General features: G+C 70.0%; 99 protein-coding genes, 2 tRNA genes and 2 pseudogenes (1 of these 103 cut by a window edge). 64 read left to right on the top strand and 39 right to left on the bottom strand.

Going from position 1 to position 114352, the window contains the following annotated elements; genetic code table 11:
- Both MNZ29_RS03010 and MNZ29_RS03005 read left to right on the top strand, forming a co-directional pair.
- A protein-coding gene (locus MNZ29_RS03010) for a TIGR04552 family protein (protein WP_242339591.1) crosses the window boundary here: on the top strand, positions 1–279 show its end. The gene continues 774 nt to the left of window position 1, outside the view; the window shows 279 of its 1053 coding nt (coding positions 775–1053); its start codon lies beyond the left edge, outside the window; the stop codon is at positions 277–279.
- A complete protein-coding gene (locus tag MNZ29_RS03005) occupies positions 276–470 on the top strand; it encodes a hypothetical protein (protein ID WP_242339587.1) in 195 nt (64 codons plus the stop codon). Before MNZ29_RS03010 ends, MNZ29_RS03005 begins: the two co-directional genes overlap by 4 nt.
- Before the next feature lie 54 nt (positions 471–524).
- Here the strand turns inward: MNZ29_RS03005 and MNZ29_RS03000 are convergent, their stop codons facing one another.
- The 3 genes from MNZ29_RS03000 to ffh all read right to left on the bottom strand — a co-directional run bounded on the left by MNZ29_RS03000 (position 525) and on the right by ffh (position 4383).
- A complete protein-coding gene (locus tag MNZ29_RS03000; RefSeq protein ID WP_242339585.1) occupies positions 525–1646 on the bottom strand; it encodes a hybrid sensor histidine kinase/response regulator in 1122 nt (373 codons plus the stop codon).
- A 168-nt stretch (positions 1647–1814) separates the two neighbouring features.
- A complete protein-coding gene (gene amrB, locus MNZ29_RS02995) occupies positions 1815–2720 on the bottom strand; it encodes an AmmeMemoRadiSam system protein B (protein WP_242339583.1) in 906 nt (301 codons plus the stop codon).
- Between the two features lie 10 nt (positions 2721–2730).
- Positions 2731–4383 carry a signal recognition particle protein gene (gene ffh / locus MNZ29_RS02990; protein WP_242339581.1) on the bottom strand — a complete coding sequence of 551 codons (1653 nt, stop codon included), beginning with the start codon at positions 4381–4383 and terminating at the stop codon, positions 2731–2733.
- A 44-nt stretch (positions 4384–4427) separates the two neighbouring features.
- On the opposite strand from ffh, the gene MNZ29_RS02985 reads away from it, so the two are divergent.
- Positions 4428–4886 carry a DUF2203 domain-containing protein gene (locus MNZ29_RS02985; RefSeq protein WP_242352789.1) on the top strand — a complete coding sequence of 153 codons (459 nt, stop codon included), beginning with the start codon at positions 4428–4430 and terminating at the stop codon, positions 4884–4886.
- 24 nt (positions 4887–4910) lie between these two features.
- Entirely contained in the window at positions 4911–5429 is a 519-nt protein-coding gene (locus MNZ29_RS02980; protein ID WP_242339577.1) for a hypothetical protein, read from the top strand.
- Between the two features lie 26 nt (positions 5430–5455).
- Here the strand turns inward: MNZ29_RS02980 and MNZ29_RS02975 are convergent, their stop codons facing one another.
- The 3 genes from MNZ29_RS02975 to MNZ29_RS02965 form a co-directional block, all read right to left on the bottom strand.
- On the bottom strand, positions 5456–5848 hold the full coding sequence (locus tag MNZ29_RS02975) for a response regulator (protein ID WP_242339575.1): 393 nt from the start codon (positions 5846–5848) through the stop codon (positions 5456–5458).
- Positions 5849–6134: 286 nt separating this feature from the next.
- Positions 6135–7019 carry an ATP-binding protein gene (locus MNZ29_RS02970; RefSeq protein ID WP_242352786.1) on the bottom strand — a complete coding sequence of 295 codons (885 nt, stop codon included), beginning with the start codon at positions 7017–7019 and terminating at the stop codon, positions 6135–6137.
- A gap of 198 nt (positions 7020–7217) precedes the next feature.
- Positions 7218–8312: a hypothetical protein gene (locus MNZ29_RS02965; RefSeq protein ID WP_242352785.1), complete on the bottom strand. Its 1095-nt coding sequence runs from the start codon at positions 8310–8312 to the stop codon at positions 7218–7220.
- A gap of 305 nt (positions 8313–8617) precedes the next feature.
- On the opposite strand from MNZ29_RS02965, the gene MNZ29_RS02960 reads away from it, so the two are divergent.
- Positions 8618–11152: a PPC domain-containing protein gene (locus MNZ29_RS02960; protein ID WP_242352782.1), complete on the top strand. Its 2535-nt coding sequence runs from the start codon at positions 8618–8620 to the stop codon at positions 11150–11152.
- A gap of 48 nt (positions 11153–11200) precedes the next feature.
- On the opposite strand, the gene MNZ29_RS02955 is transcribed toward MNZ29_RS02960, so the two are convergent.
- Positions 11201–11286, bottom strand: a tRNA-Leu gene (locus tag MNZ29_RS02955).
- 310 nt (positions 11287–11596) lie between these two features.
- Here MNZ29_RS02955 and MNZ29_RS02950 point away from each other — a divergent pair.
- The 7 genes from MNZ29_RS02950 to MNZ29_RS02920 all read left to right on the top strand — a co-directional run bounded on the left by MNZ29_RS02950 (position 11597) and on the right by MNZ29_RS02920 (position 19628).
- A complete protein-coding gene (locus MNZ29_RS02950; RefSeq protein WP_242339568.1) occupies positions 11597–12877 on the top strand; it encodes a PLP-dependent aspartate aminotransferase family protein in 1281 nt (426 codons plus the stop codon).
- Positions 12878–13006: 129 nt separating this feature from the next.
- Complete coding sequence (cysK, locus tag MNZ29_RS02945; RefSeq protein ID WP_242352780.1) at positions 13007–13924, top strand: cysteine synthase A; 918 nt, start codon at positions 13007–13009, stop codon at positions 13922–13924.
- A complete protein-coding gene (gene cooS / locus MNZ29_RS02940) occupies positions 13921–15909 on the top strand; it encodes an anaerobic carbon-monoxide dehydrogenase catalytic subunit (RefSeq protein ID WP_242352777.1) in 1989 nt (662 codons plus the stop codon). The genes cysK and cooS overlap by 4 nt, the downstream gene beginning before the upstream one ends.
- Before the next feature lie 2 nt (positions 15910–15911).
- Positions 15912–16898 (top strand): ABC transporter substrate-binding protein, encoded by a 987-nt coding sequence (locus MNZ29_RS02935; RefSeq protein ID WP_242352775.1) that lies wholly within the window; start codon positions 15912–15914, stop codon positions 16896–16898.
- A 2-nt stretch (positions 16899–16900) separates the two neighbouring features.
- Positions 16901–17818 (top strand): ABC transporter permease, encoded by a 918-nt coding sequence (locus MNZ29_RS02930; RefSeq protein WP_242352773.1) that lies wholly within the window; start codon positions 16901–16903, stop codon positions 17816–17818.
- A complete protein-coding gene (locus MNZ29_RS02925) occupies positions 17815–18594 on the top strand; it encodes an ABC transporter ATP-binding protein (protein ID WP_242352771.1) in 780 nt (259 codons plus the stop codon). The genes MNZ29_RS02930 and MNZ29_RS02925 overlap by 4 nt, the downstream gene beginning before the upstream one ends.
- A 203-nt stretch (positions 18595–18797) precedes the next feature.
- Positions 18798–19628, top strand: coding sequence for a hypothetical protein (locus tag MNZ29_RS02920; RefSeq protein WP_242339556.1), 831 nt, complete (start codon positions 18798–18800; stop codon positions 19626–19628).
- A 52-nt stretch (positions 19629–19680) separates the two neighbouring features.
- On the opposite strand, the gene MNZ29_RS02915 is transcribed toward MNZ29_RS02920, so the two are convergent.
- The 8 genes from MNZ29_RS02915 to MNZ29_RS02880 form a co-directional block, all read right to left on the bottom strand.
- A complete protein-coding gene (locus tag MNZ29_RS02915; RefSeq protein WP_242339554.1) occupies positions 19681–20547 on the bottom strand; it encodes an RDD family protein in 867 nt (288 codons plus the stop codon).
- Entirely contained in the window at positions 20544–21533 is a 990-nt protein-coding gene (locus tag MNZ29_RS02910; RefSeq protein ID WP_242352769.1) for a stage II sporulation protein M, read from the bottom strand. Before MNZ29_RS02910 ends, MNZ29_RS02915 begins: the two co-directional genes overlap by 4 nt.
- Entirely contained in the window at positions 21530–22843 is a 1314-nt protein-coding gene (locus MNZ29_RS02905) for a DUF58 domain-containing protein (RefSeq protein WP_242352766.1), read from the bottom strand. Before MNZ29_RS02905 ends, MNZ29_RS02910 begins: the two co-directional genes overlap by 4 nt.
- Complete coding sequence (locus tag MNZ29_RS02900) at positions 22840–23796, bottom strand: MoxR family ATPase (protein ID WP_255821063.1); 957 nt, start codon at positions 23794–23796, stop codon at positions 22840–22842. The genes MNZ29_RS02905 and MNZ29_RS02900 overlap by 4 nt, the downstream gene beginning before the upstream one ends.
- Entirely contained in the window at positions 23750–25018 is a 1269-nt protein-coding gene (locus tag MNZ29_RS02895) for a DUF4350 domain-containing protein (RefSeq protein ID WP_242352764.1), read from the bottom strand. Before MNZ29_RS02895 ends, MNZ29_RS02900 begins: the two co-directional genes overlap by 47 nt.
- Positions 25015–25647: a DUF4129 domain-containing protein gene (locus MNZ29_RS02890; RefSeq protein WP_242352762.1), complete on the bottom strand. Its 633-nt coding sequence runs from the start codon at positions 25645–25647 to the stop codon at positions 25015–25017. The genes MNZ29_RS02895 and MNZ29_RS02890 overlap by 4 nt, the downstream gene beginning before the upstream one ends.
- A gap of 179 nt (positions 25648–25826) precedes the next feature.
- Positions 25827–26852 carry an L-erythro-3,5-diaminohexanoate dehydrogenase gene (locus tag MNZ29_RS02885; RefSeq protein ID WP_242339542.1) on the bottom strand — a complete coding sequence of 342 codons (1026 nt, stop codon included), beginning with the start codon at positions 26850–26852 and terminating at the stop codon, positions 25827–25829.
- A 165-nt stretch (positions 26853–27017) separates the two neighbouring features.
- Positions 27018–30341, bottom strand: coding sequence for an AAA family ATPase (locus MNZ29_RS02880; RefSeq protein ID WP_242352760.1), 3324 nt, complete (start codon positions 30339–30341; stop codon positions 27018–27020).
- A gap of 82 nt (positions 30342–30423) precedes the next feature.
- Between MNZ29_RS02880 and MNZ29_RS02875 the strand changes: the two genes are divergently transcribed.
- A complete protein-coding gene (locus tag MNZ29_RS02875) occupies positions 30424–32169 on the top strand; it encodes a M61 family metallopeptidase (RefSeq protein ID WP_242340800.1) in 1746 nt (581 codons plus the stop codon).
- Between the two features lie 190 nt (positions 32170–32359).
- Complete coding sequence (locus MNZ29_RS02870) at positions 32360–33679, top strand: aminopeptidase P N-terminal domain-containing protein (RefSeq protein WP_242340801.1); 1320 nt, start codon at positions 32360–32362, stop codon at positions 33677–33679.
- A 21-nt stretch (positions 33680–33700) separates the two neighbouring features.
- Here MNZ29_RS02870 and MNZ29_RS02865 read toward each other — a convergent pair whose 3' ends face one another.
- On the bottom strand, positions 33701–33970 hold the full coding sequence (locus tag MNZ29_RS02865) for a hypothetical protein (RefSeq protein ID WP_242340802.1): 270 nt from the start codon (positions 33968–33970) through the stop codon (positions 33701–33703).
- A gap of 33 nt (positions 33971–34003) precedes the next feature.
- Here MNZ29_RS02865 and MNZ29_RS02860 point away from each other — a divergent pair, with 33 nt between their 5' ends.
- The 3 genes from MNZ29_RS02860 to MNZ29_RS02850 all read left to right on the top strand — a co-directional run bounded on the left by MNZ29_RS02860 (position 34004) and on the right by MNZ29_RS02850 (position 38839).
- Complete coding sequence (locus tag MNZ29_RS02860) at positions 34004–34996, top strand: hypothetical protein (protein WP_242340803.1); 993 nt, start codon at positions 34004–34006, stop codon at positions 34994–34996.
- A 110-nt stretch (positions 34997–35106) separates the two neighbouring features.
- Positions 35107–38637 carry an Ig-like domain-containing protein gene (locus tag MNZ29_RS02855; RefSeq protein ID WP_242352758.1) on the top strand — a complete coding sequence of 1177 codons (3531 nt, stop codon included), beginning with the start codon at positions 35107–35109 and terminating at the stop codon, positions 38635–38637.
- A gap of 128 nt (positions 38638–38765) precedes the next feature.
- A tRNA-Pro gene (locus MNZ29_RS02850) sits at positions 38766–38839 on the top strand.
- A 222-nt stretch (positions 38840–39061) separates the two neighbouring features.
- Here MNZ29_RS02850 and MNZ29_RS25115 read toward each other — a convergent pair.
- From MNZ29_RS25115 to MNZ29_RS02805, 9 genes and pseudogenes are all read right to left on the bottom strand, one after another.
- Positions 39062–39706 (bottom strand): annotated as a pseudogene (locus MNZ29_RS25115) (tyrosine-type recombinase/integrase); the annotation flags it as partial.
- Positions 39707–40117: 411 nt separating this feature from the next.
- Positions 40118–40330 (bottom strand): helix-turn-helix domain-containing protein, encoded by a 213-nt coding sequence (locus tag MNZ29_RS02840; RefSeq protein WP_242352754.1) that lies wholly within the window; start codon positions 40328–40330, stop codon positions 40118–40120.
- A gap of 92 nt (positions 40331–40422) precedes the next feature.
- The gene (locus tag MNZ29_RS02835; protein WP_242352752.1) at positions 40423–41319 is read right to left on the bottom strand and encodes a hypothetical protein; all 897 of its coding nucleotides are present in this window, start codon (positions 41317–41319) and stop codon (positions 40423–40425) included.
- Between the two features lie 269 nt (positions 41320–41588).
- Positions 41589–42089, bottom strand: a complete 501-nt coding sequence (locus MNZ29_RS02830; RefSeq protein ID WP_242352750.1) for a hypothetical protein — start codon at positions 42087–42089, stop codon at positions 41589–41591.
- Positions 42079–42903 (bottom strand): hypothetical protein, encoded by an 825-nt coding sequence (locus MNZ29_RS02825; protein WP_242352748.1) that lies wholly within the window; start codon positions 42901–42903, stop codon positions 42079–42081. Before MNZ29_RS02825 ends, MNZ29_RS02830 begins: the two co-directional genes overlap by 11 nt.
- An 18-nt stretch (positions 42904–42921) precedes the next feature.
- Positions 42922–43848: a hypothetical protein gene (locus MNZ29_RS02820; protein ID WP_242352746.1), complete on the bottom strand. Its 927-nt coding sequence runs from the start codon at positions 43846–43848 to the stop codon at positions 42922–42924.
- A 64-nt stretch (positions 43849–43912) separates the two neighbouring features.
- On the bottom strand, positions 43913–45160 hold the full coding sequence (locus tag MNZ29_RS02815) for an MBL fold metallo-hydrolase (RefSeq protein ID WP_242352744.1): 1248 nt from the start codon (positions 45158–45160) through the stop codon (positions 43913–43915).
- A 90-nt stretch (positions 45161–45250) separates the two neighbouring features.
- On the bottom strand, positions 45251–46150 hold the full coding sequence (locus tag MNZ29_RS02810; RefSeq protein WP_242352742.1) for a nucleotidyl transferase AbiEii/AbiGii toxin family protein: 900 nt from the start codon (positions 46148–46150) through the stop codon (positions 45251–45253).
- Positions 46147–46725 (bottom strand): type IV toxin-antitoxin system AbiEi family antitoxin domain-containing protein, encoded by a 579-nt coding sequence (locus tag MNZ29_RS02805; RefSeq protein ID WP_242352740.1) that lies wholly within the window; start codon positions 46723–46725, stop codon positions 46147–46149. The genes MNZ29_RS02810 and MNZ29_RS02805 overlap by 4 nt, the downstream gene beginning before the upstream one ends.
- A gap of 319 nt (positions 46726–47044) precedes the next feature.
- Here MNZ29_RS02805 and MNZ29_RS02800 point away from each other — a divergent pair, with 319 nt between their 5' ends.
- The 5 genes from MNZ29_RS02800 to qatD all read left to right on the top strand — a co-directional run bounded on the left by MNZ29_RS02800 (position 47045) and on the right by qatD (position 53809).
- On the top strand, positions 47045–48526 hold the full coding sequence (locus MNZ29_RS02800; protein ID WP_242352738.1) for a DUF6884 domain-containing protein: 1482 nt from the start codon (positions 47045–47047) through the stop codon (positions 48524–48526).
- Positions 48527–48679: 153 nt separating this feature from the next.
- Complete coding sequence (locus MNZ29_RS02795; RefSeq protein ID WP_242352736.1) at positions 48680–50683, top strand: P-loop NTPase fold protein; 2004 nt, start codon at positions 48680–48682, stop codon at positions 50681–50683.
- Positions 50683–51627, top strand: a complete 945-nt coding sequence (qatB, locus tag MNZ29_RS24815; RefSeq protein ID WP_308197041.1) for a Qat anti-phage system associated protein QatB — start codon at positions 50683–50685, stop codon at positions 51625–51627. Before MNZ29_RS02795 ends, qatB begins: the two co-directional genes overlap by 1 nt.
- Positions 51624–53012, top strand: a complete 1389-nt coding sequence (gene qatC, locus MNZ29_RS02780; protein WP_242352733.1) for a Qat anti-phage system QueC-like protein QatC — start codon at positions 51624–51626, stop codon at positions 53010–53012. The genes qatB and qatC overlap by 4 nt, the downstream gene beginning before the upstream one ends.
- A gap of 5 nt (positions 53013–53017) precedes the next feature.
- Positions 53018–53809 (top strand): Qat anti-phage system TatD family nuclease QatD, encoded by a 792-nt coding sequence (qatD, locus tag MNZ29_RS02775; protein ID WP_242352797.1) that lies wholly within the window; start codon positions 53018–53020, stop codon positions 53807–53809.
- A gap of 17 nt (positions 53810–53826) precedes the next feature.
- Here qatD and MNZ29_RS02770 read toward each other — a convergent pair whose 3' ends face one another.
- Positions 53827–54234: a helix-turn-helix domain-containing protein gene (locus MNZ29_RS02770; protein WP_242352731.1), complete on the bottom strand. Its 408-nt coding sequence runs from the start codon at positions 54232–54234 to the stop codon at positions 53827–53829.
- Between the two features lie 125 nt (positions 54235–54359).
- Here MNZ29_RS02770 and MNZ29_RS02765 point away from each other — a divergent pair, with 125 nt between their 5' ends.
- A complete protein-coding gene (locus MNZ29_RS02765; protein ID WP_242352729.1) occupies positions 54360–54611 on the top strand; it encodes a hypothetical protein in 252 nt (83 codons plus the stop codon).
- 12 nt (positions 54612–54623) lie between these two features.
- Complete coding sequence (locus tag MNZ29_RS24810) at positions 54624–55217, top strand: carboxymuconolactone decarboxylase family protein (RefSeq protein ID WP_242352727.1); 594 nt, start codon at positions 54624–54626, stop codon at positions 55215–55217.
- Here the strand turns inward: MNZ29_RS24810 and MNZ29_RS02755 are convergent.
- Positions 55115–55699: a lytic transglycosylase domain-containing protein gene (locus MNZ29_RS02755; RefSeq protein WP_242352725.1), complete on the bottom strand. Its 585-nt coding sequence runs from the start codon at positions 55697–55699 to the stop codon at positions 55115–55117. The genes MNZ29_RS24810 and MNZ29_RS02755 overlap by 103 nt on opposite strands.
- Positions 55696–56190, bottom strand: a complete 495-nt coding sequence (locus tag MNZ29_RS02750; RefSeq protein ID WP_242352723.1) for a hypothetical protein — start codon at positions 56188–56190, stop codon at positions 55696–55698. Before MNZ29_RS02750 ends, MNZ29_RS02755 begins: the two co-directional genes overlap by 4 nt.
- A gap of 145 nt (positions 56191–56335) precedes the next feature.
- Here MNZ29_RS02750 and MNZ29_RS02745 point away from each other — a divergent pair, with 145 nt between their 5' ends.
- From MNZ29_RS02745 to MNZ29_RS02690, 12 genes are all read left to right on the top strand, one after another.
- On the top strand, positions 56336–57115 hold the full coding sequence (locus MNZ29_RS02745; RefSeq protein WP_242352721.1) for a ParA family protein: 780 nt from the start codon (positions 56336–56338) through the stop codon (positions 57113–57115).
- Entirely contained in the window at positions 57108–58211 is a 1104-nt protein-coding gene (locus tag MNZ29_RS02740) for a ParB/RepB/Spo0J family partition protein (protein WP_242352719.1), read from the top strand. Before MNZ29_RS02745 ends, MNZ29_RS02740 begins: the two co-directional genes overlap by 8 nt.
- A gap of 1202 nt (positions 58212–59413) precedes the next feature.
- Positions 59414–59713: a hypothetical protein gene (locus MNZ29_RS02735; protein WP_242352717.1), complete on the top strand. Its 300-nt coding sequence runs from the start codon at positions 59414–59416 to the stop codon at positions 59711–59713.
- A gap of 69 nt (positions 59714–59782) precedes the next feature.
- Positions 59783–61480, top strand: a complete 1698-nt coding sequence (locus tag MNZ29_RS02730) for a ParB/RepB/Spo0J family partition protein (protein WP_242352715.1) — start codon at positions 59783–59785, stop codon at positions 61478–61480.
- Positions 61481–61689: 209 nt separating this feature from the next.
- Complete coding sequence (locus MNZ29_RS02725; protein ID WP_242352713.1) at positions 61690–62565, top strand: DUF6744 family protein; 876 nt, start codon at positions 61690–61692, stop codon at positions 62563–62565.
- Between the two features lie 16 nt (positions 62566–62581).
- Complete coding sequence (locus MNZ29_RS02720) at positions 62582–63730, top strand: AAA family ATPase (RefSeq protein ID WP_242352710.1); 1149 nt, start codon at positions 62582–62584, stop codon at positions 63728–63730.
- A 69-nt stretch (positions 63731–63799) separates the two neighbouring features.
- Positions 63800–65095 carry a VWA domain-containing protein gene (locus tag MNZ29_RS02715; protein ID WP_242352708.1) on the top strand — a complete coding sequence of 432 codons (1296 nt, stop codon included), beginning with the start codon at positions 63800–63802 and terminating at the stop codon, positions 65093–65095.
- Between the two features lie 235 nt (positions 65096–65330).
- Positions 65331–65501, top strand: a complete 171-nt coding sequence (locus tag MNZ29_RS02710) for a hypothetical protein (RefSeq protein ID WP_242352706.1) — start codon at positions 65331–65333, stop codon at positions 65499–65501.
- 115 nt (positions 65502–65616) lie between these two features.
- On the top strand, positions 65617–65838 hold the full coding sequence (locus MNZ29_RS02705; protein WP_242352704.1) for a hypothetical protein: 222 nt from the start codon (positions 65617–65619) through the stop codon (positions 65836–65838).
- 269 nt (positions 65839–66107) lie between these two features.
- On the top strand, positions 66108–66590 hold the full coding sequence (locus MNZ29_RS02700; RefSeq protein WP_242352702.1) for a hypothetical protein: 483 nt from the start codon (positions 66108–66110) through the stop codon (positions 66588–66590).
- A gap of 11 nt (positions 66591–66601) precedes the next feature.
- A complete protein-coding gene (locus MNZ29_RS02695) occupies positions 66602–67216 on the top strand; it encodes a RadC family protein (protein ID WP_242352700.1) in 615 nt (204 codons plus the stop codon).
- Between the two features lie 67 nt (positions 67217–67283).
- The gene (locus MNZ29_RS02690) at positions 67284–68099 is read left to right on the top strand and encodes a GIY-YIG nuclease family protein (protein WP_242352698.1); all 816 of its coding nucleotides are present in this window, start codon (positions 67284–67286) and stop codon (positions 68097–68099) included.
- Positions 68100–68316: 217 nt separating this feature from the next.
- Here the strand turns inward: MNZ29_RS02690 and MNZ29_RS02685 are convergent, their stop codons facing one another.
- On the bottom strand, positions 68317–68523 hold the full coding sequence (locus MNZ29_RS02685) for a hypothetical protein (protein ID WP_242352696.1): 207 nt from the start codon (positions 68521–68523) through the stop codon (positions 68317–68319).
- Positions 68524–68699: 176 nt separating this feature from the next.
- On the opposite strand from MNZ29_RS02685, the gene MNZ29_RS02680 reads away from it, so the two are divergent.
- Positions 68700–69044, top strand: a complete 345-nt coding sequence (locus tag MNZ29_RS02680; RefSeq protein ID WP_242352695.1) for a hypothetical protein — start codon at positions 68700–68702, stop codon at positions 69042–69044.
- 37 nt (positions 69045–69081) lie between these two features.
- Here the strand turns inward: MNZ29_RS02680 and MNZ29_RS02675 are convergent, their stop codons facing one another.
- A complete protein-coding gene (locus tag MNZ29_RS02675) occupies positions 69082–70194 on the bottom strand; it encodes a hypothetical protein (protein ID WP_242352693.1) in 1113 nt (370 codons plus the stop codon).
- A 257-nt stretch (positions 70195–70451) separates the two neighbouring features.
- Here MNZ29_RS02675 and MNZ29_RS02670 point away from each other — a divergent pair, with 257 nt between their 5' ends.
- The 11 genes and pseudogenes from MNZ29_RS02670 to MNZ29_RS02620 all read left to right on the top strand — a co-directional run bounded on the left by MNZ29_RS02670 (position 70452) and on the right by MNZ29_RS02620 (position 82824).
- On the top strand, positions 70452–72107 hold the full coding sequence (locus MNZ29_RS02670) for a hypothetical protein (RefSeq protein WP_242352691.1): 1656 nt from the start codon (positions 70452–70454) through the stop codon (positions 72105–72107).
- 367 nt (positions 72108–72474) lie between these two features.
- Positions 72475–72771: a hypothetical protein gene (locus MNZ29_RS02665; RefSeq protein ID WP_242352689.1), complete on the top strand. Its 297-nt coding sequence runs from the start codon at positions 72475–72477 to the stop codon at positions 72769–72771.
- Positions 72743–73063 (top strand): hypothetical protein, encoded by a 321-nt coding sequence (locus MNZ29_RS02660; RefSeq protein WP_242352687.1) that lies wholly within the window; start codon positions 72743–72745, stop codon positions 73061–73063. The genes MNZ29_RS02665 and MNZ29_RS02660 overlap by 29 nt, the downstream gene beginning before the upstream one ends.
- A 30-nt stretch (positions 73064–73093) precedes the next feature.
- Complete coding sequence (locus MNZ29_RS02655) at positions 73094–73429, top strand: hypothetical protein (protein WP_242352685.1); 336 nt, start codon at positions 73094–73096, stop codon at positions 73427–73429.
- Positions 73426–76011, top strand: coding sequence for a hypothetical protein (locus MNZ29_RS24805; RefSeq protein ID WP_242352683.1), 2586 nt, complete (start codon positions 73426–73428; stop codon positions 76009–76011). Before MNZ29_RS02655 ends, MNZ29_RS24805 begins: the two co-directional genes overlap by 4 nt.
- Before the next feature lie 9 nt (positions 76012–76020).
- On the top strand, positions 76021–76944 hold the full coding sequence (locus MNZ29_RS02645) for a hypothetical protein (protein ID WP_242352681.1): 924 nt from the start codon (positions 76021–76023) through the stop codon (positions 76942–76944).
- Positions 76941–78263 carry a hypothetical protein gene (locus MNZ29_RS02640; protein WP_242352679.1) on the top strand — a complete coding sequence of 441 codons (1323 nt, stop codon included), beginning with the start codon at positions 76941–76943 and terminating at the stop codon, positions 78261–78263. Before MNZ29_RS02645 ends, MNZ29_RS02640 begins: the two co-directional genes overlap by 4 nt.
- An 18-nt stretch (positions 78264–78281) precedes the next feature.
- A complete protein-coding gene (locus MNZ29_RS02635) occupies positions 78282–79028 on the top strand; it encodes a hypothetical protein (protein ID WP_242352678.1) in 747 nt (248 codons plus the stop codon).
- A gap of 22 nt (positions 79029–79050) precedes the next feature.
- Positions 79051–79926, top strand: a complete 876-nt coding sequence (locus MNZ29_RS02630) for a DUF2381 family protein (protein ID WP_242352676.1) — start codon at positions 79051–79053, stop codon at positions 79924–79926.
- Positions 79923–80780, top strand: a pseudogene (locus MNZ29_RS02625) (serine/threonine-protein kinase); the annotation flags it as partial. The gene MNZ29_RS02630 and the pseudogene MNZ29_RS02625, both read left to right, overlap by 4 nt.
- A gap of 1399 nt (positions 80781–82179) precedes the next feature.
- Positions 82180–82824, top strand: coding sequence for an outer membrane beta-barrel protein (locus MNZ29_RS02620; protein ID WP_242352795.1), 645 nt, complete (start codon positions 82180–82182; stop codon positions 82822–82824).
- 169 nt (positions 82825–82993) lie between these two features.
- On the opposite strand, the gene MNZ29_RS02615 is transcribed toward MNZ29_RS02620, so the two are convergent.
- The 9 genes from MNZ29_RS02615 to MNZ29_RS02575 all read right to left on the bottom strand — a co-directional run bounded on the left by MNZ29_RS02615 (position 82994) and on the right by MNZ29_RS02575 (position 93103).
- Positions 82994–83362: a YbjQ family protein gene (locus tag MNZ29_RS02615; RefSeq protein WP_242352674.1), complete on the bottom strand. Its 369-nt coding sequence runs from the start codon at positions 83360–83362 to the stop codon at positions 82994–82996.
- 76 nt (positions 83363–83438) lie between these two features.
- Positions 83439–84656 (bottom strand): MFS transporter, encoded by a 1218-nt coding sequence (locus tag MNZ29_RS02610; protein WP_242352672.1) that lies wholly within the window; start codon positions 84654–84656, stop codon positions 83439–83441.
- 67 nt (positions 84657–84723) lie between these two features.
- On the bottom strand, positions 84724–86211 hold the full coding sequence (locus tag MNZ29_RS02605; protein WP_242352670.1) for a B12-binding domain-containing radical SAM protein: 1488 nt from the start codon (positions 86209–86211) through the stop codon (positions 84724–84726).
- The gene (locus MNZ29_RS02600; protein WP_242352669.1) at positions 86196–87695 is read right to left on the bottom strand and encodes a B12-binding domain-containing radical SAM protein; all 1500 of its coding nucleotides are present in this window, start codon (positions 87693–87695) and stop codon (positions 86196–86198) included. Before MNZ29_RS02600 ends, MNZ29_RS02605 begins: the two co-directional genes overlap by 16 nt.
- On the bottom strand, positions 87692–88672 hold the full coding sequence (locus MNZ29_RS02595) for a radical SAM protein (protein ID WP_242352668.1): 981 nt from the start codon (positions 88670–88672) through the stop codon (positions 87692–87694). The genes MNZ29_RS02600 and MNZ29_RS02595 overlap by 4 nt, the downstream gene beginning before the upstream one ends.
- Before the next feature lie 9 nt (positions 88673–88681).
- Positions 88682–90214 carry a B12-binding domain-containing radical SAM protein gene (locus tag MNZ29_RS02590; protein ID WP_242352667.1) on the bottom strand — a complete coding sequence of 511 codons (1533 nt, stop codon included), beginning with the start codon at positions 90212–90214 and terminating at the stop codon, positions 88682–88684.
- Positions 90211–91131 (bottom strand): hypothetical protein, encoded by a 921-nt coding sequence (locus MNZ29_RS02585; RefSeq protein WP_242352666.1) that lies wholly within the window; start codon positions 91129–91131, stop codon positions 90211–90213. Before MNZ29_RS02585 ends, MNZ29_RS02590 begins: the two co-directional genes overlap by 4 nt.
- 140 nt (positions 91132–91271) lie before the next feature.
- The gene (locus MNZ29_RS02580) at positions 91272–92684 is read right to left on the bottom strand and encodes a B12-binding domain-containing radical SAM protein (RefSeq protein WP_242352665.1); all 1413 of its coding nucleotides are present in this window, start codon (positions 92682–92684) and stop codon (positions 91272–91274) included.
- Positions 92685–92785: 101 nt separating this feature from the next.
- Positions 92786–93103, bottom strand: coding sequence for a hypothetical protein (locus tag MNZ29_RS02575; protein WP_242352664.1), 318 nt, complete (start codon positions 93101–93103; stop codon positions 92786–92788).
- 569 nt (positions 93104–93672) lie between these two features.
- Between MNZ29_RS02575 and MNZ29_RS02570 the strand changes: the two genes are divergently transcribed.
- The 16 genes from MNZ29_RS02570 to MNZ29_RS02495 all read left to right on the top strand — a co-directional run bounded on the left by MNZ29_RS02570 (position 93673) and on the right by MNZ29_RS02495 (position 114121).
- Positions 93673–94308, top strand: coding sequence for a hypothetical protein (locus MNZ29_RS02570; RefSeq protein WP_242352663.1), 636 nt, complete (start codon positions 93673–93675; stop codon positions 94306–94308).
- A complete protein-coding gene (locus tag MNZ29_RS02565) occupies positions 94263–94940 on the top strand; it encodes a sigma-70 family RNA polymerase sigma factor (protein ID WP_308197040.1) in 678 nt (225 codons plus the stop codon). Before MNZ29_RS02570 ends, MNZ29_RS02565 begins: the two co-directional genes overlap by 46 nt.
- A 385-nt stretch (positions 94941–95325) precedes the next feature.
- Positions 95326–96582, top strand: a complete 1257-nt coding sequence (locus tag MNZ29_RS02560; RefSeq protein ID WP_242352661.1) for an ABC transporter permease — start codon at positions 95326–95328, stop codon at positions 96580–96582.
- Complete coding sequence (locus MNZ29_RS02555; protein WP_242352793.1) at positions 96582–97802, top strand: ABC transporter permease; 1221 nt, start codon at positions 96582–96584, stop codon at positions 97800–97802. The genes MNZ29_RS02560 and MNZ29_RS02555 overlap by 1 nt, the downstream gene beginning before the upstream one ends.
- A 505-nt stretch (positions 97803–98307) precedes the next feature.
- A complete protein-coding gene (locus MNZ29_RS02550) occupies positions 98308–100104 on the top strand; it encodes a type IV secretory system conjugative DNA transfer family protein (protein ID WP_242352660.1) in 1797 nt (598 codons plus the stop codon).
- Positions 100101–100355, top strand: coding sequence for a hypothetical protein (locus tag MNZ29_RS02545; protein WP_242333127.1), 255 nt, complete (start codon positions 100101–100103; stop codon positions 100353–100355). The genes MNZ29_RS02550 and MNZ29_RS02545 overlap by 4 nt, the downstream gene beginning before the upstream one ends.
- Positions 100352–101710, top strand: coding sequence for a DNA primase (gene dnaG, locus MNZ29_RS02540; protein WP_242352658.1), 1359 nt, complete (start codon positions 100352–100354; stop codon positions 101708–101710). The genes MNZ29_RS02545 and dnaG overlap by 4 nt, the downstream gene beginning before the upstream one ends.
- Positions 101698–102831 (top strand): replication-relaxation family protein, encoded by a 1134-nt coding sequence (locus tag MNZ29_RS02535; protein WP_242352656.1) that lies wholly within the window; start codon positions 101698–101700, stop codon positions 102829–102831. The genes dnaG and MNZ29_RS02535 overlap by 13 nt, the downstream gene beginning before the upstream one ends.
- Before the next feature lie 59 nt (positions 102832–102890).
- Positions 102891–105830 carry a hypothetical protein gene (locus MNZ29_RS02530; RefSeq protein ID WP_242352654.1) on the top strand — a complete coding sequence of 980 codons (2940 nt, stop codon included), beginning with the start codon at positions 102891–102893 and terminating at the stop codon, positions 105828–105830.
- 15 nt (positions 105831–105845) lie between these two features.
- Positions 105846–106466: a hypothetical protein gene (locus tag MNZ29_RS24245; protein WP_277957200.1), complete on the top strand. Its 621-nt coding sequence runs from the start codon at positions 105846–105848 to the stop codon at positions 106464–106466.
- A 179-nt stretch (positions 106467–106645) separates the two neighbouring features.
- Entirely contained in the window at positions 106646–107191 is a 546-nt protein-coding gene (locus MNZ29_RS02520) for a BrxE family protein (protein WP_242352652.1), read from the top strand.
- A gap of 53 nt (positions 107192–107244) precedes the next feature.
- Positions 107245–107973 carry a BrxA family protein gene (locus MNZ29_RS02515; protein ID WP_242352650.1) on the top strand — a complete coding sequence of 243 codons (729 nt, stop codon included), beginning with the start codon at positions 107245–107247 and terminating at the stop codon, positions 107971–107973.
- Positions 107970–108548: a BREX protein BrxB domain-containing protein gene (locus MNZ29_RS02510; protein WP_242352649.1), complete on the top strand. Its 579-nt coding sequence runs from the start codon at positions 107970–107972 to the stop codon at positions 108546–108548. Before MNZ29_RS02515 ends, MNZ29_RS02510 begins: the two co-directional genes overlap by 4 nt.
- Before the next feature lie 12 nt (positions 108549–108560).
- Positions 108561–112100 carry a BREX system P-loop protein BrxC gene (gene brxC, locus MNZ29_RS02505; RefSeq protein ID WP_242352647.1) on the top strand — a complete coding sequence of 1180 codons (3540 nt, stop codon included), beginning with the start codon at positions 108561–108563 and terminating at the stop codon, positions 112098–112100.
- A gap of 11 nt (positions 112101–112111) precedes the next feature.
- Positions 112112–112291, top strand: a complete 180-nt coding sequence (locus MNZ29_RS02500; protein ID WP_242352645.1) for a hypothetical protein — start codon at positions 112112–112114, stop codon at positions 112289–112291.
- 9 nt (positions 112292–112300) lie between these two features.
- Complete coding sequence (locus MNZ29_RS02495) at positions 112301–114121, top strand: Eco57I restriction-modification methylase domain-containing protein (protein ID WP_242352643.1); 1821 nt, start codon at positions 112301–112303, stop codon at positions 114119–114121.
- The last annotated feature ends 231 nt before the right edge of the window (positions 114122–114352 follow it).

The following is a 114352-nucleotide window of genomic DNA, read 5'->3' as shown; positions in this document are numbered from 1 at the left end:
GAGTTCAGCGGCCGCGACTTCCGGGTGCTCAACTTCGTCGTCGACCTGCCGGTCCGGATCGACGACCTCATGCCGCCGCTCGATCCCATGGCGGACGAGCTCGGCCGGATCGTGTTCTCCCTCGTCGAGTTCCAGGTGGTGGACGCGGCGACCGCCGCGCGGAACGAGGAGGGGGACTCGTCGCACGAGCGCTACAAGCGCCGGCAGCACCATCGCGTGCTGCGGCGGCTCTCGCGCGGGCTGGTCGTCCCGAAGAAGGGGAAGCGAGGTGGGGGATGAGGGAGACGACGAAGGAGAGCCCGGTGGACCGCGGCGAGGTGGAGCTGCCCGGCCGGTGCCAGGTCTGCGGGGCCGAGGGGAAGACCATCGCGGTGCCGTCCGCGCCGCCGCCGAACGAGTTCTGCGCCCGCTGCGCCATCGAGTATGGCGAGGCGGCCGCGGCCGACGAGGCTGACGAGGACGAGCCCTAGGCCCGCGTCGGGACGAGCCCTCCGGCGCGCGCCGTCGCGGAGCGGCGGGAGGCTTCAGGTCCCCGACTCGAGCAGGGCCTCGGCCTCGAGCGGGAGCTCGACCGTGAACCGGGCTCCCTCGCCCGGCCGGCTGTAGAGGGCGATGCCGCCCCCGTGCGCCTCCGCGATCTGGCGCGCGATGAAGAGGCCCAGGCCGAGCCCGCCGTAGTTGCGCGGCGAGACCGCCCGCTCGAAGCGGCCGAAGACGCGGTCGACGTCCCCGGGGTCGATGCCGATGCCCTCGTCGCGCACCTCGAGGCGGGCGACGCCCCCCGCCGCCGTCACGTCGACGTGGACGGGCTTGCCGGCGCCGTACTTGAGGGCGTTCGAGAGCAGGTTCGTGAGGAGCTGCTCGAGGCGGAGCCGGTCGAACCGGCCGACGACCGGGGCGGGGGCGGCCACGGACAGGACGCAGCCGGCGCGAGACGCGTCGGGCGCGAAGCGCGCGCCGAGCTCCCGCGAGAGCCGGGCGAGGTCGAGCTCCTCGCGGGAGAGGCGCATGCGTCCGGAGGCGATCCGCGAGACGTCGAGGAGGCCGTCCACGAGGCCGACCAGTCTTCCGGTCTGGCGGAGCGCCGCGTCGAGCTTCCCCGCGAGCCGAGCGTCGCAGCCCTCGAGCTCGCGGCCGAGCGCCTCGAGCCGGAGCTGCAGGCTCGTGAGCGGCGTCTTGAGCTCGTGCGAGGCGACCGCCATGAACTCGTCGCGCACCCGCACCGCCTCGGCGAGCTCTCCCGCGAGGGCGTGCGCCCGCCGCTCCGCGGCGTGGGTGCGGAGCAGCGCGCGCAGGAGCGCGACGAGCTCGGCTGCCTCGAACGGCTGGACGAGGTAGGCGTCGGCGCCGGCCTCGAGCCCGTGGACCCGGTCGCCGGTCTCCACCAGCGCGGCGGAGGTGAGGAGCACCGGGATGGAGGAGGTGGCCTCGGAGCCCTTCAGCCGGCGGCAGACCTCGTACCCGTCGATCCCCGGGAGCCGCACGTCGAGCACCACGGCGTCGAACGGCGTGGCCTCCAGGGCCGCGAGGGCTTCCTCCCCCGACTCGGCCTCGTCCACCTCGAAGGCGACGGCGGAGAGCATCCGGGTGACGAGATAGCGGGCGGCGGCACGGTCGTTGACGTTGAGGATCCTGGGCGGCGGCATCGAGGCGGGGGTCTCTCGCGAGGTGTCGGGGCGTCCCCGCCGCCGTGAGGCGCGCGCGAGACGCAGTAGGACATTATGTGCGAACGACCCGGCGCGCTCGTCCGAGGCAGCGCCTTTTCACCGGGGTGCCCTCGGCGGGGCGCCCGGGCGCTCGCCCGCTCCGGCGCCTCAGCCGGCGGCGGCGGCGAAGCTCACGGAGTCCGTCCCGTCGGTCCACTGCGCGTAGTGGAGGACCCGCGCGGCGCGCCCGCTCGCGCGCAGCGCCGCGTAGATGGGGGCGACCCCGCAGAGCCTCCGCCGTGCGTCCTCGCGGACCGCGTCGCGGTGGAACCCGTCCGCGTCTCCGGCAGCCAGGTACGAGAGGGTGCGCCGGTCGGCGGCGGCGTGGGCCGCGAGCTCTTCCGCAGTGGGCGGGCGCGGGTCGCCGTAGAGCGGGCCGACGTGGGCGAGATCGGCCGCGGCGACGAAGCAGACTCGCCGGCCGGAGGTCGCGCGGGCGAGCGCCGCCAGGAACGGGCGCGTCGCCTCGGCGGGCGCGGCGAGGTGGGAGATGCTCGAGCAGAGCACCGGCAGGACCGTGAACGGACGGCGGAGGAGGTGGCGCAGCACCACGACCTGGAGCTCCACCGAGTGCTCGCCCGCGTGGCAGAGCTCGTCCGCGAGCACCTCCTCCGCGCCGAGGCGGGCGGCGATGGCCTCCACCGCCGCGCGATCGGTCGCCACCGCGCCGAGCGGCGTGGCGTAGTCGAGGCGGGTGAGGGTGAAGAGGTGCGGCGGGGTCGCGTGCGCCGTGCCGAAGACGACGAACAGGTCGGCGTCGGTCGCGGCGAGCGCGCGGTACGCGCGGGCGTAGCCGGCGGCGCCGCGCGGGTAGTCGATGTGCGGGGCGACGAGGAGGCGGACGGGCTCGCACGGCGGGGGCGCGACCCCGTCGCGGAGCCAGCCGTCGAGCGCGCGGCGGAGCGCGATCGGGTCGTCGGGATAGACCGCGCCCGCCCAGGCGGCAGGGCGGAAGGGGAGGGCGCGGAAGCTCGAGAGCGCGCCGGAGGTCTCGCCGTCGCTCGCGTCTCCCACCGCCCGCTCCTTACTTGCGGCCGCGCTTGCGCGCCTTCTTGCGCGCCTGGCGCTCCGCCTTGCGCTTCTTGTTGCGCGCGTCTCGGTCCTTCTTGGACTCGAGCGCGATCGGCTCGGGCGCGTAGCCCATGAGCCGCGCCCGCGCCATCGCGCCGGCGGACATGGGCGGCGTGTAGCCCTTCGGCAGCCCCATCTGCTGCGCCATCGCCGCGTCCGGCACGAGCCCGCCCGAGAGCGCGCGCTCCACCGCCTGCGCGTCGGCGCCGAGCACGTCCTCCATGCCCTTGCCCTGCAGCTTGCGCAGGCTCATGAGCTGCTTCACGCCGGGGAGGCGCGAGAGCAGGCCGGGGGCGGAGCCGATCTGCTTCATCACCCCGCGCATGGAGTTGTACTGCTTGAGGAGGTCGCGGACCTCCTTCTCTCCGCGCCCCGAGCCGCGCGCGATCCGCTTGAGGCGCGCGTCGTTGATGACGTCGGGGCGCTGGCGCTCGACCTTCGTCATCGAGTCGACCATGGCGACGATCTTGGTGAGCGCCTGGTCGTCGAACTGGAAACCCTCCGGCAGGTCGCCGAAGAGCGGGAACTTCTCCATCAAGTCGCCGAGCGGACCCATCTTCCGGACGAGCCGGATCTGGTTCACGAAGTCCTCGAGCGTGAAGTCGCCCGAGAGGATCTTCTGCGCCTCGGCCTCCGCCGTCTCCTCGTCGACGTGCTGCTCGAAGTCCTTGACGAGCCCGACGATGTCGCCGAACCCGAGGATGCGGGAGGCGAGCCCCTCGGGGCGGAACTCCTCGAGCCGGTCGAGCGACTCGCCCATGCCGAGGAACTTGATGGGCTTGCCGGTGACCTCCTTGATGGAGAGCGCGGCGCCGCCGCGCGCGTCGCCGTCGAGCTTCGTGAGGATGAAGCCGTCGAGCGAGAGGCGGCGGTCGAACTCGGAGGCGGTCTTCACCGCGTCCTGGCCGATCATGGCGTCGGCGACGAGGAGGATGTTCTCCGGCGCGACGTTCCGCTTGATGTCCTCGAGCTCCACCATGAGCTCCTCGTCGACGGCGAGGCGGCCCGCGGTGTCGTAGATGACGACGTTCGCCTTCTCGCGCTGCGCCGCCTCGAAGGCGTGCAGGCACATCTCCGGCGGCGACACGCCCGGCTCGTGGAACACCGGCACGCCGAGGCGCTCGCCGAGGACCTTGAGCTGATCGACGGCGGCGGGGCGGTACACGTCGGCGGCGACGAGGAGGGGCTTCTTCCCCTCCTTGAGGAGCTTGTTCGCGATCTTGCCGGCGGTGGTCGTCTTGCCGGAGCCCTGCAGGCCGACCATCATCACGCCGGTCGGACGCCCCCGCACCGCGTCGCGGAGCGAGGTGTCGACCGGGCCCATGAGCGCCTCGAGCTCGTCGTGGCAGATCTTGACGAAGTGGTCCTGGGGCGTGACCCGAACGACGCCCTTCTCCGTCTTGACCTTGGTCTCGACGACCTCGCCGATGGCCTTCTCGCGCACGCGCGCGACGAAGCGCTTCACGACCTCGAAGGAGACGTCCGCCTCGAGCAGCGAGACGCGGATGTCGCGCAGCGCGTCGTCGACCACCTCGGGGGTGATCTCCGTCCGCCCCTTCAGCTTGTTCCGCGCTGCCTTGAACCCCTTGGATACGGTCTCGAGCATGGGACTCCGGGTGCCTCCGCCAGGCCCGCGCTTATAACACGGAGATGTCTGGGAATCCGCCCATGGACGAGGGTCCGCGCTTCTTCACCGTCGAGGAGGCCAACGCGCTCGTGGCCGAGCTGGAGCTCGATTTCGGGCGCCTCGCGGCCGCCCGCGCCGAGCTCGGCCCGCTCGTCGAGTCGCTCGGCGGCGCCGACGTCGCGGTGGCCCTCCTCCGGGGAGACGGCCCCCCGGAGGGCAGGGAGGCGGACGCCGCTCGGCTCGAGCGGCTGGCCGGTGAGATCACCCGCGTCATCGAGCGCGTGAACGGCATGGGCTGCCTCGTGAAGGACGTCGAGGCGGGGCTCGTGGACTTCTACGCCGTGGTCGAGGGCGAGCCGGCGTTCCTCTGCTGGCAGTTCGGCGAGCCGGCCGTGAGCCACTGGCACCCGCTCGAGGGAGGCTTCGCGGCCCGCGAGGAGATCGCCGGGGTGAGCGTCCGGCCGCCCACGTTCCGGAACTGAGGGAGGGCGCCCCGCGCCGCCGCCGTGCCGTTCGCGTACTACGCGCGCCTGTCACCGCGGGAGAAGGCGATCTACCGCGCCAGCGACGCGGTCCCGGCCATCCCGGTGCCGGGCGTCGCCTCGCTGCACCCGCAGGTCGAGTCGCTGCGGGAGGCTCTCGCGCGCGACGACGGCGAGGCGGTGGCGCGCGCCGCCTTCGCGCTGTGCGCGGGGATCTCCCGGGCGCTCGGCGCGCGCACGCCGAAGCTCGAGATCCACGCGGTCCGGCCGAGCGCGGACTGGGGCGAGCTGCACGGCCTCTACACCCCCGATCCCGACGAGCCGCCCTGCATCCGCGTCTGGATGCGCACCGCCCGCCACGCGCGCGTGGTCGCGTTCCGCACGTTCCTTCGAACGCTCCTCCACGAGCTCGTGCACCACCTCGACCTCGAGGTGCTCGGGCTCGAGTGGTCGTTCCACACCGAGGGCTTCTTCAAGCGGGAGTCGAGCCTGTTCCACCAGCTCGTGCCGGAGGCAGCCCGGGCGCCGTCGCGGCGGGCGTGAGGCCTCGCGCGCTCGTCGCCGAGCGGTCAGATCCGCTCGGCGGCGTCCGCGGAGAGCTCGGCGACCGTCGAGAGCAGGTCGTCGATGCTGAACGGCTTCGGCAGGTACCGGTCCGGCTGCGCGTCGCCAGGCGGCGACGCAGAGACGACGACCACCGGGATGCCCGCCAGGGCTGGGTCCGCGAGCTGCTCCTGGCGGAACTGCCACCCGCTCATGACGGGCATGAGGAGGTCGAGGAGGATGACATCCGGTCGCGGGCAGTCGCGCAGCACGTCGAGCGCGTCCTGCCCGTTCTCGGCGAGCGCGACGTCGTAGCCCTCGCCGCCGAGGGCCTCGGCGAGCGCCTCGCGGATGTCGGGATCGTCCTCGACGACGAGGACGGCGCCGCGCGACCGCATGCGGCGGGCGCGAGAGGACATGAGTGGGTGTGCCTGAGCCGGGATGAATGCCATCTTCGTGTCCCTCGCCGAGCCCGTGAACCCGCCGCCACGCCACCGTGCCGTATCGACACGGAGGACGTCGCAGGGCGTGGCCCGGGCCTCGCGAGGTCGCTGATGGTGCAAACGCGTTGCCTGAAGCGATCGTTCCGGGAAGCGCCCTGAATCTCTCCCCGCGCCACTTCTGGGACGCACTGCGTCGTTGACGGGCGTGCGAGCGGGCCTCGCGCCGATCGTCAGTGCTGTCGGATGTCCGGTCGGGCGTCCGCTAGCGCGAGCGCAGCATGCTCTGGCCCACCCAGTCGCTCGCGAACTGGTAGGCGATGCGCCCGCTGCGATCGCCCTTCTGATTCGACCAGGCGACGGCCGCCTCCGCCGCCTGCCGATTCCACGCCGGCTCGGCGCCCGCCCTCTCGCAGAGCTTCGTGACCCACTGCCTCGCCACGGCCACGTACTCGTCCTGCGAGAAGGCGTGGAACCCGACCCAGAGGCCGAACCGCCCCGACAGCGAGATCTTCTCCTCGACCGCCTCGCCGTGGTGGATCTCGTTCTTGACGAGCAGCGCCCCGAGGTTGTCCGTCTCGAACTCCGGGATGAGGTGGCGCCGGTTGGAGGTGACGTAGATGAGGACGTTCTCGGGCGGCGCGTACACGGAGCCGTCGAGCGCGCTCTTCAGCATCTTGTAGCTCGACTCGCCCACCTCGAACGAGACGTCGTCCGAGAAGAGGAGGAAGCGATACGGCTGCCCGGCGACCTCGTCCACGATGGCCGGGAGGCTCACCAGGTCGTCCTTGTCGACCTGGATGATGCGCAGGCCCTCGGACGCGTACGCGCGGAGGAGCGCGCGCACGAGCGACGACTTCCCGGTCCCGCGCGTCCCCCACAGCAGGACGTTGTTCGCGGGGAAGCCGGCGAGGAACTGGCGCGTGTTCGCCTCGACGACGCGCTTCTGCTCCTCGATGCCGAGCAAATCCGAGAGCTGGATCCCCTCGACGCTCGAGACGGCCTCGAGGTAGCCGGCGAACGAGTGGCGCCTCCAGTTCGCCGCGTGGGTCTTGCCCCAGTCGATCTTCTCGATGGGCTTCGGGAGCAAAAGCTCCATCGACGAGAGGACGCGGCGCAGCTGGTCTTGGACGTCCGGGTCGAGCGGCATCCGGAAACGATAGCACCCGCGGCGCGCGCCTCGCGAGGCGTCCCGCCGGCCCACGCGCTCGAGGCGTCCGGCCGCGGTGTGACGAGCTTCGGCACGCTCGCGAGCGCCGCGCTGAACCGATGGAACGGCCCCGGTGCGGGAGCGCCGGGGCCGCTGGACGGCCGGATCAGGTCAGCGCGCGATCAGGCGTCGCCCGGCCTACGGCGACTCCATCGGTTTGGAGTAATCGCTCGCGCACAGCGGGGGCCACCCCTCGTCGTACCGGAACGTCAGGCCCGACTTCTCGACGTTCGTGACGCACAGGTCGTACTCACCGTACGGGAACGCGCGCAGGGCGAACTTCGCGATACCCGCTCTATTGGTCGTGACCCGCTGCGTGAGCATCGTCGGGCCATCCAACACCCGCCATTCGGCCGTGACGGTCGCCCTGCTCAGGTCCACACCGGTGAAGTGGCGGATGTTCACCTCCGCCGAGTAGTTCCACAGGCGGCCGGACCGGATGGCCCCGTAAGAGAAGTCGATGAAAGCGACGTACATGTACGGTTCGGTTGACGGCGTCACGTAGGTTTCAGCCGTTCCCTGAAGGCCGCCGGCGTCGGTCGCTGCGACGGTCACCGTGTAGGACCCGGACGCGTCATAGGTGTGCGGGGGCCCCTGGCAGATGATGTCTACGTTCCCGAGGGCCTGCATTTCGGGCGTGGGGTCGGGCGTCGGGAACAGGGTCAGGACCTCGCCAGTCTCGGGGCCCCCGCCGTCGCCGTAGTCGACCGTGCACGACGCGATCGCGTCGTCATTGCTCCAGAGCGACGCAACCGCGCTCGTCTCGTAACCGACGACGGGAAGACGAGGGTCGAGCTGAACCTCCTGGACGTGCGGAGCCTCGTTCGGCCTCACATAGACAGCGGCGTTGTCCCAGATCTCGGGGGCGGTCGCGTGCACCAGATGCAGGCACACCGTGTAGTAACCCTCCTCGGAGAACGTCTGCTCCCAGGTGTTGACGACGATGGAGTTGACGCTGAAGGAAGGTTCGGTGACGCCGCAGGTGCCTGATGCATCGGGATAGGGGCCGGTGAAGGCGCTGTACCAGTTTTCCACGCTGTAACCCGGCGGGTAGGCCGGCGTTCCGTCCTCCAGGTTTCTGATCACGAACGTCTGCGTCACGCCCTGCACCACCGGACCCTGCTCGAGACCGGCGCCGTTCATCCACGTGAAGTACTGATTCGAATAGGCGACCGCCGCCGCCGGAGCCAGACCGACGAGCAGCGCCGTCGTGATCGAGACCAACCGTTTCATGTCCGCCTCCTCATCTCTCGACGCGATGCGGCTCGAGTGACGGGACGAGGATGCGCCCCGATTCGCGAGGCTCGGCGCGAATCATCGTGTGACCCGTGGCTCCTATGACCTGCGGGTGCGCCCGCAGGACGCGCTTGCGACCCTGCCTGCGCCGACAACGCTCATGCCCTGGCCCGGGCACTCGCTCTCCGGCCGCGCGCGCCGCCTGCGTGCCGCAGCCCCGCAGTGGTCGAGGCTGGTATTCGCGCGACACGCTTAGAGTGCGCGTGAGCAATTCGCGCCATTGCAGGCGTGACGAGGGGACCATGCACGCACACGCGATCCGGATCGTCTTCGCGGTCGTCGCGGCTGCGACGGTCGCGCACGGCAGCTCCCACACCGCCGCGCAGGAGCTCACGAGCCTGAGCACGTGTGTCCAGCTCCAGGACGGAGTGCCGATCACCCACCTCTGGGCGGCGCAAGGCCAGCAGCGCTGCTTCGGCCTCACCGTGCCCGCCGGCCAGCGATCACTGACAGTGGACGTGACCCAGCTGACCGGCAACGCCGATCTCTACGTCCGGTTCGGCGCAATGCCGACGCTCAGGGAGTACGACTGCCGGAGCAGCGCGAGGACCGGCGGCGACAGGTGCACGATCGCCGACCCCGCGCCCGGCACCTGGTTCGTGATGCTCTACGCGCGGACCGCGTTCTCCGGCGCGACCCTCGTCGCCGCGCACGAGGGCGCGACCTGTACCCCGCTCCAGGAAGGCGTCGCCTCGACGGGGCTCTCGGCGGCGCAAGGTGAGCAGCCCTGCTTCGCGATCGGCGTGCCCGCCGGTCAGAGCTCCCTCGTGGTCTCCACGGCGGGAGGGACGGGGAACGCCAACCTGTACGTCCGTCAGGGCTGGGTGCCCACCACGAGGACGTACGACTGCCGGAGCGCGGCGAGGACCAACGACGAGTCGTGCACGATCCCCAACCCCTCCGCCGGGGCCTGGTACGTGGTGCTCGACGCGGACAAGGCCTACTCCGGCGTCGCGCTCACGGCGACCTACGCCGCGCAGCCGAGCGGGTCACTCGTCGTCAATAGTCTCGAGGACGTGGCGAGCCCGACGGGCCGCGCGGTGACGCTGAGGTCGGCGCTCGCGGCCGCCGCCTCGGGCGAGCGGATCACGTTCGACCGCTCGCTCGACGGCGGGACGATCCTGCTGTCGATCGTGGGGGACGAGCACACGGTGCTGAAGGGCGAGGTGTACGCGGCGGGCGCGTTCTCCGGATACCAGGAGCGCGACTATGGGCGCTCGGCGCTGTACGCGCGCAAGGACGTCGTCATCGACGCCTCGATGCTGCCGAACGGCATCACCCTGCGCTGGAACGGCGGCGACACCAGCCACGCGCGCGTGCTCGCGGTCTACGGCAACCTGGCGATGAACAACGTCATGATCTCGTCGGGTTCCTCGGTTGCCGAACCCATCTCCGGCTCCACCCAACCGTTCACGCTGGCCAGGGGCGGCGGCCTGGCGGTGTGGGGCACCGCCACGCTCGAGCGGTGCACGATCGCGGGCAACACGGTCGTGGGCGACACCCAGGCCTCCCGTGACCGCGGCAGCTACGGCGGCGGGATCTACGCCAACGGCCTCGTCCTGCGCGGCGTCGTCGTGAGCGGGAACGCGGCGATCGGATACGGGGCCGCGGGAGGCGGCGTCTACTCGGTCGGCGGAGCCGACAGCACGTCGGGGCGCGGCAACAACACGTTCCTCGACCGCTGCACGGTCAGCGGCAATCTCGTCCGTGCCCAGCACGCGTACGGCGGCGGCCTCTTCACCCTCTCCGGCGGGCCGAACAACCTCGCCACGATGGAGATCAAGAACAGCACGGTGGCGAGGAACCTGGTGGAGGACAACGACGCCCTGCCCCAGGACGGGCAGTATTACTACCGTGGCGGCGGCGTGTACATGGGCGGCGGATCGCTCTCGGTCGTCGCGAGCACCATCGCCGAGAACGCTGTCGACGGCCCGGCCGCGATCTTCAGCGGCAGGCCGAACGTCGGCGGCGGAGGCGTGGCTGCCACCATCGGGAACGCGCACACCGTCGAGTACGTGTGGCTGCAGAACTCGATCGTCGTGGGGAACACGCTCAACGGTGTCGCCGAGGACTGGTTCCCGGGCTCGATCCTCGACTTCCGCAGCGCTGGCTACAACGTCGTGGGGCGGATCGACTTCAGCCAGATCCTGGTCCCGGTGCCGGCCTGGGGGCACCTGAACCGGAGGCGCTGGCCGAAGCTGGGCGATCAGGAGGGCGTCGCGCTCGGCGCCGCGCTCGACGTCGCAGGGGCGCGCTTCCATGAGTCGATCGTGTCCGCCGGCACGGACGCCGGCGGGCCTGCGCTCCTCTGGTACCCGCCGGGCACGGCGGCCGCCGACAAGATCCCGGCCGCCCCGTACCCGCTCACCTACGTGAACGGCCGATACACGGGCTACGGTGTCCCGACGGACGACTTCCTGAACCACGTGATCCTGCAGCTCAGACAGGAGTACGGGTCCGAGCTGGGCAGCGACTTCGGGAGCGGGTTCGGGGACCTGACCGGGACCACCTGGTACGAGCACCCCGTCACCTGGCCTTCCGACCCGCGGAACGCGCCCTGGATCAAGTTCTGGCGCGATCTCGACGTCGCGATCGGCGACAGGCTCGGGATGGTCCGCCTCGGTGACGACTTCTGGGGAACGTTCGTGACCGGGCCGCTCGGCAACGTGTCCCTCACCGTCGAGCGGGTGACCCAGACGTACCTGCGCGAGCCGACCGACCAGACGGGGGCGACGCGCAGCGGCGGGCTGGCGGACGTCGGGGCCATCGAGCAGTAGCGCGACGCGAGCGCGCGTCGCGCGACGGCTCGACCAAGGATGGGAGAGTAGGGCCGCCCGGGATCGAACCGGGACGCCGCTTCCGCGGCAGCGGATTTTAAGTCCGCCGCGTCTGCCAGTTCCGCCACGGCCCCAGGAGCACCTACGCCACCTCGCGCGTCGCGCGTAACCATGGCGTAACCAACCGTACCAGTTCGGCCCTCTTCATGGGACAAGCGAGCCACACGCCACCACTCATCCATGCCGCCGCTTCGGAGAGACCGCTCTCCGATGCGTGAGGATGGGTACGGGATGACGATCGGCCGGCACGAGCAGGGCGGCACCCCATCTTGCATCCGAGACGTCCATCCGGTATGACGGATGTCGCCGCTGCCGCAGGACCCTGGCCCAGGTACATCCGCAAACGCTACGCACTGCTCGATCGCAGCGGCGCGGGGAGGTTGCATGTCCGACGAAGCTCATCTGGACCCGAACATCCCCGGGAACCCCGCGTACCACTTCACCATCGTGCCGCCGGGGTCGCCTGCGAAGGCCGGCTGGGCGGGGCGCGCCGCGCTCGTGCCCGGCGCTCGCCTGGGCACGCAGTGCGTCCATGCCGGCGTGCAGCCCGATCCCACGTACGGCGCGGTGATGCCGCCGATCTACCAGTCGTCCACGTTCGCGTTCCGCGACGTGTGCACGAACGCCGGCTACGACTACACGCGCAGCGGCAACCCGACGCGCGCGGCGCTGGAGGAGGCGCTCGCGGTCCTGGAGGGCGGCTCGGGCGCCACCTGTACGAGCACGGGCATGAGCGCGGTGATCGTCGCGCTGAACCTCCTCCCGCACGGCAGCCATCTCCTCTGCACCGTGGACTGCTACGGAGGCACCTTCCGCGCACTGGAGCACGCGAAGGCCGCCTACGGTCTCGAGGTCACGTACCTCGACCTCGCCGACCTCGACGCGGTCGCCGCCGCCTTCCGGCCGAACACGCGCATGGTCTGGATCGAGACCCCCTCGAATCCGCTCCTGCGCCTGACCGACGTCGCCGCGGTCGCCGCGCTCGCGCGACGCCACGACGCGCTCACCGTCGTCGACAACACGTTCCTCTCGCCGGCCTCCCAGCAGCCGTTCCGGCGCGGCGCCGATCTCGTGGTCCACTCCACGACGAAGTACCTGAACGGACACAGCGACGTGGTGGGCGGCGCGGTCGTGGCCGCGCCCGGCAAGAACCTGCTGGTCCAGCGGATCCAGAGCGTCAACAACCTGCTAGGCACGTCGCAGAGTCCGCACGATTGCTTCCTCGTCCTGCGCGGCCTCAAGACGCTGCAGCTCCGCATGCGCGCGCACGAGGCCGGGGGCCGGGCCGTCGCCGATTTCCTCGCCGCGCACCCAGCGGTCGCGAAGGTGCACTATCCGGGGCTCGCGAGCCACCCGCAGCACGCGCTCGCGCGGCAGCAGCAGACCGGCTTCGGCGGCATGGTGAGCTTCGAGCTGGCCGACGGCCGGCGTGATCGTGTCGACCACGTGCTGAGGACCCTGCGCTGGTTCACGCTCGCGGAGAGCCTGGGCGGCGTGGAGAGCCTGGTCGCGCACCCCGCGTCGATGACGCACGCGTCCATGTCGCCCGAGGCCCGCCAGCGCGCCGGCATCACCGATGGCGTGATCCGGCTCTCCGTCGGGATCGAGGAGCCCGCGGATCTGATCGCCGACCTGGACGCGGCCCTGCGCACGCTCCCGGCCTGACCGTCGCCGCGGCGGGCCGCACCGCGCACCGGCCCCCTCAGAGCGCGTCCCCATCCGGCGTGGCAGACGTTTTGCTACCATGACGGACGTGGCCGAGATAACGGAAGTTCCTCCGCTAAGTTTGCGCGCATGATCCACGACGACATCCTCGCCCTCGTGGGGCGAACCCCGTTGCTGCGCCTGAAGCCGCAGCCCGGTCAGGTCGCGGCGGTCGCCGCAAAGCTCGAGTCGTTCAATCCGGGCGGGAGCGTCAAGGATCGCGTCGCCCTCGAGATGATCCTCGCCGCAGAGCGCGAGGGGCGCATCGCTCCGGGGCGCACCACGCTCATCGAGCCGACGTCGGGCAACACCGGGATCGGCCTGGCGCTGGTGTCCGCGGCCCGGGGCTATCGGCTGATCCTCACGATGCCGGAGACGATGAGCGTCGAGCGCAGGAAGCTGCTCGCCGCCTATGGCGCGGAGCTGGTGCTCACGCCGGGTGCGCAAGGGATGCGTGGCGCAGTGCGCAAGGCGGCCGAGCTTGCGCGCGAGAACGCCGACGCCTTCGTACCCCAGCAGTTCGCGAACCCCGCGAACGCCGCCGCACATCGGCGCACCACGGCGGTCGAGATCTGGGACGACACGGACGGCGGCGTGGACGTCTTCGTGTCGGGGGTGGGCACCGGCGGCACGATCACGGGAGTGGGCGAGGTGCTCAAGGCGCGCAAGGAGGGCGTGCGCATCGTCGCCGTGGAGCCCGACGACTCGCCGGTGCTCTCGGGCGGCATGCCGGGACCGCACCACCTGCAGGGGATCGGGGCAGGGTTCATCCCCGAGGTACTCAACGTCGACGTCATCGACGAGATCGTTCGCGTCTCCACGGAGCAGGCCTTCGCGGTGACGCAGCGGCTGGCGCGCGAGGAGGGCCTGCTCGTCGGGATCTCGGCGGGCGCGGCCGCGCACGCCGCGATCGAGGTCGCACGGCGGCGCGAGAACGAAGGGAAGCTCGTCGTCGTCCTCCTGCCCGACACCGGCGAGCGCTACCTGTCGACGAGGGTCTTCTCATGAAGCAGCACCTGCCCGTCCTCAACGTCGAGGTGCCGGACAAGGCCGAGCACGTCGCGTCGACGCCGAACCCCGCGTCCCGCGAGCTCCTGCAGCGGCTCGAGGCGCTCGGGGTCGAGACGCTCTTCGACCGGTTCGAGCAGCAGAAGCCGCAGTGCACGTTCGGCCTCACCGGTCGATGCTGCCGGATGTGCCAGTGGGGGCCGTGCCGGATCGGCCCGCGCGCCGAGCGCGGCATCTGCGGCAAGGACCAGAACGCGATGGTCATCGGCAACGTGATGCGCGCGCTCGTCGCCGGGCTCTCGGCGCACGGGCGTCACGCGCACGAGGCGATGTTCTCGGTGCTCGCCGCCGCGGACGGCAAGGCACACCTCGCGATCAAGGGCGAGGCGCGCGTGCTCGAGCTGGCGGGCCGCTTCGGCGTCCCGGCCGAAGGCCGGCCGATCGCGGACGTGGCGCGCGAGGTGACCCGGATCCTCCTCGAGGATCTCGGCAGGCTCGACGCGTCCCCCCTTCGAACCCTCGAAGCGTTCGCCCCGCCGGAGCGGCAGGAGACGTGGAGGGGGCTCGGCATCCTCCCCCGCAGCGCTTCCTACGAGGTCATGGAAGCGCTCCACATGACCACGCTCGGCGGCTGCACGGACTGGACGGCGCTCGCCGCGCAGGAGCTGCGGGCCGCGCTGGCCTACTGCTACAGCACGCTCTTCGGGTCCTCGTTCGCGACCGAGATGCTGTTCGGCCTGCCGCAGCAGCGGATCACGACCGTGAACTACGGGATCCTGAAGGCCGACCACGTGAACGTGCTCATGCACGGCCACTCTCCGGTGATGGTCGAGGTGATCCTGGAGAAGCTCCGGAGCCCGGAGATCCAGCAGCTCGCGAGCGCGGCCGGCGCGGCGGGGATCGTGGTGGGCGGGCTCTGCTGCTCGGGCGAGGAGCTGCTCGCGCGACACGGCGTCTCGACCGTCACGAACATCGGCGGCCAGGAGCTCGTGCTCGGGACCGGCGCCGTCGACGCGGTGGTCGTGGACATGCAGTGCGTCATCCCCGGGGCGAAGATCCTGGCCGACTGCTTCGGGACGCAGATCATCACGACCTGCAAGTCGAACCGGATCCCCGGAGCGCTCCACGTCCCGTTCGATCCCGAGGAGCCGGAGCAGCTCCAGGCGGACGCCGAGCGGGTGGCCCGCGCGGCCGTCGAAGCCTTCGCGAGGCGCGACCGCTCGAAGATCCACATCCCGCAGGTCACCACCGCCGCCCAGGTCGGGTGGAGCTACGAGAACATCCTCGACACGCTCGGCGGCGCGGAGCGCATCGTCGAGCTCCTCCGGAGCGGGACGCTCAAGGGCATCGCCACCATCGTCGGCTGCAACACGCCCAAGGTGCCGTACGAGCACAACCACGTGACGCTCGCGCGCGAGCTCATTCGCTCCGACGTGCTCCTCCTCACGACGGGGTGCTGCGCCCACGCGCTCCTCAACGACGGCCTCTGCGGACCGGACGCCGCGGGCCAGGCGGGCCCCGGCCTCGGGCGCCTTTGCCGTCAGCTCGGCATCCCGCCCGTGCTGGCGGTGGGCGGGTGCGTCGACAACACGCGGACGCTCCGCCTCTTCGCCGAGGTTTCGCGCGCGGCCGGCGTCGCGGTGAAGGACCTCCCGTTCATGTTCATCGGGCCCGAGCCGGGGAACGAGAAGACGGTGGGGCAGGGGCTCACGTTCCTCGTGCACGGCGTGAGCAATCTGGTCGGCTTCCCGGGCCCCATTCCACCCGCCATCCCGCGCCCGAAGCCGGGCGAGCCGGGCGAGCTGGAGCGCGGCAGCAACGACGTCATCGACTTCCTGGCCGGGACCGAAGGCGTCTTGAAGCTCGTGGGCGCCAAGATCTACACGGAGCCCGAGCCGCGGCTCGGCGCGCAGCTCGTCCGGATGCACCTCCGCCGCAAGCGCCTCGCGCTCGGCTGGGCTGGCCAACACTCCATGGGGCAATGAGCATGCGACCGATCACGCGAAGGGACCTCCTGAAGCTCGTCGGGACAGGCGGCGCCGCCGTGGCGTGCGGCGCCCTCGTCCCCGCATGCCGCAGCCAGTCGAGCTCGAAGCCCACCGTCCGGCTGGGGTACCTGCCGCTCACGGATCACCTGACCGTGATCGCGGGCGCGAGGACGAGCTTCAGGACGTTCACCCTGGAGCCCGTCAAGTTCGCGAGCTGGCCCGAGCTGGCGGAGGCGGTGAAGGGCGGCCGGGTCGAGGCTGCGTTCGCCCTCACGCCCATCGGGCTGACCCTCCGCGCAAAGGGGGTCCCGGTGAAGCTCGTGCTGCTCGGGCATCGCAACGGCAGCGCGCTGACGGTGAAGGCGGGCGGTGCGGTCTCGTCGATCGCGGATCTGAAAGGGAAGACGATCGCGATCCCGAGCCGGTTCTCGACGCACCACATCCTGCTGCGGCGGATCCTCGCCGGCGAGGGGCTCGAGGCGGGCCGCGACGTGCAGATCGTGGAGATGCCGCCGCCGGAGATGGTCCAGGCGCTCGCGACGGACCGCATCGGCGGGTTCATCGTCGCTGAGCCGTTCGGGGCCCAGGCCGAGCTGCAAAACGTCGGGAAGGTCCTCACGCTGTCGAAGGACGTCTGGCCGAACCACGTCTGCTGCGCGCTCCTCGTCCGAGAGGACCTCATCGCGGCGCACGCACAGGTCGTCCAGGAGCTCGTCGACGGGCTCGTCGCGGCGGGCCGGTTCGTGGGTGAGCACCGGGACGAGGCCGCGGAGCTGTCGACGCGGTACCTCGGACAGAAGCCGGAGATCATCCGCCACGTCCTGACGCATCCGCATGACCGCGTGACCTACGACAACCTCCTGCCGGAGCTGAATGACCTGGAAGTCACGCAGGCGGACATGCTCAGGTTCGACATCGCGACCTCGCGGGTGGAGCTGGGGGCGTTCCTGGACGACCGGTTCGCCAGGCACGCCTACGCGAGGTGAGCATGGGCGCCCCACCGTACGCCGCGGACCCGGGTCCGTCGCCGCAGCCCGCCAGGCCGGCCGAGGGCGAGGCCTCGGACGCGATCGCCCTGCGGGCCCTCGCCTCCCGGCGCGCGTCGTCCGTCACGGCGTCGCAGGTGACGCGCGCGCTCGATCGCTGGCTCGTGCCGGTCTCGGGGATCGCGGCGCTCGTCCTCGCCTGGGAGGCGGCGGCGTGGTCCGGGCGGTGGACGGCCGAGCAGCTCCCCGGCCCCATCGCGGTGCTGGGCGCCGGCGCCCAGATCCTGGCGGACGGGACGCTGTTCGTGCACGTCGGCGCGAGCCTGGCCCGCTTCCTCGTCGCCTACGCTCTCGCAGGGACGCTCGGAGTGACGCTGGGGCTCGTCTTCGGCTGGCGCGAGCGGCTCTGGCGGGCGTTCGACCCCGTGGTCCAGCTCTTGCGCCCGGTGTCGCCGATCGCCTGGTTCCCCCTGGCCGTGCTGTGGCTCGGAATCGGAGACGTGCCCGCCATCGCCATCATCTTCCTCGCGTCGTTCTTCCCGGCGCTCCTCAGCACGGTCGCAGCGGTGCGCCGGGTCGATCCGCTCCTGCTGCGGATCGCCCGGAACTTCGGGTCGAGCGAGCGGGACATCGTGCTGAAGGTGGTCGTGCCCGCGGCCTTCCCCCAAGTGGCCGTCGGGCTCCACATCGCGCTCGGCGCGGCGTGGGTCTACCTCGTCGCCGGAGAGATGCTGGGGGCGCGCTCGGGCCTCGGCTTCCTCGTCATGGATGCGCGCAACTTCCTGCGGACGGACCTGCTCCTCTTCGCGGTCCTCGTCATCGGCGTCGTGGGGCTCGCGCTCGACAAGGCCATCGGCGCCGCCGAGCGCCGCATCTACCGGGCGTGGGGCGCGGTGCCGGCGCCCGGGGACGTGACATGAAGCAGGCGCGCATCGTGCTGCGCTCGGTCGAGAAGCGCTTCGCGACCCGGAGCGGGACGACGGTCGCGCTGGCCGCGGTCGACCTCGAGATCCGGGGGGGCGAGCTCGTGTGCCTGGTGGGCCCCAGCGGCTGCGGGAAGTCCACGCTCCTCAACATCCTCGCGGGGTTCGACTTCCCGTCACGAGGCTCCGTGGAGATCGACGGCGCGATCGTGGACGGGCCGCAGCGCCGGGTCGTGACCCTGTTCCAGAGCTACGGCCTGTTCCCCTGGCGCAGCGTGCTGCGCAACGTCGAGTACGGGCTCGAGGTGTCCGGGGTTCCCCGGCGCCAGCGCCGCGATCAAGCGATGCAGTGTCTCGACCTCGTCGGCCTGTCCTCGTTCGCCGAGCATCATCCGCACGAGCTCTCGGGCGGCATGCAGCAGCGCATCGCGCTGGCGCGCGCGCTCGCCGTGGATCCCGAGTGCATCCTCATGGACGAGCCGTTCGGCGCGCTGGACGCGATCACCCGCATCAAGCTCCAGGAGGAGCTGGCGCGGATCTGGGAAGAGAAGCGGAAGACCATCATCTGCGTGACCCACGACATCGAGGAGTCCGTGTTCCTCGCCGATCGCATCCTCGTGATGGCGACGAACCCAGGACGGGTGAAGACCGTCATCCCCGTGCCGCTGCCGCGCCCCCGTTCCCGGACGAGCCCCGAGTTCGACGAGCTGCGGCGTCGGGTGTACGCGGAGCTGGAGCTCGTTCACGATTCGAAGCCGGATTTCGAGATCTGACGGGCGTGTGCTCGTCGAGCGTCGGGCTCGAGCGCTGCCCGGAAGCCGGGTCACGTCCGCTCGCTCCGCGCCCCGCGGGTCGAGAGACTCCGGCACAACGCGGCGCGGCGAAAAGCTGTGGGCGAAGCCCGCACACACGGTGGATCCTCGACGTCACGGGTGGTGCAAACTATGCTCGCCGCCTCTCTCCTGGAGGTCACGAGATGAACCTTCCCGCAACGATCCCCGCAGCGCCGCCGCCCGCACCGCTCGCCGTCGGCGCGGAGCGGCGCTTCACCGTCGGCAACCTGCTCTCGCGCTCGTTCTCGATCTGGTGGAGCAACCTCGGCAAATTCTTCGTCCTCGCGCTCGTCGTCTACGTGCCGATGATGGTGGTCGCCGTCGCGCTCGGCGTCGGAAACCTCTTCTTCCGGACGCCAGGTGCGCAGGTGGACCCGGCGGCGATCTCGGGGGCCATGGGGGCGTTCGCCGTCGTCTGGCTCGTCGCGATGGCGCTCCTCCTCGTCCAGATGGCGGCGCTCACCTACGGGGCGATCCAGAGCCTGGCCGGCCAGCCGGTCCAGCTCGGGGATCTCCTCCGCGCGGGCCTGCGCCGCGCGCCTGTCGTGCTCGGCGTGGGCGTGATCTGCTACCTCGCGTCGGTGCTCGGGTTCGTCCTGCTCATCGTCCCGGGACTCATCGTGCTGACGGCCGTGAGCGTGTCGGTGCCCGTGGCCGTCGTCGAGCGCAACGGGATCTTCGGCTCGGTGAGGCGCAGCTTCCAGCTCACGAAGGGCCGGCGCCTCGCCATCTTCGCCGCGTTCCTGGTGTTCTTCGCGGTGTTCATGGGGGTGAGCGCGTTCGTGAACCTGGTGTTCCCGGCCCTCGCCGCGCTCGGCGGCCAGATCACCGGCATCGTTGGCATGGTGATCTCCACGGTGGTGAGCCTCGCCATCGGGTCGCTCGGCGCGATCGCGCCCGCGGTCGCGTACCACGACCTGCGCGCGGAGAAGGAGGGCGTGGACACCGCCTCGCTCGTGAAGGTCTTCGGGTAGCACCGACCGCCGGCGGGCGCGATCCGCGACGCGCGGATCGCGCCGCCCTTTTTCAGGAGCGGTCGAGCTTGTGGGCCCGCCGCCTCCCCAGGAGGAGGCGCCGCTCGAGCCGGCCGCGCAGCGCCGTGTAGTAGGCGCGCAGGAACGCGCGGTCGTCCGGCGCCGGGGCGTCCCACCCGATCTTCTCCTGGATCCGCGCCGCGACGGCCGCGAGCGCGTCCGGGCGCGCGGCGGGCCCATCGCGGAGCAGCCCCTCGAGGACGTGCAGCTCGTACTCACCGTACACGTCGAGCTGCTCCAGCGAGAAGGCGAAGCCGTCCGCCGCTCGCGACGCGGGCGCGGCGACGAGCTCGTCGAGCAATCGCGCGTCGGGCGCGCGCACGACGATCGTCCCCGCCACGAGGTCACCCACGCGGAGGCGATCGCGGTTGAAGAGCGGCAGGAGCCCGAACAGCAGCATCCACGCGAGCGCCGCGAGGGCGACGCCCGCCGGCGCGCCGGGGTAGACCGCGTCGGGCCCGGCGAGCGCCGTCATGGGCAGGAACACCTCCAGCTCGCGGGTGAGGTTCCGCGTGATGATCGCCTCCGCCGTGAGCGGACCGCCGCGCGCGTCGATGACGCGGATCCCGAGCTTGCGCTTCCCCGGTGTCTGGCCGCGCCACGAGAGCTCGAAGAAGGTGAAGTAGAAGGTGCGGACGAGGAACAGCGCCAGCAGCGCGCCGGCCAGGGCGAGATCCGCACCGCCCGCCCACCCCACCAGGAAGAAGATCGCGAGCACCGAGACGAGCACCGCGGCGAGCACGAGGAGGTAGTCGAGCAGGAACGCACCCGCGCGGTCGCCCGCGAGCGCGATCGCGAAGCGCAGCGGCACGCCGTCGGGGGTCACGACCTCGCGCGTGCGCGCGCCGCCGGCGGTCACGCCCGCCTCCCTGCGCGAGCGAGGTAGACGGTCCAGAAGAGGAACGTGGCGGCGGCGACGCCGTAGCGGATCGGGACGGAGTGGACGAGCTGCCGGAAGAGCCCCTCCACCAGGGCGGCGACGAAGAACAGGGCGACGGCCCCGACCGCGAGGACGCCAGCCTCCCGCCCGCGGCGCGCGAGCCCGGCGAGCCGCTCCTCGCGGCCGGGGAACACCACGGCCTGCCCGAGCGCGAGGCCCGCCGCACCGCAGAGCGCCACCGCGAAGAGCTCGGTCACGCCGTGCGGCAGCACCCACCCCCAGAACTCGAGCGCGAGGCCGCGCGAGCGGTAGAGCGCGCCGAACGCCCCGAGGACGAGCCCGTTCGTGAAGAGCAGGAGCGCCGACGGCACGCCGCCCGCGAACCCGACCGCGAACGCGAGCAGGCCGATGGTCGCGTTGTGCTGGAACAGGAACATCGCGAAGGTCTTGAGGAGCTGCGCGGCGTCCCTCGGCGCGTACAGGGCCTCGCGGAGCGAGGCGGTCGAGGAGGTCGGCCCGCGCCCCTGCGCCATCGCGGGATCGACGAACGCGTAGAACCGCTCGGCGTCGCGCGCCGTCAGCGCGTGACCGACCACCGCGCCGAGCGCGATGAGGGCGAGCGCGAGCGCGAGGTGGCGCCGGTGGGCCCGGACCGCGCCCGGAAATCTGTGGACGAAGAAGTCCCGGAGCGCGTCCCGGAGGTGCCGCCGCGTCCCGTAGACGACGAGGTACGCCCGCGCCGAGAGCGTCTCCAGGTAGTCGAGGACGTTGCGATCGAGGGAGATCGCGCGCGCGACGGAGAGGGAGGAGAGCGCGGCGCGGTAGAGCGCCGGCAGCCGCGCGATCTCGGAGGAGGCGAGGGCGGGCAGGCCGTAGCGCTCGACCCGATCCAGGAGGCCCTCGAGCTCGCGCCACGAGGGCTCCCGCTCGGCGCGGAACGCCGCGCTCTTCAGCACGACGGTCACGCGATGAGCTCCCGGCGCTTGATGTCGAGGTAGCGGTTCACGAGGCGCGTCGAGACGGCGGCGGGCGGCGCGTCCACGCAATGGACGCCCATGCGGCGCAGGCGCGCGAGGACGCGCTCCCGCTCGCGCACGAGCTCCGAGGCGACCACGGCGCGGTAGACGTCCCCGAGCCGCCGCGGGGCCGCGCCGGCGAGCCCCTCGACGCCCGGGTCGCGCAGCGACACGAACACCACGAGCTGCCGGCGCGCCAGCCGGGAGAGGTTCTCGAGCATGAGCTCCGCGGTCACGGTGTCCACGAACTCGGTGAACACCACGACGAGCGAGCGACGGCGCAGGCGCGCCGACAGCTCGGCGAGGCCGACGGTGAAGTTCGTCTCCTCGGTCGAGTAGGCGAGGCCGGCGGAGGCGGCCTGCAGGCGCGAGAACGCTCCCAGCCCGCCCTGCGGCTCCGTCCAGGCGCGCGCCGCGCGATCGAAGCCGTAGAGCCCCACGCGGTCGCCGAGGCGGAGTGACACGTAGCCGAGGAGGAGGGCCGAGGTCACGGCGTGGTCGAGGCGCGGCACGCCCTCGAGCGGCTCGGCCATGAGGTGACCGGTGTCGAGCGCGAGGACCACCTGGTGGTTTCGCTCGGCGCGGAACTCCTGGGCGAGGAGCTTGCGGTGGCGCGCGGTCGCCTTCCAGCTGATGGCCCGCGGGTCGAGCCCGGGCACCCACTCGCGCAGCGCGTCGAACTCCGAGCCGTCGCCCAGGAACCGCTCGACCTGCACGCCGGCGGAGAGCTCCCGCGCGCCGAAGTAGCGGAAGGCCGCGGCGCGGACGGGGCGGAGGTTCGGCAGCACCGCCACCGCGCGGTCGATCGCGACGCGCTTGCGCCGCGCGGCGAGGCCGAGCGGGCCCGGCCAGCGGAGCCAGAGCGCGTCCACGGTGGGCCTGCCGCGCCGGCGGGCGCGGAGCGCGATCTCGAGCGCCGCCGGCTCGCCCGCGCGGACGCGGAGCTCCGCCGGCGGCTGCGGGTCGAGGTCCGCGTGCAGATCGGCGAGGACCTCCACCGTCGCGGCCCCGCGCGCCGCCGAGAGGACGACGCGCGCGGCGCCCGCCTCGCCGACGAACAGCGACTCGGGGACCTCCATCGACGCGGCGAGCGCCCCCGGCGTCAGCGCCAGGATCGCGTCGGCCCCGATGGCGGCGAGCGTGAGGGCCGCCACGACGAGCCAGACACCCCAGAGGCGCGGGTGCACGAGCGCGGGCAGGAGCGCGACCGGAAAGCCTGCGGCCACGAGCAGGAGGGCGCGGCGGGTCGGGTGGATCACCTGGGGGCCTCCACCTCCTCGAGGACGCTCGCGACCGCGGCGTCCGGCGTGGAGCCCTCGATCTCGGCGCCCGGCGCGAGGACGATGCGGTGCCGGAGCACGGGCCGCGCGAGGGCCTTCACGTCGTCGGGGATGACGAACGCCCGCCCCTGCGTGGCGGCCAGCGCCCGCGCGGCCGTCGCGAGCATGTTGGCGGCGCGCGGCGAGGCGCCGCACAGGAGCTGCGCCCGCGCGCGCGTCGCGCGCACGAGGTCCACGACGTAGTCGACGATCTCGTCCGACAGGCGGATGGCGGCGACCGCCGCGCGCATGGCGACGAGGTCCTCGAGCGAGGCGACCGAGGAGATCGCGAACTCCGAGATGGGCGGCGTCGCCGTACGGTGGCCGTGCACGCGCACCATCGCGCGCTCCTCGTCGCGCGACGGGTAGCCCACGCTCACCTTGAAGAGGAAGCGGTCGAGCTGGGCCTCCGGGAGCGGATAGGTCCCCTCCTGCTCGATCGGGTTCTGCGTCGCGAGCACCATGAAGCCCGGCGAGAGCGAATGGGTGGTGCCGTCGATGGTGACGGCCCGCTCCTGCATGGCCTGCAGCAAGGCCGCCTGCGTCTTCGGAGGCGTGCGGTTGATCTCGTCGGCCACGAGCACGTCGGTGAACACGGGGCCGCGCGTCAGCACGAACGCGCTCGTCTGGAAGTTGAAGATGTTCGTGCCGACGACGTCGCCGGGCATGAGATCCGGCGTGAACTGGATGCGGTTGAAGCCGATGCCGAGCGCGGCCGCGAAGGCGCGGGCGAGCAAGGTCTTCGCCGTGCCCGGGACGCCCTCGAGCAGGACGTGCCCGTCGGAGAGCAGCGCCACGAGCATGAGGTCGAGGGCGGCGTCCTGGCCCAGGACCACCCGGTGGACCTCAGCGCGGAGTCGCTCGGTCACGTCTCGAATCGCCGTCAGCTCCATGCGTCATCTCCTCCCGCCAGGTGTGGATCTCCAGCGCCGTCCGCAGCGCGTCCTCCTCCGCCCCGCGCCCCCGCCCCTCGAGCGCGCGGACGCGCGCCTCGGCCCGGGCGAGCGCGTCGCTCCGGCCGCGCGCCGCGGCGAGCCGCGCGATCCAGGCGTCCTGGGCCTCGGCCCGGTCGCCGGGCGCCCGCGACCTCCGCGCCACCTCGTCCTTCGCCGCGCGCAGGTACGCGCCGAGCACGTGCGCGACGTGCCCGCCGTGGCGGAGCAGGGCCGCCGTGTTCTCGACGAGGAACGCCTTGCCGGGCGCGAGGAGCGCGTCGGGCGGGCGCGGCCGGCCGAAGCGCACGAGCCCGGCCCAGACGGCGAGCGCCGCGAGGAGCGCCGCCTGCGCCGTGGCGAGGACGAGAGGAAACCTGAACAGCTCGCGGGCCACGGACGGCTGGAGGTCCAGCCCATGCAGCGTCTCGTCGATCACCACGGGCACCTCGCCTCCGCCGAGGCGCTCGACGAGCCGCAGCGCGAGGGCCGCGTTCTCGCCCCGCCCGAGGCCGTGGTTGGCGAGGACGTCCGGGTCGGCGAGCACCACGATCCGGCGGCCCGTCTCCTCGTCCACGACCTCGCCGGCGAGCATGCCCTCCGCATAGGAGACGAGGGGCACGAGCGCGTCGGAGCGCAGGAGCTGCGGGGCGTCCAGCACGGCCCCCGCCGGCAGCGTCCCGCAGGACGCGGCGGTGAGCTGCCTCGGCCGGACCACCTCGGCGTCGAGCTCGAGGACCTCGAGGGCACGCCGGACCTCCGCGAGCGGCAGGAGGCTCGCGCCGCCGAGCCAGCGCGGCCGGTGGGGATCGGGGAACCCGGACCGCTTCGGGAGCACGACGAGCAGCCGCGAGGCGTCCGAGGCGATCTCCTCCAGGGTCACGGTCCGCCGGCCCCTCTCGCCGGCCGGCTCGAGCGCCGGCTCGGCGAGGACGACCAGCGCGCCGTCGGCGGCCTTGTCCGCGGTCCGGTGGCGCGAGACGAGCGTCGGGATCCCGAGCTCGCGGAGGAGCGTGACGAACGCGCGGTGGCCGATGGCGGACCGGCTGTACGCGCCGGGCGCGACGGACGGCGGCTCGGAGAGCTCGTCCCCGAAGACGCCCAGGAAGGCGGCGGCGGCGAGCGAGGCGGTCGCGGCGAGGGCGAGCCACGTGGCGCCGCGGCGGGAGAAGGGCCCGCTCACGTCGTGCCCCGGTAGCTCTGGAGGAAGACGTGGAACCGGTCGAGGCAGGCGCGGTAGTCCGCCTCGCCCGGCACCGCGCCGCCGAAGTGAGAGAGCTCCACCGCGGTCACGAGGCCTGCGAGCGCCTCGCGCGCAGGGGGCGCCAGCCGGACGCGCCCCACGATCTCGCGCGAGGTGAGCGACGGCGCGAGGCGCGCCGCGCGCGAGAGGGCCGCGAGCGTGTCGAGCAGCAGCGCGTGGATCGCCTCGCCGTACCGGCCCGCCGCGGCGGCGGCCTCGGCGGACGGGATGGGGATCGGCTCCGGGCCCGCCTCCGTCCCGGACCCACCCTCGACCTCGGGATCCCGGGAGCGCGCGCGGAGCCGCCGGAAGAGCCAGGTGCCGGCGAGCGCCGCGAGCAGCGCGATCCCCGCGAAGACGAGCACCCGCAGCACGGTCGCGAGGAGGTCGGGCAGCTCGACCGGCTTCCACTCGGACGGGAGGGACGTCTGGACGTCGCCGCGCGCGAGGATCTCGCCTGCACGCGCCTCGATCGACTCGGCGGAACGCGGGGCCGGCGGCGGCGACGCGGGCGCAAGCGCGGGCGTGGCAGCGAGCAGGGCGGCCACGAGCCCGGCGAGGAGCGGCATTTCCCGAGAGTAGAACGGGCGGGCGGGCTCCACAAGGATGGGCTCGCCCGGACCCGACCGACGCCGAGGCGGAGGTGCGCCGGACGGCGGCGGAGGTGGGTGTCGGCGTCGGCCGCGGGTCTCCTCCGGGAGCTTCGACGGGCCGATGGACGCCGTCGGGGTCCGACCTCGCCCGACCTTCAGCGCGCGTACCGCTCCTCGAAGAGCGCGCGGAGCTTCGCGTTCCGGCGGAGCAGGTCGAGCGTGAGCTCGGCGTGGCCGGGCACGTAGCCGTTCCCTATGAGGAGCGTCGCGTCCTTGCCGACGCCCTCGGCGCCGAGCGCGGCGGCGGTGAAGCTCGTCGCCATCGAGAAGAAGAGCACCGTGCCGCCGTCCTTCACCGCGAGGATGGAGGCCATCTCGGTGCCCGCGACGCTCGCGCAGTTCACGACGAGGTCGAACGGTCCGCCCGCGGCCTCGACCGCGGCGAGCGCGGCGACGGCGTCGGTGGCGTCGAGGGCGATCGTCCGGTCGCACGCGCCCGCGCCGCGGATGGCAGCGAGCGCCGCCTCGGAGCGATCGGCCGCCACCACCTCGCCGCCCGTGCCGGGGAGGAGCTCGCGGGCGTGCGCCGCGACGAGCAGGCCCGACTTGCCCGCGCCGAGCACGAGGACCCGCGCGCCGGGCCGGACGAGGCGCGCGGCGAGCGCCGGGGCCCCGCACACGTCGAGCGCCGCGAGGGCGAGCGTCTCGGGAAGATCGGCCGGCAGCCGGGCCCAAAGCCCGCTCGCGAACAGGATCGCCTCGCCGTCGCACTCGACGCGGTCGATCTCCGGCCGGACGGCGCGGATCCGATCGAGCCGCAGCGGCGTGAGGGAGAGCGACACGAGCGTCGCGACGCGGTCGCCCGGACGGAGCGACGCGGCGGCCGGGTGGCGCGGCCCCACCGCGCGCACGCGGCCGATGAGCATGCCGCCCGAGCCGGTGACCGGGTTCTGGAGCTTCCCGCGCGCACCCACGATGCGCAGCACCTCGGCCGCGATGCGCTCCGGGTCGCGCCCCACCGCGCCCTCGATCTGCCGGAAGCTCGCGGCGTCCACGTTGAGCGCCTCGACCTCGATGGAGAGCTCGTCCTCGCCGAGCGGGAGGGTGGGATCGAGGACGTCGGCGCGCTGGGGGAGCGCGCCCCTGGGCGAGACCACGCGGCGAAGCCCGTAGGGATCCATGGGCGCGAGAGCTTAGGGGGAGGGCGAGCGGTGCGCCAGGGACGAGGCGGGGCGGGGTGAGGCCCGGCCGGCGCCCGCCGGGCCCGCGTCGCGCGTCACCGGGATCCCGGCGTGCGGGGCCGCCGCCGCTCGCCCGTGCGCTCCGGGCCGCCCGAGGCCGTCCTCTCAGGCGTCCGCGTCGACCTGGACGAGCGCGTCGAGCGCGCGCAGCTCGTCGGGCATGGCCCAGCCGGCCCCACGCAGCCGCGCCTCGAGCCGGACGGTGCGGCCCGCCTCGTGCCGGTGCCCCGCGGCGAGGAAGCCCGCGCGCGCGTTGGCGAGCGCCGCGAGGGCGTCGTCCGTGCGTCCGTGCGCCGCGAGGACGCGGGCGCGGGTGAGCCGGGCGGTCGCGACGAGCACCCGGCCGCCGCGCTGCCGCGCGATCTCCTCGAGCGCCTCGGCCTCCGCCTCGGCCTCCCCGAGCCGCCCGCGCGCGAGCGCGACGCGCACCGCCTCGGGCCGGAACACCGCGTCGCACGCGGCGCAGTCGCCGTGGCGCGCCGCCGTCTCGCTCGCCTCCCGCACGGCGTCCTCCGCCGCGTACAGCGCACCCGCGGCGAGGCGGTTGCGGGCCTCGGTCGCGTGGAGCCGCGTGAGGGCGTGGCGGCGGAGCCCCGCGCGCTCCGCGACCACGATCCCGAGGTCCACGAGGGCGAGCGCCTCGTCCAGGCGGCCGCGCAGCGTGAGGAGGCAGGCGAGCCGCTCGAGGGCGAGCGCCTCGCCGATGGCCGAGCCACCCGCGCGGTGGCGCTCGAGCGCGTCGCGCAGGGCGGCCTCGGCGAGGTCGAGGTCTCCCCCGGCGAGCGCGGCGACGCCCTCGCCGTGACGGCCGGCCGCGACGGAGCCTGCGGCCCCGCGCTGGCGGGCGCGCTGCGCGAGGAGCGCGGCCGCGTGGCCCACCTCGCCGGCCGTCGCGTCGCAGAGCAGGTCGCGATCCCAGAGGACGAGATGGAGCGGGACGGGGTGCTCCGGGGCGAGGTCCTGGCGGGAGGAGCGCGCGCTGTCGCCGGTCGCGTCGTCGGGCGGGCGCAGCGGGTCGCCGAGCGTCGCGCGGGCGAGGGCCACGAGGTCGGCGGCGCGGGCGGCGAGGTCCGCGTCGCCCGTGTCGCTGGCGCGCTCGAGGCACCCCTGGGCGGCCGCGAGCGCGTCGGCGGGGCGGCGCTCGTGCCAGAAGAGCTGCGCGCGCACGTGCAGGAGCGCCGCCGCCTCCTCGCCCTGCGCGTCCACCGCGTGGAGGCCGTCCTCGAGCTCGGCGTTCGCCGCGCGGAGCAGGCCCGCGGAGGCGAGCGAGATCGCCGCGAGGCGGTGGGCGCGGGCCCGCTGCTCGGGGCTGGGGCGGAAGCCGCCGCCGTCCTCGAGGTGGGCCGCGCCGGAGAAGGAGCGCGCCGCGCCGGCGAGCTCGCCGAGGCCGAGCTGGACGCGGCCGACCGCGTCGAGGAGCTCGAGCTCCTGCGGCCCGTCCGCGCCGGAGCGCTCGAGCAGGTCGAGCGCCTCGGTGTAGAAGGCGAGCGCCTCGCGGAGCCCGGCGCGCGCCGCGGCGCGGTGGCCGGCGGCGACGAGGTGGACGACGGCGCGGTCGGGATCGCCGGCGCGGCGGCGGTGCCAGGCGAGCGCCTCGGAGGGGAGCTCGCCGCCCGCGGGGAGCGCCGCCTCCAGCCCGTCGGCGAGCGCGCCGTGCAGCGCCGCGCGGCGCGCGGGGGAGAGGCCGTCGTAGACGGCGTCGCGCACGAGCGCGTGGTGGAAGCGGTACCCCGCGCCGTCCTCGTCGAGGAGGCGCGCCTCGAGGCAGCCGTCGAGCGCGGTGAGCGCCTCGTGCGCCGTGAGGCCGGAGACGGGCCGCACGAGCTCGAAGTCGAAGCGCGCCCCCGCCACGGCCGCGGCGGCGAGCAGCGCCTCCGCGCGCGCGCCGAGCCGCTCGACGCGGGTGCGGATGGCCGCGGAGGGATCGGTGGGGAGCGACGGCCCGCCCGACTCGCGCTGCGCCCGCACGACCTCCTCGGTGAGGAGCGGCGAGCCGTCCGTGATCCGGTAGAGCTGCGCGACGGTCGCCTCGGGCGGCGGCTCGCCGAGCAGGTCCGCCACCTGCTCCCGCGTGGCGGCGAGCCCGAGGCGCGGGATGCGGACGCCGCGCGCCAGGCGCGCGCAGTCGAGGTGCGCGAGCGCCATCTGGATGGGCGTCCCGGCGTGGATCGCCGCCTCGTTGCAGGTGGCGACGATCATGAGCCTCAGCGCGCGCGCGTCGCGGGCGAGGAGGTGGAGGACGTTCAGCGACGACTCGTCCGCCGCGTGCACGTCGTCGAGGAGGAGGTAGATCGGGCGCCCCTCCGCGACCGCCCCGAGCGCCTGCTCCACCGCCTCGAAGATGCGGAGCCGCACCTCCTCGCCGGCGATCCCCGGCCCGGGCGCCGCCCCCGCGAGCGGGCTCGCGAAGGCGGGGTTCGCGCGGGCCTCCTCGGCGAACGCGTCGGCGAAGAGACCGTACGGCGCGCCGCCGCCGGTGGCGATGCCGCACAGCACCGCCGCCCCGCGGGCCTGGGCGAGCCGGGCGCCCTCCACCGCGAGCCGCGTCTTGCCGACCCCGCGCTCCCCGAGGAGCATGAGCGTCCCCGAGCCCTGCTCGAGCAGCGACTCGACGAGCAGCACCACCGGCCCGCGCCCGCGCACCGGGGGCGGGTCGGTCGTCCCGAGCAGCCGCCGGGCGGCGCGGCGCGCGCCGTCGAGCGCCGGCCGCGCCTGGGTCGGCCCGACCTCGCCGCGCTGGATGGCGGTCCACAGCGCGCGGGTCTCGTCCGACGCGCCGGACCGCCCCGCGGCGCGCAGCGCGCTGTCGCACGCGTCGTACTGGCGGAGCGCCTCCGCCCGCCGGCCGGTCTCGGCGAGGAGGCGCATGACGAGCCGGTGCGCCTCCTCGGCGGCGGGATCCACCTCGAGCACGCGGCGGAGGAGCGGGACGGCGGCGCCGGCGTCTCCCCGCCCGGCGGCGTCGCGCGCGAGCGGCAGCGCCACGTCCACGAAGCGGCTCCGGAGCTCCGCGCGCCGCCCCTGCAGCCACGGAGAGTCGAGATCCTCCGGCGAGAGATCCCCGCGGTAGAGCGCGACAGCCTGCGCCCAGCGCTCGGGACCGCCCGCGGCGGCCGCCTCCTCGAACGCGTCCACGTCCACCCAGACGTCCGGCCGGAGCGCGAGCTGGCCGCGCTCGATGTCCACCCAGCGGCCGCCGAGGATCTGGCGGAGGTCGTAGAGCGCGCGGTGAAGGTTGTTCGCGCCGCTCGCGGGGTCCTTGTCGGGCCAGAGCGCCTCGATGGCCGCGTCGCGACCCAGCGCGCGGCCCGGCGCGAGCGCGACGAGCTTCAGCAGGTCGGCCGGCCGCCGCCGTCGCCACGCCTGGGCGGGGATGGGCGCGTCCGCGCGGACCACCTCGAACCGCCCGAGGAGGTGGAGCTTCAGCATCGACACTGCGAGAACCCCCTGGGGCCGAGAGGCTAACAGAACTCCGGGGCACGCGGTTGATCCCCGGCTAGATTGTGACCGCATGCGCTACCGGCTCTCGCTCCCCGAACCGCACTCCCATCTCTTCCACGTCGAGGCGATCCTCGAGCGGCCCGGCGCCACGCCCGAGCTCGCGCTCCCGGTCTGGACGCCCGGCAGCTACCTGGTGCGCGAGTTCGCGCGCCACCTCGAGGGCGTGGAGGCCGACGACGGCCAGGGCCGCCGTCTCACGATCGAGCGACTCGACAAGCAACGCTTTCGCGTGGACGCGGGCGGGGCGGAGCGGGTGGTGGTGCGCTATCGGGTCTACGCGAACGAGCTCACGGTGCGGACCTGCCACCTGGACGGGACGCACGGCTACCTGAACGGCGCGGCGGTGTTCCTCTACGCGCCGGGGCGCGAGCGCGAGCCGCAGGTCCTCGAGATCGCGCCGCCGGAGGGCTGGTCGATCGCGACGGCGCTCCCCGGCGGGCCGACGACGTTCACCGCACGTGACTACGACGAGCTCGCCGACTCCCCGGTGGAGATCGGCCGCCACCGCGTCGTGCCGTTCACCGCGCTCGGCAAGCCGCACGAGATCGCCATCTGGGGGCGGGGGAACGTCGAGGAGGCGAAGCTCGCGGAGGACACCCGGCGGATCGTCGAGACGCTCGGGGGGCTCATGGGTGGGCTCCCCTACGAGCGCTACCTGTTCATCCTGCACCTCACCGAGAAGCGGCGCGGCGGCCTCGAGCACGCGAGCTCGACGACGCTCAACGTGGGCCGGATGCAGTTCTTCCCGCGCGACGCGTACGAGGAGACGCTGGGCCTCTTCGCGCACGAGTTCTTCCACCTCTGGAACGTGAAGCGCATGCGGCCCGCGGCGCTCGTGCCGTTCGACTACGGGCGCGAGCAGTACACGCGGCTCCTGTGGTGGTTCGAGGGCGCCACGTCCTACTACGAGGGGCTCGCGCTCGCGCGCGCCGGCCTCCTCGACGCGGGGCGGTATCTCCGGAACCTCGGCCGCGCGCTCACCCAGCTCGAGCGCACGCCCGGCGCGAGGAAGATGAGCGTCCAGGAGGCGAGCTTCCTCGCGTGGGTGAAGCACTACCGGCCGGACGAGAACAGCGGGAACAGCGCCATCTCCTACTACCTGAAGGGCGAGCTCGTCGCGCTCGCGCTCGACCTCGCGCTGCGCCGGGCGGGGTCGTCGCTCGACGCGCTCCTGCGCGCGCTCTACGCGCGTCACGAGGGGCGCGGCCTGCCGGAGGACGGCGTCGAGCAGGCGGCGGCGGAGCTCCTCGGCGCGGACGCGGCGCGGCGCTTCTTCGATCGCCAGGTGCGCGGCACGGAGCCGCTCGACCTCGACCTCGAGCTCGTGGGCCTGCGGCTCCGGCGCCGCGCGGCCCAGGGGCTCGACGACAAGGGCGGCACGCCTCCGAAGAACGGCGACGAGCGTCCCGCGCCCGGCTGGGCCGGCTTCGAGCTCGCCCAGGGGCCGAAGCTCGCGGTGGCGTCGGTGCAGGAGGGGAGCCCGGCGCACCGGGCCGGCCTCTACGCCGAGGACGAGCTCGTCGCAGAGGGCGGGTTCCGGCTGGACCGCGCCGCGCTGTGGGACCGGCTCGGCGAGAGGGGGCCGGGCGGCTCGCTCCGCCTCACCGTGTTCCGGCGGGACGAGCTCGTCGAGGTGACCGTGCCGCTCGCCCCGTGGCCCGAGGACACCGTCTGGCTCGAGCCGGTGGAGGCTGCGAGCGAGGCGCAGCGAGCCGCGTTCGAGGAGTGGTCGGGGACGCGCTGGCCGGGGAAGTAGCCCGCTTCATCGTCCGGGAATCACGTTCGATTTTGCGCCCCGAGCGCGCGCGGGCCCGAGGCCGGCCGAGCGCGGCCGCTACGCGGTCGAGGCCACCTTCCGGCACGGCCCGTCGCCCCCGGCGAGGCCCTCCCGCCCCGCGACGGCGGCGCGCCCGCGCTCCCGGCGGGAGTGCGCTATATGGGCGGGCATGGACTCCAACTCGACCTTCGCCGAGCGCCGCCGGGCGGCCGCCGCGCAGATGGCGCGCCAGGGGGGCGGCGTGATGCTCCTCCCGGCCGCCGAAGAGAAGCTCCGGAACGCGGACACCGAGTACCTCTTCCGCCAGGACAGCGACTACCACTACCTCGTCGGCCTCGACGAGCCGGAGGGCTGCGCGGTCCTCGTGGCGTCGCCTGCGGGCGAGGCGAAGCTCGTCCTGTTCGTGCGGCCGCGCGACCGCGAGAAGGAGATCTGGAACGGCCGCCGCGCCGGGATCGAGGGCGCGAAGGAGCAGTACGGCGCCGACGAGGCGTACCCGGTCGCGGAGCTGGAGGCGAGGCTGCCGGCGCTCGTCGAGGGCGCGGAGACGCTCTGGTTCCGCGTCGGCCAGGATGCGCCGTGGGACGCGCGGCTCGCGCGCGTCCTCAACGAGCTGCGGAAGGGCGCGCGCCTCGGCAAGCGCCCGCCGCGCGCCATCGTGGACCCCGGCCGCATCCTCCACGAGCAGCGCCTCGTGAAGGGGCCGGACGAGCTCCGGCGGCTCCGCAAGGCCGCCGAGATCACCGCCGAGGCGCACATGGCGGCCATGCGCGACGGGCAGCCCGGCCGGCGCGAGCACCAGGTGCAGGCGGAGATCGAGTACGCGTTCCGCCGCCGCGGCGGGTCGGGCCCCGGCTACGGGACGATCGTGGCCGCCGGCGCGAACTCGACCATCCTCCACTACCGCGCCGGCCCCGAGCTCCTGAAGGACGGCGACGTGTGCCTGGTGGACGCGGGCGGCGAGTACGAGCTCTACACGGCGGACGTGACGCGCACGTTCCCGGTGTCGGGCGAGTTCACGAAGGCGCAGCGCGAGCTCTACGAGCTCTGCCTCGACGTGCAGAAGCAGGCCATCGAGGCGGTGAAGCCGGGCACGAACCTCGACGCGATCCACGACCTCGCGGTGCGGAAGCTCACCGAGGGCTTCATCTCGCTGGGCCTGTTGCAGGGCAGCGCCGACGAGCGGATCGCCGACAAGGCGTTCCGCAAGTACTACATGCACCGGACCAGCCACTGGCTCGGCATGGACGTGCACGACGTCGGCGACTACTACGTGGACGGCAAGCCGCGGGCGCTGGTGCCGGGAATGGTGCTCACCATCGAGCCGGGCATCTACGTCGCCGCGGACGACGAGAGCGCGCCGAAGGAGATGCGCGGCGTCGGCATCCGCATCGAGGACGACGTGCTCGTGACGCCCGAGGGCCACGAGAACCTGACCGCCGCGGTGCCGAAGGAGGTCGCAGAGGTCGAGGCGGTGTGCGTGCGGTAGCGGCACGACCGCGTCACGCGTTCACGCGAACTCGCGCCGCGCCGCCCATGCGGTAGGCTCCGGCTGCTCCCAGGACCCTTCACCGGGAGCGACGGAGCCGCCGCAATGCTGACGCTCGCCGCCGCCGTCCTCCTCGCCGCCGCGCAGCCCGTCCAGTCCGGGCAGCGGGTCCAGCTCGTGGCCGCCCGGCTGGCTCAGCCGGTCGTGCCCGTGGCCGCGCAGCCGGCCCAGCCCGCCCGGCCGGTCGCGCAACCGGCCCCGGCCGCTCGGACCGAGCCTGTCGAAGCCCAAGGGACGGACCCTTCGGCCCGCTACGACGCCGCCATGGCGCTGCTCCTCGACGGCAAGCTCGAGGAGGCCGCGCGCGCGTTCGACGCGGTGGCGGCCACCCCCGGCGCCGGCCCGCTCGCCGACCGCGCGCGCACGCTCGCCGAGGTGAGCCGCGCGCTCGCCGCTCGCGGCCACTTCGAGCTCCAGGAGCCGCGCCTCGAGCGCCGGCGTCCCGCCCGTCTGGACCGGAGCGGCCGCGCCGAGCTCGCGTTCTTCGGCACGACCTACGGCATCTGGACCGGCGTCGCGACCGGGCTCCTCGCGGAGGCCGACGACGGCCGCGCCTACCTCGCGCTCGCCATCGCCGGCGGCGTCGGCGGGCTCACGCTCGCGATCCTGCCCACCCGCCATGCTGCGATGCCCGAGGGCCGCGCCCAGGCGATCGAGTCCGCCACGAGCTGGGGGACGTTCAACGGCGGCCTCATCGCCGCGCTCGCTGACGCGGACGGGAAGGGGGTGGTGGGCGCGACGCTCGGCACGGGTCTCGCCGCGCTCGGCACCACGGTGCTCCTGACGCGCGACCGGAGCCCGTCCTCGGGCGCCGTGGCGCTCACGAACAGCGGCGGCATCTGGGGGCTCGTGACGGGCGGGCTCACGCTCGCGATCCTGGACGACGCGAGCGACACGACCGCCCAGGGCGTGCTGCTCGCCACCACCGACGCCGGCCTTCTCGCGATGGCGCTCGTCGCGCGGCGCGTCGAGATGAGCCGCGGCCGGTCACTCCTCATCGACGCGGGCGGGCTCCTCGGCACGCTCGCCGGCGTTTCGGTGCCGGCGTTCGCGAACGCGGAGAACGGTCACGCGATCGGCGCGGCGGGCCTCGCCGGGATGGCCGTCGGGCTCGCCGCGGGGGCGTACCTCTCGCGCGGCTGGGACGAGGAGCTGGACGAGGCGGCCGCCGCGCGCGCCGAGGGGGCGATGGCGGCGCCGATGGTGGCGCGGCTCGAGGGTGGCGGGTTCTCGGCGGGGGTGGCAGGACGGTTCTGATGTAGGTGCGGTCGCAGCCTTGCCGCTCGTTGACCCGCTGTGTACCCTCGCGCGCCGTATCCCAGCGTGAACGCCGGGACGCGCGCCGTTGCCGGCGCGGGGAGGGGAACATGCGGCGGATCTCGGCGCTCGGCCTCGCGGCCGTGCTCGCGGCGGCGTGCAGCGGCGGCAGCGGTGGCGGCGGCGCGAAGCCGGCGGCGACCCTCGTCTCCATCGCGGTGACGCCGGCGACGGCGGTGACCGTGGCGGGCGCGACGGTGAAGCTCACCGCGACCGGCGCCTACGACGACGGCAGCAAGCGCGACGTGACCGCCGAGGCGAGCTGGACCTCGCTGAACGGCGGCATCGCGCAGGTGTCGGCGGGCGTCGTGACGGGGATCACCGCGGGGACCGCGACCATCACCGCCGCGATCGGGCCCATCCAGGGGACGGCGCTCGTCACCGTGGACACGCCGACGTTCGTCTCCGTGCGGATGGATCCCGTCAGCGCGGTGATCTCCGCGGGCCAGTCCGCCTCGCTCCGCTGCCTCGGCATCACCGACGGCGGGACGGAGATCGACGTGACCGCGGCCGCCGTGTGGACGAGCGCCGATCCGCTCGTCGCCACGGTCTCGCGCGGCGTCGTCTCGGGCGTGAAGGTCGGCGGCACGGACGTGCGCGCCACCTACGCCGGGTTCTCCGCGCAGGCGCACGTCACCGTGGAGGCGGCGTCGCTCGCGTCGCTCCTCCTCGGCGTGCCCCCGACGTTCACCCTCGCCGCGGGCGACGCGCTCGACGTGCGCGTGTTCGCCGTCTACTCGAACGGGGGCCTGCGCGACGTGACGCTCCTCGCGGACTGGTCCTCGAGCGCGCCGGCGACGGCCGCGGTGTCGAGCGTCGCCCAGACCGCGGGGCGCCTCGACGCGCTCGCGGCCGGCGCGGCGACGATCACGGCCTCCTTCGGCGGCAAGACCGCCTCGGCGGAGCTCACCGTCGCCTCCGACTCCGTGATCTTCGTCCTCGTCCAGCCGGTGCCCTCGCCGCTGCCGGTCGGCATCGGCTACCCGCTCCGCGCCACCGCGCTCCACGCGGACGGCACCACCGCCGACGTGACCGCGCTCGCGACCTGGTCCTCCGACTCGAGCGTCGTGACCGTGGCCGCGGGCGGAGTCGCAACGATGGTCGCGGGCGGGGTCGCCGTCGTGAGCGCGAGCTACGGAGGCGCAGTCGGGCGCGCGGCCGTGACCGTCACCGGCGACGCGCCGACAGGGCTCGCGATCGACACGACCGCCATCGCCATGGGCCTCGGCGACTACACCTGGCCACCGCCCAACGTGACGCTGAGCTACGCGAATGGCTCGAGCTACGACGTCTCGAGCGCGGCGACGTTCTCGGTCGTCGATCCGGCCGTCGGCATCGTGGAGAAGGGATGGTGGGGCGATACCGTCGTCCGGGCCGTGGGCCTCGGGACGACCACCCTGGAGGCGCGCTACGCGGGGCTCTCCGCCACGGCGAGCGTCCAGGTGACCGCGCCGCTGTCGTTCGCCCTCGACGCTCCCGCGTCGGTGCCGGCGGGCGTGAGCTGGAGGGTGAAGGCGCAGACCCGCGTGCAGGGGAAGTACGTCGTCGAGACGGAGGACGTGTCGAGCTACGCCGAGTGGTCCTCGAGCGACCCGGCGGTGATCGCCATCTCGAACGCGCCCGGCACGAAGGGCACCGCCACGGTGGTCGGCTCCGGGAGCACGACGCTGTCCGCGTCCTTCGGCGGGATGACGGCGACGAAGACGGTGACGGTGCTCGGGCCGCTCGCCTCGATCACCATCTCCCCGGCGTCGCTCCTCGTGCCGTCGGGCGTCACCCGCCAGCTGAGCGCGACGGCCCGCCTCGCCGACGGCCGCACCACCGACGCGACGACCCTCGTCACCTGGCGCTGCGACCGCGTCATCGGCTCGGTGAACGGCGGCAGCTTCTGGTCGTCGAGCCCCGGCACGGGCGAGATCACCGCCGCGATCGGCGACGTCTTCGGCTCCGCGACCGCGACGGTCGTGCGCGAGCCGTCCCAGTTCGGCGGGCTCGTCATCCGCCCCGCGGTCGCGTACGGGGACAAGCTGCCGGTGGGGCACACCGGACAGCTCCGGGCCATGTACGTGTACTCGGTCGGCGGCTGGAACGTGGAAGTCCCGGTGCAGGGCGAGGTGACGTGGACGAGCGAGTCGCCCGCGGTCGCCGCGTTCGACGATCCCGCGAACCCGGGCCGGGTCCATGCGCTCGCCGCCGGCAGCGTCTACGTGCGGGCCGCCACGACGAGTCCGTCGGGCCTGCCGATGCAGGCGTCGACGCAGCTCTCGGTCGTGACGCCCACGGCGCCCCTCGAGCTCGCGCCGGTCACGGTCCCGCTCGGTGGCTCGGCGGCGCTCCGCCTGGCCGTGCCGCTCGCGACCAGCACCGCCTCGGCGACGTCGTTCGCGACCTTCGAGTCGAGCGATCCGTCGGTCCTCGAGGTGCGCGGGTCGACGGTGGTCGCGCGGAAGCTCGGCTCGGTCGAGCTCCGCGCGCGCCTCGACGACGTGACGGTCGTGGCGCAGGGCACCGTCGTGCCGGCGGCGCCGAAGGCCCTCTTCGTGGCGCTCCCGTACCAGCTCACGGTGGGCGACAAGACGGCGCCGGGCGCCTTCCTGGAGCTCGACAGCGGCGACTACGTGGACGTGACCAAGCTCTCGACCTGGGCGTGCTCGACTCCCGCCGTCGCGTCGCTCACGTGGACGCCGGGCACGGCGCCCGACCTGCAGGCGATCGCCGAGGGGATGGCGACGCTCGACGCGAGCTGGAGCGGTTTCGTCGGGACGGACAGCGTCCCGGTGGTCGGCGCCGCAGCGGAGCCGGCGGCGGTGAGCCTGCGCTTCGATCCTCCGACCTACGAGCTCCCCGTGGGCGGAAGCCTGACGATGCAGCTCCGCGCGACGCTCTCGAGCGGCGGCACCGTCACCGCGACCGGCGCGCAGATCACCGTGTCGCCCGCGGACGTCGCCACGGCGACGTACTCCGGCTCCTACGGCACCATCACCGGCCAGAAGCTCGGGAGCGCGGTCGTCACCGCCACGTGGGGCGGGCAGACGGCGACGGCGATCGTGAACGTCACGCACACCGTCGGCGAGTTCGGGCTGTTCGCGCCGGACAGCGGGCCCCTCGGGCTCCACCCGTACGAGCGCCTGTACCTCAACACCTACGAGAATGTGGGCTTCGCCGAGCTCGAGAAGACGCTGGCGTGGGCCTCGTCGAACCCGGCGGTGGTGAAGGTGGTCGCGCCCGGGGTCGTCGAAGCGGTCGCCCCGGGCACCGCGATCGTCACCGCTGCCTCCGGGCTGCAGGTGTGGCCCTTGCCCATGACGGTGTCGAGCTCCCCCCTCGATCGCCTGGAGCTCGCGGGCGTCGCGCCCACGGTACCCGTCGGCTCGAGCTACCGGTTCCGCGCGACCGCCCGTTTCGCGGACGGCGCGTCGCTTGACGTGTCGAGCCGCGCGACGTGGTCGAGCGCCGACCCGACGATCGTCGAATTCGACCCTGCGGCGCCCGGAAAGCTCTCCGCGAAGCGCGCCGGAACCGTGCGCATCGAGGCCCGGCTCGACGGCAAGACGGAGTCCGCGGAGGTGACGGTTTTCTAGCGGGAGCGGCGGGCCGAGCCGGCCCGCGCTTCCCCCTTGACACCCTCTCGGCACTCCAGTATCTACGCCGCCTTACGTCGGTCCGAGGTCTTCCCGGGGCCTGGAATCCGTCCGACGGAGCGCATCATCGGGGAGTGGCTCAGCCTGGTAGAGCACTTGGTTCGGGACCAAGGGGTCGCAGGTTCAAATCCTGTCTCCCCGACTCATCGAAGGCCGCGACGTCCCACGGGAAACCGTCGGTGTCGCGGCCTTCGTTTTTCCCGATTTTCGGCTTCTGTGCCTGAAACGTGACTGGCACGGCAGACGCTGGAGGCGGGAGGCCGGCGAACCGGAGGTGCTCGTCGAGCGCCTTCCTGGTGTCGCGCGTGTCGTGGTGGAGGTAGTGCCCCTCCGTCACCTTGATGTCGGCGTGCCCGAGCACCTTCTGGATGATCTGGATCGGGACGCCCGCCTTCGAGAGCAGGGTGCCGGTCGTGTGCCGGAGCTTGTGGATGCTGATGTCCTTCGGGACCGGCGAGACCCAGAGGGCGAAGCCGCACTCCGGGCACTTCGTCACCGCGCTCGAGGTGCGGCGGACCTTGAACCCGCAGCGCCGGCACTTGTGGTCGTAGCCGACGATGATGCCGGCGGCCTTGAGGGCGGTCCGGATCCGCTCGTTCACGTGCAGGTTGCGGCTGTGCATCCGGCCGTCCCGGTTCGGGAAGACCAGCATCGAGTCGGATGAGTCGACCGCGGCGCGCAGGTAGGGCGTCAGGTCCCTCGCGATCGGGATGACGAGCTCGCGGCGCGACTTGGTGGTCTCGCCGTCCCAGCTCTTCCGGACCGTGATCTCGCTCGAGCTCCAGTCCACGTCCTGCTTGCGGAGGCCGAACAGCTCTCCCTCGCGCATGCCCGTGAAGAGTGCGGTGGCGAAGAGCTGCCGGTACTGACCGTGGCAGGCCGAGAGGAACGGGCCCACCTCGTCGAGCGCGAGGAAGCTCGCCACCGTCTTCGGGACCTCGGCGATCGCGACGTCGTCGATAGGGTTCGCGCCCACCCAGAGCCCAGCTCGCGCCCCGACCCTGAACATGCGGCGGACGATGGCGCGCAGGTGGTTCCGCGTCCGCGGCTTGAGCACCGTCGCCTTCGACCGAAGGAGCTGCTCCAAGGCGAGCCCTGTGAAGCTGGACAGGGGAAGCTCGCCGAGCGCCGGCCGGAGGTGCTTCTCGATCGAGCCCTTGATGGTAGGGGACTTGAGGCGGCTGCCGTAGTCCTTCCACCAGAAGTCGATGAGCTCGCCGAACGTGGTCGCACTCCCGACCAGCGGGTCGACCATGCCGCGCCGGCGGAACGCGAACTGATCCCGGCGGGCACGCTCGATCATCTCCGCCTTGGCCTTCTTCGTCGTCCCCGTGCTCTCCCGGACGCGCTTCCCGAGGTGGTTCACGTACGAGATCCAGTAGAACTCGGAGTCCTTGCGCTTGAAGGCCATGCGCTCCTCCTACCGTCGCGGCACGATGCGGTGCTTCGCGACCCAGACCAGGATGTCCTTGTAGTGGAACCGGATGTTCGTCCCCATCCGGATGTGCGGGATCTCGTCTCGCTGGACCGCCTGGTAAATGAAGTCGGTCGACACGTCGAGCGCCTCGGCCAGCCTCGACACCGTCCAGAGTGGCTGCGGCCCGGTGAAGGTGAGCAGTTCCTCGTACGTCATGGCGGATCTCCTGCGGTGGTGACCATGCCACCCGCAGCCGCCGGGCGCCGCGCCTGGCGGGCTGCACGATCCGAATGTATAACGTGTGACTGTCAGACGGGACATGGGGCTGCATGACCCAAGAGGGTTTCGTCCGAGCGGGAAGTCGAATCACACCATTCGCTAGGAGTCGCATTCCTGCACGCTGCCGCTTCGGATGAGCGGGTCCATCTCGTCAGCGACGGAGCGCGCCCACGTAGCCCAGCGCTGTTGCACTTCGTCGTCTGGTCCGCGTGTTTGAAGCACCGCGGCGGCGTAGTCCCGGAGTAGCGATGCTTCGCGCCACGCGTGAGCATCGGCGAGTACTCGGCGCGGCTCGCTTTCTCCCGCTCGAGTCGCTCGCGCTCCTCCGTCTCGCGCCGCAGCTGCTCGTCCCACTCGCGCTTCCGCCGCTCCCGCTCTACCTCGGCGTCTCGGTTCTCTTGAACGAGACGGCGAAGCAGCGCCGGGACTTCCGCGAGAGCTTGCTCCAGTGTCGCGCGTTTGCGGTCCGCGAGCCGCGCCCGGTAGCGATAGCCGATGTTCGGGTCGTACAGCTCGAGCGCGAAGCGGTTGGTCGGTTGATGGTCGACCTTCGGGACGGAGTGAAAGTGCGGATGAGCCGCGATCTCTCGTCGCTCCTCGGGCGTGGGGCGGTGCGGGGTGGTCGCGTTCTCTTCCTTGAATCGGAAGCGGAACTTCTCCCCGTCTACTTCGAGCATCGTCTTGTCGTCGGCGAAGAAGACGCGTCCACGGACGTCAGGGCCTTCTACGGTTCGGATGAACGTGTCCAGGAGGCGGCCCGCGCGTTCCGTGTGTTCGCGCGCGACCGCAATCTGGATGAAGCCTCGCGGTGTGCGAAGGAGCTTGTCGTCGAGCTCGGGTCGGTACGACAGGCGCGGGTCGGGCTTGAGAGCTCGGAGTGCCTTCCGCACGAGTGGGTGAAGACCGGGAGGCATCGCGACACGCATGGGCGCTACTCCTTTCGATGTCGAGGTGATCCTCGAGCACGGCGAGAGCAGCGAAGCCGACGCCCACGACGAGTCCTCTGAAAGGCTCCTGCGCCTCTTCCGCCACCGCGGCGGTCCGAAGCAGTGCCTAACGCACTGCGCGCCGCGCACGTGGGAATCACGGGAGCCGAAGTTTCAAGGAACGCGAACACGCGAACTGGCGTAGGAGTCAGCGTCCGGCGCCCGGAGGGCGCGCGAACCCCCCGGATCGCGGAGGTGATGTGCTCGATTCAGCGCTCGCCCTGTGCTGACTGCTTCGCTACCTCGCTGACGAGAAGCTTAAAAACATCTTCCAGGGCTTCGTCCCGCGTCAACGAAAGGTTGAGGCCGCCCTTGTAGGGCGTCCAACGATGGGTGGGATCGTCCGGAGGCTTCGCCCAAACGACGTGAGTCAGTTCCTTGGGCCCCTTCCAGCACTCGGCGTAAACGCAGACCTCGTCTCCGTCCGACGGATGCTGCCACCAGATACCCAACTCCCAGGTGACGGGATCACCGGCGAACTCCCCGCGGAAGTGAGTGTAAGCAACGCGGCCGCCCTCATCGCCGTTGCAGACGTTACGTGCGTCGATGATGACCTTCTTGCCCTTTACCAGGGTCGATGCGGCGCGCGTGACTATCTCAACAACCTTCTCCTCGATAGCCTCCTCGAAGCTGACGACCGTCGCTCTTGCTTCGGCGTATCGGAAAAGGCCCTCGCAAAGAAACCTGTCGGAAGCCTCATCACTGCCCATCGGCTGCCTCCCTCAATATGCGGCCAAACCGGAAGATGGCGGCCGGTGCACGTCGCATCTTGAATACGGCCAAGGGTGGGATGCCAAGGATCCTCTGCTCGATCGCGCCGCAGTACGCCCGAGCGAAAGCGCGCCACTGCCCGGGCAGCCGTGCTTGGCGGAGGGCGCGTCGCAACTGCACGGCAACTGAACTCCACGTTACTACCCGCATTCCGTCGGTTCCCGGCGACTCCGCCCAGACCTTCTCCATCTCATCCGGCAAGAGGACGTAGTCGCGCCATCCCGTGCCCCTTTTGAACTCCAGACGGCATGCGGCCGCCGTTTCAGCGGTCTTTTCGTAACAAGTGTCCCAGAGCTTCACCTCGACGTGCGATGCGCGGTTACTGGTCCAAAGCAGTACCAGGTCCGCGCGTCGCTCGCCGCCCGCGACTGGTACTTCGCGTTGCACTTCGACGACCTTGGGCGCCGAGTCGCCGTCGGGACCGAAGAGACGCGCAGCCATGGCCATGACTTTATCGGTCCCGAGCAGGTACGCGAGCCAGTCGGACCAATCCTCCTCGCGCGAGAGCCGGAGCGGCCGGAACGCGGCCCAAGCTTGGCGGCAGGGGTCGCCGCCGAGATCAGCGAGCGCGGCGTCCCACACCGCAATCTGCGGCAGGAGTTCCTCGTACTCAGCAGTAGCGGCGGATCTGACCGCCTCGATCCACTCGAGTGTTCCGCGCCACGAAGGCGCTCGCGGCTTCTTTACCCGGTTCGAAGACCACCCGGTGAAAGAGTCCCACCTCGGCTCGCAAGCGCGACGCTTGGTGTGCATCGTGGGATCCTTCGCTCGCTAGGCCAACGACTTCTGCGCTCGCCGGAGAACGGGGTCGGAACGAAGCTGCAGCAGCACTTCTTCGAGTGACTGGAGCCGTTCCTCGAAGAGCGCGTACCCGAAGTAGTTCGCCACTGCGAAGCGAAGTTCGATGCTGTCGCTAACGCCTTCGGCGCTCAGGCATTCCAGTTCATGGAGCAGCTTCGAGCTAGCGGGGTCGTGATTTGCGAGAACGATGATGAATTGGGGCTCTATGTTGCTCGAGAACGAAACGAGCCTTCGTCCGGCTCGGGGCAGGAGCCCGAGTTCCAGCTTGTCGTTGAACACCGTGATCATCGACTCCTTGAGGTCGGCGAAGCCGGGCGAATCCACGAACGCGGTGAGGTCTCGGACGTGCTTCCGGATGCCCGGCTTCTGAGCGCTGATCCCGGAATCCAGCGCGTGCTCTCCCCACTTGAGTTCCAGAAACGCGAAGCGCCGGTCATCACCCACCATGCGGTCGGCGCTACGTGAAGGCCAATGCACGGCGAGTGCGTCGAAGCGGCCCTTCGCAAGCGGGTGCTGGTACTCGATGTCCAAAATGAAGTAGTCCGACGCCGTGCCACTGGAGTCCCAGTTGTTCTCTCTCGCGAGAACCTGCTGTGATTCGCGCTCCCACTTCTGGTGCTCGCCGAACCACAGGTCCATCTCGTCCTTGAGCCGCCCGAGGTTCGCTAGCCACGCAGCGCAGCCATCCGCATCGCAGACCGTGGCGGAATCGGAAGGCCGGATCTTGGCCGGCTCGGCATGATCGAAGTACTTCGGGTCGATCGAGAGCGAGTACGCCCCCGCCGTTGCGGGCGCGACCTTCGTGATGCAGCCGCCTCGATAGTAGACGTCCGCACATCCGGGACGGAACTCCAGCTCGAGCGTCCGGTCCCGCTTTACGCGGTCGAGCAAAGGCATCAAGCAGCCCTCGCGTAGAGCCTTCTTGAGCGCGTCCGACGATGCCCTCACCGTTCTCCTCCGCTCATTCGACTTCTACCCACTTCCCGTCCGGCCACACCTTTACCCGCGGGAAGTAGTCACTGTATCGGTCTGGCGACTCCGTGTGGATAGGAACGACGTACCGCGGACGTACCGAATCTACGAGACGCATGAGATCGCGCAGATAGGCGTGCCCCGACACGTGATGGATCTCGAGTGGCACGCCCTGCGCCACCAAGGCGCGCTGCATGCGCTGCTCCGCATGGTTGGTGAGATACCCTCGCCACATCGACCAGATCGCCAGCGCGCCTGGCAGCGCTCCCGCAAGCTCGAGCTCGTCCATCATGGAGGGGCGGAACATCAGCACCATCTCCCTGGCTCGCGGGACGAGTTCCTCCGGAAAGAGGCGCCACGGTGCGATTCCGCGCGTCCTGTGAAACTCCGCCGCGTCCTTGACCTGGAGCCTCTCGCGCTTGCGACAGAAGACCTCAAGTCTTTCATCGCCGGGGACCGGAACACCGGGAGCGCGGGCTGTCCCCGCGAGCGTGGCGGTGTACAGGTCAACCGCGAGCGTTCGTCCTGCTTCGCGCGCCGCCTCGTAGACGGTGCGCAAGCGGTCAAGGTTCTGCGATGACCACGCGACGAGAACGAGTCCAGGCCACTCCCGAAAACGAAGGGCCAGCTTGCGCCGTAGGTCGGCTTCGCTCGGTCCGTCCCCTTCTCGCCGGTCGCCGAGCTGCGTGCCCTCCATCATGAGCGCGTGGACGTCGCGCGGGGGATCGCCGAGGAGCTGAGCGAACGGGTTGCCGTCGTTGCCGTGCCCGCGGAAGTCGCCGGTGTAGAGCAGCCGCTTCCCGCAGGCTTCCACCAACAACGCGAACGCATCGAAAGCGCTGTGCTCGACTCGGTACGGTGTGATGCGGAACGGGCCAGCCTCGAACGGGCTGCGGTCGACCAGATGCCACCTAGGCTCCGGGAGCGGCGCTCTTCCCGTGAAGAACTTCGCTTCCCGAAGGATGCGGGCGGCAATAGGGCCCATCGCCAGCGGAAGTCCGGCAGGCGCGTAGGGGACAAGGCCGCAGTGATCGCCGTGGAGGTGGGACACGACCACCGCCCTGAGTGTCGGGTCGTTGCCGCGAAGGCCCGGCACGTCGGGCAGCGGAATGTCACCTTCCTCAGCGTCGAGCGGCATGCCGAGGTCGAGCAGGATCCGCTGTCCTTCCGCCTCGAGCTCGACGCAGGTGCCGCCGACCTGAGCGGCGCCTCGGTGGATGCGGGCTCGGAACGTCATCGGGACCGGAGCATAGCCTTCGAGCGGACGTGCGCGGCCAGACCGCTACCAGCCCTCGACGTCGTCCTCGATGCTCGGTGGGCCTCGCTTCTATGCGAGGTCCCACGTCCACGAGCCTGGATCCCAACTCCCGTCGGCGTTCGAGCCGAGCACGGGATCGAGGAATCCCCGGGCCGCCGCCACGACGTCGCCGAGCGTGGTCCAAGGGAGCGCATCTTCCTCAGCCATCGCCGCGTACGGCTCCGTCCAGTCCATCGGTGGATCGGGCAGGCGCTGTGGCGAAGGATGCGTGGCGCGGAACCCGAAGGTCTGCCCCAGCGCAGCTCGCAGCCGCCGCGCGTCCCGAGGGCCGATCTGCCCGAGCAGCGCCAGGTCCGGCAGGTCCTTCACGCGCGTGCTCGGCGTGGCTCGTGGCAGCGTGTAGGCATGGAGTTTCTCCGCGACGTGCGTCTCGACCGGATACACCCGCAGCTCGGGGGCGGCGATGCCGGCGAACGCCAGGAGATCGTCGCCGGCGATCAGCTCCGGTTCGCCGAGAATGGGATCGCCGAACGCGGCGTCGACGCCGAAGGGCTGACCGTAGAGCATGCCCGCGAGACGGCACTCCGCCCGGAACCGCTGGCCTTCGTACTGGACGCCGGGGCCGGTGATGTCGGGGTGGCGGGCGTCCACCCTGACCTCGAACGACATGAAGTCGCCGAGGTCGAGCCTGCCCGCCTCCTGGAGCCGCGCGAGCAGGCCATCGGGCGATCCGACCAGGCGCAGGTCGATGTCGCGGGTGGTCCGCGCCCGGTCGAGGCGCAGTTCGAGAACGAGGCCGCCCTTGAGCGTGGCCGCGTCGCCGAGGACACGCACCAGCCGCGCAAGGTACCGATCGAACACGAGCAGTTGCCGCCGGCGCGCGATGCCGCCCGGCTCGGCTACGTTTCGCAGCCGCTGGTCGAGCGCCGCCTTGAACGCGGCTGGCGTCGCGTACTCGCGGGGCTTCATCCTGGGACCTCAGGCAACCCGGCGGCCTTCGAGATCTCCGCGAGGCGCTCCGTCGAAACCAGCCCCCGAGACCGGGCCTGCTCGAACGCTTGGGCGAGCAGCTCCGGCGACAGGTGCGTCATGGCACAGTCGAGCAGGGTTCGGCCCGGCTCGGTCACGGGCACCGCGCCGAACCACGATCGTTCGTCGGCACGCACCGTCGCGTGGTGCAGCACCACTCCGCGGGGGATCTTGAGGCGCCTCCGCCGCCAGGCCGCCGGGACCGTGAGGTGGACGCGCTTCGGCAGGACGTCGGAGAGCCCGTACAGCGAGAGCGCCGTCTCGTGCGAGAAGACCCCGGCCTGCTTCGACCAGAGCCAGATCTCGGCGAGCTCCTCGTGCTCGCCGGTTGGGTAGTGAACGAGGCGGTAGATCCCGCGGCGTACCCGTTTCACGCGGCCGAACTCGACGTAGCGCTTGAGGAGCTGATGGTAGTAACCGGCCTGCGCGGCCTGTTCGGTCGTGAAGAGGCCGTCTTGGCCCGAGGCCGTAGCGAACAGCTTGTCCCAGCTCGGTTTTGTCGCGCTCCCCGGCACTGCACGAATCTAAACGTTACGTTGCCTTTCGTGCAAGCCGGTTCTGCGAGCCGGCAGGTCCCCAGCGTCCCTGTGCGGCGTCGAATCGGCCTTGTCCGTGGCCGTGAGAGACTGAACCTCGTCGGAATCGGCAGTGCAGTCGTCGCGCGGTCGGTGGTGGGGGCTGCGTACCGTGGGTGCTTTCCGGGGGGAGATCCCGTTGGCAATCACAAGTCACCACGAGCAGCTCTACGCGATTCTAGGCGAGCTGTCGGCGCGGCTGGGCGGAGGCAGAGCCTTTGGCTCGTGTGACGGCCGCATGTCGTGGCCCAGCCGCGGCGTGTACTTCTTCTTCGAGCCGGGCGAAGTGCGCGGCCCGAGCGCTGCGGGGCCGCGCGTCGTCCGGGTCGGAACGCACGCCGTCTCCGCCGGCTCGAAGACGACCTTGTGGCAGCGACTGAAGCAGCATCAGGGCTACGGTGGCGATGCGGGTGTCGGGGTTGGCAACCACCGCGGGTCCGTGTTCCGCCACCACGTCGGGCTCGCGCTCATACGCTCGGGCCGCGGCCCAGACGTGGCGGAGGCATGGAGGACGACTTCACCGACGCCCGAGATGCGCGCGTCGGAACTGCCTCTGGAGCAACTCGTGAGCGAGTATCTCGCGAGCATGCGCGTGCTGTGGATCGAGGCCGACGACACGCCCGGCCCGAACAGCATCCGCGCGTACATCGAGGCCCACACGATCGCGCTCCTCTCCGACGCCGCGACCGCGGAGCCGGCCTCGTCCGGGTGGCTGGGGCATCACGCGGCCGACGAAGCGATCCGGCGGAGTCGGCTCTGGAACGTGAAGCACGTCGGTCGCTCGTTTGACCCTGCGTTCCTCGACGTGTTCCAGCGCATGGTGGCGCACACGCCGTCGGTATCCGTTGGTGGCGGAACGTCTCGCGAGAACGCTGTGCAGCCAGTCGCGGTGATCACTCCGCCCCCGAGCGTCCCGCTAGGCGCGAGCGCAAGCCCGGCGCTGGAGCAGCCGGTCCTCGCGCTCCTCAGCTGCACGAAGAAGAAGGCTCCTGTTCCCTGCCCTGCGGCCGATCTGTACGCGCCCTCTACCTTCTTCAGAAAGGCGTACGCTCTCGCCCGTCGCGTCGCGCGCGACACGTTCATCGTGAGCGCGAAGCATGGCTTGGTGCATCCCGGCGACGTGATCGCGCCGTACGAGCAGACGCTTGCGAACTGTGGGCGCGCCGAACGACGCGCATGGGCGCTGGGAGTTCATCGCCAGCTGATCGCGAGGACTGAATACCGCGAGGCGAAGACGATCCTGTGGTTCGCCGGCGAGGCGTATCGCCAAGACCTGATGCCGCTCGTGGCGGGCGACGGCAAGCGCTGCGTCGTCCCGATGGAAGGGCTGGCGCAGGGCGAACAGCTCTCGTGGCTGACTCGCAACGAGCAAGTGCGCACGGAGGCGTTGCCTCTGCCCCGACGCGCTGCGGTTCCCGCCACGGGAGCGCCATGCGTGAACAGGGCCCTCGAGACGCCAGCACGCATGCCGGCGCGCCCGACGGCGTCGGCACCGAGCGCGGCCGCGTTCGAGCAGGAGCTGGGTGAGCGGATGGCGCGCGCGAGACGCGACTCGAAGAAGACCCTGATCGTGAACGCAGGGGAGCTCCACCGTTCGGTCGGGGGCTATCCGGGACCCGGGAACCGGATGCCGATCTGCTGCCGCGTCATGCGCAAGTACATGAGCGCCGGCGACAGGATCGTCGCGGCGCCTCCCCGAGGTGATGGGGCGAGCTTGACGATATGTTACGAACTTGAGTGAGCACCAGTACAAACAACAGGCCGCGACGGCACCGCCCGTTGTCGGGTAGGTGTGCTAAGCGGAACCATCAGAAGACATCGTCCGCTCCAATCGGCGCGCCACTCCGGAGTGAACGTTAGCTGTGCGCGGTGGCGACCTCGTGGGAGGGTAGGCATGTGGGCTGACAACGAAGCGCTCATCGACCTCCTGAACGTGCAGCACCTCGTCGGAGCCGTTCTTCGCGTCATCAAGGACGATCGGCTCGATCCAGTGACGATCGGAGTCTATGGCGATTGGGGAAGCGGAAAGTCGAGCGTGATCCAACTCGTTCGGCGGCAGATCTCCGCTGAGCCCGACCTGTTGTGTGTCTACTTCAATGGCTGGCGATTCGAAGGGTACGAGGACGCGAAAGCCGCACTCGCGGCCGCGATCCTCGAAGAGATTGAGCAGGAAGCAAAAGATTCGAAGGGCAAGCTCAAGACAGCGCGCGACGCGGTGACCGGGGCTCTTCAACGAATGTGGGCCAGAGTGGACAAGCTTCGCGCTGCCCGCCAGGTGCTCGGCGTCGGGGTGAACGCGGGAGTGGCGGCCGGCGGAGTCGCACTGGCAGCTGGCGCCTTGGGGGCGCCGATCACCGCAGGCGCACTCGGCATTGCGGCTCTAGCGTCGCTACTGAAGGATACGAAGCAACTAGATGGGCCCGCTATCGCCGAGTTGATGTTGAAGCAGCAGGAAGCGGCAGCAGCTGCTCAGCGGGAAATGCATGGTTCCATCCGCGACTTTCATCGGGACTTTGCGAGTCTCGTCAAGGACCTGGGCATCAAGCGGCTAGTTGTGATCGTTGATGATCTCGATCGGTGTCTACCAGCGAGTGTCATCGAGACTCTCGAGGCCATTCGGTTGTTTCTGGCAGCCCCGAAGACAGCGTTCGTCATCGCGGCTGATGAGGCGCTAATTCGTGGGGCCGTCGCGCATCGATTCACAGATGTCCGCAGCGGGCGAGATGGGGATGGTCGGTCGGCGGATTCGGAAGACCTCGGCGCTCGGTACCTGGAGAAGCTCATCCAGGTACCGATCCGTCTCCCTCCGCTCTCCCGCAGTGATCTCCACGGCTTCCTCAACTTGCTGTTCGCTCAGCGCCGTGTTCACGACGAGCAAGCCTTCACCGCACTCTGTGAACGCGCTCGGGCTGCCGCGGCTTACGATGCGATCTCGTTCCATTCGGAAAATGCCGAACAGCTCCTCGGTGAAGCAGTGAGCGAAGAACTCAAGAGCGACTTCGTCCTCGCCGAGCAGATCGCGCCTGTCTTGGCGTTGTGCGCCGAAGGTAATCCGCGCCAGACCAAACGTTTTCTCAATGCGCTCGTGTTGCGGCTCGATATGGCGCAGGAGCGCGGAGTAACGCTCGATCGCGCCACAGCCGCGAAGCTGCTTCTGCTGGAGTACTTCCTGCCGGAACTCTTCCGAGCGTTGGCGCGGTCGGCAGCAGCAGGTGAAGGCCGCTCCGAGGAACTGGCGGCTCTCGAGGAGCAGGCCAAGGGGAAGGAGCCGAAGCGCGAGCAGGCGAGTACGTCGGGAGCGTTTGCGGCGCAGGCGGGTGCGATGTTAGCGGCTGAGCGTTTTCAAACGTGGCTTCGTACTGAGCCGATGCTCGGAAGTGCCGACCTCCGCCCGTACATCTACTTCGCAAATGAGCGGTTCACGCTTCCAGTAGGAATGACTCAGCGGCTTAGCTCGCTCGGCGCGCAATGCTTACGTGAGCTGATGAGCGAAAGCGAAGCCACGCAGAGTACTGGTGCGCAGCGGGCGACGGCGCTGCCGATTTCGGAGGCGACAGCAATCATCGGTGAGCTAGGTGCCAAAGCACGTCAAGGCCGGGAAGATCTCGGCGCCCGAAACTCGCCCCTTCATGCGATCGTAAAGGTGGCGCAGAAGCGGCCGGATGTCGGCCCGGACGTCCTGGCCGTGTTGCTCGGCATGCCGCTCGACATGCTTCCTTCTTCGGCCGCCGTGCTGATCAGTTCGCTAGCCCCACACGCTTCGCTGAAGGAGGCTGCGGTGGCAGCGCTGACGCAGCTTGCGACTCAGACGCAGAACAAAGGGTTGCGCGCAGCCGCCGAGGAGCGTCTGAAGGTGGTGGTGAGTGGCCAGGTGAAGCGCCCAGGTGCGGAGAAGTAATGGGAACATCGACCTCGAACCCTGGGCCAACCGGCCGCCCACCTCTGCTCCCGCCTTGGGCGGACCCGCCTGGCGTGCCGCCGTCCGCGCCTCCTGAAGTACCGGATCCCGAAGCGCCACCTCCAGATGAACTCGGGAATCCCGAGCAGGCGCCCGCGTTCCCCGGTCCGACGGAGACGAATCCAACCATTGCTCCGGCGGAACTACCGTCGTGGAACTCGCCGCGTCGTCTGGTCAGTTCCATGTCGTCTGGGCGAGCCTCCGGCGCGAGTGGGCGCGACAACGTTCGCCGAGCGGTTCGCGGCTCTGTCGGCGCCATGGGCGGTGCCAGGTCCGCGTCCCAGAGTTCGTTCTCTGGGCGGAGCACCGCCGCACGTTTCGCCGGGTTCCTATCAGCGGTTACCAGGGACGGCGTCGCTGGAGCGGCTCGCACGTTGGGGATCGCGGACTTCCTTGGGCGGAGCGCGGACGTGTTCTTGTTACGACTCGCCGACGCTCTCGCGCCCGCGGGAGCGCTGACCGAGGACGCCATCGCGCGGGACGCGATGGATGCCACATTGCAGGAACTATACGATGCGTTGGATGTTGAAGCGAATGGCGCCGAGGCGCTGGCCCGCTTGACGCCAGCGATGATGGCGGAAGCGGTGGTCAGTTACGTCGTCAATTACATATATGAGCGCGTCCTTCAGGCGCTAACAGCCCATATCCACGCGACCGCTGCGTCGAGTTCGCGAGTGCGGCAAGCTGAGCGAACGGCGCGCCAGTATATCGAGGACGCGGTGCGTACGGACATCGACACCACTGCGTTCTTTGGCCAGGGAGGCGCCGCCTTCGCTGCACGCTGGGACGCTGGTGAGGGGCAGCGCGTAATCGAGCGGCTGTTCACGGAGTCCTTCCGAGTTGTCGAGGCCGGTCTGCAGCACGGCGATCGGAGACGGCGATGATCGTGCCGACGTACCACGTGGTGCTCCGCGCCGGTCCGGCTGACGCGTTCACTGTTGCGCCCTTCTCTAGTGCGCACGTTGTCAATATCCTCATGGACGGAGCGCAGGGCCCGGACGAATGGCGGTTGGATAGCTCGGTCTGGGAACAGTTGGCGGAAGCCAACGTGGATCCGGGACAAACTGCGACGGACTTCTTCCGGTTCGCGACGGCGGCGTATTGCGCAGACCTGCTGATCCCCCACAGGACGGCATTCGATAGGTGGTCGCGGGATATCGTGCTCTACGTTCCCGTTGCGAAGGTGGGACGGTGGCGGGCGGCGGAGCGAGAACTTCAGGAACTGTTGGGTTTCCTCACGGGCGATCACTGGCGACTTGTGTTCCGTGCGGAACATGTTGCGCCTCCTCCCGTCGATGACCGACGTCGAGGACAGCGCGACCCGTTGTCGGCAAGGCGCGTAAGCCTCCTGTCCGGAGGGCTTGATTCGGCCATCGGCGCAGTGGACCTGCTCAGAGGAGGGCACCGCGTGGCCTTCGTCAGCCACAACGCGAAGAGCGGTGGCGCGGTGTTCTCGAGCCCCTCGCAGCAGGCAGTGTGTTCCGCACTGGCGCAGGAGTTCGGTTCGGACAACATGCAGCACTTCCGCTTTCGAATGAACCCGCCAGCACGGGTTCCTGGCGTCACGGAGTCCGTGACGACAACGCGTAGCCGTTCGATCATGTTCTTTGCGTTGGGCCTCCTTGTTGCGAGCGGGCTCGATGCTGCGAATGGCAGCGGACCGGTCCCGCTCGTCGTCCCAGAGAACGGCTTGATTTCCCTGAACGTGCCCTTGACCTGGGCGCGGCTGGGGAGTTGGAGCACACGCACAACACATCCGCACACGCTGGCGACGTTGCGGACGGCGCTTGCTCACCTCGGAATCGCTACCCCACTGCAAACTCCATACGCTACGAGCACCAAGGGCGAGATGTTGGCGGATTGTCTGCGTCGCGGCCGAGCTCTCGTGAAGAAGGTGACGGCCGCAACGGTGTCCTGCGCACATCCCAATCAAAGTCGATTTCTGCCCGTGGAGCGGCGCAAGCCGCACTGCGGGACATGCGTCCCGTGCATCATCCGGCGCGCGGCAACCCAGCATGCGGGCGTGGATGATGGGGAATACGGGTTCGATCTTCCTCGAGAGATCCGAATACTGCAGCGACGGCGGAGCGCCGATGCGCGCGCATTCATCTTTGCCTTGGAGCGGCGCCATCGTCCGACGCGTCCGCTCGACCTGAATGTGAGCGGTCCGCTTCACGTGGAGTCCGATGAAGAACTTCGGGCGCTCCTGCGGGTCTACGATGCCGGGATGGACGAGGTGGCACGACATCTCGGCATGGCGACGGGGTGACCGCGATGGCAGGGGGGCCGCCGGCATCGCTGGTCGATACACACTGTCATCTCGACCTTTACCCCGACCCCGCGTCGGTCGTCGCCGAGAGTGAGCGCAACGCGGTCTACACGATCGCGGTCACGAACGCACCCTCCGTGTTCGACCGGAACTGCGCGATCGTTGGCGCCTCTTCCCGCTATGTCCGCGTAGCCCTTGGGCTGCATCCTGAACTTGCCGCCGAGCGAAGCCACGAGTTGCAGCTCTTTCGGGAACGACTGTCTCTCACCCGGTACGTAGGCGAGGTCGGGCTCGATTACGTAACGTCAGACGAGTCGCAGCGCGCGACGCAACGTCGCATTCTGGAAGCGATAGTTGCTGAATGCGACTCGGCGGGCGGCAAGGTCCTGACCGTTCACAGCCGAAGGGCCGCTGAAGACGTCGTGGATGTCTTCGGAAGTCGATTTCGAGGCACGTACATTCTCCACTGGTACGCTGGTGGTGTGAAAGCGCTACGCCGCGCTCTAGCGCATGGCGCCTACGTTTCGGTCAACACCCCGATGATGGGGTCTAAACGTACTCGGGCTCTCGTCGCCGAAGTCCCGCGCGAGCGCGTCCTGACAGAGACGGATGGCCCGTTCGTCCAAGTAGCCGACCGGACCTCGAGTGCGCCGGCCAGGCCAGTGAACGTCGAACGTGTGATCGCCGAGCTGGCGCGTATGTGGGCGGTGCACATCGAGGACGCGCGCGCAACTGTGTACGCGAACTTCGCGTCCATGCTGAGGGCGAACGCCAACGCCGACAGTCGCGCGCCGTAACGTCCGCTAACGCGGAACTACTTTCCGACTGACTTCCCGCCACCGAACACGGCTGCGATCGCAAAACCGATCAGGCCAACGACGGCCAGAACGCCGGCGGCAGCGACGGCGCTATCCCACCAGTCGGCGCCGGACTCATTGCCGATGGTCGCAGCAGACGCCCTCTTCGCACCGTTCAGGGCCTGATCGATGCGGCGGTGCAGTTCGTCCATCGACATGCCCAACGTGCTCGCGAGGCGATGCATCGTGAGCGCGTCAGGCTGGCCGACGCCGCGCTCGAAGCGGGAGAGCGTGGGCTGGCTGACGCCGATGTGAGCGGCGAGTTGCGCCTGCGAGAGCCCTCGCTGTTCGCGAAGAAACGCGATCGCCTGACCGAGCGCTACCACCCGCGGGTCCGCGGGCCCGTCACCGACGTGTTTGGGCACGGGCGCATCGTAGACGGACCACGCCTAAAACGGCAAGGTTGACTAATATTCAGAAACATGCGAGTAGTCGCTTGCACGCTCGGCTGATCCGCAGCCAGGCGACAGTTGGACAACGGAAAAACTGCTTGGAGAACAAGAACATGAAGATCGAAAGACGGCAGGTGGTGCCTGCGACGAACACCGTCGTGGGGCTCGTTGCGGCGCCGATTCAGCGCGCGGCGGAGGCCCGGGGACACGGGGGACAGACCGCGATGTCTGGCATTGGAGCGATGCTCGGCGGCCTTCTCGGCTCGTTCGCCGGACCCATCGGCGCCGTGGTCCTCGCCGGCGTGTTCGCCGGGATCGGGTACGAGGTCGGCCGTGAGGTGAACGGTTGATCGTAAGGCTGGGTGGCGGGGCGCGAGAGCCGTCCCGCCACCCAAGATGTCGATCGCGGCAAGGGGGGATTTGCTCAGAAGCACTGGCACGGGGCCTCGCCGCACGGCCGGATGACCGACATCGCGGTGTCGGAGCACCTCGACGGCAAGTCCGTCGAGTGGATGGAGAAGGTAAGCGACGCACAGTACAACTCCCCCGTCACGGAACGAGCGGCCGCGCCCGCTCCAGCGGCGCGCCCCGGCGTCGGCGCCGATGGCCAGCCCACCACGGCGCAGCGGCTGTTCGGAGACATCTCACCGAAGATGGTCGAGCTCACCGACGGCGTGCTCTTCGGCGACATCTGGGAGCGCCCGGAGCTCTCGAAGCGGGACCGCAGCCTCGTGACTGTCAGCGCCCTCATCGCGATGAACCTTCCGGACCAGATCCGAAGCCACTTCGTCCGCCCGCGCGAGAACGGCGTGACCAAGGAAGAGCTGCACGAGACGATCACTCACCTTGCGTTCTACGCCGGCTGGCCGAACGCCGTGACGCGTTCGGCGTGGCGAAGGAAGTCTTCGAAGGAGAATAATGCCGCTCGGGTGCGCCGGGGCACGTCGCCGGCGTGACGCGGCGCTGACCAGTTCGAAGCGACTGGTCCAGGGCGCATCGAAACCTCCCGCGCGCGAACGAGAACCCGCCAGACATACGTCGGCGTCTCGCCGTTGCGAGGAACCGGTGCGAAGAGTCTTCGCGGGCGGGCGTTGTAGGCCACCAGCGCCGAGATGACGTCCCCGTCGTAATGGCTGAGGAGAACGGCCAGCAGTCGCACACCGCCGAGGATGTTTCGCCGCGGATCGAAGAGGTCCCGCTCCGCGATTCCGACACGGCGCGCGGTGTATGGCATGAGCTGCATGAGCCCCTTCGCACCGGCCCGGGAGACCGCGCGCGGGCGGAAGCTGCTCTCGACAGAGATCACCGCGACCACGAGGGCCTTCGGGACCGGGTAGATGGCGGCGGTCTCCGCGAGCGCCGCATCGATCTCGGCCTCGAACGGGATGGGGCCGCGCGCGGCGAGCAGCGCAGCAACGGCGAGGGTCGCGCACGTCATCGCGAGCGGCCGAGCGCATTGGGCGGCGCGGAGTGGGCGGTCGCCGGCATGCGGTCCGCCCACCGCGGCGGCGAGACCATGCTTGTGGCGACGAATAGGGCCAGGAGCAGGGCCGTAGCGAGGAGGATCCGGCGCAGGCCGACCGCGAGCAGCACCGCGACACCGGCCACGATGGGCGGCAGCCGGCCGGTGGTGACCATCGCTGCGACGCCAGCGACGGCGCACAGGACGAGCGCGGCCTTGAGGCGCGCGCCGAGGCCGGTAAGCCAGCCCTGCGGCGGCGTCGTTCGCATGAACTCCCGATGAAGCTCCTGCGCGCGCACGAGCGCGTCGACGGCGCCGGTCTGCTGCGCCGTCGCCAAGGCCCCGACGTACGCCTCGCGGAACCGGCGGTACGCGCGCCTGCTCCGTGCGGCGAGCGCCACGTGCGCCGCGACCCCCACGACAGCGCTCGCGGCGAGCCACAGCCCGATGGGATCGGAGTTCGTCATGATTCACCTCGATACCATCCTGCCGGTCGCCTCTGACAGTCACACGGATCCGACCCAACAGGTGTGCCGCCGCTCGGTTGTATGTCGCACGCCATACAGTCAGAGTCAAGCCGCCGGCCCATTCGCGCCGGCGGAGGAGATGGACATGACTGCTCGCAGACTCGTCGTGGCGATGCCGAAGGGAGGGTCCGGGAAGACCGCGACCTCCGTCGCGTTCGCCTGGGGACTCCAGCGCGCCGGCCGGCGCGTGCTCGTCGTCGACCTCGACTCGCAGGGGAACGCCACCGCGGCGCTCGGCGTGGACGCGCAGCCCGGCGGATACGGCGTCCTCGAGTTCCTGCTCAGGCCCGAGCTGCCGTTCGAGCCGCAGCGCGTCTGCGAAGGGCTGGACGTGGTCCCGGCGTGCCCCTGGGCGGTCGGCGTCGATCTCGAGGTGCAGCGCGCGAACCAGCTCACCGGCCCCGTCGCCGTCCGAGAGGCGCTCCAGCGCGTCGAGGACCGCTACGAGTACATCATCTGCGACTGCGCCCCGAGCCTCGGGCCGGTCACCTACAACGCGCTCGCCGCCGGCCCGATTCTCGCGCCGGTCGAGACGACGCGGCTCGCCGTCTCCGTCCTCCCGGAGCTGGGAAGGGTGGTCCAGCAGCTCCGCCGCGGCGTCGCCCCCGAAGCGAACGTGCTCGCCTATCTGCCGACGCGGTTCGTCGAGGAGCAGACCGAGTCGCGCGAGGCACTCAATGCGCTGGAGGGGCTCGTCGGTGGCCGGGCGCTCCGCACGCGCATCCCGCTCGCCACCGCCATCGCGCGTTCGCTCGCCGAAGGGATCCCGCTCTACGACGCCCGCTACCGTCCGTCGAAGGGGCCGCCGGCCTACCTCGCCGCGCTCGACGAGCTCCTGCCGATCCTGGAAGCGAGCCATGGCTGAGGGCCGCCAGATGTCCATCGTGGAGAAGCTCACGTCGCGGATCACTCGCGCCGAACAGGTCAGGGCATCCGAGGCGAACGGAGCCGACCCGGTTGCCGTCTACGCCGCCGAGGCGACCAAGGACGCAGTGCTCGCCAGCATCCTCCCGGGCCAGCAGCTCCGGTCGGTCCGATTGGACCTCATCTCGCCCGCGCCGGATGGACAGGCGCGCCAACAGTTCGACGAGGAGCGGCTGGGTGCGCTCGCAGACAGCCTTCGCCGCTCCGGCGTCAGGGAACCGATCATCGTGACGCCGCACGGGGCCGAGCCCGGACATTTCCAGATCGTCGCGGGGGAGCGGCGGTGGCGGGCCGCGCAGCTCGCGGGCCTCGAGGAGATCCCGTGCATCATCGATCCGAAGCTGGTCGACCGTCCCACGAAGCTGCTCGCCCAGGCCGAGGAGAACTTGCACCGCGAGAACCTGAACGCGGTCGAGGAGGCGGACGTCCTCGCGCAGCTCATGGGGGCGCGAGACCTCGACGTGCGCGAGGCGGGCGAGCTCATCGGCCGCAGCTATGCCCAGGCGCGTCGGCTCTACCGGATCCACATGGCGGTCGAGCCCATCAAGAAGGCGCTCATCCGCGGTGAGCTCGACGCCCGGGGAGCCATCGAGGTCGATCGCGTCTTCAACGCGCTCGAGAAGGCAGTCGGGAACGGAGAGGCGCTGAAGCGGGTCGAGAAGCTGCTCGAGCGCATCGTGCTGGAGAAATGGCCGATCCGCCGCATCGAGCAGCACGCGAAGAAGGTGGCGGGCGGGGAGGCCGAAGAGAGCTCCGCGAGCAGCGGCCTGTCCGGCGAGGCGGTCACAGCGGCACCTGCCGCGGTAGGAAACCGGAGCGCGGATACGACGCCCGACGAAGCGGCGAAGGTCGTCGCGCAGGAGGTCGTCGCCGAGATCGAGGTGTTGCCCGACACGCCGCCTCCGCTGTTCACGCGAGAGCACGGGCGGGTCGTCATCGAGGAAGCTCGGATCCAGCGTGGGCTCGTCACGCCGGACGAGCGCGAGCAGCTCATCGCCGTGCTCGAGGAGCTGCTGATGCGGGTCCGGCGCGTTTAGAGGGCGCTCACAAGGTCCGTTCATCACTCGCCGGACGGCAGCCGCGGTCGATCTCGCGGCGCCGTCCGGCTTCTTCATGCCCACCGCGGACTGCCGCGGGAAGCGCGCCGGGCGCCTCTTGAACCACGTGGTTCAAAATGGAGCAAACGGGGTGTTCCCGGGGGCTGTGTCCTGGAGTCCGCAGGATTGGGATCAGCGTTGGGATCAGGATTGGGATCAGGTTTGGCGACGGTAAGCGCGCGAGATCTCGGCGGCCCGGCCCCGCCGCCTGCGAGTGGCGTTCGTCGCGAGGTGCGGGGTGCCATCAGCCCGACCCCTCACTCCCAACCACCGGAGTGAGGGGTCGGGCTGCTGTCACCCTGAAGTCCTCTTCAAAGGGCAGGTGGCGGGGCCGGGAAGTTCTTGAACCACGTGGTTCAAAATGGAGCAAATGGGTACAGGGGAAAGGGGAAAGGAAGAGAAGGTGTGAAGAAGAAGGGAACCGAGAAGTCGTAGCGGACCGAAAACGGAGCGAGTCGAAGGCGAGTGGTGCCGAGGCGGGACCACGCATGCGCGCCGACGAGAAGCGGTCGGCGCAGCGCGCGGTCCGCCTGAGGACGGGCAATGCGGGGCGGCCGAGTCGAAGGCGAGCGGAGGAGATGCGGGACCACGCATGCGCGCCGACGAGAAGCGGTCGGCGCAGCGCGCGGTCCGCCTGAGGACGGGCAAAGCGGGGCGGCCGAGTCGAAGGCGAGCGGAGGCGAGGCGGGACCACGCCTGCGCGCCGACGAGAGACGGTCGGCGCAGCGCGCGGTCCGCCTGAGGACGGGCAGGGCGAGGCGGCGAGTCGAAGGCGAGCGGTGGTGAGGCGGGACCACGCCTGCGCGCCGACGAGAGACGGTCGGCGCAGCGCGCGGTCCGCCTGAGGACGGGCAGGGCGAGGCGGGCGAGTCGAAGGCGAGCCGGGCCGAGGCGGGACCACGCCTGCGCGCCGACGAGAGACGGCCGGCGCAGCGCGCGGTCCGCCTGAGGACGGGGAGGGCGAGGCAGGCGAATCGAAGGCGAGCGGTGCCGAGGCGGGACCACGCATGCGCGCCGACGAGAGGCGGTCGGCGCAGCGCGCGGTCCGCCTGAGGTCCGGTGCACCGAGGCGCTGCCGTCCGGCGGCACCGGCCGCTCCACGTCGGTGAGAGCGGCCGGATGCCGCCGACGAGGAGCCAGCCATGTCCGATTCGGACCTTGCTGAACCCGTGGTGACCAACCCCGAGCAGCACGTCTCGCGCGCGCGGCGCGGACGCGGGGCAGCGCAGCGCTGCCGGTTCTGCGCCCGCGAGAACGCCGGCGACGTCGTCGACGCCGGCGGCGACAGCGGGCGCGTCCACCGCGCCTGCTTCATCGAGTGGGACCGCAGGCAGGAGGCGCTCGAGATGGCGGCGATGGTGGCCCTGTCCCTGCCGGACCCGGGCGAGTTCTGGTCCGAACGCGAGATCGCCGGGGAGGACCCGCTGGCGCAGGCGGCGTAGCGCTGCGGCCGGCACCGCGCCGCCCTCTGGACGAGGCGGCGCGGTGCCGCCCATCACAGGAGGTCGCCCGTGAAGGCGAGTGCCACAGCGAAGAAGACGAAGGGGGCGGTAAAGCCGCGGCCGGTGAGCCTCGAGCCGGTTCCGGTCCGGCTCGTCCCGATCGGCGACATCGATCTGTCGCCGCGGAACCGAACGGCGCGCAACATCGACGAACTGGTCGCGTCCGTGCGGGAGCACGGCATCCAGCAGCCGATCAAGGTCCGGCCGCAGGGCTCGCGGTTCGAGATCGTCTACGGCGAGCGCCGCTACCGGGCCGCGAAGCAGGCGGGCCTGAAGGAGGTGCCGGCCACCGTCGAGGATCTCACCGACGAGGAGGCGCACGAGCTGCGCATCGTCGAGAACGCCTGCCGCGAGGACCCGCACCCGCTCGAGGAGGCCGAGGCGTACGAGGCGCTGCTCGCGATGAAGGACGGCCGCGGCCGGCCGCTCCACACCGCGGACACGCTGGCCAAGCTCGTCGGCCGGTCGCCGCAGTACGTCTACTCGCGCCTGAAGCTCACGGCGCTCGGGCCCGCGATGCGCGACGCCTTCTGGAAGGGCGAGCTCACGACCACCACCGCGTTCCTCGTGGCGAGGGCGGTTCCTCCGGCCCTCCAGGACGAGGCGCTGTCGGAGCTGCGGAAGGAGTTCGAGGACCACGGCGAGGGCGAGCCGTTCCCGGCGGACGACCTCGCGTACCTGGTCGAGCAGCGGTACCTGACGCGGCTCGACCGCGCCCAGTTCTCGACGGACGACGCGAAGCTCGTGCCCGAGGCCGGCGCGTGCACGAAGTGCCCGAAGCGCACCGGCAACCAGCCCCGGCTCTTCTCGGACGAGACCGCGGCGGACACGTGCACCGACCTCGTCTGCTTCCGGAAGAAGGTCGCCGCGCACCACGAGCGGCTCGCGAGCGAGGTCCGGGCGAAGGGCGGCACCGTCCTCACCGAGCAGCAGTCCAACGGGGTGTTCCACGGCGGCCGCCAGCTCCCCTGGAACAGCAACTACGTGGAGCTGGACGCGGTCTGCTTCGACGGCCCGGAGCGGCGGACCTGGCGGCGCCTGCTCGGCGATCTCTGCCCGACCCCGACGTTCGCGACGGATGCGGGAGGTACGCCGCGCGCCCTCGTGGGCAAGGCGGAGGCCCTCGCCGCGCTCGCCGCGGCCGGAGTGGAGTTCGTGCGGCGGCGCGACTCCGCACCGGGCACCCAGGACGACGACCCGGACGCCGAGGACGGCGAGGCGCCCGCGCCGAGGGCGCCGCCCGCCGACCCGGCCGCGGCGCGCGCCGCCGCGGAGCTGCGCCGCGCGACCATCACGAACCTCCTCTCGGCGATCGTCGCGGCCGCGCAGGCGCGGCCGGCGGACGACTCGACCTTCGCGCGGCTCGTGTTCGACGCGATGGTCCACGGCGGCTACCACGACGCCGTCGCGGACGCCGTGAAGCGGCGCGGGCTCGAGCGCGAGAAGGGCTTCTCTCCGGAGGCGGCCCTCACGGCGCACGCGAACGAGCTCGAGGGCTCGGCGCTCCGCGCCCTCGTCCTCGAGCTCGCGGTCGGCCGCGGTGCCTACTTCGCCTGGTCCTCGCGGTACTCGGACCGGCTCACCGCCGCAGCGGCCGCGTACGGGATCGACGTCGCAGCGATCGAGAAGGCCACCGCGGAAGAGCTCGCGCAGCGCCGCGCCGATCGCGGCGCGCGCAAGTCGAGGAAGGCCGCCGCGTCTCGCTGAGGGCGCCCCGGCCGTGGGCCGTGGTCGCCGACAAAGCCCGCCACCTCTCCCTGTGGTGTCGGGCTCACCGCCCCCCGGGGCTCCAGGTTGCTCGGAGCCCCGGGGGTTCTCCCCCGAGAGCGCCGCCTCGGATCGCGAGCCGTCACCGCGCCGCCCGGCTGGGCGGGGCGGCGCGGTGCCGCCTCCTCACTCCGAACAGGGAGGCCAGCATGTCCGTGGAGCTCATCCGTTCCTACACCTACAACGCCGGGAAGCACGTCGGCGATCTCCTCTGGTGGACGCTCGCCGACGCGAGGGTCACCCGCAGGACGCTCGAGACCGTATGGGCGAACGCCGGGCTCGCCGAGAACCTCCTGCCCGAGCCGCCCACGCCCGAAAAGGCGCTCCGGACGGCCGTCCGCGAGGCGCAGGTCGGGCAGCACGACCACCTGCTCCGCCTCGGGAAGGAGGACGACGGCGAGATCGTCTTCGCCGTCGTCGCCGAGACCCGAGACGGTGATGGGAACGTCTCGCTCGCGCAGACGGCGCGGATCCGGCTCGACAGGTCGCGCCCCGTGAAGCTCGAGTCCGACCAGCCCGGCCACGACCTCGTCGTGGCCGTGTCCGCCGCCTACGACCGGCTGCTCAACACGCACACGCCCGACGACGTCCGGCGCGCGCTCGTGAAGACGCTCGCGTCGTGCGCTGCCGTGACGCTGCGCGATCACGGCGGCGTCTACTGGGTCCCGGCGCCGTACGCGGAGACGCTCCGGCGTCTCCGCGACGCCGTGTCGAACATCGGCGCCTCGCGGCTCGACGTCGTCCCGATCCACGCGTCGCCGGAGGCGACGGCGGCGCTCGGGGACGCCGCGCGCGCCTCGATCGACGAGGAGATCACGGCGCTCCGCGCCGAGATCGAGGGCTTCCTTTCGGACCCACCCGAGCGCGCGTCGACGCTGGCGCGGCGGCTGGAGACGTTCGAGGGCCTCCGCGCGAAGGCCCGCCTCTACCACACCGTCCTGCAGGTGCAGGTCCAGGATCTCGAGACCGCGCTCAACAAGCTGACCCTGCAGGTCGAGGGACTCCTCCAGACGAAGGCTGCGTGAGGAGAGGGGAACGCCCATGACCACGTCCGCACACGCCAAGCTGCTGCAGCTTCGTTCGGAGCTCCTCGCTCGTTTCCCGGAGCGCCGCGACGTCATCGAAGGCGCCCTCGCCGCCGTGCTCGCCGGCGAGCACGTTCTCCTCCTCGGCCCGCCGGGAACGGCGAAGAGCGCCCTCGTCCGCGCGATCGCGCAGGCGTTCGGGGGGAGCTACTTCGAGCGGCTCCTCACCAAGTTCTCGACGCCCGAGGAGCTGTTCGGCCCGATCAGCCTGAAGGCCCTCGAGCAGGACCAGTACCAGCGCGTCACCGCGGGGAAGCTGCCCGAGGCGGAGTTCGCCTTCGTCGACGAGGTCTTCAAGGCGAACTCGGCCATCCTGAACTCGCTCCTCACGGCGATGAACGAGCGGCTCTTCCACAACGATGGGTCGCCCATGCAGATGCCGCTCGTCGCGCTCTTCGGCGCGTCGAACGAGCTGCCGGACGGGAAAGAGCTCGAGGCGCTCTTCGACCGGTTCCTCCTCCGGTTCGACGTGCAGTACCTCCTGCGGCCGAGCAGCTTCCGCGCGGTCCTGCTCGGGCCCGAGCCGACCTGCTCCTCCGCGCTGACCATGGCCGAGCTCCGCCAGGCGCAGGGCGACGCCGCCCGGGTGAAGGTCACCGACGAGACGGTCCAGGCGCTCATCGCGATCCGGGACGGCTGTCGCGCCGAGGGCATCGTGGCCTCGGACCGCCGTTGGAAGAAGACGCTCAAGGTCGTCCAGGCGGCGGCGTGGCTCGCTGGTGAAGCCTCGACGACGCCCGAGGACCTCCTCGTCCTCACGCACGCGCTGTGGCGCGAGCCGAAGGAGCACGCGAAGGTGGCGCAGATCGTCGGACAGCTCGCGGACCCGGTGAGCGCCAAGGCCGCCGAGGTCCTCGATGCCGCGCGCGAGACCGCGGCGCGGGTCGCCGCGCTCCGGACGTCCGATCGGAAGAGCTACCTCGCCCAGGCGGCGCAGGCGCTCGAGGAGTTCAAGGCGCAGCAGCAGAAGCTCCGCGAGCTCACGAGCGGAGCCGGTCCGCGCGCGAAGGCGGCGCTCGGGGACGCGGACCAGGAGATCGCGCAGCTCCACTACGAGCTGGCGCGGGCGGTGAGCGCCGGGCTCGGGCTCGCGTCCGCGCGTTGACGTGCGGGCCCGCCGCGGCCGCCGCCCTGTCGGGCGGCCGCGGACGGGCCGCCGGGACCCGGAGGTCATATGAAACGTCTCCTGTTCGACGTCTCGCGGTGGCACCTCATGCTGCACCGCGAGCACCGCCAGCTGCCGCGCGCGCAGGAGCGCGACGTGCCGCAGCTCCGGCTCGAGGACGAGCTGTTCGAGCGGCTCTACACCGGCGAGGGCGAGCGGCTGGCGCCGAGCCGGGTGAACGCCGCGCTCCGCCCGTGGGCGGAGCGCGTGCACTCGACCTGCGACGCGCTGCCGTCGTTCGCGAGGCTCTCCGCGGAGTGCCGCGGCGACGCGGCGGCCTCCGCAGCGGCTGTCGAGGCCATCGTGCGCGAGCTGAACCTGCCTCCGCCCGACGAGCCGCCGCCGCCCGCTGCGCCGGGCGTCGGCAAGGATCCGTTGCGGCGCCCGCTCGCCGCCGCGTGCGCGGCGGCGACGCGCGCCGTCGCGGAGCTGCGCGACGCGGCCGAGGGGCTCGCGCACGTCGCGTTCCAGGGGGGACTGCTCCCGGGAACGGGGACGGCGGACGGGGTGCCGCGGGAGCACGGCGTGGTGAGGTCGCTTGCCGCGCGGCTCAAGGGTGACGAGCGCCTCCGGCGCATCGCCGCCCTCGCAGGTCGCTTCAAGCGCATCGCGGCGGCGAAACGCCGCCAGCGCGTGAGGCACGGCGCCGACGAGGTGACCGACGTCGAGCAGGGCGCGGACCTGGGCCGGGCCCTGCCGGTGGAGCTCGCGAAGCTCTCGCACCGGCTCCTGCGGCTCGACTTCCTGCGTGCTCTCCTCGAAAGCCGGTCCCTCCAGTACCGGCTCGAGGGGACGGCAACCCTCGGGAAAGGACCGCTCGTGGTCCTCCTCGACAAGAGCGGCTCGATGGACGGGCCGCGCGACGTGTGGGCGACCGCGGTCGCGCTCGCCCTGCTCGACCAGGCGCAGCGCGAACGGCGGACGTTCGCGCTGCTGGGGTTCGACGCGCGCGTGAAGTTCGAGGCGGTCGTGAAGCCGTCCGAGGCGCTCCCCGACGACGGGCTCTTCGTCTCGTGCGCCGGTGGGACCGAGATCGCCGCCGCGGTGGGCCGCGGCCTCGAGATCATCCGGACGCACCCGGGCGCGCTCCGCAAGGCGGACCTCGTGCTCGTCACGGACGGCGGGTCGGACGCAAGCACGGCGGGCGCGCTCCGGGAGAGCGCCGCCGCGCTCGGCGTCACGATCCTCGGGCTCGGGATCGGGGTCGAGCGGGAGTGGCTCGTCCCGTGGTGCGACGAGGTCCACGCGGTCACGGATCTCTCGACCGTCGACGACTCGAGCGCGTCCGCCCTGTTCGCGGCGTAGCGACGGGCCGGCGCCGGCTGGCCAGCGCGTCTCCAGGCGCGCGCGGGGGTTCGCCTTACGACCGCCGCCGCTCCGCCAGGCACGGCCCGCGCCAGCTCGCGAACAGCCTCGCCGTCACGGGCCGGCAGGGCGGATCGCCGGCCACGGCGAACCCCCGCGCGCTCGTGGGCTGCACCGCGCCGCCCGTGCCGGGCGAGGCGGCGCGGTGCCGCCCACCACAGGGAGACGCGATCACATGGCCAGCCTCATCCAGACGGACCCGGCGCTGCACCTCGAGATCGAGCAGGAGTTCGGCGACCTGCAGCTCGAGCTCGTCCACTGCGAGCTGTGCGGCGACTACCACCCGCCCGAGCTGCACCTCACGCGCGCGACGCTCTTCGACGACGACGAGCCGGCGGACGCGTGAAACCGCGGCTGGAGCCGCCCGGCGACGGGCGGCTCCTCCAGTCCTCGATGGCGGCACCGCGCCGCCGCTCCGGTGAGCGGCGCGGTGCCGCCGTCCAGCACAAGGAGCCGAAACGATGAACCGGATCGCGACGAACCTCCTGCAGGAGCAGCTCTCGCTCGCGCGACGCATTCTCCAGCCGCAGCCGGACGGTCGTGAGATTGGGGTCGAAGACGTCCTGCGCCTCGCCACTGTGACGATCGAGCTGCACCGGAAGCTCTCCAGCGGGACACCGCTTCCCTCGGTCTGGCTGGGTGGGACGCTTCGGGCACCGGGCGAGCTCACGCGCCGGTCCTGAGCATGCGGTAGGCGAGCTCGGGTCGCCTGCGATGCCGCCGGGCTCCATCGCGGCAGCTCCGGGGAGCGACGCCGGTCGGCGGCTAACGACGCCTCGGGCGTCGGGAGCGCCCGTCGCGCCGGCGCGCGCAAGAGGCGCGCTCGCCGTCACGCCGGGCGACACGCCCGCCGCTTCGGCAACGCCGCCGCCCGTCGTCGCGGGGCCGGCACCGCCCCGCCCGTGTCGGGCGAGGCGGCGCGGTGCCGCCCCCACTCACAGGAGCTGCCACGATGAAGCCCTTCACGGTCCTCGGTTACAGCGCGAACGACGAGGTCTTCTGCCCCGCGTGCCTTCGGTCCACCACCGGCCTCGGGCCGGCGGACACCGACTACAACGGCCGTCCGATCCTTCCGCTGTACGCCGCGGACACGACGGTCCAGGAGGAGTGCTGCACGTACTGCGGAGCGTCGCTCCTCGACCTGCGGCTGCTCGCCGAGGCCGAGCGGGCGAAGGCCGAGCCGGCGTTCCACGTCGAGAAGACCCGGCACCACGGACGCCAGCCGGCGCTCCGGTTCGACCGGAAGCCGCCGGAGGAGATCCGGACGGAGCTGAAGCGGGCCGGGTGGCGGTGGGACCCGGTCGCCCAGCTCTGGTGGTGGCCGAAGGGCGCGCCGGTTCCGGTGCCGGCCTCGCTGAACCTCCCGCCCGTGCCGGCGAAAGCCGTCGCGCGGCCGCCCACCATCCGCCGCGCAGCGGCGCAGGCGCAGGCGTAGGGGAGGGCGCCATGGCCAAGAACCTGGTCCGCGAGCGGCTCCTGATGGACGGGCCCCGGGCTCTCTCCGACGCCGAACTCCTCACGATGCTGGGCGCCGGCGGCGCGGCCAGCCGGGCCGTGCCAGAGCTGGCGTGGCTCACGGTCGCCGAGCTTCGTCGGCTGGGCGTGGGCGAGGCGCGGGCGGCCGCGCTCGCCGCGGCATTCGAGCTCGGCCGGCGAGGCGCGTGGGCGCCGCCGAAGCGCGGAGAGCGCTGCCTCGACCCGGGTCGCGTCTACGAGCTGATGCGCCCGCTCGCACACGCGCCGGTCGAGGAGTTCCACGTCATCCTCCTCGACGTGCGCGGTCGGCTCATCCGGACCGAGCGCGTGGCGCAGGGCTCGGTCTCGCAGTGCCCGGTGAGCCCGCGCGACACGCTTCGCGTCGCCGTTCGCGAGGGCGCGCACGGCCTGGTCTTCGTGCATAACCACCCCTCCGGATCGCCTGAGCCATCGCCGGATGACGGAGACTTAACTGAGCGTCTACGGGCCGCGTCCGAGCTGGTGGGGATCGTGGCAAGGGACCATGTGATAGTGGCGTCGGGCGGGTACTACAGCTTCGTCGAGGCGGGGCGCTGGCGTCGATGATGCGCGTTCGCGCCAGCGTGTCCGTCCGGGAGGTATCCTGTCGCGACCTCCCGCTACGGACACCTGAATGGCCCTCCTGCTCTGTGATCTCATCAAGCTCGCTCGGGTCGAGCTCGGCGACTTCAAGGTGCACCTCGCCACTGGCGAGCCCAATCCGCCCCTGACCGCGTTCTTCGACGGCAAGTTCGAGGAGTGGCAGGAGTATCAGCACCAGCGAAACTTCCAGTGCGAGCACGTCATCGGGCTCATCCACCTCGGCGGGCCGCGCTGGCTGTTCGCGGGAGTCTGGAAGGTGCACGGGGCGACGCCGCGCACCGACGGGCCGCGCGCATGGTTCCAATACGACACGACGGAAGTCGCCGGGCTCGAGCACCTCGCCGGCCGCATCATCGTCGAATACACGCGCAGCGGCCGGAACTCGTACCGGATCGGCTCGACCATCGCGGGCGAGCTCGTGGTGGCGCAGCTCCTCGAGGAACGGATGCGCATGGCGGACTTCGCCGGGTATGCGTCCGTCCTTCTCACGTTCGACGAGCTCCGGCACGTGGTTCGCCGGGCGCTGCCGTCCTGGAAGGCCGCTCTCGCGAGCGTCGCAGGCGTCTACCTCGTCGCGGACAGGTCGTGCGGGAAGCTCTACGTGGGGAGTGCGTACGGAGCCGACGGCATCTGGGGACGGTGGAGCTGCTACGCGGAGACGATCCACGGGAGCAACGCCGAGCTCGCGAAGGTGATCCACGAGAAGGGCTTCGAACACGCGAAGCACTTCCAGTTCTCGATCCTGGAGATCTGCGACATCAAGGATTCGGCGGACGCGGTGATCGCGCGCGAGTGCCACTGGAAGGCGGCGTTGCTCTCGAGGGAGTTCGGGTACAACTCGAACTGACGGGCCGCTTCGCGGGATGAGGAGGCGCGCCGGCCGGCGGCGCGCCGGATCGGTCCAAGTGCTTCGCCCGCGCCGGCGGGCCGTCGTCCGCGCCAGCGCTCAGCAGCTCATGCAGCGAGGCGTGGCCCGCGCGTACGGCACCGCACGGGCGGCGCGGGCTCCGCCGGAGCAGTGAGGGAGGAGAAACTGCGAGCCGCATCTGCGAGGCTACGAGCGTTCAAGGCCGCGCCGCGCTCGCGAGCTCCCGGAGCACGCCCAGCAGGCGGTGCAGCTCGGCGTCCTTGCAGGAGTTGCAGGAGTGCCCTGGCGCGTTCGGCGGCCCCCGTCGATCGAGATCGGCGATCCGGCGCTCGATCGCGGCGACGACCTTGAGGAGGGTGGGCTGGTGGAGTTCCGGGGTGGTCGTGGGGGAGGCGGCGCGCATGCGAACTGAACATATGCGCAGTAACTCGGCAGCGCAAGCACCGGTCGCGCCGGGGGCCGTGCTGAACCAGTCACGTCGGCGTGGCGAGTCACGCAGACGTCTGGCATAGTTCAGACGGACGGCTGCGGAACGTCTGTCGGCCATGTGCCGGCCCACTCAGCGCGTACGTGAGGGCGATGATGGCGAAGGAGAAGGCGGCTCGCGAGGAGTCCCCGTTCCAGAGCACCGAGAAGGTCATGCAGACGTTCCGCATGACCCGGGAGCTCGTGACCTTCCTCAAGGGCGAGGCGGCGGCGAAGGGGCTCGATCTCACCGCGTACGTGAACCGGATGCTCGAGGGGCTCCGGACCTGGTTCGGCCTGCCGGACGCGGCGTCCCATCTCCTCGAGGCGGATCGCGAGGCCCTGAAGATGGGCCGCTACGAGTACATCCTGCACGTCCTTTTCCAGCGCAGCCTGGAACTCCGCGAGAAGAGCCCTGGGTTCGACGCGCCGGGCGCGGCCGATAAGAGGAAGCGGTAGCCAGCGTTGCTCAGGTCGGACGGGCTCGCGGCCCCACCTAGAGTTCCTCGAGTCCTGCGTAGCTCACGTAGAAGCCGGCCCCTCGCTCCGCGACAGCCATCTCGGCGTCGGTCTTGCCCTGCGCGTTCGCGATACCCACCGGGGCGAACATCGCTTCCGCCTTCTTCGCCACGGCGTGCGCGCGCAACCGGGCAGCTGCGTCGGGGTCTAGCGCACCCTTTCTAGGATAGACGGCCGTGCGCACCGCGATGAAGACGAGCCCGCCGTTCCTTCTCCCGACGATCTGCGGGTCGACGCCAAGATCCGTTGTGACCGAGACGATCTCTAGGCCCGCTTTCGCCTCATACTCCGCGACCGTCCTGACCCCGAACTCGTGCACCTCCTGCGGACTCATGCGGTCGCCCACTTGAGGTGAAGCCTTGCCCGGCCTCTCGGAGCCGCCCAGTGGCGGTCTCGGTGAGACCTCCGATGTCCGGACGAACATGGGCTCGGGAAGCGGCACGCCCGTGCGCCGAGCCCTGTTCCTGTTCAGGGTCAGGAGTTGAGCCTGGTGCGTGCGGTGCCGAAGCGTTTCCGCCAGCTGGAGGCCGGGGAAGCGAGCCAGTATCGCCTGTCCCTCAGCGTCATAGCCGCTCTCCAGTGGCGGCATCTGGCCCTCCAGGTCCCGGCGCGCGCGCAGGTGTTCCTGGCAGCAAGCGCAGAACACCCTCGCCACGCCTTGTGAACTAAAAGTGTAGACCTTCACACCGGATTCAGCGAGGAACCCGGCTCCGCACCCGCCGCAGGCGTGAATGGAGGAGTTGGAGCTCCGGGCCATGAACTCGGTACACGAGCGACACTGCAACCCCTCGTCGGCCGACCGGGGTCCGCCGCACATGACGCAGGGAGTTCCGGCCGCGCCTCCCGGCGCACGACCTGTCATCCGGTCGAAGATGGCTCGCATCTCCGGTGGAAGCGCCTCGTTCCGCTTCTTTCGCTCGGCCAAGAAGACGTACCGTCCCCCCAGGAACGCTGCTCCGAGCACGAGCGCTGCGCCGAGGAGGGCCCAGGTCGGCGCGTAAGCCCACTCCGTTGCGGCTCCGCCCGCGAGGCCACCGACGACAGCACCGACGCCGAGCGCCTGGTAGACGGGCTTCAGTTTGCCGGACATGTCCACCCCCACGACCTTGCGGCGCCCGCGCCAGGCGGAAACCGAGGGCGCGGGTGGTGCCGCATGACAAAAACGAGGAGAGCCGCGCTCGCTGCCCTCCCGTGTCAGCGAGGTCGAGGCTACCACACAGACCGGCAACTCACGCCTCGGTTTGCGCGGGAGCGCGCGGATCAGTTGCAGTTCGTCGCGCGTCCGTTCGTTCGCTGCTGTACGCTGAGCGCCCCGGGCTGAACGCGAAACTCGCACGGAGATGGGACATGGGCCACGCTACCCTTCAAGATCGCGTCGCGACGATCTGGGCGAGTGTCCGAGCCCTGAACGGATGGCAGAGAGGCACGGTCGCGATCACCGCCGCAGCCATCGCCTACTATCAATTCACGCAGTACGCCGACTGGGACTACGAGGGCGATGCGTGGTTCATCGGATTCGCAGTCGCGGGGTTGCTCCTATTCGCAGCGCTGGCCAGTCGGCCGCCCGCCAGTGGAGTGAATACATGGCAGCGGGCTGCGCTGGGAGTCACTGCAGCTGCTATCGCGGTGCTCCAGGTTGCGCGCCTCGATGCGATTGGGGGGAGCGAAGGTATCGGGTGGGTCGGTGCGTTTCTGACTGCGGGCGCGCTCGTTGTTGGCGTAGCCGCGAGGGGGAAGAAGCCGAGGTCCGGCGATCTCTCCTCGTACCGCGGAACGCCGAGCGGGAGCGCCGCCGTTCCGTTGTCGCCTTCGCCGTCCATTGGTTCGCTCGAAGCAACCTCCCGGCCGCTCCCGAAAAAGGCGTACTTCAGGGAGACCGACGTAGAGCGGTTCATCGCAGCGTGCCACGCCCTCGCAGACGAGGTTGTCCCCGTCGTGCTCCCAGCCGAGATGCCGAAGGTGCCAGCATTGGCGGGGTACGTCGAGGAGGTCGCGCTCGCGTTCTCGTACGGCATTTGTGGCGTCGTCGCGTGCGTTCACAACCAGCAGTGGCCGAAGTCCAAGGGCTGCGGGGCGGTGACTGAACGGATCGTTGATGACCTCACGAATGCAGCACTGAAGGACATGACCACCGAGCTCAGCGAGGAGAAAGCGCGAGACGCCGTTCGTAAGGTCGCCGCCGAGTACCTCAAGGCGGCGGAGATCGCTGCTTATGGGTTCTGCAAGCTGGCCAACGATGAGAGCCACGAGATGGTGCGCGGGCTCGCGGATGCCGCGAAGAAGGGCACGGTTCGCGACCTCCGGGCTCGTGCACCGAGGGGCACGCAAGTACTTGCTGCGTGGTTGGCCAACCCCAAGGCGGGCGAGAACCACCTCGCGTTCGTTCAGGCGATCCTGGGGAAGGCTGTTGGCGCTTCGTTCCAAGGGGCGGAGTTCCGCGAGCGGCTCGAGGCGCTATACGGGCCCCTGACCCGGAAGATGATCGAGCGCGCGCTTCTGCTGCTGGGCACGCCGCTGGCCGAGAACTCGCCTGCGGTCGATGTTCCTTCCAAGCCGAAGTCTCCTTCGGACGCCGACGTGGAGGTGCTCGTCGCTCGGCATCGGAAGCTCCTTGCGGATGCGCACTCCTCAGGAGACCCGCGCGATTTCGTGCAGGGGCTCACGTTCTGCCCGCCAGACTCGGCGGGCCAGCTGAACAAAGGGCTCTGGGTGTGTGGATGCTGCTTTGCTCCGTTCAAGATCGATCCGGAGAAGGTCGGATTGTGGTTCTCGTCGGACCACCGCGGCGCCCCCGTTGCCCTGTGCGCGGTGTGCATAGAGTTCCTCAACTACCATCACATCGGTCACGCCGGAGGCAGCGATCGGATCGTCCTCTCGGCTGAGTACGACGGCATGGGGCAGGCCTTCGCGGAGAAGTTCCGCGGTCAGTTGCCCGCGAGGATTGCCGTACTGAGGATGGCCGTGATCGAGCGCCGCGAGAAGGCGAGCGGGGACCAACAGTAGCTCTGACCATTTAGCCGGCGTTGGTCCTTTTCTGGCTTGGCGGCTTGCGCCGAAGGGCGGCCGGCCGCCGGCCGCAGGCGCAGGCGCGCGCTGATCGCGGAGGCCTTGCTCTGTGGTCGCGGCGCGCGTCCCCACGTCTTGCGTGGCTCGCTCTCTCGCCCCACTTGGAGACCGATCGCTGGGGCTGCTTGCGTCTGCTGACGGGCCAGCGTATGACTAACGTATGGAAGTCAGGCGAGAGGCGAATGGACAGACGCGCGGCGAGAGCCGCACTGTCGTTCCGGTCGGCGTCGCGACTGGTTGTCCTTCGCCCGCTCATCGAACCCGCGTGTCGTGCCTTCCTCTTCGGGCGAGGATCGCTGGGCTCGTGCTGCTGGTCTGCGCGGCGGTCCCGCCCACGGTACTCCTCACGGCCAGCGCGTCGGACTCGCCTGTGGCGCGCTACGTGCTGGTGGGTCCGGCCCTCCTGAACATCTTCGCCATCTGCGGCGCTCTAGCGGTGCTGCTCGTCTTCGAGCGGCCCCGAACGGCCTCTCCGCTCGCCTACGCGCGCCAGCTCCGCGCCCGGTTCCTCGAGCTTCAGTCCACGTACGACGCCGACTCCCGGCGCCGTCCAGAGGGGAAGGAGAAGGAAGATGACCTCGACGTCCCGCACGAACCGTGATCTCGCCGGCCGCTTCGCGCTCGCTGCGCAGGTGGCTCTCGTCCTCGTCCTCGCGGCCGCGCCCGAACTCGCCCTCGCGCAGAGCACGATGCCGGGGCAGCAGCTCCTGACGTTCGCGAAGAACTTCATCATCGCGCCCATCGCGCTCTTCGCGATCGTGATCTCGGGCGTCGCCGCGTTCATCCGGCCGGACCTCATCAAGACGACCGGCTACATCGCGATCATCGCGGTGATCCTCTACTTCCTGCTCGCGAACGCCGACCGGCTGATGCAGGCGATCCGCGCGGGCTGATCGCGCGCTCGAGCAAGTCCGGAGGCCGCCATGCGCGCACCGGTGTATCGGAACCTCGACTCGAGGAGCACCTTCCTCGGGCTCGTCTTCCCGACGGAGTGGATGGCCGTTCTCGGCGCCGGCTGGCTCGGGACGGCCCTCGGAGCGCCGAACGTCGGCGCCGCCGCGGGGCTCGCTATCTACCTCGTCATCCGGATCGCAGGCTACGGCCGGCCCGAGGGCCACTTGCAGCACTGGGTCGCGTGGCGCCTGCGTCAGCGCATGGCGGCAGGCCGGCTCACGGCGGCGGCGCGGGCGCCGCTCCCGCGGTTCCCGTTCGGTCCGTACGACTGGCGGGGCGCGCCGCGGGACGGAGGCCGGCCGTGATTCGCGAGAGCCCGCTCGCGGGCCTCGTCCCGCTTTGGCGAACCCTGCGCGAGGGGGGCGTCACCGCGCTCGTCACGCCCGCGCTCGACTACGTCGGCGGACTCGAGCTCGGGACGCTCGACGTCCGGTTCGCGGGCGAGGATCAGATCGCCGGCATCGGCGAGGCGCTCCGGAGCCTCGTGGCCTCGCTCGACGACGAGACGACCCTCCACTTCATCCACCGGATCGAGGAGGGCGCCGAGGAGGACGTCCGCGAGTACGAAGGCGTCGCCGCCGCGGCGGAAGCCGCGGCGCTGCGCGAGTACGTCGCGTCTCGCGCGCGCTGGCTCCGTACGCAGCGGCTCCGTCGCGCCCGCGTGTACGTCTTCTTCTCCGGTCCGGGCGGGCTGAAGCAAGGCATCGGGCGCGGGCTCCTGGGAGGAAAGCTCCTCTTCGGGAAGGCAGCCCAGCTCACCGGCGCAGAGCACGCGCGCCGCCTCGGCCGGCTCGCGCAGCTCCGCGACCGCGTCGCCGCGCGCCTCGGCTCGGCGGGGATCCCGTCCCGAGAGCTCGATCTCGAGGACGTCTGGCGGCTGCACTACGAGCTCCTGAACCCCACGCGGGCTCGCGCGGGCGCCGCGCCTCCCCGCGTCCGCCTCCGCGACACGCTCTGGTCCGACCAGGCCGTGAAGCGTGAGGGGCTCCACCTCGCCGAGTACACGGAGGCGGAGCAGCTCGCCCACGAGGATATCGAGGACGGGCGCGGCCACCTCCGGCAGGGCGGGACCTGGCGGCGGGTCGCGACGCTGAAGGTGCTGCCGGAGGGCGGCACGGACTACTTCGCCTGCGAGCCGCTCCTCGGGCTCGCGACGGCGCGCGGCCCGCTCTCGTACACGCTCGCGGTCACCGTCCACGTGCGCACGCAGAAGACGGCGCGGTGGCTCCTCAACAACCAGCACGCGCTCGTCGAGAGCCTCCGGGCGGTGATGCCGTTCCTCGATCGCCGCACCGTCGAGTCGGAGGAGGCGGACCGGGCCAAGCAGGAGGCGATCCGAGGGCTCTTCGAGGAGCTCGCGGCGATGAGCACGAAGGTCGTCGCGCTCTCGGTGTCGCTCCTCCTCGAGGCGGGCTCGCTGGACGAGCTCGACGGGGCCACCGAGGCGGCGCGCAGCGCGTTCGCCGCCGCCGGCAACTCCGAGCTCCTCGTCGAGGAGGTCACGCAGGTCCCGGCCCTGCTGTCGATGCTCCCGGGCGCTGGCCGCTACCAGCTCCGGAAGAAGGGCTGCACGAGCCGGAACGCGGGCGACTTCCTGCCCGTCTTCGCGCCATGGCGCGGCAGCGCCCGGGCGTCGAGCGTGCTCCTCACGCCCACCGGCGAGGCCTTCCGGTTCGACCTCTTCGACAAGTCGAGCGGCGTGAACGCGCACCACGGGATCGTCGTCGCGGACACGGGGTCCGGGAAGAGCGTGACCCTGGGCGCGCTCACGCTCGACGCGCGGGCGGCCGGCGTCGAGGCGATCCTCATCGACAACGGGAGATCGTGGAAGCCGCTCACCGAGCTCCTCGGCGGGGTGCACATCCCGGTCGATCTCTCGACGTCCATCTCCCCGTTCCTCTCCTACGCCCAGCTCGCCGGCGCGGGGACGGCGATCTCGAACGAGGACATCGAGCACGTCGTCCAGTTCCTCGAGGTGTGCGTCGCCGATCGGACGCGGCCACCCTTCGACAAGGTGGAGCGCGACGTGGTCGCCCGGGCGATCCGCTGGACGTACGAGACGCGGTTCCGGCAACGCCCGGAGGAGCCGCCGCTCGTCGGCCAGTTCTCGGAGGCGCTCGCGACTCACGAGTGGACGCACCCGGACGACCGGGCCATCGCGGACGACCTCGTCCGGCGCCTCGCCATCTTCTGCACCGGCATCTACGCCGACTTCCTGAACCGCCCCTCGCAGCTCCGGTTCGACGCGCCCCTCCTCACCTTCGATCTCGCGAAGGTCTCCGAGAACGCGGGGACGAAGGCGGTGGCGATGGCGACCATCATCCAGGCGATCACGAACCGGGCGATGGCGAGGAAGACGCGCACGCTCGTCGAGGTCGACGAGGGGCACGAGTACCTCGGCGCCGACGACGCGACGGAGCGGTTCCTGGGCGGCTGCTACCGCAAGATGCGGAAGTACGACACCGCCATGTGGATGATCTCGCAGAACCTGAACGACTTCCTGGGTTCGCGGGTCGGGCGCGAGGCGATCGTCGGGAACAGCACGATCCGGATCTTCCTGCGCCACCTCGCGGGCAAGCATCGGGGCGTGGTCGAGCACTTCGGCCTCTCGCCGCGCGCCGCCGCCGCGTTCGCCGGCCTGGAGCTGAAGCCGGGCTGGTTCAGCGACTTCCTTCTCATGTATGGCGCGCGCACCGCGGTGGTTCGGCTCGCGCTCCACCCGCTCGCCTACTGGATCCTGACCACCGACAAGGAAGACCAGGACTTCCTCGCACGCGCCGTGGCGAGGAACCCGTCCTACGACCGGCTCGCGCTGCTCCAGGAGCTCGCGGCCAGGTACCCCCACGGTGTCGTCGGCCGCGATCGGGCGGGCCGCCCCGCGGCGTGAGGAGGAGCCATGCGCGTCCGGATCTCTCGAAAGCTCGGCGTCGCGATCGTGCTGTCCGCCGGCGCCGTCCTCTACGCCGCGAGGGCGGCGGCGTTCATCGACCTCGGCGGCGACCTCATCCTGGCCGACATCCTCGCGAACACGACGAAGCAGCTCGCGGTCATGACCGAGAGCCTCTCGGAGCTGCGGAAGAGCTACGGGGAGGTGAAGCGCGTCGCCGCGTACGCCGACGACGCTGCCACGGCGGCGCGCTCGTTCCGAAACTTCTCCGCACGCCGGTTCGGAGAGAGGTTCCAGCAGGACCTCGAAGCCGCCTACCCCGACCTCGAGCGCTTCAGGCGCGACGCCCTCGCGGCGAGCGGCATGCGCGGGAGCCCGTGGGCGCAGGGCACCGGGACCCTCCAGCAGCTCTCGAGCTACTGCCTCGCCGACGTGGCCGCGGGCCAGCCCGCGTGCGTTCAGCTCCGGAACGAGCTCGAGAACGCCAACCTCCTGCGGGCGCTCGCGGCGACGTTCGGGCCGATGAGCGGCGCGGCACAGGCGCGGGCGGTGGACGCCGAGGTGGCGGCGACCATCCGCGCCAGCGCGGCCGAGGCGCGCGCGGGGGATCTGCAGAAGGTCCGCCTCCGCGAGCTCCTGCGCCGATGTAACGGGGCCTCGGAGCTCGGCGACGCGCACGAGGCGGCGCGGTTCGCGGAGGAGTGTCAGCTCGCGGCGCAGCAGGCGCAGGTGCTCAACCTCGAGGAGGGACAGGAGACGAACGTCCGGCTCACCGAGATCGCGCGGCTCCAGGCGCTCGCGGTCGAGCAGAAGAACGCCGACCTGAAGCGCGAGCTCGCGGCGCGGGAGGGACAGCGAGCCGCCCTCACCACCGGGCTCGAGTCGCTCGTGAACGAGCGCGTCCGGATCCGGACCGGAGGGCTCGAGCCGTGAGGACGCCGGGGCGCCAGGTGTGCCGTCGCGTGGCCTTCGGCGCCGCCGCCGTGCTCGCGCCGGCGCTGGCCTTTGCGGGCGATGCCGCGTCGACACGAGATCTCGTCCTCGACTTCGAGCGGTCGGGCGTGCTGAAGGACCTGCTCGGCAAGACGCTCGCGGTCGCGCGGAGCTTCCTCTTCCTCTCGACCTTCCTCGCGTACGCCATCGAGGCGTTCGGGAAGTCACCGCTCGCGGGACGCGACTACGCGGCCGTCACGTGGCGCGTCATCCTCGTGCTGCTCCTCCTCTGGAACTACCAGACGGTCTTCGGCGGAGTGATCGGGCTCCTCGACGGCCTCGAGCGGCAGGTGGCGCCGCCCTCGACGTGGAAGGCCTTCGTCCGGGAGGCGAGCGAGATGCGGAAGTCGCTCGAGGACATCGCCTCGAACGGCGAGCGTCCGGCGAGCACGGAGGAGAGCGGAGGAAGCGGCGCGGCCGAGCCGTCGGGGATCACGGCGTGGGTGTACGACGCGCTCATCGCCTGCATCCAGCTCGTCGCCGAGGCGGCCGTGTTCCTCGTGAACTGGCTCTCCCGCATCCTGACCGCGACGCTCTTCGTGATCGGACCGCTCGCCCTCGTGGCGGGGATCCCGCGGGTGAGCAGCACGGGAACGCGGTGGTTCGTCCGGTTCGTCACGATCGCGAGCTGGCCCGTGTTCTCGGGGGTCCTCCTCTCGGTCCTCGTGACGGTCGCGGCGCAGGGTGCTGCCCGGCGCACGTACCTCGAGTGCCTCGTCGCGGCCCTGGTGATGCTCGTGACGGCGCTCGCGACGCCGCTCCTCGCGAGCCACGTGATCGGCGGCGCGCTCGACAACGCGACCTCGCACGGCTGGGGCTCCGCGAAGGCGGCTCACCACGACGCCGTTCGTCCAGCGCTCAGGCTCGCGACGGGCGCCGCAGGCCGGGTCGTCGCGGTGGGCACGGCCGCAGCGCACGCGGTTTCGGGTGGCGGGAGCGCCGCGGGCGGCGGCGCGGGTTCGAACGGCGGGGGAGGAGGTTCGGGCGGCGGCGCTGGCGGTGCGCGACCAGGAGGTGGCGGGAGCGGCGCCGCCGTGTCGAACCCGCCCGGAGGAGGCGCGCAGTTGCGGGGCCGCGTGCGACGCGGCCGCGCGGGACAGGCACCCGGGGCCACCGCGGCAGCGGCATCGGCCGCTCCCGCGACCAAAGCCGAGCAAGGAGGCGTTGTCGCCAACCCGCCTGCTCCACCGGAACCGCCTCGCCAGGCGGCAGCGCGCTCCGAGAAGGGCGGCACTCCGCAAGGCGGCAAAGGCGCGTAGCGACCGGAAGGCGATCGCATGGAGGGACGAGCCGTGGTGAAGACGAGCATGCAGGATCCGCGACCGCCGGGGTCCCCGCCCGCCGTGTGGGCGGCGTTCGTGGCGCAGAACGCCTGGAAGAGCTGGCTCATCGTCGGGTTGCTCACCGTCATCGTGCTCCAGTGCATCGCGCTCGCGCGCCTCGCGAGCCGGCCGCCGGAGTTCGTCATGGTGGACGCGAACGGGCGATCGACGCCGGTGCGGCGCTCCGTCGCAACCGACGCCCTCCTGCGGTTCCTCGCCGACCGGACGCGCCCACCCGATGTGGCGGTCGTGCGGTTCACGAGGGACTTCCTGCACCTCGCGCTGGGGCTCAACTCGAGCACGATCGCCGCGAACTGGCCGGCGGCGCTCGCGATGATGGCTCCCGAGCTGCGCGAGCGAATCGCCAAGGAATCCGCCGCGAAACGGCTCGTCGAGACGTACCGCCTGGCGCAGCGGGGGACGGAGCTCTCGTTCGACGAGATCGTCGTGGAGGACCAGACGCCGACGCACGTCGTTGTGCGCGCGACCCTCACGCGCAGGTCGTTCCCGCTCATCGAGGGCGGGGGCGCGCCGGAGACCGATCGGGTCCGGGTCGAGCTCCTGGAGCGGGTCGTACCCGCCACGATGGACTGCCCGGATGGGCTCGAAGTGCAGGAATGGCGGCTCGTTCCCTTCGCTCTCAGCGAAAATGGTGAGGCACAGACCGGCGAAGAACGGGAGGCGTCCCGTGACGAGAGGTAGCCCAGCGCTGCTCGCGGCGTGCGTGGCTGTCGGCTTGGCCGCAGCCGGCGCGGCTCACGCCGGCGACAAGCGCGAGCTGCGCAGGCGCGCGATCACGATTGACGACGCCGCGCTCACCTCCGTGCCGGAGATCCGCGTCGCGGGTGGCACTCCGACGATCCTCACGTTCGAGGTCCCCGTGAAGGATGGCGGCGCCGTCCTCGCGGATGTGCGCGGCGTGTTCTACCCGCCGACGCAGACCGACCGGACGGTCATGCTCGTCCCCAAGACCGATCTCGCGCGGCCGGAGCCCCTGAACGTCTCCCTCGCCGACGGGACCGTCCTGACGTTCAAGCTCGTGACCGTCCCGGGCGAGGCGGACGTGCAGGTCGACATCGCGGTCGCGCTGCGCGAGCGCGCCAGCCCGGACTCGGCGCAGGCGCTCCGGATGATGAACGAGCAGCTCCGGGGCGAGCTCGACGAGTGCCGCGACGGGGCGGCGAACGCTGGTGCGGCGAAGCTCGCGGCCCTCCTCCTCGCGCAGAGCCTCGACCAGCCGCAGACGTTCGAGCGCCGGCCGCTCCACATCGGCGACAAGCAGAGCCGGCTGCTCGTGCAGGGGCGATGGGTCTACCGGCTGCTCGGGCTCACGTACATGGTCTTCACCGTCGAGAACCGCGATCCGCAGCGCTCGTGGGTGCTCGACCGCGTCGAGGTGCGGCTCACGGGCGGCCGCGACGCGGTGGACGTGAAGGTCGTCTCCGCCCAGGCCGAGCTCCCGATCCTGCCGCCCGGCACGGCGGAGCGCGTCGTGGTGGCCTACGAGACGCCGCCCATGTCCCCGTCGCAGCGGTTCAGGGTCACGTTCCACGAGAAGGACGGGCCGCGGCTCGTCGCGCTCGAGGGCGCATCGCCATGACCGAGCGCGCCCGGATCGACCCGTCCTATCTCGAGAAGGGCACGCGCGTCGGCGCCTACGAGGTCGTCGACAAGCTCGGGAGCGGGGGATTCGGGTGCCTGTGGAAGGTCCGGCGCGACGGCAAGCTCTACGCGCTCAAGATGGGCCGGCAGCGGCTCTCCGACCTCGACGCCGAGGACCGGGAGCACTACGAGGAGCGGCTCGACCGCGAGATCGCGGCCCTGAAGACGCTCCACCATCCGAACATCGTCCGCGTCCACTCGTTCGACTGGTGGCCCGAACTCGAGGGCGGGTTCCCGTTCATGGTGATGGACTACGTGGACGGCCCGCCGCTCCTCGCCTGGCGGGAGCACGCCGCGCCGTCGCTCGCCAAGGTCTGCGCCGTGTTCGAGAAGCTCGCCGGCGCAGTCGAGCACATGCACTCGCTCGGCATCTTCCACCGGGACTTCAAGAGCGACAACGTGCTCGTAGGTACGGACGGCGAGCCGGTGGTGATCGACTTCGGCATCGCGCGGCCGCAGCTCGCGCTGAACCTCACCCGCGCGGCGAGCGTCGGCACGATCACGCACTACGCGCCGGAGTACGCGCGCTACTGCGACTCGGCCGCGTTCGCGCGCGGCGAGCCGTTCGACTGGAAGCCCACGACCGACCTCCACGCGGTCGGGTACATCCTCTACCAGGTGCTCACCGGCATCCGGCCGTTCCCGCGCGACCCGAAGGCGCTCGAGAGCGAGGCGGCGGTCCTCATCGCCATCAAGACGGAGACACCGGCGCCCCCCGCGGACCTCGATGCTCGCGTGCCGCGCGCGCTCGGAGACGTGGCGATGGCGCTCCTCGAGAAGGACCCGGCGCGGAGACCGCAGTCCGCGCGCGAGCTCGCCGAGCTCCTTCGGGCCGCGCGCGAGAGCGGAGCCGGGGACCGCGCCTGGACGGACCCGTTCGACGTGCCGGGTGCGCCTCCGGTTCGGCCCGGGCGTCCCGAGCCGGCGCGAGGCGAGGAGATCGTCGATGCCGCGGAGAAGCTCTCGGACGAGCGATCTCGAGCGCGGCCCGGGGAGGAAAGCGAGCCGGGCGCCGCGACACCCACCGGCGCGCGGCCGGGCGGGTTCGAGGTGCCGACGCGTGTGGTCCCGCGTACGTTCGATGCAGGAGAGCCGGCTGACGTGGCGGTGGCGGCCTCGCACGAAGCCGATCCGGTCCCGAGCGCGGTTCGGGAGGCGAGGGCGCGGCTCGCCGCGAGCGCGCCGCGCAGGGGCCCGGGACGCCTGCTGATCGCGGGAGGGGTGCTCGTCGCTGGCGTCATCGCGGCCATCATCGTGGCGGGGATCACCAGCGGACCGGTGGAGCGCCAGAGCACGGTCGTCGCCGACGTCCCGGCGCGCGAGCCTGCCGCGGTCGCGCCAGGGGCAGCAGAGAGCACGAGCGCCACGCCCGCGGTCCCGACGGGTCTGGGCGCGACGCCCAGCCCGCCTTCGGCGAGCGACGCGGCTGCCATCGACGAGGCGCTCGCGCGCGAGTTCGGGCGCCCGCGCGTCCTGCCGGACGGACGGCTCGAGATGAAGCCCGAGCCCAACCGCCCTGCGCCCCGGCGAGAGCCGCAGGCGCGAGCGGCACCGAGCGAGCCCGATGCCAAGCCGGAGACGGCGACCGCAGCGCCGCGGGATCCGCCCTGGCTTCACCGCTCGACCCGGCTCGCGAGCGCGAGCGCGGCCGGACCTCCCGCTGCATCGAAGCCACGCGGCGTCCCCTTGGGCGCCCACATGAAGGCGAAGCTCCTCACGAACCTCGACAGCCGGACGATCGGCAGCGGCCCCGTGGAGGCGATGCTGGTCCTTCCGGTGCTCGTGCGCGGCGAGGTCGCCTTGCCGGCGCGCACGCTCGTGTACGGGACCGCGACGGAGTCGAGCGGGCGGTTCAACCTGAGGTTCACGAGGCTTCGGCTCCCCGACGACACGGAGCTGGAGTTCGAGGGCCTCGCGCTCGCACGCAACGACGGGAAGCCGGGCCTCGCCGCGGCTCGGCGGATCGAGGGAGAGGCTCCGCGGGCGCCCGGGCTCGGCGCGCAGATCGCCAAGGGGACGGGCAACATCCTCCTGGACACGGTGTCCGGCGGGCTCGGCCGAGACGTCGCCCGGAACGCGGGGCAGGCGGCGCTGAACCACGAACGCCCGGCCGAGGGTGGCAGCACCTACGCGCTCTTGCTCGATTCGGGGGTCGTGTTCGACGGAGCGAGCGTTCTGAACGGGGGGCAGGTTGGGCACTCGGGCCGTCATCGTCGCCGCCGCACTCGGTCTCGCGCCCACGCTGGCCGCGGCCGACCGAGGCGCGCTCACGCTCGAGCTCGGCCCAGCGGTCTCCGCCGTCGCTGCCTCGCCATCGCAGGGAACCGGCTCGAGCACGCTCGGAACCGGAGCCGGCGGTACCGCGGGGATCCGGTACGCGATCTCGAACAGCTTCGAGCTCGCCACGACAGGGTTCTGGGAGGCTCCCGCGGACTACTTCCACGCGAACGTGGAGATGGGGAGCGCCACCGGGGCGGTGCGAGGGACACTCTCGGAGCGGACGCAGCGGTACGGCGCGCTCGCCGGCGTCCGCTTCGTCCACGGCTACGTCTGGCGACTGCACCTCGGTGCCGAGGTCGGCTGGGCGCACGAGAGCTACACGCGGCGCGATCTGATCGACGTCTCCGTTCCCGGGAACGAGCACAGCTTTGGGCTCGGCCTGCGGGACCGCGCGACGGACTCCCTCGTGCTCGCTCCGGTCGCAGGGGTCGAGTGGCAGTTCGCCGACCACTGGTCCGTCAGCGTCATGCCGCGGGTGCAGTTGCTGGTCAGCGGGAAGAGTCAGGTCGCGCTGGTCGTGCCAGCAACCGTCGCGTATAGCTGGTTTGTGTTCTGATGTGGCCGTCCCGCGATGTGGCACGCGGTCCATCGAGCGCCTGCGTGTTACGTGTTCGCGGAGTCCATCACGTTTGCGGCAAGCTGGTGCCAGCACAGGTGCCGCGACGTGGGTTTCGCTGCCTAAACGTAGCCGCTCCGAACGCATCCCGCCGCCGAAGCTCCGCACCTCAGGCTTTCGGACGAATAACTACGGCGGTCCCGTACGCGACCACCTCGGAGGCGTTCTGGAGCAGCGGGCTGGAAGTGAACCGCATGCCCACGACGGCGTTTGCTCCGAGCTCCGTCGCATTGCGCACGAGGCGTGCCATGGCTTGGGTGCGCGTGTCGTTTGCGAGTTCGGTTAGACCCCGAACTTCGCCGCCCCGAAAGAGCTCGCCCGCGATTCGAGCGAGTGCCGGTAGGCTGCGCGCGCGCACCGCAATGCCCCAGCAGAGTCCGATGACACGCTCTATATAGAATCCAGTTGGAGGATCGAACGTCGTGACAATGCGCACCTCAGTTTCGGTCATCACGTGCCTCCGTTCGTTCTTGGTCACGAGGTTGGTGCGAAGGTGCGAACTAAGCCGAGAGCGACCATCCCTAGCAGATAGGACCGACAGGTGATTCGATGGATCATGCCGACGAGGTACCCTTCGTGCACGCATCCATGCTGACGGAGGCCCCCCTTCGCTCTCGTACCTGAGCCAGCGAACGGCTCAGAATCGCAAATCCGAGCCCAGATAGGCAGCCGACCCCAAGGCACGCGGACCAGTAGGCTGTCCGCGACATCGCTTCTAGCGCAATGCCGCTGAGGATGGGGCTGAGACAAGCACCCAGCCCGAATGCGAGTCCCTGCGCGCCCTGATAACGACCGCGTGCCGCCGATGGTGATCTATGGGCAACGAGCGCGGCGGAAGCAGGCAGCGCTCCAATTTCCCCGACCGTCCAGATCATGATCCCCGCAGCGTACCAGGGGGGGGTTTCTCCAAGCGCGTACAGGCCGTAGCCGGCTCCGATGAGCAACGCCGACCCGGCGATCACGTAAGACCTGTCTACATTGCCGAGCACGCTGCCGGCTATAGGCTGCAGCAACAATATGACGACGGTATTGATCATTAACAGCGCCCCGAAGTTGGCGCTCGAGAGCCCGTTCCGCGTCATATCGACAGGTAGTGCGAACTGGAACTGCAACAGGACCATGGCCATCAGAACAGTCGCGACCAGGAACAGCACGAAAGGGCCGTCGAGATACGGCTCGAAGAACGTCCGCAAGAACCCGCGTTGACGCTCCTCCGTGTCGGCGGCAGAGCGGGCAAGTGTTTCGGGAACCGCTCTCCATAGCATGCACGCGAAAGCAATGGTCGTAACCCCGTCGCCAACGAACAGGAGCGCATACGAGGTGTCGGCCAAAATGCCGGCGATGAGTAGGCCAAGACCGTACCCCAGATTTACGGTCCAGTGGAGCAGGCCAAAAGCCCTGAGGCGATCGTCGGGAGGCACGAGTTCGGCGACGGTCGCCTGAAGAGCGGGTCGGTACATGTCACCGAGAAAGCTCACCAGAAACACGCCGGCTCCAATTGCGATAGGATCACGCACTTGCCCGAGCCCGATCATCGCCGAGCCGCCGCAAAGGAGCGCTCCTACCATCGTTCGCCGACGACCAAACAGGTCGGCACACCATCCGCCTATGGGACCGGCGAGTGCCGCGCCCACGGAGAACATGGAGAGCGCGAGGCTCGTCTGCCAGAGGCCAAGCCCGCGCTCCCTCGTCAGATAGATGGCGAGAAACGGCGCGACGAAGGTCCCGACCCGGTTTAGGAGCGCGCCCGTCAGGATGGCCCAGAACGCCATCGGGAGTTTGTGTTTGACTCGGTTGGATCCCGATGGCGTGCGCAAGTGCAACCTCCGGCAATGTGGGCTAGGCTACCAGCTCCTGAGGTTCGCCTTCGAGATCGAGAATGTCCACGATCGTCCCCGCTTCTCGGGCGAATGTAGCTAGCAGAATGTTTGCCCGATGACGCGCGACAACGTCGCGAACGTCTTGAGGAGACAGGCGATTGGTAACGTGGAGGAAAATCTCCCGCGAACGGGCAAAGTGCGTCTCAAAGACGGTCGCGTCGAGGTCGATCCCGTATTCGGAGCGAGAGGTCCAGATCTCAGAGCCAGGGAAGATTCCGTACCAGCTGCCTTGACAGGTGATTCCGAAGCGCGTCGCGGTCCTGAACATGAAGTCCACGGTATCGAAGCAGTCCGCCTTCGTGTCCCACGGCATGCCCAGGATGAACGAATAGCGGACCCGGTCACCCAAACCGGCATCAGCGAGAAAGCCGGAGCACCGGTCCACCTGCGCGACGGTCAGAGCCTTGCGGATAGCTCGCAAGCCACGATCGGAGCCGCTCTCGATGCCGCATAGGAAGCGATGGAGAGGGACGCGTGCTAGACTTCGGACGAGCTCTGGGTGACGGGCCACGTCAGCCGCCCGCCCTTCGAGAGAGAACTCGCACTCCCGTCCTCCCGTAGACGGCAGCGCCTCCAGTATCTCGGCACACCGTCTGGCGTCGGTGGTGAAGTTGTCGTCGACGAACAGAATCTCGCGACGGCCGGAGCCGTTAGGCCGAAGTCGATCCAGGTGCTGTTTCGCGAAGGCGACCCGCCGGAGCACCTCGGGCGCTGAGAGGCCCCTCCAACTGCCGCGATGCGGAATGGAGCAGAAGCGACACTGAAATGGGCATCCGCGCGATGCTTCCAGGCCGATGACTTCGAAGCGCCCTGGTGCGAGCAAGTCCCATGCTGGCAAAGGGACCGCCTCGAGCTCGTCGCTTGAAAGTACCGGTCGATCAGGGTTGTGTACCACCTCGCCATTCAGCTTGAACGAGATTCCCGAGACGTCGGATAGAGGCTTGTGCGTCGAGAGGGCGTCGAGGAGCACAGGAAACGTAACCTCCCCCTCGCCCCTCACTGCGATGTCCGCGGCAGAGCGGCGCAAGACCTCGTCAGGACAGAAGGTAGGGTGCGGTCCGCCGACAACGATCGTTGCGTGCGGTGATATCCGTCGAATCTCGTGAATCATCCTCCGGGCATAGAGCCAGTTGAGCGAGTTTGCTGATACTCCGACGCAGTCCGAGCGCTGGGCGGCAGCCGAGACCCCTGGGAACTCGAGTCTGGACGCGACAGCCTCATCCAGCATTCGGACCTCGTGGCGGGCAAGAAAGTGGCTCGCGCGGATCGGCGGCAGTAGCTCGTTCCCGCATTCCTCGAGTCGAGCGTCGACGTCTGGGTGATCGACGAGTTCGACGTCGTGGCCAGCACTACGGACGACGGCAGCGAGCGCGTACAGTGCGCTGGTGGGCGCTCGTTGATTGAGCTGTGAAAACAGCGGGCTGGGTGCCGTTAGCAGGACGCGCATGATCTATCCGTCTCCAGCGCTGAGGCCACGTATCGCAGTGGCAAGTACACGAGCCCAGGTCCGCGAATGACTTCTGCGACTTGATGGGCCTCTTCGAGGTGCTTCCACAAGATCGCAACATCGGCCTCACTGAGGCGCGGGCACATGTCTAGGAATGCATCCCATGACTGAAACGCGTGTGTTCGATAGATCTCAGGACCAGCCTTGATCCCCAACTTCGAACGTGAGCGCCACACTTCGGAGCCAGGAAACAGCCCGTGCCAGCACAGCTGAACGCTCACGCCGTATCGAAGAACGAGGCTCGTCGCGAAGTCGATCGTGCGTGTGCACTCTTCACGACCCTCCCATGGAAGTCCTAGAATGAAGGAGAACTTGGACGCACGCGCCAGGCCGGCATGGGCAGCCACAGACGCACATCGATCGACTTGTTCGAGCGTAAGCCGCTTCCCGGCCCGACGCAGTCCCACGTTCGTGCCGCTCTCGACTCCCAGCAGCCAACGCCGCATTCGGGCACGTGAGAGCGCACCGACATGCCGCTCCTCGAGCATGTCATCGACGCGCCCTTCCATCGAGAAGTCGAACATGGGATCGACTTCTTCGACGGCTCGGAAAATTCCCGCGGCGCGGACCGGGTCTGCCGTCAGGTTGTCGTCCAGGAAGAGGATCTCGAACCGGCCGTTCGGATCGGGACGGAGGGCGGCCGCGTAGGTCTGCGCGTGAAACAACCTGCGGCGGACCGCGGCCACGGACAGGGGTCGCCAGGTGCCGCGCCCGGGGATGCCACAGAATCGGCAATGATGGGCACACCCGCGCGAAGTCTCGACCCCCAATGTGGCAAACCGGCCGCGAGGCAGGAGGTCGTATGCGGGAAGAGGGAGCGCATCGAGCTCGGCTGGGGTCAAAAGAGGGGCAGGAGGATTGTGGACCACATCATCGTCCCGACGATACGACACCCCCGGGACGTCTCTCGGTTCCACACCACGGTCGAGACACGCGAGAAGTCGTGGAAGAACGCGCTCACCTTCTCCACGGATCACATAGTCCACAGCGCTCGAGCTTAGGATGTCGTCAGGAAGGTGCGTCGCGTGCGGGCCGCCCACCAGGATGGGCATTTCCGGGCAGTCGCGCTTGAGTTCGCGAATCATCGCGCGCGCGTAAAGCCAGTTCAGCGAGTTCACCGAAATGCCGACACAGTCGGCGTCCCGCGCCATTGAGCGCAGCCCATCGTATCGAAGTGCATCGGCTGCGCAGTCGAGGAGGTCCACTTCGCGGCGAGTCAGGAATCGCGTCGCGTCGATCACCGGCCGACCGGCGCGTGCAACAGCCTCGTGATCCAAGTCGGACTGATGCAGACTGTGATCCGCCACGGCGACGTCGTGCCCGCTCTGACGGACAATGGCCGCCAGAAGGTATAGAGCCTCCGCCGGCGCTCGTCTGTGGTATGCGGCGAATGGCACGTCGGGAGCTGTGAGGAGGACCTTCATCCGCCGGCCCTCGGCTGGCTGATTGGTGCCAGTTCGAAGCCCGCTCTGCCGCGGAGCAAGCGATGCACGCCCTTGCAAACGGGAAGCTTCGTGCAATATCGGCACTCCGCCATCTCAGAAGTCGAGACGATGTCGTCCTCAAACTGCATGGCGAACAAGTTGGTCGCCTGCGCGTACTGGTGCTCCGCATCAACTAGAATGACGCGCGGCAGCAGTTCCTCGTACACGCGTTCGTCGCCCTCCTCGGGAACGAGGCGCTCACGCCAGCAGGCTGGAAAGCCTGCCCAGTCAGTGAGGACGAACTCGACACCGGCGCTCTCTAAGATGAGCCGGGCTTCGCGAAGAGGCATGCGGGCCTGCTCGATCGACCGAACGATCAGCTCATCGGCGTGTACAGCACACCGGGCCTTGGGAACCGGGAAATTGAACGCGCAGACATCGACCTTCAGATCGGCCAGCTGGCGTGCTAGTAGCGGAAGTCGTTCGACATTGTGACGCATGATCAACGTGTTCGTCATGATGGTGCAGCCAACGCTCTTCAAGTTTGCGATGCCATTCAGGACATCCCGCCACCGCGTGCGACCTCCCGACGCAAACTCGTGACTGGCCTGATCGTAACTGTGGTATGCGACGTACATCTGCCCCACTCTTGCGCCCAGAGCTCGCGCCACCGCCAGGTCTGCGCACGTGATCGCATTGGTGTGTAGGACCGTGCTCGCGAACCCCATGCAGCAAATCACATCCAGAAGGTCCAGGTGGTCGCTCCGTATCGTGAATTCGCCTCCCGATATGCGGAGGTGCACGGCGGAGGGCTCGCGCGGCGTACGCAAGTGGGCGAGGAGGAATGCAAGGTTGGCCACAATGTCGGAAGCCTCCATCTTGGTGCGCGAGCAGTCGGCGAACCAGCAGAAGGGGCATGCCTGATTGCACGAGTAGTTTGGCTTGAGTTCAATGAAGTACTGAGGAAGGCCGTTCATCGGCAAGCCTCAGTCAAGCGAGGAGACGACCGAGCATGGCAGCTCGCCTGCTTGGCTGCCGAGAACAGGGGCTGCGCTGCCCGATGGAGCAAAGGGGAGGCGAAATACGGCGTTCGCGCCGCTCAGAGACGCGAGCATCCAGTAAGACCGTAGGTGCTCGTACACACCCCAGCGGACGTCACGGGTCAGACCAGGCGTAACGCGGCTGAGCATGCTCTCCGAGATGTAAAAATGACCCTCAAACGCTTCGTGGCCTACGGTGATCCCAAGTTGATCGCGGTTGTCCCAGATCCACGAACCGGGTAGTAGGTTGTACCAGGAATTTTGAATAGCCACTCCGAAGCGAGCGTGAACCCTTTGCTCGAACGATACGGTCTCCATGAGCGTGGCTGGATCGTCCCATGGGAGGCCCAAGATGAAGGATAAGCAGGCAGCGTGAGCCACTCCGGCTGCCTTCATGGCCTCCAAGCACTGCACGACGACATTGACGGTGAGGCTCTTGCGAGCTCGCTTCATGCCGACGTCGGAGCCACTTTCGATGCCCATTTCGTAGGACGCTATTGGAATCGCGGCGAGGAGCTGCGGAATCCGGGAATGCAGAGTTGCGTGTGCGCGGGCTTGGAAGAACAGCCTCCAACCAGCGAGATCGGCCGTCGAGAGCCAGGACAAGATCGCCTCAGCCCGCCCGACATCGCCGGTAAAGTTGTCGTCAACGAAGGTGAGGCCGTGGTCGCCAGACGGGCTCGGCCTGAGCTTGTAGGTGAAGGACAGCGCGTGGCGAACGGCTCGTTGGGTGCTCGACTCGCTGCGCGCGCGCCAGGTTCGGATCGTCGGTACTGAGCAGAAGCGGCAAGCGAAACGGCATCCACGCGCGGACTCGACGCCGATGCTGCCATAAGCGCCATCCGGTAAGAGGTCGAAGGCCGGCAGTGGCAGGCGCTCGAGTTCCTCAGCGCCAATGGGTCGGGCCGGCGGATTGTGGATAACGTGACCGTGTCGCTTGAAAGACACTCCCGGCACCTGCGCCACGGAGTCGGCGTCGGGTATCGCAGTGAGAAGCGCCGGGAATGTGCGCTCTCCGTCTCCTCGGACAACGTAGTCAGCTGTGGAATGAGCCAACGCTTCCTCGGGCAGATGAGTAGCGTGAGGGCCCCCGAGAACGATCGGGACGTCAGGGCGCACCGAGCGAAGTTGCTGCATCATCACCTGCGCGTAGCGCCATTGATACGAGTTGGCTGAGATGCCGACCACGTCGGCCTGCGCTGCAGCTGCGCGAAGGTTTACGAACTCCAAGCCGTTCGCCACGCACTCCAGGGCAGCGAGATCCGTGTCATCCAGGAATCCGTCGCGCTTCTTGCTGAGCACAGGGTCAACAAGCGGTGTCCCGTCGCTGAGACGGATGTCTAGGCTGGCGGGGTCGAGTACGGTGACGATGTGCCCTGCCTCGCGAAGTACCGACGCGAGCTGGTAAAGCGCGAGCGGAGGAAGGCCAGTGAAGATGTCGACGAGCGCCACGCGGGGAGCGGTAAGCAGTACGTTCATGGGACGGAGCTCCTAGAGAACTGCTCGATCAGCGACAGCGTTTGGGCGTGGAGGTGGCGCGCTGAGCAGAGCGCCTGCACGAGATGCCAACCGTCCGGAGCGCGAGCCTCAGAGCACGCATGGCACATGCCTGCCAGTTGACGGTGCCGTACGGTGGTGTCTGCGTCGATCTCTCGCAATAGGTGGGCAGGGCCGAAGGTGCGCAGGTAAGTCAGGAGCGGATGTGCCTCAGCGCGAGCGATGACGGCGGCCAGTGACTCGGTCCGCAGAGTGCCAAGGCTGAAGTGAGCGTCGTTCCGGACGGGAGTGCAGCAGGGGAACACGTTGGCGCCGGTATCGACATAGAGCTGTCGGCCTACAGTGGCGCATGCCAGCAGAGGCATGGAGTGGGCCTCAGAGAGGACGCACTCGTTGGCGCGACTCGTGGCTCGGCCCGCAGGTACTAGATCGTTGTCGAGGACCAACACTTCGTGGCGATGCGCCGTGTCCCCGGCCATGCGTTGCGCCTGAAACAGTTGCCAGCTCTCGGCGTTGAATGCTGAATTGATATGCAATGCCGCTTGCGGCGAAACGCCAAAGCGCGTCACGTATCGGGACCAGGGCTCTGGCTCGCCGGCACCGCACACGCGGACGAGCGTGCACCAAATGCCGAGGTCCATGGCAGCGGCGACCGCGTTCGCGACATGGGAGTCAGGCACGAAAGCGCGATGATGGTTGTCCGCGCTGATCCATAGCTCCCACAGGCCCGCTCGCGCATAAGGCGAAAGCACGGCGGCGGCGCGCGCCCTGGAACTTGCCCAAAAGGCGTTGGTCACGACCTTCGGCAGGCGCTGCGCGCCACGGACCGCCCGCACTGCGCGCTCGAGGGGCTCTCTGCACAGGAGCGCCTCACCGCCGCTGAACGCGACGACCTTCACGGTGGGGACATCAGTGGCTTGGGCGACAAACCCGAGCAGTTCCTCGTCGCCTAGGCGCTCTCGGCGACCGGGGTGCGCGTCCGTAATGCAGATCCTGCAGCGCGCTGTGCATGCCAACGTTACGCAGAAGGTGACCTGGGCTACTGCCATATGGCGTCCCGACGTTCCGCGGTGAAGGGAGCGAACGTCATGCGCCCGCAGTTCGTTCGCCGGTCCGAGAGTTCGCTCAGAAATCCGCAGAGCGACGCACGATGCTCGAGATCCTCGATGTCAGCGGTCGTGAGCCGGGGCGACATTCGCTTAATTGGGTCCGTCGTAGGGGGAGGGTCGTTGTCGAAGAATTCTGGACCCCAGGGCACGCCGAGTGAGGTACGGCGGTCCCATAGGCGCGATCCTGGATATATGTGGAGCCAGGATACATGACAGTCGGCGCCATACTCAGCGGCCATGCGCGCAGCGAACCCTAGCGTCGCGAGACACTCACCGGTGCCTTCCCAGGGGAAGCCGATGATGAAACTGAACAGGGTCCTGTGGATGAGGCCTGCCGCGGCGAGACTCGCTGCGCAGCGTTCCAGGGCCTCGGTCGAAAGTCCTTTGCCGATGGCCCTAAGGCCAGCATCGTAACCGCACTCAACGCCAATCTGCAGACCACATATCGGCGCAGCAGCGAGGGCCTCAATGAGCGATGGGTCGAGGTCGGTGGCGCGCGCCTCCAGAAAGAACTCGATACCGAGTGCGCGATACGCCGCGGTTGCGCCGAGGATGGACCTGGCGCGCGCCTTGTCGGTTGCGAATGAGTCGTCCACTAGCCCGATGCGGCGCACGCCATCTACGGGCACAATACGATCTGCGAATCGGCAGGCGTGCGCGATTCTCTGGGCTGCTCGGCATGGGGAAAGCGCACGATGCGAACGCTTATGCATGATCGCGCAGAACAGGCAGGCGTGGCTGCATCCGCGCGAGGTCTCGACGCCAATTGCGCTGTAAGCGCCTGGGGGCAGGAGGTCAAACGCCGGATCCGGCATCGACTCCAAGTCCGGTAGCGAGAGCAGTGGCGAGCCCGGTGTCACGACCACTGCGTCACCCAGACGATAGGCAATACCGGGGATGCGTTCAGGCTTCCTGCCGCGCGCGAGGAGTTCCAGCAAAGCCGGGAACGTCAACTCGGCCTCGCCTCGAATCACGAAATCGGCCAGCGTCGAGGAGAGTATGTGGCCCGGCAAGTGGGTGGCGTGTAGCCCGCCAACAACGAGCGGCAGCTTCGGAAAGCGTTGCTTCACTTGAGCGATCACGCGGCGGGCGATCGGCCACCCGGCGGTACTGGCGGAGAGGCCGACGACGTCCGCGTGCAGCAGGGTCTCCCCGAGACGGGGTACCGGGCAGTCACCCGTCTGGTTGGTCGATAGGCAGGCCGGATCCACGACACTGACGATATGGCCCGCTCGGCGGAGCACAGCCGCAAGGTAATATAGAGCCAACGTTGGCAAGGGCGGCGCCTGGGCAGGTCGACCAAGCGCCGCTAAAGGCCTCGTACCAATCAGGACGACGTGCATCGCCTTCGTACCTTTCGAAGCGCCATCCGCGCGGAGGGTCCCGACAGTTGTCGCCGCCCTTGCCGGTCGACTCGTACTCTGGTGGGGGTCAGTTCAGCTGGCTAGCCGACGTTCCCCGCGATCGTGATGGCGACCGGTCCGGTGCGATCTCCGGTCGCCGAACGAAGCGCGGCCTCGCTCATACGCCCGAGCTCGGGCCCGTCCACCACGTCGCGCATTGCCGAGGTCGTGCGAAGTGCGGCGACGCGCTGCTCGAGCGTGGCGCGGTCGATTGCTCCCGCGAACAGCTCGGTCGGCCCAGTGAGCCCCGCCTCGGCAAGAACCGACACCGGGTCGTTGGCGAACCGATCGCGGAAGTGCGAGTCCGTGAGCATCATTTCGCGAAATGCCCTGAGCCTCTCTGTCGACGTCTGGTTCATTCGCTGCTCCTTTCATGTTGCGCGAGCCGGACGCTTCACCATGAAGACGGCGGTTCGCGTGCAACTTGCGACTCCTCTCACGATCGGTGTGGCCACACAACTGGTCAAGGCGGCGCACCCGTCAGCGGGGACGTGCCCCAGAAGTTATGTGGAGCGGGACGGTCGGCATGATCAAATGGCTTGGCTTGATGACCATCAACGGGGACACCGTCGCCGCGGAATGCTGATGCTCGATGCGCTGAGCCTCAACATGTAGGGCGCGCCCTCCGGGGTGAGCCATGGCGTTGGGAAGGCGTGCCATGTCACATTCCCTGCAGCTCGTGGATTCTCGGCATGGATGAACAGATGACGTGCATGTCGTGGAGGACGCTTTGTGGACATTCGAGATCGCGCGGAGCGCCATGCGATCGACTTGGCAGTCAAGAAGCCTTTGGGCATTCGGGATCCTGCTGGCGGGTGGGTGGGGAAGCGGCCGTTCCGGTGGGCGCGACGCCAGCGCGATCGGTGACTTGCGTGGAGGCGCACTGTTCTTGGCAGTGGCCGGTGCCGCTGCGCTGGTCGCAACGGTCGTGGCGCTCCACGTCGTCTCGGAAGCGGCTGTCGTCGAGTCGATCCGGCGGACGACTGCGGGCGACCGAATGGCAGGTGCAGAAGCGTGGCGCCTCGGGGTACGTAAGTTCTGGACAGTGTTGGTGTTGAAGGTGCTGGCGTTGGGCGGTCTCTTCTTGGTTGCTGGGTTGCTGAGTGTGCCGGTGGTGGGGGCTCTCTCGGGGGTGCTTCCGCTTTGGGGGGCAATGGCTTTCTCTGTTGCGGCGACCGTGGCGGCGACGCCCTGGCTCCTCTCTGGATACTTCATGTACATTTACGCAATTCGGATCTCCGTGGTGGAAAGTGTCGGCGCCCGCGAGGCCATTCTCCGGGCTTGGCATTACCTGCCCGGGCGCGTTCTGGAGTCGGTGCGACTGTTGATCCTTGCCTTCATCGGGCAGCTTGCGGGGTCGCTGTGCATCCTGGCGACGATCGCGCCAGGTGTAGCGTCCTGGTACGTCGCTCTTCGTTGGTCGGGGTCGACGTCGTTGGCCTTGTCCGTCGGAGTGGCCGTGTCCGCCCTGCCCGCCGTGGCGGCGGTCGGAGCGATAGGGACCTACCGATCCGCAGTGTGGACCCTCGGGTTTCTCGAGAGTCGCGCCGAGGAGCGCGAGTGACTCGCGCTGCGGCCACGGGAGGCTGCTTCGACTGTCTCTCTACGGCTTTCAACTCCGCCGGGTGGGGCCACGACCCGGGCCTGAGCGTTCAACGTCTGGTTCGCTCCGCCCGCTTGGGAAACACCCGGGCGACGCAAGAGCTGTATGAGCGATACGTGGCGCGTGTGTTCCGAGCTGTGCGCGCGCTCAGCGGCAGCGATGAGGAGGCGGAGGACGTCACCCAAGACGCGTTCATCGATGCGTTCACCAATCTCGAAAGCTACGAGGCTCGAAGAGACACGCGGTTCTCCGCTTGGCTCCTGACCATAGCCCTTAATCGGGCACGCAAGAGCCGCAGGCGTCGAGGCCGTGTAGACGTCCACTCACCCGGCGCACTACGGGACATCGCGGACGAACGCGCCGCGGTGGAGGATCCAGCGGAATCCCTCGTGGACCGGATCGCCTTGCTTCAGGCGCTAGCGGAAATCCCGTCCCGGGATAGGGAAGTCGTAGCGCTCTTCTATGGGGCCGAGCTGACCGCTGAGGAGGTCGGCAGGATCGTTGGCCTCCGCGCTCCGAACGTTCGTAAGATCGCTCAGCGGCGGCGAAACGAGCTTCTCGAGCACCTGAGGAATCGGAAGGAGTCACCGTGACCGACCCTCGATTTCAGCGGGCGATGGCATCTCTCGCTCCTTCCCGCGAGCAGGCGGCGCGCATCCAGGCGAACGTGCTCCGCGCCGCTGCGGTGCGCCGCTCGCTCGCTCGTGAATGGGTCGCGTTGGTCCGAGCGCGCCCGGTAGCTAATTCGGTTTCGATCCTGGCGGCTTCCGCGATTCTGGTACTGACAACGCCGATGTCCGCCATGCTGTCGTTCTGGTCCTGGCACCAGACCGGGACTCGACCGGTTCAGGTATCGAGGAGCGCTCAGCCTCAGGTGTCGGGCAATCTCCCGGCGGATTTGGACCTTCGCATGTGCAGTTTGCCGTCGCCCTCCGGTCGTGCTCTCGCGCATGAGCAGGGGCGGTGATGCGTTCAGGCGTGCAGAGACCGCTGTTCGCGCGCGCGTCTCTCGCGCTCGCCGTGGCGGCGTCGACTGGGCTCGAGGCGCTCCTGCGCCATCGGCTGCGCTCGGTGCTGACAACCGCCGGGCTCACTGCGGGCGTCGGTGCTCTGGTCGCGGTCTACGCCGTGATCGAGGCGCTGAGTGGCTCCTTCCAGGCGGCGCTCTCCGGGCTGGGAGCAAGCGCGCTGTACGTGGAGCGCACACCCTGGTTGTCGGATGCGAGTGACCGTGGGCGCTCCACGCTTACCGCGCCAATCACGCTGAAGGAGGTTCGCGCTGTCGAAAGGGGCGCAGTCTATGCTGCTGCGGTGGCGCCGCTGGCAACCGCCAGCGTAGCAGTGAGCGTGCCGGGCACGGAGCAGTCGTGGCGTGTGATCCTTCGAGGAACCACGGAGCGCTTCCTGGAGGTGGGGGGCGGCGAGGTGGGCGCAGGCCGGTTCATTTCGGAAGTCGACGTCTTGTTGGGGCGCCCAGTGGTCGTGCTTGGGGCCGAACTGGCGGAGCACCTCTTCCCCCGGGTGCCTCCAGAGGCGGTGGTCGGATCCCGGGTGCGCGTCTCTGGCAAGCCATATGAGGTCATAGGGGTACTCGCGCGGGCCGGACGACTGTTTGGCCACTCGCTCGACCATCATGCGACAGTGCCGCTTTCGTCGTTTCAGCGGGTCTTTGGAAGAAGTCAGTCGCTCGTGATCGCGGTAGGTGGACTGCCGGGAAGCGAGGAGCGGCTCGTCGATGAGGTGGTAGATATCCTTAGATCCGTACGGGGGGTGCGGCCAGGCGCTGATAATGATTTCGCAATCAATCGAGGAGAGCAGTTGCTTCAACTGTATCGCTCGTTGACCGGGGGGCTGTTCGGAGTCTGTGTCGCGATCGGCGTACTCACGCTCGTCCTCGGTGGTGTTGGCATCATGAACGTGATGTTGACGTCTGTTGGGGAGCGAACGCGGGAGATCGGTGTGCGGCGTGCGCTTGGGGCATCGCGGCGAGCGATCGCCCTGCAGTTCGTCCTGGAAGCGGTAGCGCTCTCGCTTGTGGGTGGGGTGTTGGGCAGTCTTCTTGGTGCCATCGCCGCAGCGTTCGTTGCTGCCGCATTCGCGCTCCCTATCACTGCGAGCGGTAAGGCGGTCGTCGTGGGCGTCTCCTTTGCGTCCGTCGTTGGAGTCGTATTCGGTGCGTGGCCGGCCTCCCTGGCTGCGCGGCTGCAGCCTGCAGATGCGCTTAGGGCCGAGTGATGTGGTCAGCGGGCGAGATCGCGTCCTCCTGGGAGGCGCTCCAGAGCAATCGCCTCCGTTCGAGCCTGGCGCTGCTGGGCCTCGTCGTCGCGGCAGGCACGACAGTGGCGTCACTGGCGTTCTTGCAGGGTCTACGTAGTGATGTGTCGGGCGAGTTCGCGCTGATCGGACAGCAGACGTTCGTGGTACGACGGTGGCCTACCGAGCGTAGCGCGAACGAGCCGCTGACGCCGCGACACGAACTCCCCTGGCGGCACGGAGACTTGCTCAATGGTCTTGCTCACGTGGAGGCGGTGTCGGTCGAGGCGCATTCGCAGGTACTTGAGCGGGTCGCGACCCGCACCCGAGCGACCACCGCTACGGTGGCGGTGCTCGGCGTCACCCCAGAGTACGAGCGAGCCAACGGCACGACCGTCGCCGTCGGGCGATTCCTGTCGGAAACGGACGGCAGGCTCGGGCTGAAGGTTGTCTTTCTGGGTGCGGATGTCGCGCGCGTGCTCTTCCCTGTGCGGGATGCGGTCGGCGAATCGGTTCGCATACGCGGAGTGCCATTTCGGGTCGTCGGGGTGGCGCGCCGAGACGGGGCCGTCCTGGGTGCGGTCTCGCGGGACGCTTATGCGCTGCTTCCTCTTCAGACTTACAATGCGACAATCGCTCATGTGCGCGATCACGTATTCACTGTGGTCGCGACGGATCGTGCGGCCGTCCCCGACGCGATGGATGAGGTCATTGCGTTGCTGCGGCGCATGCGGGGTCTTCGACCAGACCAGCAGCAGGACTTCGAGGTCGAACGTAATGATGCGTTCTCCGCCAAGGTCGATGCCCTCGCAGGCGCTGTTACGTCTGCTGTACTCGTTCTCGGCGCACTCCTGTTCGGCGTCTCTGGAGTGGGCGTGATGAACGTCATGATGGCGTCTGCAGCGGAGCGCACGCGAGAGATCGGCGTGAAGATGGCTCTCGGAGCGCGGCGCACGCGAATCCTTGCGCAAGTCCTGACGGAGGCATCGGTATTGTCGATAGCCGGGGGCGGTGTCGGTACGGCGTTGGGGGCGGGCCTGGCGGTGCTCGCTCGAGAGGCTCTGAAGATCCCCGCGGATGTCTCTCCTGAGGCGGTCGGGGCCGCGCTGGCGGTCACCGTGGTCACGGGCCTTACTGCTGGGGCGTACCCTGCCGTCGTTGCCAGCAGGGTGGCGCCAATCGACGCGATTCGTAGCGAGTGACGGCTCGTCCCACCTAAGCGGACCACGACACCGCCGACGCGCAGGAGTTGCACGACCGGTGTCTCGGGGGCAAATGCGCGCTCGAGGGAGTGGGTCCTCGATGAGGCGGACCATCCTCGTGCGTTGGCCGGAACAGCAGCGGGGCTCTCACGAAAGTCGCGTCGATCCGAGGTCGCTACAGCACAAGGGGACGTAGCATCTTGAGGCGCTCTGCGGTGACGGACTGGGTCCATTCGCAGCGTGGTCTGGGTCGCCGACGCAGTCAGTTGAGGTAGCCGCTCCCCGGCTCTGACGTCGAGGGCCATGGCCCGGCGTTCCTTCCCCCCCTCGGCCGCGGCAGGACGGCACCGCGACACGCTCGCGCAGACAGAACCTCTTGGGTCAGTCGCGTCGGCGGTCGCTTGACATACAAACGTCAGAAACATAGAAGCTATGCGACAGCACCTGCTCGACCGGAGTCTCGATGCAGCGGTCCGACGCTCCCTCCGTCTCGGTTCCCGCACGCGTGGCGGTCGCGGTCATCACGCTCACGGTGGGCGCGGAACTGGCGCTTCGCTGGCAGCGCGACGGCGTCGAGGTCCCGGTGCCATTCGTGCGCGAGCTGTTGGCCGAGGCGGAGGGTCGATGGCTGCCGCTCCGCTCCTGGGTGCTCGCGCACGAGACCACCGCGCTGCTCCTGGGCGTTGCGGGGGTGGCCGGGGTCCTGCTCGCGTACCGGACCGGCCTCCTCGTGTGGCGAAACCACGTGATCGCACGAATCGCCGGCACGCACTTCCGCGCCGACGACCAACGGTTCCCCGCGCGCGCCGTGGACGTCCTCGCGGAGATCCGACGCCGGCCGGCTGGCCACACCTTCGTCGGCCTATCCCCGCGGCGGACAGCGCTCGGCTGGCGCTGGAAGCCCGTCTACCTCTCCGAGCGCCAGCGCACGACCCACCGCCACGTCCTCGGCAAGACGGGCTCGGGCAAGACCGAGAGCGTCCTCTGGCCGCAGGTCCTGCAGGACGTCCTCGACGGCAAGGGCTGCGTCGTGATCTCGGGGAAGGGGAGCGACGAGGAGGTCGCCACGATCAAGGGCATCGCGCAGGTCGCCGGGCGCGAGGCCGACCTCCGCGTCTTCGCGCTCCCGGCGTGGAACCAGCCGGCTCTCCCGAGCCACACGTACAACATGGTCTGGGTCGAGCCGTGCACGCCGGAGAGCGGCGGAGGCGATCCGGTTGCGGTCGCGGAGCGCGTGTTCTCGGTCCTGCCGCTCGGCGACAACCGCTACTACAACACGCAGGCGCAGATCATGTTCACCAATCTGTGCCGCCTGCTGCACGGGATGGTGGACGCACGCGGGTTCGGCCAGCCCTTCACGATGCGCGACCTCGCGGTCTGCCTGAAGGGCGTCGGGAACAAGAACCCCGCCTGGCGCGGCGCCCTGGACCACTGCCTCGCGCGCTCCCGCGACCAGGAGGCCGCACGCGAGGTCGTCTCGCAGATCGACCGGCTCGGGCACGAGATCCACAAGGCGCTCTCGGGCCTCGTCGGCGCGGTCGACAAGTTCCAGGCGCCGCTCGTGAACGCCTACGCACCGGACATCGTGATGCGCGACGTCCTCGAGCAGAACCTCATCGTCTACGTCCAGCTCCCGTCGAACCTCTTCAAGATCCAGGCGCCGTCGCTCGGGAAGGTCTTCCTGATGGACGTTCAGCAGGAGGGGAGCTTGCGGCAGGTCTTCCGGGCGACCCGGAACCAGCGACCGTTCAGCGTCGTGGTGGACGAGTTCGGCCGGTTCGCGGACCTCTCTTTCGTCGACTCGCTGAACCAGCTCCGCGACGCGAACCTCCAGTTCACCGTCGCACACCAGTCGCTCGCGGACCTCGAGCTCGTGAGCCGCGAGTTCGCGAACTCGGTCTGGGACAACACGCGCATCAAGGACGTGCTGAATCAGGACAACCCGGCGCTCTGTGAGATGGTCGCGAAGAGCATCGGGACGCACCAGGAGGTCGTGAAGACGGTCCGTGTCGAGGCTGGCCCGCTCTTCACCTCGCTCGCGACGCGTGAGGCGTCCACTCGGCTCGTCGAGTCCTACAAGCTCCACCCGAACCGCATCAAGAACCTCGCCAGCTGCGGGCAGGGCTTCCTCTACACGGACTCGACGCTCCACCCGGTCTGCTACGGGCAGCTCCCGCCGCTTCGGGCGGCCTACCCGCTGGTGTCCCGCCCGGAGGCGACGGTCGCCGGGCTCCACCTGTACGAGCGGTTCATCGGGCGCGCCGCGCATGGCGCGCGCGAGGAGGATCGGAGGTCGGCATGAGCGCAGCGCGAAAGCAGACGGAGTCGAAGCAGAGGATCCTGAAGGTCGGAGGCACGTACCTCGATCGCTCGCGCGGGGTCCTCGTGACGCTGGAGGATCACGAGATCCACGGTGGTCGCCGGACCGGACGCGTGGTCGTGGCAGCGGCGGACGGCGTGCTCCGGTTCCCGAGGCGGTGGTACTGCCGCGAGCCCGACCTCGTTCCGCCTCCGCGGAGCGCCGCGATCGGCACGGCGGGAGCGCAGTCGTGATCCCCGGGGCCGTCATCGAGGAGCTGCGCTCGCGAATCGACCCTGTCGAGGTGATCGGGCGCAGGCTCGAGCTGCGGAAGACGGGGAGCTCGTTCTCGGCGAGCTGTCCGTTCCACGCCGACAAGACGCCGAGCTTCCGCGTGTACCCGGACTCGAGGCGCTTCAAGTGCTTCGGCTGCGGGGCGCGCGGCGACGCCTTCGAGTTCCTCCAGCGGTTCGAGGGGAAGGACTTCAAGACCGTCGTCCGCGAGCTCGCCGCCGAGGCGGGAGTCGCCGTCGAGGACGGCGCGCGGCGCGGCGTGGCCGCACCGACCACGGGCGCGATCGAGCGGGCCTGCGAGGCTGCCCTGGCGCACTGGACGGGCCGCCTGTGGGGTCCGGAGGGTGAGCCGGCGCGGAAGTATCTCGCGTCGCGAGGGGTGGACGAGCCCACCGCGAAGCGATTCCGACTCGGCTACGCGGCGCGGGAGTGGCACGACCTCCACTCCGCGCTGGTCGCGCAGGGTATCCCCGAGGACGATCTGCTGCGCGCGGGGCTCCTCCGGGAGAGCACGTCGAAGGGGCCGCTCGCGCACGATCGGTTCCGGGGCCGGGTCATGTTCCCGTTCCTCGACGGCCGGCGGCGCGCCGTCGGGTTCGCGGGCCGCATCATTCCCGCGACGGGCGACGGGGCGCAGGCCCCGAAGTACCTGAACGGCCCGGAGACGCCGCTCTTCAGGAAGGGCCACCTGGTGTTCGGCCTCGCGGAGGCCGCAGCCGCCATCCGGAGCACCCGGCGCGCCATCGTGGTCGAGGGCTACCTGGACGCGATCGCGCTCGCCCAGGCCGGGCGGCAGGAGACGGTCGCCGCGGGCGGTACCGCGGTGACGGAACACCAGCTCTCGCTTGTCCAACGGTCGGGCGCCGAGGAGCTGGTGCTCCTCTTCGACACCGACGCTCCCGGGCTCGAAGCCCCGGCGCAGGTCGCCCCTGCGCTCCTCAAGGCGGGCCTCTCGACGCGGATCGCGCGCCTGCCCGGGGCGGCCGCCGCCGACCCGGACTCGTTCCTGCGGTCGCACGGGCTCGGGGCGCTGGAGGCCACGATCGACGCCGCGGTCCCGCTCACGGAGTGGCTCCTCGAGCGCGCCATCGCCTCCCGGACCGCGAAGACGCCGACGAAGGCGATCTCGGTCGAGCAGAAGCTCCTCATCGTGCGGGATCTGCGGCCGTTCGTGGCCGCCGCGCCTGCGGGACTCCCGCGAGCGCTCTTCGAGCAGCGCATCGCCCGGCGCCTGGAGCTCTACATCGTGGCGCTCCGCGCCGAGCTGGCGCGCGGCCGAGGGCGAGCGGCCGGAGGCGAGTCGTGGCCCAGGTGAGAGGGACCATCCTCACCGAGCGCGATCGCGCGTTGCTCGCGTACGTCGGCGTGGCCCGCTACGTGTCCGCCGAGCACGTCCACCGGCTCGTCGTCGAGAGCCCGAACCGGAAGCTCGTCTACCGGCGGCTCGCGAAGCTCTGCGCTGCCGGGAGCCGGCCGGGCGATGGCGCGTACCTTCGTCGCCTCGAGTTCAGGCGCGCCGAGGGGACGGCGGTTCCGGTCTGGGCGCTCGCTCCGGCGGGGCGAGCCATCGCCGAGGAGAGCGTCGCGTACCTGCGGCCGCCGGCGCAGAAGGACGTGGGCCACCAGTTCCTCGAGCACACGCTCCTCCTGAACGACGTCCTCGTCGAGCTCGCCGTCGCGCTCCGCCGGTCTCCGGTGGCGCCGGTCTCGGAGCTGCCGTTCCGCTGGCTGTGCGAGGACGACGGCGTGCTCGAGTTCGAGATGTTCCACCGGCACACCGGCGCGACGGCGCCGGCCGTGCTGAAGCCGGACGCCATCCTCGAGGTGCCCGGCCACCAGCGTCGCCTGTTCCTCGAGGCGGAGACCGGGGCGCACAGCATCGCGACTGCGAACCCGGGGTCCCACGGCGCCGTGCTCAACAAGCTGCAGCGGTACGCGCACTTCTTCACGGCGATGGCGGGCGCCGGCGCGGCGACGTACTACGCGCGCGCGTTTCCGGACGGGCTCTTCCCGGTCCTCGTGTTCCTGGTCCACTCGTCGGAGCGGAAGCGGCGCGTCGAGAAGGCGACGAAGGACTGGCTCGGCGCGCAGGGGACGAGCTCGTTCCGCGTCCGGGTCCTCTCGTTCGACGAGGCCGCCGGCGTGCTCGCCGGGTTCATTCGCGACGGGCGAGCCGTCGCTGCGGCAGAACAGCGCAGAAGCCCCTCGGCCCGACTCGATGTCGCCAAGGCCCGTCAGCTCCGCGAGGGGTACAACGCCCTCGCCGAGGCGCTGAACGCGACCCGCCGCGCGATCGCGGAGCACAACGCGCGCGGCGGGTGCCAGGTGTCGCTGCCACCCGCCCCGGTCGAGGCGCTCCGCGCGCTCAAGGACCTCATCCGGCACGACCTGCTCGGGGAGCCGCACTCAGCGCGAAAGGGTGCGAGCATTCGATGAACAGGAAGGGCGCAGACCGGGCGAGCGGGCTTCCGCGGGCAACCGCGAAGGAGGGGGCCATGACTTCGAGGTCTCGTAGCGTCTTCGTGGTGTTCAGCGCCGTCGTGGCGATCGGTGGCTTCACCGCTTGTGGTGGCGGAACGCAGGTGACCACGAGCCCGCTTCCCGAGCGGATCGAGGTACGCGTCAGCGCGGGCGCTCCCGTCGCTGGGGCGGTCGTGACGGTGTACGCGATCTCGGACGTGACGGGCCTGAAGGACGAGACCGTCGGCGGGGGCGGCGTGCTCGGCTCGGCCGGGCCGACCGATTCGACGGGGGCGGCCACGATCACGCTTGCGTCGCGCAGCTACTCCGGTCCGGTCCAGATCGTGGCCAGCGGGCCGGCGCTCTTCTACGCAGACCCGACCGTCGCGGCGGAGAGCGGCTCCTCGGCGGCGGTCATCCAGATCCCGGCCACCTTCTCCCTCTCGTCGTACGTGCCGCGCTTCTCGACGGCCGCGCCGATCGTTCCGGTGACGCTCCTCACGACGCTCGCCGATCGCGCAGCGCTCGCGTGGGCTCGAGGCCGGCACCCGGCGCAGCGGACGCCCAGCACGCTCACCGCCGCGCTGGGTGCGCGAGACCCGCTGTTCGTGGCGCACGTGACGAAGGACGCGGCCGCGTGGAGCCCGTCCGCGCTCCGCAGCACGGTGCCCGCGCCGCTCGCGGCCAGGCCGCAGACGCTCGTGGACTCCACCTACGCCGCGCTGCTCGACATCGCCCTGAACCAGCTCGCTCACGACGTCGCGGCGAGGGCCGGCTATGGCGCGAGCTCGAACGCGATCACCGCCGTCACGCTCGCGCAGCTCCTGCAGGACGACCTCGATGCGGACGGCCGCTTTGATGGGCGCGGCGTCGGAGGCTTGCTGCTCGCGACACCGGGCAACCCACCCGTCGCGCTCGACGAGCAGCTCCTCCGCGTGCCGCTCGCGCTGGCGCTCGACACGTGGATCCGGAACGGCGCGGCGAACAGGAGCGGCATCGGCCAGGCGGATCTCGTGAGCGCGAAGGTCTACGAAGCGCTGACGACCGATGCCTCGGACCTCTTCGGCGGCCCACCGTCGCCAGGGACGTTCGACCCGGTGGACCGCTCCCCGCCCGTGCTCTCCTTCATCACGAGCGCGCCGGCGTTCACGAACCAGCAGACACTCACCCTGGCTCTCTCGGCGACGGACGCGACCGGCGTGAAGGGCGTCTTCGCCCAGGCCGGCGGCAGGCGGTTCACTGGGACGCCCATCGACGGCGGCTGGAACGTGCCTGTCGAGCTCGTCCCCGGGCACAACATCGTGACGATCTGGGCGGAGGACACGGCGCAGGCCGCGAATACCGGCCTCGGCTCGACCGAGCCGCATCAGTTCACGCTCGACATCCTGCTCGACACCGCGCCGCCGGCCGTCCTCTACGACGCGACGTTCGCCTCCTATGTTCCCGAGGAGGGCATCACGGTGGCGACCGATCCCGACGGAACGGCGAGAGTCCCCGCCGATCCCAACATGGTCGGACGCTTCAAGGAGCCGATCTCGACGAACGGCGAGATCTTCAAGATGGCCACCAGGTTGTCGGCGGGTGGTTCGCTCGATGTTGCCGAACTCGAGGGAGCGAACACGCCGAACATCCCTGTCCTCCGGTTCGCCGTGCACCACGACCCGGCGATCGAATCGCCGATGGTCGAGGCCACCTACGCCGTACAGCTCGACTGCGCCGGCTGCGAGTATCCCGCCCGGTCCGGTGCGCTCCTCCCGAGCCCGACGTCGACGCCGAGCTTCCTGTACTTCGACCTGCCGCTCGCGACGGAGACGGTGCCTCACCTGGCGAACGTGACGGGGACCGCGTCGGTCACCGTCACGCTGTCGTTCCGGGATGCGGCGGGCAATGCGGCGCCCGAGGTGGATGGGGGGACGTACACCTTCCACGTCGTCGGCCCGGCGCTCGCCGTGGCCGAGGACCTGGCGTACCCGCAGGCAGGCGATCCGAAGAGCACGTTCATGTATTCCGCGAGCGCGGTGGGCTACGCCGCCCTGTTCGATCCCGCGGCGACGGCCTTCCTGCCGGACCGGCGCGTGCGCCTCGTGAAGTACGTCATCACGAATCCGTGGCCCGTGCCGGTGCTCGCCGAGGTCCGGCTCGAGGGCGGTGCGTGGAACGCCACCGAGACGTGGCGGGGCGAGATGCTCCGGATGCCGGGGCTCGCCTACAACGCGGACGGCATGTCGTTCGCCGGGATCACCGATTGGGCGGCGACCTGCAATGGGATCCCGACCTTCCCGTGCGGCGGGACCGCCGCGGATCAGGACGCGAAGTATCCGGTCCACTTCCCGGGCTCGACCACGCAGTACAGCTGCGACACGAAGCCGGGAGTGTCCGGCTCGACGAGCCCGTGGGCGTCGCCGCCGGCCGACATCGTCGGCACGCAGCAGGCCGCAGCGGCGCCCGAGCTGCGGGCGTTCGCGCCAGGCGGTCCGTGGGACGCGACGCCGGCGACGAGCCTCGGGGGCCAGCTCGTCGTGCCGGCCGCGACCGCGACGGCGCCGGGCCGCGTGCACGTGTACGTGACGCGCCCAGCGGGCCTGGGTGGGCGAACCATCCCGCTGGCGTTCGGCACGCTGAACCCGAGCTCGCCCGTTGCGCGGTTCGAGACGTGGGAGTGGGACCACTGGATGGACACCGACCCCTCGCGGCTCTCGTGCACGTACCAGACGTTCACCCTGGTCCGCGACTGCGGCCGGTGCGGCTACAATTCGCTGGGCTGCCTCATCTGCGCGGTGCCGATCACGATCACCAACAGCTACCGGCACTGGTGGGCGTACCGGCACATCCGCTATCTCGCCGCCGCCGCCGACAACCTGACCGGAGGGCTCTCCGTGTCGTCGCAGGGGTTGGTGGCCGATGGGACGAGGCCCTTTGGCGAGGCGTCCGTCCAGGCGAGTAGAATCGAGGTCGGACGAAGCATCGACCACTGAGCGACCATGGCCAACATGCGCGCCCTTCTCACGGCCCTCCTCGCCCTCGTCGTCCTCTCCGCGTGCACGGAGGGGCCGAAGGGAGATCCGGGGCCGGCTGGACCAACCGGCCCCACCGGCGCTACGGGACCGCAGGGCCCGACGGGCCTCACCGGCCCCGCTGGGCTCGCCGGCCCCGCGCTCGTGGTCACCGACTCGCCCTCCGGAGGCGCGCCGCCCAACGTGATGGGGCCGCTCGTCGGGTTCGACGGAGCTGACGGGACGGTGAGCTTCTTCCGGGATGGGATCGTCTGGACGATCGACAGCGGGAACGGGGCGATCCGCTTCGCGTTCCCCGAGGGCTCGACGTTCCTCTTCGAGAGCTCCAACTGCACGGGGACACCATGGGTAAACACAGGCCCGGAGCCCGTGCCGTTCCAGGCGCCTCTGTGCCAACGCGGAGCTGGGCCGCTCGGGACCTGCGCGGGCTCGTTCGTCGTGGACTTCTCCAGGAGCGGGGTCGCGATCCGGTCCCAGACGAACCCCGCGACCGGAGCCTGCGAGGCGGTGAGCTTCACCGGAACGTTGACGGCGGTGAGGGCGGTCACGTCGCCGGTGAACGCGGCGAACCTGCCTCTGGTCGTCCGGGAGAGATGACCGCGCGCCGCGGCGGTCGCCAGATCGACGCGGACGAAAACGGAAGTTCCATGCGGTGTTACGGACCATTCCCGTGTCCGGTCCTCTGGTAGACTGCTGGCCCGCATCGGCCACCGCCTTCGGCCGAAAGCATCGTATAATCACGTGCTTAGGCGGCGAACGCTGGGGACGGAGTACGGATGGACCTGGACAGGCTTCTGAAGCTCCGCCTCATCGTGGGGCGATTCGGGGAGATGGACCTCGCCAAGTGGTGGAACACCAAGGGCCAACTCGGCCGGCTGGGTGCGTCCGCTCTGAAGCGAGGGCTCCCGCGCACCCATCACTTCGCCCAAGCGCGGTCCGTCTTTGCCGTCGCGGCTCATCGCTGTGCGGAGGTGTTCGATCCCCCAGGTTGTGTGACGCTGTGGCGCTTGCCGGAACGCATCGAGGAGGAGTTCGACGCGCGCTGGGAGCATTGGCTCGACGAGGCCGCGAACTGGAGCGGGTTCTTCGAAAAGCTCGAAACCATCCAGGGCACCGACCTGAGCGCGACCCTTTGCGGGTTCGAGGTCGTAAGCGATTCAGACCTCGAGGCCTGTACCAAGCTCCGCCGATCGTCGGAAGGTCGGGCTGTTCCGCTCCCGGGATTGTTTCGCGGCACCGACGCGGACGTGGGACTGCTCGCTCTCGCTTTCGCGCGTGGCGAGCCGGGGGCACTGGCAGTCCCGTACGCGAGGACGGCGTGAGCCCAGCTTCTCGTGCGAGAGTCGCATCGTCCTTTACCGTCGTGAAAGGGGCGATGATCGAGGAAACCTACGCCGTGTTCACAGCGTGGGATTTCGAGCGTTCGAAGCGGGAGAACCTCGATCGTCTCCGCGACGAAAACTTCATCGGCGCGAGCAGCACGACTTGGCTTCGCGACGTTGCCTGGGTTCTGAACCGCCGCTTCGATCCCGCCGGCCGTGATCGCCCGCTCGTCGTGCTCGCGAAGCGGGGCCTTCCGATCGACGAGTGGAAGCCGCTGTTGCTCTGGCACATGACGCGCGATGAGTTTCTTGTGCGCGACTTCCTCGAGACCTGGCTTTTCGCCGCGTACAATTCCGGTACCTTTCGCGTTCACACGAAGGACGTCGAGGAGTACCTGGGCGGAATCGGCAAACGTGGCGGCACTATCGAGCACGCGTGGTCCGACCAGACCACCAGGCGCGTCGCGGCAGGCCTCCTGAAGATGGCCGTCGACTTCGGCCTCCTGCGCGGCTCCGTTGCGAAGGAGTTCGTCTCGTTCCACTTGCCGGAGCGCAGCTTCCTCTACCTGCTGCACGCGATGCGCGATGAGAACTTGAGTCCTTCGAAGATGATCTCCTCGCCCGAGTGGCGCTTGTTCCTGATGCGCCCGGCGGACGTCGAACACGAGCTCCTGCGACTCCATCAGTATAAGAAGCTCGAATTTCAGGTTGCTGGCAGCCTCGTGCAGCTCTCCCTGCCCTGCGCGAGCACCCGCGAGTACGCAGAGAGGATAGTTGCGTGAGCGACCTCGAACACCGCCTCAAGCAGAACCTCGAGCCCATTCTCGAGCTGCCCGATCCCCGGCAGCGCATCAGCGCGTACCACGACATGCCGTACGCGCTCTTCCGCTATGACCCGGAGGAGGAGTTCACGCTGCGCCAGCAGGTGACGCTGCTCGAGACCCGGCTCTCGCAGAAGGGCAAGCGCGTTCGCCGCATCTCGCTGGCCCAGTGCCTCGACGCCGCCTTGCGCTTGCACCGCCCGCTCGCCGAGTGGTTCGACGTCGAGAGGGAGCTCGGCACCGAGACGGTCGTCGACACCGTTCATTCGGTGCTCTCCGAGGGCGAGTCGTCGCTCGTCGACCTCGTCGCCTCGCAGCTCCCGGAAGACGGCGATCCACTCCAAGACATCGTCTTCATCCTGCGCACCGGCGCGCTGTTCCCCGTGTACCGAACCTTCTCGCTGCTCGAGCAGCTCAAGGGCCGCGTGCACGTGCCGACCGTTCTCTTCTACCCGGGCGACCTCGACGGCGCAGCAGGCCTGCGCTTCATGGGCGTGCTCGACGCGGAGCACAACTACCGCCCGAAGATCTTCTGAGGACCATTGACGATGACGACGCCCATAAAAAACCTCTTCGCCAACGACATTCACCGTCGTATCGAAGAGGTCATCAAGGTCGACCAGACCGACGAAGAGATCATCCGCGACGAGATCACCGAGTATGTCGTCACGGACGCGATCCGCACGCACTACACCGGCGTCTTCGAGGCGTACCGCGAGGCGCCGAACAAGCCGACCGACGGCGTTTCTATCTGGGTCTCGGGCTTCTTCGGCTCCGGTAAGTCGAGCTTCGCCAAGATGCTCGGCCTCGCGATCGCGAACCGCACGGTGGCGGGCGAATCCGCCGCCGAGCGCTTCGCCGCGCGCGCGGGCGACAAGAAGCTCCAAGTACTGCTCAAGGCCATCACCGAGAAGATCCCGACACACGCGGTCATCTTCGACGTCTCGACGGACCGGGGTATCCGGAGCGGCAACCAGACGCTCACCGAGATCATGTACGGGCTCTTCCTCCAGAGCCTCGGTTACGCGAAGGATCTCGACCTCTCGGAGCTCGAGATCGGCCTCGAGGAGAAGGGGGAGCTCGCGCGTTTCGAGGAGGAGTACAAGCGCCTCTTCAAGAAGGACTGGGCATCCGAGAAGGGCAAGATCGCCTTCGCGCTGTCGGAGGCGAGCCGTGTGCTCCACAGCCTCGATCCCGACACGTATCCGGTCGCCGACTCGTGGGTGAAGGCCGTCAAGAACAAGGCCGACATCACGCCGGGCAAGCTGGCCGACCGCGCCGGCGAGCTGATGAAGCGTCGCAAGCCCGGGCGTTCGCTGATGTTCGTGGTCGACGAGGTCGGCCAGTTCGTAGCGCGCGACGTCCAAAAGATGCTCGACCTTCAGGCCATCGTGCAGCAACTCGGCGTAAAGGGGCGCGGCAAGCATTGGGTCGTCATCACCTCACAGGAGAAGCTCGGCGAGCTCGTCTCCGGGCTCGACGACAAGAAGATCGAGCTTGCCCGCCTGATGGATCGCTTCCCGCTCCAGGTCCACCTGGAGCCCTCGGATATCTCCGAGGTCACCAGTCGCCGCGTGCTCTCGAAGAATGCCGCGGCCCAGACCGCGCTCGGAAAGCTGTTCGACGAGCACCGCGGCCGTCTCACCGACCACACGCGGATGACCGCGGACATCAAGCTCCCGGAGCTGACGCGCGAGGCGTTCATCGACCTGTACCCGCTCTTGCCCTACCAGATCGACCTCATCATCCAGGTCGTCTCGGGCCTGCGAACGCAGGGAGGCGCCAGCAAGCACGTCGGCGGCGCGAACCGCACCATCATCAAGCTGGCGCAGCAGCTCCTCATCAACCCGGCCGTGAACCTCGCCGACGGTACGCTCGGCGATCTGGTGCGGCTCGATCAGGTCTACGATCTCGTCGAGGGAAACATCGGCTCTGAGGTGCGCGCGAAGATTGCCGCCATCTCGAAGGTCGTCGATCACCCGCTCGCGCAGCGTGTTGCGAAGGTGATCTGCCTTCTCCAGTACGTGAAGAGCGTCCACCGCAGCGCCGAGAACATCGCGGCAGCCCTGCACGGCAGCGTTGGCGGTGACTCGCAGCTCGCCTCGGTCAAAGAGGCCCTGCGCGCGCTCGAAGCGGCCCATCAAGTTCGCCGTGGCGACGAAGGCTACCGTATCCCCACGCCCGCCGAGGACGATTGGGAGCGCCTTCGCAACGGCATCAGCCCGAAGCCCGGCGACTCGCACCGCCTTTATCAGGAAGTGCTCTCGGCCTTCTGGCAGCCCCAGCCCTCCCACACGCTCTTCGACACGAAGACGTTCAAGGCGGGCCTCGCCATCCACGGCCGTGACATCACCGCGGGCGACATGATGTTCCAGGTCCACCTCGCCGAGGATGGAAAGGACTTCGACGCGCTCACCGCCGAGCTGCGCATACGCAGCCAGCAGGAGCGCAAGCACGTCTTCTGGGCCATCGCGCTGACGGACTCCATCGATCGTGAGACCGTCGAGCTGTTCCGCTCGAAGGAGATGCTCGCGCGCAAGGAGCGCGAGACGAAGGGTGAGGACACGCCCGCCCTCATCGCTGAGGAGCGCGTTCGCCTGCGTCGCCACAGTGACGAACTGCGGCGGCTGCTCAAGGCTGCCGCCCTCTCGGGCCGCATCTACTTCCGAGGCAACGACCGCAGTCCCAGCGACCGCGCCATCGATGTCGGCAAGACCGCCGCCGAGGTGCTCGGGCAGGTCCTGCCGGAGGTCTTCGACCGCTTCAAGGAGGCCGCCGCCAAGGCAACCGACGTGAAGAAGGGCACTGACGCCCTCTTCACCGCTGAGAATCTCCAGGGGCTCCCGAGCGTATTCGGCAGCATCGGGCTGCTCCGCGACGAGAAGGGCAAGACCGTCTTCCGCACCGAGGGCGGCCCGCTCAAGGAAGTCGTCGACCGCATCGAGGAGCGCGCCAACTACGGCGACACCGCGAGCGGCCGCTACCTCACCGACGAGTTCGCCAAAGAGCCATTCGGCTGGGACTTCGAGGTCGTGCGGCTGCTCGTCCTCTCCCTGCTGCGTGCCGGCAAGATCGAGGCGACCAGCAAGGGCCAGACGATCGAGAGCGTCACCGGGGTCGAGGCGCGCGACACCTTCTCGAACAACAACCTGTTCCGGCAGGCATCCTTCCGCCCGAAGAAGGGCATCGAATTCGAGGAGCTGGTAAAGGCCTCCGAGGCCTTCCGCGACACGTTCGGCAGCGAGGTGAAGGAGCTGAACGCCGGCACCATCGTCGCCGAGCTTCGCAAGGAGGTCGCGCGCAACGAGGATACCGTCTCATCGGCACTCGCAACGCTCACGGCGCATCGCCTTCCTGGCGGCGCCGTGCTCGAGGGCGCTATCGGCCAGATGAAGGCCATCCTCCGGGGCTCCGAGGACAACGCCATCGCGACGTTCAACACGAGCCACCGCGCCATTAAGGAGGCCATCAAGCGCGCCGTCGAACTCGAGCAGGTACTGAACGATCCGCGCCTTCACGACCTCGAGAGAGCCCGCAAGGCGCAGGGGACGCTGTGGAGCTTTCTCAGCCAGGAGCCGGACATCTCCGACGCCCTACGCGCGCGCGCCTCGTTTCTCGATGATCTGCTCGCGCGCGAGACCTTCTTCAAGGAGCTGCCCGCCATCGAGCAGCACACCAAGGTCCTCGAGACCGAGTACGGCCGCCGTTTCGATGATGCGCTCGACGCTCGGGTGGCCGCCTACGCCAAGGCGTTCGACAAGCTCATCAAGACGCCGGGCTGGTCGGAGATCGACGAGGACCAGCAGCACCGCCTCGCCGACCCCTTCGAGCGTTTCCAGAAGCGGGACGCCGAGCGCGTGCCCATCCCGCAGCTTCGCGCCGACCGCGATGCATGCGAGGGGCGCCTGCGCTCGGCAATCACCGAGCTCAGGCGCATCATAGACGGCGAGCGCGTCGTCACCGTGAGCGTCGGCAGCTACTTCGCAGGCGGCGTCGAGACCGAGGAGCAGCTCGAAGCGGCCCTCGACGGCGTGCGCGAGGAGTGCTCACGCCTAATCGGCGCAGGCAAGAAGGTCATCGTTCAATAGAGGAGCAAGCCATGACGACGAAACTCGAGAGGCCCGAGGTGGAAAATCTCATCAAGCTCATGAGAGAGCAGCCGGCTACCACCGCGGCACAGGAGGCCCCTGAAGTGCTCCGCAGGTGGCTCAATGAGCCGGATCTGGTGATGGACGCTGGCACCCGTGCCCTAATCGAGGCCACGGTCGGGAAAAAGTAGTTCGAGAGCATGGATAAGGAGACTAGAAACGCGATCGAACGCGCCACCCAGCGAGCTCGGAAGCTCCTCGAGGAGGACTTCGCCGCGCAGCTCGAGGGCGACTTCGACGTGCACAAGGACGGCGAGGTGGCCGCCAAGGCCGGCAAGCACCTCTCGGTGCGCCGGGCGTTCTCGCGCGAGCGCATCGTCGCAGCCATCGAGCACAAGCGCGCCGCCGGTATGACCCCTGCTGATGCCGCCCGCGACTACCTGCGCGACGCCGCGTTCACCACGCTCAACCGCTTCGTCGCCTTGAAGATGCTCGAGGCCCGCGAGCTCGTGCAGGAGTGCATCACGAAGGGCGAGCAGTCGGCGGGCTACCGCGAGTTCTGCGGGATGGCGCCGGGCCTGCTGCTCTTGCCAGACAGCGAGGGTTACCGGCTCTACATCGAGTCGCTCTTCGACGAGTTGTCGACCGAGGTTAAGGTCCTCTTCGACCGACGCGATCCGTCGAGCGTACTGTGGCCGAAGCGCGCGACCTTCGAGCAGCTCCTCGAGATCCTGAACGCGACCGATCTCGCCCCCGTGTGGGGCGAGGACGAGACCATCGGCTGGGTCTATCAGTTCTTCAACGGCCAGGACGAACGCCGCAAGATGCGCGAGGAGAGCCAGGCGCCGCGCAACAGCCGCGAGCTGGCCGTCCGCAACCAGTTCTTCACGCCCCGCTACGTCGTCCAGTTCCTCACTGACAACACGCTCGGCCGCATCTGGTACGAGATGCGCGGCACCAAGACTGCGCTCGCCGAGCGCTGCGAGTACATGGTCCGCAAGCCCGGGGAGGAGTTCGCGCCGCGCGCCAAGAAGGATCCACGCGACCTCCGAGTGCTCGACCCGGCGTGTGGCAGCGGGCACTTCCTGCTCTACGCCTTCGACCTGCTGCTCGCGATCTACGAGGAGGCCCACGCCGACCCGGAGAGCCCAAGGAGCGAAGCGACGGGCAAGACGCTCGTGGAGGACTACCCGAGCCTCGATGCGCTTCGAAAGGCTGTCCCGGGCCTCGTGCTCGCGCAAAATCTCCACGGCGTCGACATCGACCCGCGCTGCGCGCAGATCGCCCAGCTCGCCCTGTGGATGCGCGCGCAGAAGGCCTATCGCGACTTCGGCATCAGCCGCGCTGAGCGCGCGCAGATCCGCCGGTCGAACATCGTTGTGGCCGAACCGCTCGTGGCCGACGACCAGATCGCCAAGGAGTTCGTGGCGAAGTTGGGCGACGCTGAGCTCGGGCGCGTGTTCATGAGCCTCGTGGAGTCGTTGAACCTCGCGGGCGACATGGGGCTCTTGCTCCGCGTCGAGCGGCTTGTGAAGACGCCTCCAAGGAAACAGGGCGAGCTGTTCACGCCGCCGGAAGAGCGCATCCGCGCTGCGCTCGATCGCTTCATACGCGAGGAAGCTGGCGCGACGAACACTCGGCGGCGGCTCTTCGCTGACGACGCGGCGCACGGCGTCGCTCTGCTCGGCGTCGCGGAGAGGAAGTTCGACGTCGTGCTCATGAACCCGCCATTCGGCTCTGGAAGCACCAGGGCAAAGAAGGCCTTCGAGAAGGCCTACGCCAAGACGAAGAACGACGTTTATGCAGCGTTCATCGAACGCGGCATCGAGCTGCTCGGCTCGCATGGACGTGTCGGCGCGATCACGTCGCGAACGGGATTCTTCCTTTCGAGCTTCCAGAAGTGGCGGGAAGAAGTGCTCTTGAGACTTGCCCCGCCTGTCGTCTTTGCGGACCTGGGCGCAGGGGTACTCGATAGCGCGATGGTGGAGACCGCCGCTTACTGTTTGGAGGCGCGAGCATGACCGTCTTCTTTCGGGCACTCGAAGCACCTGTGCAGGACAAGGCCGACGTGCTCCGGGGCGCGGTGCAGTCTCTCGCTGCAGGAAACGAGGCCTCCAACCGCTTCGGTTGTGTCCCTAAGAATGTGTGAATCGGAAGTTCGCGGAGGCTGAGAAGGAAGTGGAAGCTCCTCGGTGACCAAACACCAACGGCCTCGCTTGGCGGCGAGTCCAAGGAGCTTCCAGTGAACGAGG

The organism is Anaeromyxobacter sp. SG64 (genome assembly GCF_022690745.1).
GTDB classification, from domain to species: domain Bacteria; phylum Myxococcota; class Myxococcia; order Myxococcales; family Anaeromyxobacteraceae; genus Anaeromyxobacter; species Anaeromyxobacter soli.
This window is presented reverse-complemented; position numbering and strand designations above follow the sequence as displayed.

Coding starts and splice junctions, on each gene's coding strand:
- MNZ29_RS03005 (WP_242339587.1), top strand. CDS start 276: ATGAGGGAGACGACGAAGGAGAGCCCGGTGGACCGCGGCGAGGTGGAG.
- MNZ29_RS03000 (WP_242339585.1), bottom strand. CDS start 1,646: ATGCCGCCGCCCAGGATCCTCAACGTCAACGACCGTGCCGCCGCCCGC.
- ffh (WP_242339581.1), bottom strand. CDS start 4,383: ATGCTCGAGACCGTATCCAAGGGGTTCAAGGCAGCGCGGAACAAGCTG.
- MNZ29_RS02985 (WP_242352789.1), top strand. CDS start 4,428: ATGTCTGGGAATCCGCCCATGGACGAGGGTCCGCGCTTCTTCACCGTC.
- MNZ29_RS02975 (WP_242339575.1), bottom strand. CDS start 5,848: ATGTCCTCTCGCGCCCGCCGCATGCGGTCGCGCGGCGCCGTCCTCGTC.
- MNZ29_RS02970 (WP_242352786.1), bottom strand. CDS start 7,019: ATGCCGCTCGACCCGGACGTCCAAGACCAGCTGCGCCGCGTCCTCTCG.
- MNZ29_RS02965 (WP_242352785.1), bottom strand. CDS start 8,312: ATGAAACGGTTGGTCTCGATCACGACGGCGCTGCTCGTCGGTCTGGCT.
- MNZ29_RS02960 (WP_242352782.1), top strand. CDS start 8,618: ATGCACGCACACGCGATCCGGATCGTCTTCGCGGTCGTCGCGGCTGCG.
- MNZ29_RS02950 (WP_242339568.1), top strand. CDS start 11,597: ATGTCCGACGAAGCTCATCTGGACCCGAACATCCCCGGGAACCCCGCG.
- cysK (WP_242352780.1), top strand. CDS start 13,007: ATGATCCACGACGACATCCTCGCCCTCGTGGGGCGAACCCCGTTGCTG.
- cooS (WP_242352777.1), top strand. CDS start 13,921: ATGAAGCAGCACCTGCCCGTCCTCAACGTCGAGGTGCCGGACAAGGCC.
- MNZ29_RS02935 (WP_242352775.1), top strand. CDS start 15,912: ATGCGACCGATCACGCGAAGGGACCTCCTGAAGCTCGTCGGGACAGGC.
- MNZ29_RS02930 (WP_242352773.1), top strand. CDS start 16,901: ATGGGCGCCCCACCGTACGCCGCGGACCCGGGTCCGTCGCCGCAGCCC.
- MNZ29_RS02925 (WP_242352771.1), top strand. CDS start 17,815: ATGAAGCAGGCGCGCATCGTGCTGCGCTCGGTCGAGAAGCGCTTCGCG.
- MNZ29_RS02920 (WP_242339556.1), top strand. CDS start 18,798: ATGAACCTTCCCGCAACGATCCCCGCAGCGCCGCCGCCCGCACCGCTC.
- MNZ29_RS02900 (WP_255821063.1), bottom strand. CDS start 23,796: ATGGAGCTGACGGCGATTCGAGACGTGACCGAGCGACTCCGCGCTGAG.
- MNZ29_RS02890 (WP_242352762.1), bottom strand. CDS start 25,647: ATGCCGCTCCTCGCCGGGCTCGTGGCCGCCCTGCTCGCTGCCACGCCC.
- MNZ29_RS02885 (WP_242339542.1), bottom strand. CDS start 26,852: ATGGATCCCTACGGGCTTCGCCGCGTGGTCTCGCCCAGGGGCGCGCTC.
- MNZ29_RS02880 (WP_242352760.1), bottom strand. CDS start 30,341: ATGCTGAAGCTCCACCTCCTCGGGCGGTTCGAGGTGGTCCGCGCGGAC.
- MNZ29_RS02875 (WP_242340800.1), top strand. CDS start 30,424: ATGCGCTACCGGCTCTCGCTCCCCGAACCGCACTCCCATCTCTTCCAC.
- MNZ29_RS02870 (WP_242340801.1), top strand. CDS start 32,360: ATGGACTCCAACTCGACCTTCGCCGAGCGCCGCCGGGCGGCCGCCGCG.
- MNZ29_RS02860 (WP_242340803.1), top strand. CDS start 34,004: ATGGCGCTGCTCCTCGACGGCAAGCTCGAGGAGGCCGCGCGCGCGTTC.
- MNZ29_RS02855 (WP_242352758.1), top strand. CDS start 35,107: ATGCGGCGGATCTCGGCGCTCGGCCTCGCGGCCGTGCTCGCGGCGGCG.
- MNZ29_RS02840 (WP_242352754.1), bottom strand. CDS start 40,330: ATGACGTACGAGGAACTGCTCACCTTCACCGGGCCGCAGCCACTCTGG.
- MNZ29_RS02835 (WP_242352752.1), bottom strand. CDS start 41,319: ATGCGTGTCGCGATGCCTCCCGGTCTTCACCCACTCGTGCGGAAGGCA.
- MNZ29_RS02830 (WP_242352750.1), bottom strand. CDS start 42,089: ATGGGCAGTGATGAGGCTTCCGACAGGTTTCTTTGCGAGGGCCTTTTC.
- MNZ29_RS02825 (WP_242352748.1), bottom strand. CDS start 42,903: ATGCACACCAAGCGTCGCGCTTGCGAGCCGAGGTGGGACTCTTTCACC.
- MNZ29_RS02820 (WP_242352746.1), bottom strand. CDS start 43,848: ATGCCTTTGCTCGACCGCGTAAAGCGGGACCGGACGCTCGAGCTGGAG.
- MNZ29_RS02815 (WP_242352744.1), bottom strand. CDS start 45,160: ATGACGTTCCGAGCCCGCATCCACCGAGGCGCCGCTCAGGTCGGCGGC.
- MNZ29_RS02810 (WP_242352742.1), bottom strand. CDS start 46,150: ATGAAGCCCCGCGAGTACGCGACGCCAGCCGCGTTCAAGGCGGCGCTC.
- MNZ29_RS02795 (WP_242352736.1), top strand. CDS start 48,680: ATGTGGGCTGACAACGAAGCGCTCATCGACCTCCTGAACGTGCAGCAC.
- qatB (WP_308197041.1), top strand. CDS start 50,683: ATGGGAACATCGACCTCGAACCCTGGGCCAACCGGCCGCCCACCTCTG.
- qatC (WP_242352733.1), top strand. CDS start 51,624: ATGATCGTGCCGACGTACCACGTGGTGCTCCGCGCCGGTCCGGCTGAC.
- qatD (WP_242352797.1), top strand. CDS start 53,018: ATGGCAGGGGGGCCGCCGGCATCGCTGGTCGATACACACTGTCATCTC.
- MNZ29_RS02755 (WP_242352725.1), bottom strand. CDS start 55,699: ATGACGTGCGCGACCCTCGCCGTTGCTGCGCTGCTCGCCGCGCGCGGC.
- MNZ29_RS02750 (WP_242352723.1), bottom strand. CDS start 56,190: ATGACGAACTCCGATCCCATCGGGCTGTGGCTCGCCGCGAGCGCTGTC.
- MNZ29_RS02745 (WP_242352721.1), top strand. CDS start 56,336: ATGACTGCTCGCAGACTCGTCGTGGCGATGCCGAAGGGAGGGTCCGGG.
- MNZ29_RS02740 (WP_242352719.1), top strand. CDS start 57,108: ATGGCTGAGGGCCGCCAGATGTCCATCGTGGAGAAGCTCACGTCGCGG.
- MNZ29_RS02735 (WP_242352717.1), top strand. CDS start 59,414: ATGTCCGATTCGGACCTTGCTGAACCCGTGGTGACCAACCCCGAGCAG.
- MNZ29_RS02725 (WP_242352713.1), top strand. CDS start 61,690: ATGTCCGTGGAGCTCATCCGTTCCTACACCTACAACGCCGGGAAGCAC.
- MNZ29_RS02720 (WP_242352710.1), top strand. CDS start 62,582: ATGACCACGTCCGCACACGCCAAGCTGCTGCAGCTTCGTTCGGAGCTC.
- MNZ29_RS02715 (WP_242352708.1), top strand. CDS start 63,800: ATGAAACGTCTCCTGTTCGACGTCTCGCGGTGGCACCTCATGCTGCAC.
- MNZ29_RS02710 (WP_242352706.1), top strand. CDS start 65,331: ATGGCCAGCCTCATCCAGACGGACCCGGCGCTGCACCTCGAGATCGAG.
- MNZ29_RS02705 (WP_242352704.1), top strand. CDS start 65,617: ATGAACCGGATCGCGACGAACCTCCTGCAGGAGCAGCTCTCGCTCGCG.
- MNZ29_RS02700 (WP_242352702.1), top strand. CDS start 66,108: ATGAAGCCCTTCACGGTCCTCGGTTACAGCGCGAACGACGAGGTCTTC.
- MNZ29_RS02695 (WP_242352700.1), top strand. CDS start 66,602: ATGGCCAAGAACCTGGTCCGCGAGCGGCTCCTGATGGACGGGCCCCGG.
- MNZ29_RS02690 (WP_242352698.1), top strand. CDS start 67,284: ATGGCCCTCCTGCTCTGTGATCTCATCAAGCTCGCTCGGGTCGAGCTC.
- MNZ29_RS02685 (WP_242352696.1), bottom strand. CDS start 68,523: ATGCGCGCCGCCTCCCCCACGACCACCCCGGAACTCCACCAGCCCACC.
- MNZ29_RS02680 (WP_242352695.1), top strand. CDS start 68,700: ATGATGGCGAAGGAGAAGGCGGCTCGCGAGGAGTCCCCGTTCCAGAGC.
- MNZ29_RS02675 (WP_242352693.1), bottom strand. CDS start 70,194: ATGTCCGGCAAACTGAAGCCCGTCTACCAGGCGCTCGGCGTCGGTGCT.
- MNZ29_RS02670 (WP_242352691.1), top strand. CDS start 70,452: ATGGGCCACGCTACCCTTCAAGATCGCGTCGCGACGATCTGGGCGAGT.
- MNZ29_RS02660 (WP_242352687.1), top strand. CDS start 72,743: ATGACCTCGACGTCCCGCACGAACCGTGATCTCGCCGGCCGCTTCGCG.
- MNZ29_RS02655 (WP_242352685.1), top strand. CDS start 73,094: ATGCGCGCACCGGTGTATCGGAACCTCGACTCGAGGAGCACCTTCCTC.
- MNZ29_RS02645 (WP_242352681.1), top strand. CDS start 76,021: ATGCGCGTCCGGATCTCTCGAAAGCTCGGCGTCGCGATCGTGCTGTCC.
- MNZ29_RS02635 (WP_242352678.1), top strand. CDS start 78,282: ATGGAGGGACGAGCCGTGGTGAAGACGAGCATGCAGGATCCGCGACCG.
- MNZ29_RS02610 (WP_242352672.1), bottom strand. CDS start 84,656: ATGGCGTTCTGGGCCATCCTGACGGGCGCGCTCCTAAACCGGGTCGGG.
- MNZ29_RS02605 (WP_242352670.1), bottom strand. CDS start 86,211: ATGCGCGTCCTGCTAACGGCACCCAGCCCGCTGTTTTCACAGCTCAAT.
- MNZ29_RS02600 (WP_242352669.1), bottom strand. CDS start 87,695: ATGAAGGTCCTCCTCACAGCTCCCGACGTGCCATTCGCCGCATACCAC.
- MNZ29_RS02595 (WP_242352668.1), bottom strand. CDS start 88,672: ATGAACGGCCTTCCTCAGTACTTCATTGAACTCAAGCCAAACTACTCG.
- MNZ29_RS02590 (WP_242352667.1), bottom strand. CDS start 90,214: ATGAACGTACTGCTTACCGCTCCCCGCGTGGCGCTCGTCGACATCTTC.
- MNZ29_RS02580 (WP_242352665.1), bottom strand. CDS start 92,684: ATGCACGTCGTCCTGATTGGTACGAGGCCTTTAGCGGCGCTTGGTCGA.
- MNZ29_RS02575 (WP_242352664.1), bottom strand. CDS start 93,103: ATGAACCAGACGTCGACAGAGAGGCTCAGGGCATTTCGCGAAATGATG.
- MNZ29_RS02555 (WP_242352793.1), top strand. CDS start 96,582: ATGTGGTCAGCGGGCGAGATCGCGTCCTCCTGGGAGGCGCTCCAGAGC.
- MNZ29_RS02545 (WP_242333127.1), top strand. CDS start 100,101: ATGAGCGCAGCGCGAAAGCAGACGGAGTCGAAGCAGAGGATCCTGAAG.
- MNZ29_RS02530 (WP_242352654.1), top strand. CDS start 102,891: ATGACTTCGAGGTCTCGTAGCGTCTTCGTGGTGTTCAGCGCCGTCGTG.
- MNZ29_RS24245 (WP_277957200.1), top strand. CDS start 105,846: ATGCGCGCCCTTCTCACGGCCCTCCTCGCCCTCGTCGTCCTCTCCGCG.
- MNZ29_RS02520 (WP_242352652.1), top strand. CDS start 106,646: ATGGACCTGGACAGGCTTCTGAAGCTCCGCCTCATCGTGGGGCGATTC.
- MNZ29_RS02515 (WP_242352650.1), top strand. CDS start 107,245: ATGATCGAGGAAACCTACGCCGTGTTCACAGCGTGGGATTTCGAGCGT.
- brxC (WP_242352647.1), top strand. CDS start 108,561: ATGACGACGCCCATAAAAAACCTCTTCGCCAACGACATTCACCGTCGT.
- MNZ29_RS02500 (WP_242352645.1), top strand. CDS start 112,112: ATGACGACGAAACTCGAGAGGCCCGAGGTGGAAAATCTCATCAAGCTC.
- MNZ29_RS02495 (WP_242352643.1), top strand. CDS start 112,301: ATGGATAAGGAGACTAGAAACGCGATCGAACGCGCCACCCAGCGAGCT.